Raw genomic sequence first — 82,500 nt, forward strand, 5'->3', positions numbered from 1 at the left:
CCCTACGTATTACCGCGGCTGCTGGCACGTAGTTAGCCGGGGCTTTCTTCTCAGGTACCGTCATCGGATGAGCAGTTACTCTCACCCTTATTCTTCCCTGGCAACAGAGCTTTACGACCCGAAAGCCTTCCTCACTCACGCGGCGTTGCTCCATCAGGCTTTCGCCCATTGTGGAAGATTCCCTACTGCTGCCTCCCGTAGGAGTCTGGGCCGTGTCTCAGTCCCAGTGTGGCCGTTCACCCTCTCAGGTCGGCTACGCATCGTCGCCTTGGTGAGCCATTACCCCACCAACTAGCTAATGCGCCGCAGGCCCATCCACAAGCCGCAGATTGCTCCGCGTTTCCCAATTCGACCATGCGATCAAATTGTTTATCCGGTCTTAGCATTCGTTTCCGAATGTTATCCCGATCTTGTGGGCAGGTTGCCTACGTGTTACTCACCCGTCCGCCACTAACCAAGTTCAGGAGCAAGCCCCTAAACAAGATCCGTTCGACTTGCATGTATTAGGCACGCCGCCAGCGTTCGTCCTGAGCCAGGATCAAACTCTCCATAATAGTGAGACCGAAGTCTCGTATTAAAGAGCCTTTGAGGCTCAATCTTTACAACTGGTTTGTCTTCCGATAACCGAAGTTATCTTCCGACGATTTGTTCGTTTTCTTACGCTCAATGTTCAGTTTTCAAAGAACAATTTGTCTTACCATTTTGTTCCGTTATCGCTAACGGCGACTTTTATAATATACCACAGCTGACTAGTGCTTTGCAACAGGTATTTTTTGGTTACCGTTGTTGCTCGTTTTAATCTTCATCAGCTCGTCCCTCAATTAGTGGGGCGAAAGCTAATTTAACATATTAAACGGGGGTCGGTCAAGCTATTATTTGAAATTAGTTCATTTAATTTGAAAAACTACCGTTGTGACTTCAAGCCTATCGCATAATGGGACAGCTCTCTAGGAGGTGCAATGCGAGCATACATACGGAAGATCGTCTTATAGCGCTTAGATATTGCCTCTTTAACTGGTCCATCCAAACGACGATCACTCATATCTAACAGCATCTCATCCATCTCTTTACGCAATAGATAATCGAATTCCTTACATTCCTTCTCTGTAAACATCATTCCGAGCATAGAGCGATGACCTCCTATGAACAATCAGTTTGCCTGATATCTTATTTGTGGTTGCAATAATCATCGGCACGCTCTACTGTTATGCTCTTTTTTTGCCAGGTTTATGTCATAGCTACTGGTTTCCGCAAAAATTAATTCACCAGCCAATAAGTAATCGTACTCTCTATAATCGCAGCAATAACGAGAAACACGATAATAACAATAAGAGCAGGCACAGAACCCGTTGCTGTTCTTACGAATGGATGCCACGGTTTTGTTTTACCTAACAACGACCCTAATACGCCCTTGAATAACGTTATTCCAAATCTCATTCCAAACGCACACGCAAGAAATATGGCACTTAACTCAAAAATACCATGAGGCAGTATCCCTTTCACAATAAGAAGCCACACATTATGCCCTTTATCCGCTATTTCACTTAGTAAATATCCCATTACCAAGCCATTCGATATTAGCATAACAATTGGCATAATGCCTGCAACAATGCCTAACACCATAACCAGCAGTGTATTCGATACGTTATTGGCGGTTATAAGAAGAAATGCCTTAAACTCAGGATTGCTTGCTTTATTGATATCGTCCGCTAGACTCTGAAGACTTTTAATTTGTTGTGATAGGTACTCCGTTGGGGCATTTGGAGTTGCTCCAATGACGACAGCCGCGAAAAATAAAATAACGGAGAAAATAAAATAGGGGCGAATTTCATTCCATGTTTGCAGCAGCCCTTGGCGAGAAAACATATTCAACCTCCTCCATCTACACCGACTTGTAACGACTCTTTCTAATCACGAATAACTCTATGGGTCAAGCATACATTGATAACAAGACAAGTTTATATTTTCTGATCGTACAAGCATTACTACTATCCCGTATGTATAGCGGGGCCACTTTGGAAAGGAGCCGATTATTTTTATGAACTACTTTTTAGTGTTAAATGGACGGCGCATTAGAAGAGTTTTTTTCCTCACATTAGCTGCTATTCTCTCCATAGCTATTATATGGGTCGAGAAGGATAACTTGAGTGTTTTCGCCCCCCATCCACCCGCCGCCGTTTACAGTGTGCCAACAGAACGCAAAGTTGTTGCTTTAACCTTTGATATTAGCTGGGGGGAGAAAAGAGCAGAGCCTATATTGGAAATTCTTAAGGCTAAGAACGTACAAAATGTAACCTTCTTCTTATCTTCTCCTTGGAGCAAGACGCATCCCGAGATCGTGAAGAAAATTACAGATGCCGGATATGAGATTGGTAGTCACGGTCATAAGCACGATAATTATAGTCAATACAGCGACGAAGAAATTCGCAAGCAAATTACAACTGCTGATGGCATCCTATCTGAATTAACAGGAAAATCGCCTAATTTGATTCGTTTACCTAATGGAGATTTCGACAAGCGTGTTCTAAGAATTGCTGAAAGTCTGAATTACAAAGTTATACAGTGGGATACTGACTCTACAGACTGGAAAAACCCTGGCGTTGATACCATTATTAATAAAGTGGTTAGTAAAGCTCACCCTGGTGACATCATTCTTCTGCATGCAAGCGATTCTTGTAAACAGACGCATCAAGCATTACCTGCCATCATTGATGAGCTGCGTGCCAAAGGCTATGATTTCATAACGGTGTCCCAAATGATTAACCAAACGGAAACAAATGGCAAAACAATCGAAGATCGTTCCGCGTGGAATGAGCTTACTTCACCTTATTTTACTTAGCCGCGACAGCCAACGGCTCTGCAGCAACTGGCTTACCAAGTATTTTATGCAACTGCATAATTTGGTAGGCGTTACAAATAAATAGCGGGGTCAACTGGTACAACAGCGATGAAAAGTCCCCAGTCTTAAATACCGGAACGGACTCCATTACGGTTATGGATACTAGGAAAAATATTGTAGGTACCAAGGCACCAGATGAGGTCTGACTGACTTTCAACCAACCAACAAGTAATGATAAAGCTAATAACGCAAGCGGAAGCGCCCAAAACATATGTGTTGGAAAATTCGTATCGTAAGTCCAATATGCGATTTCAAACAATACAAATAGAGCAATAATCCCTTGAATAGCTACCCACGAGTAAGGACGCTTAAATATGCTGCGAGCAATGTAATTAAGCATCATATAAGCGAAAAAGCCCATGTGTGAAAATGCACCGAATGTCATTCCGATCAATGCCATCATGAGAATGTAAGATGCCCATCCGCTTGCCTCGACATTACGAAAGTCCGGATTGAATAATTGTATGCATACACTACCTACAACTGTAACAATAGCTCCAATCAATATCGTGATCCCGAATAATTTCATCCATTTACGTAAATTCAATGCTATAAACCTCCTCTGTATTTTCAACATCCATTTTACCATGATCCAGATAAAAAGCCATGAACAACCCCTTATATTCACAAGGTTGTCGAAGCATACTACAGCCATAACCCTACAGAAGGGAGCTGATCGGTATGCATTATCGGTTGCGAAGGTATGGGTGCTTATTAGGAATAGCGCTAATGCTTACTTCCTGCGGACAAGAATCAAGCGGAAGTAGCGGCGGTCAAATGAGCTACAAAGAAGTAAAGTCAATGGTTATCGATATTCTAGGCTCCGAAGAAGCCCAGAAGGCAATGGAAAAAGCGTCAACAGCACAATACGGCGAGAGTACATTGCAAATGAAAAGCTTGACCCCATCAGATCAAGCTCAAGTAAGGTTAGTCGTTAAAGATGTATTAACATCTCCGGGATATTCTCAGGTTTTAGAAAAAATCATGAAGGATCCAAAGTTCGCAGGTGAATTCGCGAAAGCAGTAAGCAAGGATAACAAACAGATCCATAAGGATTTGATGAAGGATCCGGCTTACCAGAAGGAACTTGTCGATATGTTCAAAACGCCCGAAATGCTCAAAATTTTATCCGACTCCATGAAAACAGCTGATGTTCGCAAGCTTATAATGAGCTCAGTATCTGAATCCATGGAGAATCCACTCTTCAAGCTTGAGATCATGAAATTGCTCCAAAGCGTTGTTAAAGAAGAATTAACGCCTTCTCCTGACAAAAAGGATGAAAAGAAAGACAGCGGTGGCGGCGGTGGTGGTGGCCAAGATAGTGGTGGCGGTGATAGCAGTCAGGACTCCGGTGATTAAAATGTGTTAAAAAAACGGTTGAACGAGTGCTATGCGCTCGTTCAACCGTTTTTCAGCTTTTTCTATTTTCCACAGCGATCAATGACTCTTTGGGCAAATATTAAATATTCCGCGCCAATGTCTGAATCCGCTTTGTATACGGAAGGAGAGAAATCAGGCTCTAACGGATGATTATCTGGCGCTCCTAATGGAAACTGAGCTAACAGCTCCGTATTAAGTGTTTCCGCTAGACGACCACCACCACCACGGCCAAATACGTATTCCCTCGCCCCTGTTTCTTTACTTTCGAAATAGGACATATTTTCAACAACGCCGATAATCTCATGATTAGTTCTAAGCGCCATCGATCCAGCACGAGCTGCAACGAAGGCTGCAGTTGCGTGTGGTGTTGTCACGATAATTTCCTTACTCTGTGGAATCATCTGGTGAACGTCAAGCGCAACGTCGCCGGTACCAGGTGGTAAGTCCAACAGTATGTAATCTAATTCGCCCCACTCAACTTCTGCAAAGAAGTTTCTAAGCATTTTACCGAGCATCGGTCCCCGCCAAACAATCGGGTTATTATCCTCTACGAAAAACCCCATAGAGATAACTTTAACCCCAAAACGTTCTACTGGCTTAATTTTATCCCCGATTTGCTCAGGACGTTCCTCTATCCCCATCATATCAGGGACACTAAAGCCATAGATATCACTGTCTATGAGCCCTACTCTCTTACCTTGTCTAGCTAACGCTACTGCCAAATTGACCGTTACGGTAGACTTACCTACTCCACCTTTACCGCTAGCTATCGCAATAAATTCAACGCCGCTTTCCGGATGCAGGATGGAATGATTCTCCAAACCAGCACCATGACCTTTAATAGGAGCTGCTGCTGTCTCAGATGCAGGCTTCGGTGCCTTACCTTGCTCCGACTGCTGTTGCTTAGTCAGCACATCATTAATCTCATGCTCTGTCATTATACGAAAACGAACATGAGCATTATCGACATCAATGGTTGATAGCAGCTGTGTTATCTCTTGTTCCAATATAGACGTTTGCCCCTGACTATCCGGATGCAACACGATACTCAAGGATACAGATTGTTCACGAAGCATTACATCTCTCACTAAACCAAGATCAACAAAGCTTTTTTTAATCGTAGGCTCTAGCAAAGGCTGCAGTGCCTCAATAGTAGCTTCCCTGGTGACCATGAATTCGACCCCCATCATTTATGTCATCATACCTATTATAGCATAGGCTCCTCGACTTCACCGGACGTATATCTTAGAATCCCTCTGTATATAGCTGCGGCCACTTTCCTCTGGTAACCCTCGTCAGCAAGCAAGCTAGCTTCTTCTGGATGTGACAGAAATCCAACCTCCACTAGAGCAGCCGGCATTTCTAATGTTTTGAGCAAATAAATGACTTTATCCGCTTGCTTCGCAATCCTCTGTGTATTGCCCAATACATCGCGAAGCTCAGATTGAACGACAGTTGCCAATCTCTTACTGTCTTCGTTCTTAGTAGTATAAAACGTTTGAGCACCTGACCACTTAGGCGATGGAATGCTGTTCATATGTACGCTGATTGCCAAACTTGCTTTCTCTTTACTAACCAGCTCTGCCCTCTGTAGAAGGTCCTCTCTCTTACGCTTTGAATAACTCTTGGTTTCAGGTGCAGCTAAGTCATAATCGCCTTCACGAGTCAGCAGCACTACCGCTCCAGCCTGCTGAAGGTAATCCCGCAAATAAAGGACGATAGCGAGGTTTAAATCCTTCTCTATAGTCCCGTCCTTGCTAGCTGCTCCCCCATCAGCGCCTCCATGGCCTGCATCTAAAGCGATTACTTTGCCTGTAAGAGGTAATGTCCAATGAGTCCAAGTGTTCGATGAAGGAATCTCGTTCAAGAAAACAGTGCCTGTTAATAAAACTAAGCTTGCAATAACACCCATTCTAACCATTCCACGCCGGGTCATCCAAATAATTAATCGACGTCTTTTAAACAATATAATCCACCTCATCCCGGGAAAGCTCCCTACATCATATGGGACAAGGTGGATAAATATGTTTTATATCGCGTATATTTTACTCGCTTCAGCCATTCCCTCGATCAGAATTTCTGCAACTTCAGGTCGGGAGAACTCCGGTGGAGGACAAATGCCATCACGCAGCAACGCACGTACTTTCGTCCCTGATAGAGTCAGATGATGCTCTTTATCGTGCGGGCATGTTTTACTTGATGCCATATTTCCACATTTGGTACAGAAAAAGCTATGTTCAAAGTATAACGGTGTAATGCCAAGCTCTTCTATAGGTAACGATTTAAGAAGATCTTGTGCTTCATAGGTACCATAATAATCACCAACGCCTGCGTGATCTCTACCTACAATAAAATGAGAACAGCCGTAATTTTTGCGTACTAATGCATGAAATATCGCTTCACGAGGACCAGCATAACGCATAGCAGCTGGGAAAACGCCAAGGAATGCGCGATCTTTAGGGTAGTAATTTTCTAATAATGCCAAGTAGCTCTTCATCCGAACATTTGCTGGTACATCGTCTGATTTCGTTTCTCCGACAAGTGGATTTAAGAAGAGGGCATCAACGATTTCCATTGCAGATTTCTGTATATATTCATGCGCTCTATGCACGGGATTCCGAGTCTGAAAACCTACAACGGTTTTCCAGCCCTTTTCCGCAAATATGCGACGTGTTTCCGAAGGGTCGAAGTAAAACTCATTAAATTTCTCCGGTTTAGGACGGTTTAAGAGCTGAATGGATCCACCCACATAAATATCAGGACGATCTAATAGCTTAACGACTCCCGGATGCTCTGTATCATTTGTCTTAAATATTTGTTTTGCCTCATGCTGCTTATCTACCGTATAAAGGCTATCAATATCAATTACACCGTAAACAATGCCATCAGTGTCACCGACTAGAGCAGCTTGCTGTCCTACAGAAAGATTGGCAGCTTGATCATTAGTAACAGCTAACGTAATGGGAATACTCCATATGGTGCCATTGGCCAGACGCATTGTGTTCACTACAGAAAGGTAATCCTTTTCATTCATAAAGCCTGTAAGAGGGCTGAACGCCCCAACTCCGATAAGATCCAAGTCGGATATCGTCCAAGTATTGACGGGAATGGATACAAAGCTTGCTGCTTTTACTAACAGTTCTTCACGTTCTTGCCCAGCTAACACTCGATTAATTAGCTTGCCTCCGTGCGGTTGAATTGCGCTCATGATCTGAGTAGCTCCTTCTAGGCTCTGTGTAGTATCTTGCTTATATCTATATTCCATTATTTACTTGTGTAATCCACATTCCGTTTTCTCGTTCCCTGCCCAACGGCCTGCGCGTGGGTCTTCCCCTGGCATTACCGCTTTCGTACAGTGCTCACAGCCGATGCTTGGAAAATTACGATCATGAAGTGGATTATAGATAATATTATTATTGCGAATATAATCCCATACATCCTCAGATGTCCAAGAAGCAATCGGGTTGAATTTCACAAGTCCGAACTTTGTATCATATTCCACTTTCTTCGCATTGGCACGGGTAGGCGCTTGATCGCGACGAATACCAGTAATCCATGCTTCATATTGGGAAAGAATTCGAGTCAACGGCTCAACTTTGCGTAGGTTACAGCAGCCACCTGGATCACTTTTCCATAGCTCTGCGCCGTATTCAGCAGCTTGCTCTTCAGGAGTAATTTTTGATTTAACTTCAACGAACTTAAGATTGTAATGCTCGGCCAAACGATCACGTGTTTCGTACGTTTCCTTGAAATGAAAATCAGTATCCAGATAAAAAATATCCGTCGATGGACTAATTTTCTGAATCATGTCCACAAGCACTACATCTTCTGCACCGAAGCTACAAGCAAATGTAATGTTTGGGAAGGTTTCAATCGCCCATGATATTACTGTCTCTGGCGATGCGTTCTCGAATTCCTCCGCTTTTTGGCGAATAAGGTTTTCTTTTTCAATTAAATTCATCAGACTGTCCCCCAATATACCCAAGTATCTAAGTATGAATTACTATTATTATACGCTCATACAACGCTTTCTTCAATCACTCTTCTGCAAGATTTTGTGCTATTAATTACAAAAAAATGCCTTTCCACCACCAGTTATAATGGGAGAAAGGCATCGTTTGTTGTGTATAATAATATTAACGTTTCGAGAATTGAGGAGCGCGACGAGCCGCTTTCAAGCCGTATTTCTTACGTTCTTTCATACGTGGATCACGAGTTAGGAATCCAGCTTTCTTAAGAGCAGGACGAAGCTCAGGATCTGCTTTAAGAAGTGCACGGGAGATACCATGACGGATTGCACCCGCTTGACCAGAAGTACCGCCACCATGAGCCAATATGAGGATATCATATTTGGTTACAGTTTCAGTAAGGTTAAGAGGTTGTTTAACGATCAATTTCAGTGTTTCTAGGTCGAAATAATCGTTGATTTCACGCTTGTTAATAACGATTCGGCCTTCACCCGGCACGAGACGAACTCGCGCTACGGAGTGCTTGCGGCGACCCGTTCCTAAATATTGCACTTGAGCCATTCGAAAGACCTCCTTTAATTATCCGCGAAGTTCGTAAACTTCAGGTTGTTGGGCTTGATGTGGATGTTCTGTACCTGCATATACTTTAAGCTTGCTTTGAAGCTGATGTCCAAGCTTGTTCTTAGGAAGCATTCCGTATACCGCTAATTCGATAATACGGTGAGGCTTTTTGTTAATCATCTCAGCTGCAGTTGTCGTTTTCAAACCGCCCGGATAGTGAGAGTGAGTGTAGTATTTCTTTTGTTGCAATTTCTTACCTGTAAGAACGATTTTCTCTGCATTGATGACGATAACGAAATCACCTGTATCAATATGAGGGGTGAATTCAGGCTTATGCTTGCCGCGAATCAAAGCAGCAGCTTCACTAGCAAGACGACCAAGTGTTTTGCCTTCGGCATCGATAACGTGCCATTTGCGCTCTACTTCAAGAGGCTTAGCCATAAAGGTTGTACGCATTAAACATCCTCCTTCGGGTTATTTCCCTACTTTTATGTGGTTCGACGATTACAATTATTCATTGTAGTCTTAATTGTTTGTTATATTAGGTATTTCTTTGTTCACGGTATGGGACTCGGGAGAGAACCCCACCCTTCAAACAGGGTACACATTATGACATTTCTTCACTGGGGCCGTGGGAAGCCATGAAGAAAGCACAAATATCATTGTACATGAAAACGGGCATATATGCAAGTAAAAACTTATTGAAAATGTCCTGAGTCCATTTTATTTGTGCTTAATGAAGGATACACCACTTCCCATAGCGAAAGTCCGTGCGGTACAGCTGTAGGGCCGGCTAGAGCCCTGTTCTGCGCTGCAAGTATGGAGGCAATATCAGAAGCTACTCTCTTGCCTTCTCCGACCTGTATCAAGGTTCCTGCTATGATCCGTACCATATTATATAGAAACCCCGTACCTTTAATATACAAGTGGATAACTCCACGCTGCTTACCTGGGTAGTGTAGCTGATCCCAGCTATGACCAAAATGATCATGTGGAATATTGAAATGATCGGGATGATCCTTCTCAACTTCAAGCTTAGCTTCTAATATCGTTCGAACATGACTGGACTTCGTCGATTGCGGGGCAGTAAAGGATGAGAAGTCATGCTCACCAAGTAAGTATACAAGACCGTTGCGCATACCCTCTATATCTAAAGGTGTTGGGTGATGAAACTGATAGCGACGACGAAATAAGTCGGGATTCCGATTACAATTAATCGTGTAACGATAAGTTTTGCTTTCAGCCCCTCGACGAGCATGAAACTTGTCAGGAACTATAAACGCACTTTGCACGACAATGTCATTAGGTAATCTTGTATTCAGCGCTAACATCCAACGTTCTATAGGAATGCTTGAAGTCGTTTCGAAATTAACGACCTGACCTCTAGCATGGACACCCGCATCTGTACGCCCTGACCCCGTGACATGGATTTCTTCACTCGTCAGAGCATATATAGCCTCTTCCAGCTTATCTTGAATGGTATTGCCACTTGGTTGACTTTGAAAGCCATAATACTGTGTACCGTCATAGCTGATGATGAGGCCTATGTTACGCACAAGCCCACCCCCTCCGACAAAAAAAGGATGATCCGAATGCATGATTCGGTCCATCCTTCTTCGCTCCGTTCTTACGCGCGATCTACGAGCTCAAGATACACCATTGGAGCTGAATCTCCACGGCGAGGTCCTAATTTCAAGATGCGAGTATATCCACCCGGACGTTCCGCATAACGCGGAGCTAATTCGGAGAACAGTTTCTGGATGGCGTCTTGTTCGCCGTTAAGGCTCTCACGACGCACGAATGCCGCTACCTGACGACGCGCGTGCAGGTCGCCGCGTTTAGCGAGAGTAATCAATCTCTCAGCAATGGAGCGTACTTCTTTAGCTTTCGCTTCAGTTGTTTGAATGCGCTCGTACAGGAACAGGTCGGTGCAAAGGTCACGGAAAAGTGCTTTCCGAGAGCTGGAGTCACGACTCAGTTTTTGATAGGCCATTTGTTTTCCCTCCTTCACTAATACAATAAATCAAGTAACATTAATTATTAACGATGCTACTCCTCGAAACGTAGACCCAATCCAAGCTCTTCAAGCTTCTCTTGTACTTCCTCTAAAGACTTCCGGCCCAAGTTGCGAACCTTCATCATGTCTTCTTCGGTTTTCGTAATTAGCTCTTGAACAGTATTGATGCCTGCACGTTTAAGGCAGTTATAGGAACGGACGGAAAGATCAAGCTCCTCGATCGTCATCTCGAGTACCTTTTCTTTTTTGTCTTCTTCCTTTTCCTTCATCGTTTCGGTATCTTTAGCCTCGTCCGTAAGACCCACGAACAAGGAAAGGTGATCGGTCAGGATTTTCGCGCCCAAGCTAACCGCTTCTTCAGGTCGGATACTACCATCGGTCCATACTTCAAGCGTAAGCTTGTCGTAGTTAGTAACTTGGCCGACACGAGTGTTCTCGACTTGATAGTTTACACGAGTAATTGGGGTATAGATCGAATCGATTGGAATTACGCCAATCGGTTGATCTTCCTTCTTATTGCGATCGGATGGAACATATCCACGACCGACTCTGGCAAAAATACGCATGTGTAAACGTGCGCCTGATGCCAAAGTTGCAATGTGTAGATCCGGATTAAGGATTTCCACGTCACTATCGGCACGAATGTCTCCAGCTGTTACGATGCCATCACCTTCTGCATCGATCTCAAGCACTTTTTCCTCGTCAGAGTGAATCTTCAGCGATAAACGCTTCAGATTGAGGATAATTTGTGTTACATCCTCAATTACACCTGGAATCGTGGAAAATTCATGAAGTACGCCATCGATTTGTACTGAAACCACAGCTGCGCCCGGTAGGGACGACAACAGGATCCGACGAAGAGAATTTCCGAGAGTCATACCATAGCCGCGTTCCAGCGGCTCTACTACGAATCGGCCATATTTCTTGTCATCGTGAATTTCCACAGAATCGATTTTTGGCTTTTCGATCACTATCATATACCAATACCTCCTTCAGAACGTCGCTGACGTTGCCGTTTGTTCACCCAAACTAAATGGTTCAGCCTTTATAAAGGTGAAATGTTTATGGGGTAAACCATGTAGTATGCCTAACCGTTACAACCATTATTCTCAAGTTGTTCTTGTTTGATACCACACATGCAACGATGTTATACGCGGCGGCGCTTCGGAGGACGGCATCCGTTATGCGGGATCGGAGTTACGTCGCGGATCATGCTGACTTCTAAACCAGCGGCTTGCAAAGAACGAATTGCTGCTTCGCGGCCAGCGCCAGGACCTTTAACAGAGACTTCAACCAAACGCATTCCGTGCTCCATTGCAGCGCGAGCTGCGGATTCAGCTGCCATTTGAGCAGCGAAAGGCGTGCTCTTACGGGAGCCTTTGAAACCAAGGTTACCGGAGCTTGCCCAGGAAACTGCGTTTCCGTGCGGATCCGTAATCGTCACGATTGTATTATTAAACGTAGAACGGATATGTGCAACACCAGTATCGATGTTCTTCCGATCACGACGTTTCGTACGAACGACTTTCTTGCCCTTTTGTGCCATGTTAGTTATCCCCCCTTATTACTTCTTCTTGTTCGCTACAGTACGACGCGGACCTTTGCGTGTACGTGCGTTCGTTTTCGAACGTTGTCCGCGAACCGGCAGACCGCGGCGGTGACGGATGCCTCGATAGCAGCCGATTTCAATCAGCCTTTTGATGTTTAGTGCAATTTCGCGACGCAAGTCGCCCTCAACCTTTTGTTCTTTGTCGATCGTTTCACGAAGACGAGCAAGCTCATCTTCAGTCAGATCGCGAACGCGAGTGTTGGGATTGATCCCTGTAGACGCTAGAATCTTCTGGGAAGTTGGCTTACCAATTCCGAAGATGTACGTCAGGGCTATTTCCACGCGTTTGTCGCGCGGAAGGTCAACACCAGATAAACGTGCCATGCTTAGAGCACCTCCTGTTAATTAGCCTTGTTTTTGCTTATGTTTCGGATTCTCACAGATAACCATCACGTTGCCTTTGCGGCGAATGACTTTGCATTTCTCACAAATCGGTTTGACCGAAGGTCTCACCTTCATGATAATACCCTCCTTAATAGTGCGATCGAACGTATGCCCGAAAGCATTGAGGTTCGGTCGTCACAAGTGTGACTGAATCAGCGCGCCCTGGCGTCAGTACAGTCATCACGTATACATCCAACGTAACAACAATCTGCGTTCGCGGGTTGGTTGTCACGCGCGTAGTAGACCGGGCAAGCTTATTTACGGTAGGTGATACGGCCCCGTGTCAGATCATAAGGCGACAATTGGATAACCACTTTGTCCCCCGTCAGAATCCGTATAAAATGCATCCGAAGCTTTCCGGAAACATGAGCCAGGATTTGATGCCCATTCTCGAGCTCAACCTTGAACATAGCATTAGGCAACGGTTCAACGACCGTACCTTCTACCTCGATGACGTCCTCTTTGGCCAACCGTCATTCTCCTTTCTCTACAGCATGCGTTTCGAGCCGTTGTTCGATTTCACCGATAGCGTGCCGGAGCTTTGCGTTAGTCACGCGTCCGGTATCGCGAATATTATTCGCAACTTCTTCACTTCGGGTCCCGATCGGTTCGAGATGCAGCACGTTTTTGCGTTTAGGCCGATCGAACCGGCGTTTATCGCCGTCAGCCACGAGCGCGAATCGCTCTTCGACTAGGGCAACAACTATTGCTAGTTGACCTTCGTCTCTTCCACGCCGGCTTCTCACGATGTCTCCGGGCTCCAACTTAACGTTTACCGTCATATCATTCACCTAGCTTTACGCACGGGTAAGTATTTCATACCCGTCTTCGGTTACGGCAATCGTATGCTCGAAATGCGCGCACAGCGATCCGTCCACCGTGACGACTGTCCAATTATCAGACAAAGTCTTCACGTAACGTTCTCCCACAATGACCATCGGTTCGATCGCGAGTGTCATCCCTGGTTTCAATCGCGGTCCGCGATCAGGAACACCATAATTCGGGATTTGCGGTTCCTCATGCAGATCAGCTCCTACGCCATGACCGACATATTCCCTGACTACCGAGAAGCCCGACTCTTCGATCACTTTCTGAATGCCGTGTGATACGGTATACAGCCTCACATCCGGACGAACCAGCTCCAGCCCCGCATAAAGCGAAGCTTCGGTAACTTCCAGAAGGCGCTGTGCTTCATCGGAAATTTGTCCGACACCGTAAGTCCAAGCAGAATCGCCGTGAAATCCTTGGTACTGTGCGCCGATATCGATGCTGATGATGTCGCCTTCTATAAGCTTCCGCGAACTTGGGAACCCGTGAACGAGCTCCTCATTCGTTGAAGCACATATGCTGGCCGGAAAACCGTTATAACCCTTGAAAGAGGGAACAGCGCCTTGGCTAAGAATGAATGTTTCGCAAATGCGATCCAATTCAGCAGTTGTGACACCAGGAACCACCGCCTGTTTCATCAGGCGATGAGCCTCAGCCACAATCCGGCCCGCCTCACGCATCAAGTTCAACTGTCTTTCAGACTTGATTACGATCATGGCCGATTACCCTCTGAGAAGGGAAGCGATCTCGGTCGTAACCTTGTCGATGTCCTTCTCCCCGTCTACTTCACGGAGCGAACCTTTGCCGCCGTAATAAGTCAGAAGAGGAGCTGTCTTGTTAGAATACTCTTCAAGACGAGTAGCCACCTTTTCTTCCGTATCATCAGGACGCTGGTACAGCTCTCCCCCGTCTTTATCACAGATACCTTCCTGCTTAGGCGGGTTGAAAATAGTGTGATACGTCGTTCCGCAAGTTCTGCAAATCCTTCTTCCTGTAATGCGAGGCAGCAAGAAGCTAGCCTCTACCTTCAGGTTGATGACATGGTCGATCTTGCGATCCATATCAGCTAACATGCCGTCAAGTGCTTCGGCTTGCGCTAGCGTCCGCGGAAACCCGTCCAACAGAAACCCGTTGGCGCAATCCGATTCCGCTAGGCGCTCGCGAACGATGCCGTTAGTCACTTCATCGGGAACGAGAAGACCTTGGTCGATAAACTCCTTGGCCTTCTTTCCGATCGGCGTGCCTTGCTTGATGGCTAGACGAAACGCATCACCGGTTGAGATGTGCGGAATGCCGAATTGCTCGACGATCCGTTCTGCCTGCGTTCCTTTGCCGGCGCCAGGAGGCCCCATAAACAAGATGTTCATTGCTGTTCCTCCTGTCCGTCTCGTTAGTTATTTATTGATAAAACCTTTGTAGTGACGTTTGATCAATTGGCTCTCGATTTGTTTCATCGTTTCGAGTGCAACCCCGATGACGATCAAGAGTGAAGTACCGCCCAATTTAACTGAGTCTGGTAACCCAGCCAATGATCCAAAGAACACGGGAATAACCGAGATAATCGCTAGGAACACCGCACCAGCTAACGTAATACGCGTTATTACGCGCATCAAGAAGCCCTCTGTCGGCTTACCAGGACGAATACCTGGAATATATCCGCCATTCTTCTTCATATTATCCGCAAGCTGCTGCGGGTTGAATTGAACGAACGTGTAGAAGAAAGTGAAACCGATAATCAAGAGAATGTACAATACCATACCTAAAGGCTGTGTATAATACATATTCTTGATAATCCATTGTGCCCAATCGTGGTTAGCCCAGAACTGTGCAATTGTAATCGGGAACATCAAGAGAGATACAGCGAAGATTACCGGGATAACACCTGCTCCATTCACCTTCAGTGGAATGTGAGTGGATTGACCGCCGTACATTTTCTGTCCGACAACTCGTTTAGCGTATTGAACCGGAATTTTACGCACACCCTGCTGGATGAAGATTACACCTGCGATTAGCAGTACAACTACTATCAAGATCAGGACTATCGTAACGATATTAAGGAACAATTGACTTGAATCCGTGAATTGATGAGCGTAGATATCGCGTGCATGCTTCGGTATAGAGGCAACAATTGCCGCAAAAATCAAGATTGAGATACCGTTACCGATACCCTTTTCATTGATTTGTTCACCAAGCCACATAAGGAACGCGGTACCAGCAGTCAAAACAATTGCAATCATAAGATATGTTGCCGTATTTGCATCAATGACCATATCGTGGTTATACATCCTGTTAAAACCGATAGCCGTTGCAAAGGCTTGGATTAATCCCAAGATTATCGTTCCGTAACGAGTAATCTGTGCCAGCTTACGTTTACCGTTCTCGCCTTCCTTCTGCCATTCCGAAAACTTCGGAATGACATCCATGGAAAGGAGTTGAACGATAATCGAGGCTGTAATGTAAGGAGTAATCCCCAGAGCGAAAATGGAGAAGTTAAACAATGCACCGCCAGAGAACGTGTTCAGAAGGCCGAACAGGTCAGTGCCCTGTTGGTCGGCCGCCGTAAGAACGTCCTTGTTAATGTTCGGCACCGGAATAAAGGAACCGATCCGGTAAATCAACAGGATGAAAAGGGTAAACAGGATCCTCTTGCGAAGGTCCTCGACTTTCCAAATGTTAGTGACGGTCGCAAACATTAGATCACCTCGGTTTTACCGCCGGCGGCCTGAATTTTTTCTGCTGCATGCTGAGAGAACTTATGAGCTTTTACAGTCAGCTGCACGTTCAGATCGCCATTGCCCAGAATTTTAATTCCGTCTTTTGGATTTTTGAGAATGCCCTCATTTAGCAGCAATTCTGGTGTCACTTCTGTACCAGCTTCAAAACGGTTCAGCTGATCAAGATTGACAATCGCGAAGACTGTTGCAAAACGATCATTGTTAAATCCGCGCTTCGGTACCCGACGGTACAATGGGTTTTGACCACCCTCGAATCCGGGACGAACACCGCCACCGGAACGAGCGTTTTGCCCTTTGTGTCCGCGACCTGAAGTTTTGCCGAGACCACTACCAGCTCCGCGACCTCTCCGTTTCCGGGTGGCCGTCGAGCCTTCGTTTGGAGATAGCTCATGCAATTTCATCGTACGTCGCACCTCCTTGAGAGTTATGCTTAATATCTTAAACTTCTTTAACTTCGATCAAATGACTGACCGTGTTGATCATGCCGCGAGTTGCGACATTATCTTCTCTTACAACTGACGTATGCAGCTTACCGAGTCCAAGAGTTTTCACCGTTTGACGTTGATTCTCAGGACGACCAATCAAGCTACGAACGAGGGTAATGTGAAGCTGTGCCATCTGTTTCCCCTCCTTAACGGAATAGCTCTGCTACGGTTTTACCGCGCAGTTTCGCTACGTCTTCGGCGCGTTTGAGGCGGGATAAACCTTCCAACGTCGCATTGACCATGTTAATGGAGTTGGAGGAACCCAGCGATTTCGTCAAAATATCGCCGACTCCAGCTAGTTCGAGCACTGCGCGGACAGGACCGCCCGCGATAACGCCCGTACCTTCTGATGCTGGTTTCAGCAGCACTTTGCCGGCGCCGAAACTTCCCGTAACAGCATGTGGAATTGTTGTTCCAACGAGTGGAACGAAAACAAGATTTTTCTTAGCGTCATCGACGCCCTTACGGATTGCGTCTGGAACTTCTGAAGCTTTACCAATTCCCGCGCCAACCCAGCCTTTGCCGTCTCCGACAACGACGAGTGCGCTGAAACTAAAGCGACGTCCGCCTTTGACGACTTTGGAGACACGATTGATTTGAACCATTTTTTCGGTCAGTTCCAATGTATTCGGATCTACACGCAAGTCGTTTACCTCCTTGTGTCAAAAATTGAATTAAAACTGTAATCCGGCTTCGCGAGCTGCGTCAGCCAGTGCTTGAATACGTCCATGATACAGATAGCCGCCACGATCAAACACGACGCTAGCGTATCCTTTTTCTATAGCGCGTTTTGCAACGAGTTCGCCCACTTTACGTGCAGACTCAACGTTACCACCGTTACCAACACCAGCAAGCTCTTTGTCAATTGTAGATGCGCTAGCAAGCGTAATGCCTTTAACGTCATCAATCAGTTGAGCATAGATGTGCTTGGATGAACGGAACACGGAAAGACGTGGACGTTCGTTTGTGCCGCTGATTTTCTTACGTACCCGAAGGTGACGCTTCAGACGAGCTTTATTTTTATCGCTTTTTGTAATCATCCGAAAGGTTCACTCCCTTCACGTTGCATCTAGGCAGCTTTATACCACCCGCAACTTACTTCATTACTTCTTCTTACCTGCTTTACCTTCTTTACGAAGGATGCGCTCGTTTTCGTACTTGATACCTTTACCTTTGTAAGGCTCAGGCTCACGAACGGAACGAATTTTCGCTGCAGTTACGCCGACAAGTTCTTTGTCGATGCCTTTAACGATGATTTTGTTTTGTGCCGGCACTTCGAATTCAATGCCGCTTTCCGGTAAAATTTCAACCGGGTGAGAGTAACCAACGTTCAATACTAGCTTATCGCCAGATTTACTAGCACGGTAACCTACACCTACCAGATCAAGGTTCTTGATGTAACCTTCAGTTACGCCACTAACCATGTTGGCAACTACGCTGCGAGTCGTGCCGTGCAGCGAGCGGTGAAGCTTGTTATCGGAAGGACGTTCAACAGTAATGACATCGGACTCAAAGGAAACTTTCATATCAGCGTGCAAAGCACGTGATAATGTTCCTTTAGGACCTTTAACCGTAATTACGTTGTTGTCCAGGTTCACGTTCACGCCGTTAGGCACCTGAATCGGTTTGCGTCCAATACGGGACATAGGTACACCTCCAATCGTGTGACAGTTAAATTACCAAACGTAGCAAAGCACTTCTCCGCCGGACTTCCCTTGACGGGCTTCCTTATCGGTGATGATGCCTTTAGATGTAGAAATGATCGCGATGCCGAGGCCACCCAACACACGCGGTACTTCAGTGGATTTAGTATAAACGCGCAAACCTGGTTTGCTAATACGTTTAAGACCCGTGATAACACGCTCGTTGCTAGGGCCGTATTTCAAGAAAATACGAATCAAGCCTTGCTTGTTATCTTCCACATATTCAGTGTCGCGGATAAAACCTTCACGCTTCAGGATTTCAGCAATTTGCTTCTTCACAGTAGACGCAGGCAATTCCACCGACTCATGACGAACGAGATTCGCGTTACGAATTCGTGTCAACATATCTGCAATAGGATCAGACATAACCATGGGGTAAACCTCCTTCCCGAACTAGGCTGATTACCAGCTCGCTTTTTTGACGCCAGGAATCTGGCCTTTATGTGCCAATTCACGGAAACAGATCCGACAGATCTTGAATTTTTGCAAAACGGAATGCGGACGTCCGCAACGCTCGCAACGCGTGTAAGCCTGTACTTTAAACTTCGGCGTACGCTGTTGCTTGACTTTCATCGACGTTTTTGCCACTTGCTTTCACACCTCCATTAGGAACCTTTGCTAATTTGGCCGGATTGGCGTCACTTCGCAAACGGCATACCCAATTGGGTGAGCAGCTCACGCGCTTCTTCGTCCGATTGTGCCGTTGTTACGATGACGATATCCATCCCGCGAACTTTATCAATCTTATCATACTCGATTTCCGGGAAGATCAATTGCTCTTTCAAACCTAGTGTGTAGTTACCGCGTCCATCGAACGATTTGGTCGATATACCGCGGAAGTCACGTACACGAGGAAGTGAAATGTTGAACAATTTATCCAAGAAGTAATACATACGTTCGCCGCGCAGTGTTACTTTAACACCGATTGGCAAGTTCTCACGAAGGCGGAAGCCTGCGATTGATTTCTTGGAGCGAGTGATTACAGGCTTTTGACCAGCAATCTTCTGCATGTCTTCTACAGCAAAGTCCATAATTTTGGAATTAGAGACTGCTTCGCCGACACCCATGTTGATTACGATCTTTTCGACCTTAGGCACCTGCATGACTGACTTGTAGTTGAACTTCTGCATTAGAGCAGGAGTAATTTCATTCAGAAAGCGTTCCTTCATTCTTGTTGCCATGAGTCACAGTGACCTCCTTTCCGTTCTGACTGCGTTTAGTCGATCGATTCTCCAGAGCGCTTAGCGATCCGGATTTTAGTGCCGTTTTCTAGAACTTTGGAACCAACGCGAGTTGGTTTGCCGCTTTTAGGATCGATATGCATCACGTTCGACACGTGAATCGGTGCTTCGCGCTCGATGATACCGCCTTGTTGATTCGCTGGGTTCGGACGAGTATGGCGTTTCACCATGTTTACGCCCTCGACAAGCACACGGTTCTCGCGCGGATACGCAGCGATAATGCGGCCTTTCTTGCCTTTGTCTTTGCCCGAGATGACGATAATGTTATCGTCTTTTTTCACGTGCAGTTTATTATTGTGCGATTGAAGCACTTTTTTCAGACGGGGCATGGGTACACCTCCTTGAGTGTTTCTCCATCGGTGCTTTCCGGAGTATTAAAGAACTTCCGGTGCCAGGGAAATGATTTTCATGAAATCGCGATCGCGAAGTTCACGAGCAACCGGTCCAAAGATCCGGGTACCACGCGGACTCTTATCTTCTTTAACAATTACTGCCGCGTTCTCATCGAACGCGATGTAGGATCCGTCTTTACGGCGTACCGAACGTTTTGTACGAACGATAACACACTTGACTACGTCACCTTTTTTGACAACGCCGCCTGGTGTTGCTTGTTTAACGGAACATACGATCATATCACCGATATGTCCAACACGGCGTCCTGTACCGCCAAGTACGCGGATACACATCAATTCTTTCGCGCCGGAGTTGTCGGCAACCCGTAGGCGCGTAAACGGTTGAATCATCGCAAGGTCCTCCTTTCAGTCACAGGTGAGTCGCTTAGGCTAATACGCCTTTTTCAACGATGTCGACCATACGCCAGCTTTTGTCTTTCGACAACGGGCGGGTCTCCATGATTCTCACGGTGTCGCCGATTTTTGCATCGTTATTCTCATCATGCGCTTTGAACTTCTTAGTGTATTTAATCCGTTTGTGGTACAAGCTGTGCTTTTTGTAAGTTTCAACTGCCACCACAATCGTTTTGTCCATTTTGTCGCTGACGACTTTACCAATCTGCACTTTGCGATTGTTATTGCGTTCGCTCATGGTAATCCTCCTTCCCGGAATCAATCTCAGGGTCTTCCGGACGATAACCCGTGTTAGCGGTAAGCCCGCTTGATTCATCGTCGGTTATTGCTAGGTTATTAACTAATGCCGAGTTCACGCTCGCGCAAAATAGTTTTGGCCCGAGCAATTTCTTTCCGCAGGTCGCCTAAGCGATGCGGATTATCCAGTTGGCCAGTAGCCAATTGGAAGCGGAGGTTGAACAGCTCATCCTTGAAGCCGGCTACCTTCTGTTCAAGTTCCGCCGATGTCAGGTTGCGAAATTCACTGGCTTTCATTTGCTTCACCACCCAGTTCTTCACGTTTCACAAACTTCGTCTTAATAGGCAACTTGTGAGCTGCAAGACGCATCGCTTCACGTGCTATCTCCTCGGATACTCCTGCAAGCTCGAACAAGATTTTGCCCGGCTTAACAACAGCAACCCACGCTTCTACGTTACCTTTACCGCTACCCATCCGTACCTCAAGAGGCTTTTGAGTAATAGGTTTCGAAGGGAAAATTTTGATCCAAACTTTTCCGCCCCGTTTGATATAACGAGTCATGGCAATCCGAGCAGCCTCGATTTGACGGTTAGTCACCCAAGAAGGTTCCATAGCCTGCAAGCCGAATTCGCCGAAATGCACTTCTGTACCGCCTTTTGCACGGCCTTTCATTTTACCGCGGTGTTCTTTGCGGTGTTTAACGCGTTTAGGGACCAACATGATCAGTTGCCTCCTTCCTCAGCAGCTCTTTTCTTTGCCGGAAGGACTTCGCCACGGTAGATCCATACTTTTACGCCGATGCGGCCATAAGTAGTATGAGCTTCTGCCGTTCCGTAATCGATATCAGCGCGGAGTGTGTGCAATGGCACTGTTCCTTCGCTGTAGCCTTCTTGACGAGCGATTTCTGCTCCGCCCAGACGACCACTTACGGCTGTTTTGATACCTTTCGCACCTGCGCGTTGCGTACGTTGCATAGCTTGTTTCATCGCGCGGCGGAAGGATACGCGGCGTTCCAATTGTTGCGCGATGCTCTCGGCAACTAGGATAGCGTCCAATTCCGGATTTTTGATCTCGGAGATGTTAATGTGTACTTTCTTGCCGTTTGAAATTTTCGTCAATTGAGCACGAAGAACTTCAACTTCTGCTCCACCTTTACCGATAACGATACCCGGCTTAGCAGTGTGAATCGTAACGTTAACGCGGCTAGCCGCACGTTCGATTTCGATTTTGGAAACAGCAGCGTCTTTAAGTTTCTTCTTAAGGAATTCGCGAATTTTGACATCTTCGATTAGAAGCGTGCCGAAATCCTTATTACCAGCGTACCATTTGGATTCCCAATCACGGATGACGCCGATACGAAAACCGACGGGATTTACTTTTTGACCCACACGTTGTCCCTCCTTATTTTTCGGATACGACCAGTGTAATATGGCTGGATCGTTTGAAGATGCTGAACGCACGGCCCTGTGAACGTGGTTGGAATCGTTTCATCGTTGGACCTTCATTAACGAAGGCTTCGGATATGAACAATTTGTTCACGTCAAGCTGGTAGTTGTGTTCAGCGTTTGCGATAGCAGAGTTCAATAGCTTCTCCAAAACCGGAGATGCCGAACGCGGCGTATGACGCAAGATAGCAACAGCATCGCCGACTTTTTTACCGCGAATCAGGTCAACGACCAGGCGGACTTTACGAGCCGGTATGCGAATGTTATTCACATGAGCTTTGGCTTGCTGAGACATCGGAGTACCTCCTCCCTTACGTTACGTCTCGTGCCGATTATTTCATGACGCCTGAGGCGCACTTACATAATCGCACTTCGTAGGGTTAAAATTATCGCTTACCCGTTTTTTTATCATCGTCGGAATGACCTTTGAACGTGCGCGTCGGCGCAAATTCACCTAGCTTGTGACCGACCATGTCTTCAGACACGTATACCGGCACATGCTTACGTCCGTCATAAACTGCGAACGTTAGACCCACGAATTGTGGGAAAATCGTCGAACGACGAGACCACGTTTTGATGACCACTTTCTTATTCGTACCAGATAGCTCATCCACTTTTTTCAGCAGATAACCATCAATGAAAGGACCTTTTTTCAAACTGCGACCCATGGAATGCTCCTCCCTTCAACGCGGCTTGAGAGTTTGCCGTTCACGCCGCTAGACGATAGTTCTTACTTGGTGCGGCGACGAACGATGTATTTGCTCGAAGCTTTCTTCTTTTTGCGAGTTTTGTAACCAAGCGTAGGCTTGCCCCATGGAGAAAGCGGGGATTTGCGTCCGATTGGCGCGCGGCCTTCACCACCACCGTGTGGGTGATCGTTCGGGTTCATAACAACACCACGTACAGTTGGGCGTTTGCCTAACCAGCGGTTACGTCCAGCTTTACCAATGTTAAGCAACTCGTGATCCTGGTTACCAACTGTACCGATAGTTGCACGGCAAGTTTTGAGAATGCGACGAATCTCACCAGAAGTCAAACGGATTGTTACATAGGATTCTTCTTTACCCAGCAATTGTGCACTTGTTCCTGCAGCGCGTACCATTTGGCCGCCTTTGCCTGGTTTAAGTTCAATGTTGTGGATAACTGTACCTACTGGAATGTTCTCCAACGGAAGAGCATTTCCAACTTTAATGTCGGAAGTAGGACCTGAAGTAATTACGTCACCAACTTTAAGACCTTTTGGTGCGATAATGTAAGTCTTTTCACCGTCTGCATAGTTGATCAAGGCGATGTAAGACGTACGGTTAGGATCGTATTCAATTGTAGCCACGCGGCCGGGAATGCCGTCCTTCGTGCGCTTGAAATCGATGATCCGGTATTTACGCTTGTGTCCGCCGCCGTGATGACGAACAGTGATTTTACCTTGGTTATTACGACCAGCACGTTTGAATAATGGCGCAAGCAAGGATTTCTCCGGCTCTGTTGCTGTAATTTCTTCAAACGTTGCAATCGTCATTTGACGACGGCTTGCCGTGGTCGGATTAAACTTTTTGACTGGCAATTGGATTCCCTCCTTACTTTAGAGACTTATTATACAGAGGATTCGAAGTACTCAAGTGGCTTGCTATCTGCAGAAAGCTGCACGATTGCTTTTTTCCACTCAGATGTGTAACCGCTGTGCTTGCCATAGCGTTTAGGCTTAGCAGGCATTCTAAGCGTATTAACATTAGTGACCTTCACTTTGAAGATCTGTTCAATAGCTTGTTTAATTTCCGTTTTGTTCGCTCTCAAGTCAACTTCGAACACGTATTTGCGCTGCTCCATGAAGTCGCTTGTGCGTTCCGTAATAACCGGCCGTTTGATTAGATCGCGGGGGTTTTTCATTACGCGAACACCTCCTCAACTTTAGCGACTGCATCCTTCGTGATGATCAATTGATCATACTTCATCACGTCAAGCACGTTAATTCCTTCAGCGGAGACAAATTTGACTCCAGGAATGTTACGCGCGGACAGGGCCACGTTATTATCAAAGTCCGCTGTTACGACTAGCGCTTTGCGGGAAACTTTGAGGTTGTTCAATAGCTTCGAGATATCCTTCGTTTTCGGCTGGGACAAGCTCAGCTGATCAAGAACGATAATTTGGCTGCTCACAACTTTGCTAGACAAAGCTGATTTGATCGCCAAACGACGAACTTTACGAGGTAATTTGAAACCATAGCTGCGCGGTGTTGGTCCGAATACGATACCGCCGCCTTTCCATTGCGGGGAACGAATACTACCTTGACGAGCACGGCCTGTTCCTTTTTGCTTCCAAGGCTTACGCCCGCCTCCGCGAACTTCCGAACGACCTTTCGTATCGTGCGTGCCAGAGCGAAGTGAAGCTTGTTGAAGCAATACAGCACTGTGCAGTACGTGAACGTTCGGCTCTAAACCGAATACTCCTTCTGCCAGTTCGATTTCTCCAACTTCTTTGCCTTCTACATTAAAAACAGTTACTTTCGGCATGAGTGGTCCTCCTTTCCTCATACATTGTGAATTATTTCTTCACCGATGTGCGGATTTTGAGAAAACTGTTGCGAGCGCCCGGTACGGAACCTTTGATCAACAATACGTTACGCTCAAGATCGATTTTCACGATTTCAAGGTTTTGTACTGTAACCGTTTCGTTACCCATACGGCCGTGCATTTTTTTACCTTTAGGTACGCGGTTTGCATCACGAATGGTTGCGAGCGATCCGTTACCACGGTGATACTTGGAACCATGCGTCATCTTACCACGTTGGAAGCCCCAACGCTTGATGGCACCTGTTGTTCCTTTACCAAGGGAAGTACCTGTCACATCAACGATATCGCCTTCGGAGAACTGGTCAACTTTAAGCTCTTGACCAACTTCCAAGTCAGCTGCGTTAAGGCCGCTAACCTCGCGAATGAAGCGCTTGGGTCCCGTGTTGGCTTTTTTAGCATGGCCAATGGCTGGTTTTGTTGCTAGCTTCTCGCGCTTATCCGCGAAACCAAGCTGTACTGCTTCGTATCCATCGTTATCTACGTTTTTCTTTTGTAGTACGATGTTCGGAGTTGCTTCTATTACAGTGACCGGCACAACGCTACCGTCAGCTGCGAATATTTGAGTCATTCCGAGTTTACGTCCCAAGATTCCTGACATGTTGACACCTCTTTTCTTCATGGATCTAATTTACTTATCGCTACAATTAAAGTTTGATTTCGATATCAACGCCAGACGGTAGATCAAGACGCATCAATGCATCAACCGTTTGCGGTGTCGGATTAACAATATCAATCAAACGCTTGTGCGTACGCATTTCGAATTGCTCACGCGAATCCTTGTATTTGTGCACCGCACGCAAGATCGTGATGATCTGCTTTTCGGTTGGCAATGGAATTGGTCCAGATACACTTGCACCAGTACGCTTTGCCGTTTCTACGATTTTCTCCGCGGATTGATCCAGGATACGGTGGTCGTAGGCTTTCAAACGGATACGGATTTTTTGCTTAGCCATAGAATTCCCTCCTTCATTCGCCCAATTTTGGAATCGGACATACTCCGTGAGAATAACCCCACAATCACCTGATCTTCACCCCTATGGCAAAGGGGCCGGGTGTGTCGGCAACCTCTCACATCAACGCACAGTCACAGACCAACATTCACTATTATAGCGATTTGCCCAAACGATTGCAACAAAAACTTTCAAAGTTTTTCATCTTCTATATAAGAGACTCCTATCACCTCAATAAATTCAATTTTCGTACACCAATCAGCACAAATAGAGGCTGTCGAAAACCACCATGGCTAATCCCATGATCATTTTCGACAGCCCCTACAATGCTTATTTCTTTAACCCTTTGGTTTTACAAATAGCGCGGCAATAAAAGAGAAAATAATCGCTGCCGAAATGCCAGCACTCGTAACCTTGAAGATCCCTGTAATAATTCCAATCCATCCATCTTCTTTTAGTTCCTCTAAAGCTCCATGTACTAATGCATTACCAAAGCTCGTAATAGGTACGGAGGCACCTGCACCAGCAAACTCAACGAGCGGCTCATACCAACCAACCCCATCTAATGCCGCGCCTATTACAACAAGCAATGCCATTGTATGAGCAGGTGTTAGCTTGAATACATCGAAGCAGATTTGTCCAAATATACAAATTGCCCCTCCTATTATAAATGCCCATAAATAAATCATATCTTATCCTCCATTTCCAGAGATACTGCATGAGCAATACAGGGAATAGTTTCTCCTTGTTGAAATGATATTGGGGATAATAATGCTCCGGTTGCCACTACAAGAATTCTTTTCAACTCCCCCTTGAGCATTCTTTTCATCAGATGCCCATAAGTGACAACTGCTGAACAACCGCAGCCACTCGCACCTGATTGCACCGTTTGCTCTTCATAGTTGTAAATCATCATGCCGCAGTCGTAGTATTTCGTTTGGTCGATCTGAATCTTATGCTTCTCGAATAGGTCACACGCTATTTCGTATCCAATTCGTGAAAGATCACCTGTGACGATTAAATCATAATAGCCCGGCTCTATCCTCAGATCGCGCAAATGAGCTTGAATGGTATCAACAGCAGCTGGAGCCATCGCGGCACCCATGTTAAACGGATCAGTGATTCCCATGTCCACAATTCTACCTATAGTCGCAGATTTCACGGTTACACCTTTGCCATGCTCCGCAACGATTGAAGCTCCAGCGCCTGTTACTGTGAATTGAGCTGTTGGAGGTTTTTGAGAACCATATTCCGTTGGATAGCGAAATTGCTTCTCTACAGCTGCATTGTGACTACATGCACTAGCGAGTACGAATTTAGCTGAACGCGAATTGACAAGATTAGCTGCTAATGCAAGGCTTTCCATAGAAGTCGAACACGCCCCGAACACTCCCAAATAAGGAATGGCTAAAGTCCGCGCTGCGAAGCTGCTACTAATGATTTGATTCATCAGGTCTCCGCCAATAAAGAAATTGACTTGCTCTTGAGTTAGGCCTGCATTCTCAATAGCCAGCTTTGCAGCCTCTTCTAATAATGTTTTCTCTGCTTTTTCCCAGCTATCCTGACCCAGCATTAGGTCTCCATGTATGATGTCAAAGTCATTAGCTAAAGGTCCTTGCCCTTCGAATGGACCAACTACCGTTCCAACTGCTCTTATTTTCGGATTGTTCTCAAATATCCAGCTTTGGTGTCCCTTAAGCATTAGATCAACCTCCTACAGCACTCGGATTAAATATGAGATGAAGGACACCTACAATGAAGGCAGCAACTGTACCGAAAACAATTACCGCACCTGCAAGCTCAAACATTTTGCCGCCAACTCCCAATACGATCCCTTCACTTCTATGCTCGATGGCTGCTGAAGCCATTGAATTGGCAAACCCCGTTACAGGAACAGCTGAACCTGCACCTGCCCATTGGGAAATTTTATCGTAAACACCCAAGCTGGTTAAAATGACAGAAATAATGATTAGTACGGCTACAGTAGGGTTACTTGCTTTTTTCTCGTCAAATCCGCCCCAGTGCACGAACATTTCTTGAATAGCTTGACCCAGTAAACAAATCGTTCCACCGACAAGAAAGGCCCGAGAGCAATTTTTTAGAACCGGTCTAGCAGGCTCCCTTTTCTTTACCAGCTCCTTGTACTCCTTCTGCACTGGGGTTAGTTTTTTTTTACTGCTGCTCGTCATATATATACACTCCCTTATCGATGAAGAATTGGCGTAACCTCTTTAATGATTGTTTGCATCTCAATTGCACATTGCTCATACATCTTTTTTGCTTTCTCATTTCTTGTGGTCAGTCCGAATAACATAAGATCTGCTTCGCATTTTTTTAACGTTGCAAATAACTTTTCCTTTTCCTGCGGCTTAGCCACCTTTAACTGATCATCATACAAATCCACATAAAATTCGCCGTATGTGTCGACCTGCCCAAGGTACACATTCTCCGCAGTAACACCAAGCTTCTCCAACTCCGTATTCAACCACTGTCGGCTTAATCCAATTGTTGCCAAGGGCTCGTCCATTATTTTTCCATCCATAATAACCGCTTGAGGCTCCTGCTCTGGTCCAACCTTGATTCCTAGATGCTTCGGAGTCAGCGGTTGATTTTCTCTCGTAAGCAGTACATTAATATCTCCGCTTGGTTCAATGATCGCGAACTCCACATCCGCTACCTTAAACGCCATTTTCTTGCGTAGCTGTTCCATGAGCTCATCTGTTGTGAGTCTTTCCTTTTTTAGATTATCTTCAAGCACTTTTCCATCTTTAATTAGAACAGTTCCTTTGCTTTCAAAAAAATCTCTCATTTTCTTACTTTTGAGTTGGAGAAATTCAATCCCGAGTGAGAAGAGCGCCCACACGCCTACTGCTACGATCCCAAGATGCAAATTCGTATTTAAGTCCAATGAGATGTAGGCAACAATGCTCCCGAGTGTAATTCCGGTAATATATTCAAAAAGAGACATCTGTGATACTTGCCTTTTCCCTAAAACCTTCGTAACTATGAAGAGCACAACAACTGCCAATAACGTTCGTAAAGCCACTTCAATCCAATCAGGCACGTGACAAGCCTCCTCCTCATGGTCAACAAGTCGCAATGTTATTTATGTTCTGTTAAGATCATCTATTTTATGAAGTCACCCTAGAGAGATCTTCTGGTTTAGAAGGGAATAGTTTCTCCGCATAAAATAGACCTTTAGCTACGATAATAATGTTGTTGTAGACGGGAGGTGATTTCATTGACAGTAGCATCTGATGTAAAAACATGTGTTGCCTCACTTAAGAGCGCTCAAGCAAGTCTTGAGCAATTCGCCCTGGCCACTCAAAACCAAGAAGCTAAAACTCTCTTCACAAATTGCGCAGGACAGACTCAACAAATTGTCCAGCAGGTGGAAACCCGGGTACAACAATTAGAAAACGAAGAACCGCAATATAAAGGCTTCTAAATTACCAACTCATTATGCAAAACAAAAGATGCATTCCCTCCCTATAAGAGGTGAATGCATCTTTTTGCCGTCTTCAAACTAATTTCTAGTCCCCATCATGTCTGTTACTTATCAGCCATATAAATAAGACAGGCATGCTGAAAGGACTGGTTTTATTTGCCCTCCCTCTATCAAAGTATTACGATTATTATTGGAAGCTTATTAATTGCTTTAGGGATAGACTTTTTTCTAATTCCAATTAAAGTACTCGATGGAGGATTCATCGGGTTAGCGCTTATCGCGAACTATATATATGAAGCAAGAGTTGGAATCGTCTTTACTTTATTGAGTCTACCCGTATTTATATATACCTGGTACAACGCTCGCGGCATGTTCATTCATAGTCTCATCGGAATGATCCTGCTCTCTTACTTCATTGATTTATTCGAGGTTTATTCTCCATTCAGTTCCTTCGTTCATTCCCAACCCTTCGCCTCCTCGGTTATAGGAGGAACATGCATTGGTATCGGATTTGGCGTTCTTCTTCGAAATGATGCAAGTACAGGGGGCATGGACTTACTTGCCAAACTAATGGCTAGGCGCTTACGGCTCAATGTAGGAATTTTAATATTAATTATGGATGCCTTCGTCGTTATTTTAGGTGGAATGCTTTTTTCTATTGATACTTTCTTCTTATCCATCGCTACGATTACTGCTGAAGGTTTGGCTACCAGCTTGTATACGAGTAAGTTCTTTTCAGATTAACTTTTAATGGGAACATGTGGCTAGCGAACTCATTAACTCTTATATGATCGAAAATGTAATGTTTTATTTGTTATATCCTGTAAAGTAGCGCCGCCCCTCCTAATAATGACTCAATAACGCAATGAAGTTCGTTAGAAAAAATAAGAGTTCATTCTATTGGCAATAAGCACAATAGAGTTTAGCTAGGGTACTTTCTGATCGTATAAGAAAAACGTCTATCCTTATTCATCCATACTACCTCAAAATTCGACTCCGCTATGTATATCGATGCATTCCTCCGCACATCTCCCCCTGCAAACTTACATGCTATGGCTTGTTAACGTAATAACGAAATTGTGTGCCATTCTTGCCTCAGACACTACTCCCTACTCCCTACTCCCTACTCCCTACTCCCTACTCCCTACTCCCTACTCCCCTCCCCGTTCAGGTACCTAGTGGGAGAGATTTTTGAATTATCGTTATCGTTGCATTTTGCGACGATGGGCATGGCTTTGCTAGGTTTCGGATCGTTATCGTCGCATTTTGCGACGATGGGCTTGGCTTTGCTAGGTTTCGACTCGTTATCGTCGCATTTTGCGACGATAGGCTTGGCTTGGCTTGGTTAGGTTTCAGCTCGTCATCGTCGCATTTTGCGACGATAGGCTTGGCTTAGTTAGGTTTCTGCTCGTTATCGTCGCAAAATGCGACGATGGGATGGGCTTCGTTAGGTTTCAGCTCGTCATCGTCGCAATTTGCGACGATGAGCCGGGTTTGGTTAGGTTTCGGATCATTATCGTCACAATTTGCGACGATGGGCTTGGCTTTGCTAGGTTTCGGATCGTCATCGTCGCATTTTGCGACGATAGGCTTGGGTTGGAGGGTTGGATTTTATACTTTCTGATAGTCGCACAAAAAAAGGGTTGAATCAGCATAATGCTGACTCAACCCTTTTGGGTTTATAACAACTAATTACTTCTGGATAGAAGCAACTGCACCAGCGCCTACAGTACGTCCGCCTTCGCGAATAGCGAAGCGAGTACCGTCTTCAACAGCGATTGGAGCGATTAGGGAAACAGTAACCTCGATGTTATCACCAGGCATAACCATTTCAGTACCTTCTGGCAGGTTGATGATGCCAGTTACGTCTGTTGTCCGGAAGTAGAACTGTGGACGGTAGCCTGTGAAGAAAGGCTTATGACGGCCACCTTCAGCAGAAGTCAGAACGTAGATTTGTGCAGTGAATTCAGTGTGAGGCTTAACTGAACCTGGTTTCGCGATTACTTGACCGCGCTCGATGTCTTTACGGTCTACACCGCGAAGCAATGCTCCAACGTTGTCACCAGCTTGAGCTTGATCTAGCAATTTACGGAACATTTCTACACCAGTACAAACGGATTTGCGAGTTTCTTCTTGCAAGCCGATGATTTCAACTTCGTCACCAACTTTGATAATTCCACGCTCAACACGGCCTGTAGCAACAGTACCACGACCAGTGATTGTGAAAACATCCTCAACTGGCATCAAGAAAGGCTTGTCAGTTGCACGTTCTGGTTGTGGGATGTAAGAATCAACAGCTTCGAAAAGCTCGATTACTTTGTCAGCCCATGCGCCATCAGGATTTTGCAATGCTTCACGAGCAGCACCACGGATAATTGGAGTGTCATCGCCTGGGAAATCATACTCGTTCAGAAGGTCGCGAACTTCCATCTCAACAAGCTCAAGCAATTCATCATCTTCAACCATGTCGCATTTGTTCAAGAATACAACGATGTAAGGAACGCCTACTTGCTTAGAAAGCAAGATGTGCTCACGCGTTTGTGGCATAGGGCCATCAGCTGCGGATACAACTAGGATTGCTCCGTCCATTTGTGCTGCACCTGTGATCATGTTCTTAACATAGTCAGCATGTCCAGGACAGTCAACGTGTGCATAGTGACGGTTAGGTGTTTCGTACTCAACGTGTGCTGTGGAAATTGTAATTCCACGCTCGCGCTCTTCTGGTGCTTTGTCGATTTGGTCGAACGCTACTGCAGCTCCACCATAACGCTTGGAAAGTACAGTTGTGATTGCAGCTGTCAATGTCGTTTTACCGTGATCGACGTGACCGATAGTACCGATGTTTACGTGTGGTTTGTTACGTTCAAACTTAGCCTTTGCCATGATTGCTGTTCCTCCTTAATAATTCAAAAAGTTATATTTGTTGGCGGGAGGGTGAGCCTAATGCTTATCCCATTCCCGACCACTTCCTCAATTTGCTTATGCGCCTTTGTGCTTAGCAATAATCTCTTCAGAGATTGATTTCGGCACTTCTTCGTAGTGGGACAATTCCATTGAGAACACCCCACGACCTTGTGTACCGGAACGAAGCGTTGTGGAATATCCGAACATTTCCGCGAGTGGAACTTTCGCACGAACGATTTGCGCGCCGAAACGCGAATCCGTTCCTTCGATACGACCACGACGAGAGCTCATCATTCCCATTACATCGCCCATGTACTCTTCAGGCACGGTTACTTCTACTTTCATGATAGGCTCTAGCAAGCAAGGGCTACATTTGTCCTTAGCTGCTTTAAGCGCTAACGATCCAGCAATTTTGAACGCCATCTCCGAGGAGTCAACGTCATGGTACGATCCGTCAACAACAACAGCTTTAATATCAACTAGCGGGAAGCCAGCGATTACACCGTTTTTCATCGACTCTTCGATACCAGCTTGGATTGGAGCGATAAATTCTTTTGGAATCGATCCACCAACCGTTTTGTTTTCGAAAATGAAACCTTCGCCTGGCTCAAGTGGTGTAAACTCAACCCAACAATGTCCGAATTGACCTTTACCACCGGATTGACGTACGAATTTACCTTCGACCTTCGCAGGGACACGGAATGTTTCACGGTAAGCAACTTGTGGTTTACCAACATTCGTCTCAACTTTGAATTCACGAAGCATACGGTCAACGAGAATTTCCAAGTGAAGCTCACCCATACCTGCAATGATTGTCTGGCCAGTTTCTTCGTCCGTGTGAGCACGGAACGTAGGATCTTCCTCAGACAGCTTCTGCAAAGCAATACCCATCTTATCTTGGTCTGCTTTTGTTTTCGGCTCAACCGCAAGCTGGATAACCGGCTCAGGGAAGTTCATTGATTCAAGAATTACAGGGTTTTTCTCATCACACAGTGTATCACCTGTTGTTGTATCTTTAAGACCAACAGCAGCTGCGATATCACCAGCATGTACTTCACTGATTTCCTGACGGCTGTTCGCATGCATTTGCAAAATACGGCCAACACGTTCGCGTTTACCTTTAGTCGCATTAACAACATATGAGCCTGCGCTCAATATACCGGAATAAACGCGGAAGAAAGTCAAACGACCAACATAAGGGTCAGTCATGATTTTGAAAGCAAGTGCAGCGAATGGAGCAGTGTCAGAAGATTCCCGAGTTGTTTCCGTACCATCGTCTAGATGACCTGTAATAGCAGGTACATCAAGAGGAGATGGAAGGAAGTTAACTACTGCATCCAACATCGGCTGAACGCCTTTGTTACGGTAAGAGGAACCACATACGACTGGGAAGATTTTCACTTCACAGACGCCTTTACGAAGAGCAGCTTTGATTTCCGGGATAGTGAGTTCTTCACCCTCTAGGAATTTCATTGTCAGTTCTTCATCAAGCTCTGCAACTTTCTCTACCAGGATAGCGCGCAGTTCTTCAACTTGAGCTTCATATTCTGCAGGAATTTCAATTTTCTCTGGATCTTTACCGAGATCATCTTTGTATTTATAAGCAACCCGTTCAATCAGGTCGATCATTCCTACAAAAACATCCTCAGCGCCCATAGGCAATTGAATAGCTACAGCATTAGCGTTCAAGCGCAACTTCATGTCTCTTACAACATTAAGGAAATCTGCACCTATAATATCCATTTTGTTAACATAAGCAATACGAGGAACGCCGTAACGGTCAGCTTGACGCCATACTGTTTCGGATTGTGGTTCCACGCCTTCTTTGGCACTAAATACGCCTACGGCCCCATCCAATACGCGCAAGGAGCGCTCAACCTCTACCGTAAAGTCAACGTGACCCGGAGTGTCGATAATATTAATACGGTGACCATCCCATTGAGCGGTTGTAGCAGCAGAAGTAATTGTAATTCCGCGCTCTTGCTCTTGCTCCATCCAGTCCATTGTAGCGGCGCCTTCATGCACTTCGCCGATCTTATGAACACGTCCGGTGTAGAACAAAATCCGTTCAGTTGTTGTGGTTTTACCCGCATCAATATGCGCCATAATACCGATATTACGCGTATTTTGCAAGGAGAACTCTCTAGCCATGATACAGTCTCCCTTCATTTATCTTACTTATGCGATTCTACCAACGGTAGTGGGCAAACGCTTTGTTCGCTTCCGCCATTTTGTGTGTATCTTCGCGCTTCTTAACTGCTGCTCCAGTGTTATTGGAAGCATCCAGAATTTCAGCTGCTAAACGCTCTTCCATCGTCTTCTCTCCGCGGTTGCGGGAGTAGTTAACGAGCCAGCGCAGTCCTAGGGACGTGCGGCGTTCAGGCTTAACTTCAATCGGAACTTGATAGTTTGCTCCACCTACACGGCGAGCTTTAACCTCAAGTACTGGCATAATGTTCTTGATTGCTGCTTCAAAGACCTCCATAGCATCTTTACCCGAGCGCTCCTTAATAAGGTTGAACGCATCGTATAGAAGTTGCTGAGCAACGCCTTTTTTACCATCAATCATAATACGGTTAACTAAACGAGTAACTAGTTTGCTGTTATACAGCGGATCCGGAAGTACATCCCGTTTCGTAACTGGTCCTTTACGTGGCATCGAAGTTCCTCCTTTCTCATTCATGTTGTGCAGTGTTAAGCAATTAAATTGCCTAAACGCTTATTAGGATTTCTTAACTTTCGGTCTTTTCGTTCCGTATTTAGAACGAGCTTGTTTCCGGTTGTTAACGCCTGCGGTATCAAGTGCTCCGCGAACGATATGATAACGAACCCCCGGTAAATCCTTAACCCGGCCTCCACGAACAAGCACAACGCTATGCTCCTGCAGGTTATGTCCGATCCCACCAATGTAGGCAGTGACCTCTACGCGGTTAGTCAAACGAACCCTCGCGTATTTACGTAGTGCAGAGTTCGGTTTTTTCGGAGTCATGGTTCCTACACGAGTACATACTCCACGTTTCTGAGGAGCACTCACTTCTGTTTCAACGCGTTTAAGAGCATTGAACCCTCTTTGAAGTGCAGGTGATTTCGATTTAACGACCTTCGATTGACGGCCTTTACGAACTAGCTGGTTAATAGTTGGCATGATGCCACCCCCTTCCCATAATCGGTAAACATAATTAGTAAACGACTCAATCGATACCCTTTTGCGAAGCCCACAGATCCAGGTGGTTCATTTTAAGAGACGAGAAAGGGCCCGTCCGGATAGCTCCCCCATTGAAACTACATTTCTCTGGCTGATCTCCGAAACAAACCCGACAATCTATTCCCTCAACGGTCACGGTCAACGCCGTACCGACTTTAATGTCACACGCTTTGCTTAGGTTCGCACCGTATCGATGTACGTCAGTTTGACGCACGTCTGGCACACACTAGGATATATTATCACTTCCATTTGGGTGTGTCAACAATAATGAGATGAATTTTGTGAGATAGAAAATATATTTAGAATAGTCTTTTCTCCATCTGCCTTATGAATATCACAAATAATACCGCACTATATACGAATGTAGCAAGCAACGACCAAACCATCTCATAGGACTTAGAAGTTTCATAATTATTAAGGACGTCCATTATTCGGTAAACTGGAGGCAGCAGCCATCCTAGAAAAGCGATTTCCGGCGGTACTAGCTTCACAATACCTGCACCTGCCAAGCATAGCACCACCACGACGAACAACCCCGCAACAGCATAGCTTAGCTTCTTCACCGTCTTAGAAGTGAATAGGAAGGCCAGAGAAGCGCCCATGAAGGATAGTAGTATATGACTTAGACAGCCGCTTATCCCTTCCGATAGGGTTGGAGCTCTCACAAACTTGTTGAAAACAATAGGATACAACACCGTAACTATCGCTAACACTGTCAGAACGCCGAATAGAACTACTATTTTGCTTAGATAGTACTTCCTTACACTCCCCATATGCAAAGCTGTTATGAGCTGCTGCACCTCATCCTCAACATCTATGTAACCGTGCCCTATCCATACGGATATGACGAATAATAAAGTAGCCGTCAATGAATAGCTGGGCATAACAGGATTCGGTACAATACTGTATATAAAAATAATACTGAGGACGTAAATGATCAGTGGAGCGATATACTTATGTGACCTGAAATAGTACTTTAAGGAGAATCGCATCGTCTCTGTCATTTGCTATCCTTCGCTTTCACATTTTCTACGGACTCAATGGAAGCTCCCGCCTGAAGAAGGGCTTGTAGCAGCTGATCGCTATTTCTCGAATCCACGTGAACAATCCAAAACTGTCCCGCCTTCCTCTTATGCACTATCCCTTGTAATCCCGCATATTTGTCTACCTCATCAGAATTATTATCTGCATAGGTTATAACTTTGTACGAGATTGGGCTCATTGAACCATCGTATTTTCGGATATCGCTAATTATTTGCCCATCCTTAAGCGTTATCACCCTGTCCGCCAGTTGCTCAATCATTTGTGTCTCGTGAGAGGTCGTTACTATCGTCATACCTTGATCTTTAAACTGTCCCAAAGCAACTATCAATTGTTCCTGAGTGTGAGCATCCAGCCCTGATAGAGGCTCATCCATGAAAAGGATGTCCGTAGGCTGCAGCATCGCTTGCATGATATTAATTTTTTGTAGCATTCCTTTGGAAAAATGACGCATTTCTTGTTTGTTCGATGTTTCCAAGCGGAAGAGCTGACATAATTCTTCAATTCTTTCCTTCAATTCGGGCACATCTACGCCACGAACTCTGCCCATGCTCATTAAATATTCTACTGCTGTGAATCGGAGCTTAGGGAGCTTATCAGGAGCATAACCGATAGATAAAGCTTTTGCATGCTCGCCCTGCTCTCTCTTCCCTGAATCGATTGTTCCCATGCCGCTCAAGATTTTAAAAAGCGTGCTTTTACCGGAGCCATTGTGTCCCACAATTACTGTTATTTCGCCTTTATGAATAGATAAGCTGCAGCCATGGAGGACTTCTTTTCCCTCGAAGCTTCGGCATACATTCTTTAGAGATAGGATAGGTGCTGCCATCAAACTTACCTCCACAAGTAAAACGGCTTCGCCGTCCTTAGGACGGCTATACACGTTTGTATCGAGCAATCAGATAAGTATATAGACGTAGAAATTTATACTTTCTGATAGTCTAAAAAAACAGGCGGATACCATTGTCGGTATCCGCCTGTTGATATGTTGTTATTGAACTACTCTACAACTACTGGCTCTAGCTCAGCCGTTTCGTCGGTTTCTTCGTCAAATGGCGATACAACACGAATGTTGCGGTATCTTGCCATCCCCGTTCCTGCAGGAATGAGTTTTCCGATGATGACGTTCTCCTTGAGTCCGAGCAATCTGTCGACTTTGCCTTTGATAGCAGCATCGGTCAGTACGCGAGTTGTCTCTTGGAAGGACGCCGCCGATAGGAATGAATCGGTCTCGAGTGAAGCCTTCGTAATACCGAGCAATACAGGACGTGCAACTGCAGGCTCTTTATCTGAAAGAATTGCTTCACGGTTGGCAGCCTCATATTCGTGAAGATCCACGAAAGCACCAGGAAGAAGAATCGTATCTCCAGGATCAACGATGCGGATTTTACGAAGCATCTGCTTGATCATAACCTCGATGTGTTTGTCGTTGATTTCAACACCTTGGTTCCGGTAAACACGTTGAACCTCTTGCAAGATGTAGTTCTGAACGCCGCGGATACCTTTAATGCGAAGCATTTCCTTAGGATCGATAGAACCATCGGTTAATTCGTCCCCAGCTTCAACCTGCTGCCCTTGAGTAACGCGAATACGCGAGCCATAGCTGACAGGATATACTTTGGATTCTGCTCCGCCTTGCAATTCGATTTCACGACGATCCTTCGTTTCGCGAATCTCTTTAACAACGCCATCAAGCTCGGAGATAATAGCTTGACCTTTCGGGTTCCGAGCTTCGAAAAGCTCCTGGATACGAGGCAAACCTTGTGTAATATCGTCTCCAGCAACACCACCGGTATGGAAAGTACGCATCGTGAGCTGTGTTCCTGGCTCTCCGATGGATTGAGCTGCAATAATACCAACAGCTTCACCGATTTCTACTTTCTTACCTGTTGCAAGATTGCGGCCGTAACAAAGCTTACAAACACCATGACGGGCGCGGCAGCTGAGTACGGAACGAATCTGCACTTGCTTGATGCCTACGCGGACAATTTCTTCCGCTCTAGGCGTATCGATGAGTTCATTGCGGTTAACAATGATTTCACCATCTTCTGGATTGCGGATCGTCGCGAATGCATAACGCCCTTCGATACGGTCGAACAGATCCTCAATAACTTCCTTACCATCCTCGATACGGGATACGGAAATCCCCTTATCTGTTCCGCAATCTTCTTCACGAACGATAACATCTTGGGCTACGTCAACGAGACGACGTGTCAGGTAACCGGAGTCAGCTGTACGAAGTGCTGTATCGGCAAGACCTTTCCGTGCTCCGTGAGTGGAGATAAAGTACTCCAAAACGGTCAGACCTTCACGGAAGTTCGATTTGATTGGCAACTCGATAATTCGTCCGGATGGGTTGGCCATCAGACCCCGCATACCGCCCAGCTGGGTGATCTGCGATTTGTTACCCCGTGCTTTGGAGTCTACCATCAACATAATGTTGTTGTAGCGATCCATGGATTTCATCAAGATCTCAGTAATTTCGTCTTTCGTTTTACTCCAGATTTCGATAACGCGGTCACGACGCTCTTCATTCGTAATTAGACCACGGCGATATTGAGTCGATACGACCGCAACACGCTCTTCAGATTTCTTAAGAATCTGATCCTTCTCTTGAGGAACGATAACGTCTGAAACCCCGATTGTAATACCCGCACGAGTTGAATAAGTAAAGCCGAGTTGCTTGATATTATCAAGAATAATCGACGTTTTGGTCGTGTGATAGATACGGAAGCATTCACCGATGATATTACCCAAGTACTCTTTACCTACCGCACCAGGAATAACAGGATCTTCAATATACTTGCTGATGTCTGCACCCTTGTCGTAGATAAAGTATTTGTCAGGCGTTCCTTTAACCAAGTTCTCTTTTGTTGCTTCATTGATGTATGGGAACGTCTCAGGGAAAATCTCGTTGAATATAATTTTACCGATCGTCGTAACAATTAGAGCTTCCTGCTGTTCAGGTGTAAAAGTCTTTTTCTTCAACTCTTTAACCGGAATGACAACGCGAGCATGAAGTGAAATACCTGTTACGCTGCGTTGATAAGCAGAAATAGCTTCATTGACGTCAGTAAAACGCAAGCCAGATCCATAGGATTGATTGTTGTCCATTGTCAGGTAGTAACAGCCAAGAACCATATCCTGAGACGGAGTAACAACAGGCTTACCGTCCTTAGGGTTCAAGATGTTACCGGAAGCTAGCATGAGCAAACGAGCTTCTGCTTGTGCTTCTGCGGACAACGGAACGTGAACTGCCATTTGGTCACCATCGAAATCGGCATTGTATGCCGTACATACGAGTGGGTGAAGCTTGATCGCACGACCTTCAACAAGGATCGGTTCGAAAGCTTGGATACCAAGTCTATGAAGAGTTGGAGCACGGTTTAGAAGCACCGGATGTTCCTTGATGACTTCCTCTAGCACATCCCAAACCTCTGGGCTTACACGTTCAACCTTACGCTTAGCGCTCTTAATGTTGTGGGCAAGACCCTTCAACACAAGCTCCTTCATAACAAACGGCTTGAACAGCTCCAAAGCCATTTCTTTAGGGAGACCGCACTGGTACATTCTCAAGCTAGGTCCAACAACGATAACCGAACGTCCGGAGTAATCCACCCGTTTACCTAACAAGTTCTGACGGAAACGGCCTTGTTTACCTTTAAGCATATGACTGAGTGATTTCAAAGGACGATTACCTGGTCCCGTAACCGGACGACCGCGGCGACCGTTATCGATCAATGCGTCAACGGCTTCCTGAAGCATCCGTTTTTCGTTCTGCACAATAATATCCGGAGCGCCAAGATCGAGCAAACGCTTCAAACGATTGTTCCGGTTAATAACACGACGGTACAAATCGTTCAAGTCACTCGTTGCAAAGCGACCTCCATCCAATTGAACCATTGGACGAAGCTCCGGCGGGATAACGGGAAGCACATCTAGAATCATCCAGTCCGGCAAGTTCCCGGAGTTACGGAAGGATTCTACGACTTCAAGACGTTTAATCGCACGATTACGACGTTGGCCCTGAGCCGTGCGTAAATCTTCTTTAAGCGTCTCTAGCTCACGATCAAGGTCAATATCCTGAAGCAGTCTTTTGACAGCTTCAGCGCCCATGCCAGCATGGAATGCATAGCCATACTTGTCACGGTAGCTGCGATATTCCTTCTCAGAGAGTAATTGCTTTCTCTCCAAAGGTGTATCTCCTGGATCCGTTACAACGTAGGATGCGAAGTATATAATCTCTTCCAGAGAACGTGGGGACATATCAAGAGCAAGTCCCATACGGCTTGGAATACCTTTGAAGTACCAAATATGCGAGACCGGAGCGGCTAATTCAATATGACCCATCCGCTCACGACGTACCTTAGCACGAGTTACTTCAACACCGCAACGGTCACAAACTACGCCTTTATAACGAACGCGCTTGTATTTACCGCAATGACATTCCCAGTCCTTAGTAGGTCCGAAAATTTTCTCGCAGAACAAGCCTTCTTTTTCCGGCTTCAATGTCCGGTAGTTTATCGTTTCCGGCTTCTTGACTTCGCCTCTCGACCAAGACCGAATCTTATCCGGGGAAGCCAAACCGATTTTCATGAACTCAAAGTTATTGACGTCTAACAAGGAGCAAGCCCTCCTTCATCGTTGCTAAGATTTCAGATCTTAACGACGGCCCCTAAGGCCCGGCGTCATGCGACTGCAGCACATAGCGTATGCTAAGCGGCTTACAGCAGCACTTCTGACATTGGAGGCGGGCGCTCGGAAGCGCCCGTCCAATTCTACTAGTACTTCACGTTACGCGACGTGTGGACGTGCTACGCAACAGTACTATTCGACACCGACTTCTGTACCCTCGAGATTAAGGTTTAGCTTATCTCCCGTGGCATCGTCCTCGTCGTCCATTTCCTTCATTTCGATCTCCTGCTCATCTCCGGACAAGATTTTAACATCCATACCGAGACTTTGGAGTTCCTTAATCAATACCTTGAACGATTCTGGAACACCCGGCTCCGGCACGTTCTCGCCTTTGACAATCGATTCGTAGGTTTTGACACGACCGACGACATCATCTGATTTGACGGTCAATATTTCTTGAAGCGTATAGGCAGCGCCATAAGCCTCCAATGCCCAAACCTCCATCTCCCCGAAACGTTGACCACCGAACTGAGCTTTACCACCCAGCGGCTGTTGTGTAACGAGAGAGTAAGGTCCAGTAGAACGAGCATGGATTTTGTCGTCGACCATATGCGCAAGCTTGATCATATACATGACACCAACAGTAACTTCACGTTCAAACAATTCACCTGAACGTCCATCACGCAGCTGCCATTTACCGTTACGTTTCATACCGGCTTCTTCCATAGCATCGAATACATCCGTTTCACGCGCTCCGTCGAATACAGGCGTAGCAGAGTGAATGCCAAGGATCTTACAAGCCATTCCTAAGTGAACTTCCAGTACTTGACCGATGTTCATCCGAGAAGGTACGCCGAGCGGGTTAAGAACAACTTGAACCGGAGTGCCATCTGGAAGGAAAGGCATATCTTCTTCCGGCAGGATACGAGCGATAACCCCTTTGTTACCATGACGTCCAGCCATTTTATCGCCTTCGGAAATTTTCCGTTTTTGTGCGATGTAAGCACGGACCAGTTGGTTAACGCCAGGAGGAAGCTCATCACCGTTCTCACGGGTAAACACTTTAACGTCGACTACGATTCCGTCTGTACCATGCGGTACGCGAAGAGAGGTATCACGGACTTCACGAGCCTTCTCTCCAAAAATCGCGTGCAACAAGCGTTCTTCAGCTGTAAGCTCTGTTACACCCTTAGGTGTAACTTTACCTACGAGGATATCACCTGCGCTAATTTCAGCACCGACACGGATAATTCCACGCTCATCAAGATTGCGAAGCGCGTCTTCCCCGACGTTCGGAATATCACGAGTGATCTCTTCAGGTCCGAGCTTAGTATCACGGGCTTCTGATTCATATTCCTCAATGTGAATTGAAGTATAGACATCTTCCCGAACTAGCTTCTCGGACAACAAGATAGCATCCTCATAGTTGTAGCCTTCCCAAGTCATGAAGGCAACGACAACGTTGCGACCAAGCGCTAGCTCGCCCGTATCCGTTGAAGGTCCATCAGCCATAATGTCGCCTTTTTTAATAATTTCTCCGCGACGAACAAGTGGCCTTTGGTTAATGCACGTTCCTTGGTTAGAACGCATAAACTTCTGAAGCTTGTATTTAACGATATCGCCTCTGACTTCTTTGCCTTCGATTATCTCAACTCGACGCAATTGGATTTCATTGGCAGAAACTCTTTCGATGAATCCGTCATATTTGGACACAATACATACCCCGGAGTCTTTAGCAGACTTGTGCTCCATTCCTGTACCAACGAATGGTGCTTCCGGTATTAACAACGGAACGGCTTGACGTTGCATGTTAGATCCCATGAGCGCACGGTTGGAGTCATCGTTCTCGAGGAACGGTATCATCGCTGTAGCGACAGACACAACCTGCTTAGGGGATACATCCATGTAGTCAACGCGATCGCTCGGCATTGTGATGATATTATCGGTCTGTTTGTTATAACGGACAATAATATTTTCGTCTGTGAAAGACTTGTCAGGGTTCAACTGTGCATTCGCTTGCGCGATGATATAATTGTCCTCTTCATCAGCCGTCATGTAGACGATGTCATCCGTAACCCGGTTTGTATGAGGATCGACTTTACGATAAGGTGCCTCGATAAAGCCATACTCGTTAATCCGTGCGAAGGAAGACAAGGAGTTGATCAATCCGATGTTCGGTCCTTCTGGTGTCTCGATTGGACACATACGGCCATAGTGGGAGTGATGGACGTCACGAACTTCGAAGCCCGCGCGTTCCCGAGTCAAACCACCAGGTCCGAGAGCCGATAGACGACGCTTATGCGTCAATTCTGCAAGCGGATTGGTTTGATCCATAAATTGGGACAATTGAGAGGATCCGAAGAACTCTTTAATTGCCGCAATAACAGGACGAATATTGATTAGCGCCTGAGGCGTAATGGCATTCTGATCCTGAATGGACATTCTTTCCCGTACAACCCGTTCCATCCGGGACAAGCCGATACGGAATTGATTTTGCAGCAATTCTCCAACAGAGCGGAGACGACGGTTACCCAAGTGATCGATATCATCTGTGTTACCGACGGATTGCAGCAAATTCATGAAGTAGTTAATAGACGAGATAATGTCCGCAGGCGTAATATTCTTCACCGACTTATCGATGATGCCGTTGGAAATAACCTTAACTACTTTTCCATCTTCTAAAGGCGAGTAGATGCTGACGGATTGCAAAGGAATATCCTCTGACTCGTAAACGCCACCCGTTACCCGATAGTTTTTGAACCCTACGTTTTTCTCAAGCATAGGGAGAATTTGATCCAACAATCTGCGATCAATCATTTGTCCAGCTTCAGCTATGATCTCTCCAGTGGATGGATCTACAAGCGTTTCCGCTAGGCGCTGGTTGAACAAACGGTTTTTGATATGCAGCTTTTTATTAACCTTGTAACGTCCTACGTTTGCTAGGTCGTAACGCTTCGGATCGAAGAAGCGTGCAATTAGCAAGCTGCGAGCATTATCCAAAGTTGGCGGTTCACCTGGACGAAGACGCTCGTAGATTTCAATGAGCGCTTTCTCAGTAGAATCCGTATTGTCCTTCTCAAGCGTATTGCGGATGTAGTCATCTTGTCCTAGCAAATCCAGAATTTCTGCATCAGTTCCAAAGCCCAAAGAGCGAAGGAGTACAGTTACTGGGATTTTGCGAGTGCGATCGATACGCACGTAGATGATATCCTTTGCATCCGTCTCAAGCTCCAGCCAAGCTCCACGATTCGGAATGACTGTAGCCGTATAGTTTTTCTTACCGTTCTTATCTACCTTAGTACTGAAGTAGACACTCGGGGAGCGAACCAACTGGCTGACGATTACACGTTCCGCACCGTTGATAATGAATGTTCCCGTTTCGGTCATGAGCGGAAAATCACCCATAAATACTTCTTGTTCCTTAACTTCGCCTGTTTCCTTGTTGAGCAAACGAACCTTAACACGAAGTGGAGCTGCGTAAGTTACATCGCGTTCTTTCGATTCATCAACTGAATATTTCGGATCACCTAAGCTATAGTCGATAAACTCCAAAACTAAGTTGCCGGTAAAATCCGAAATTGGCGAAATATCCTGAAAAATTTCCCGCAAGCCCTCGTCCAAAAACTTCTGGTACGATTGTTGTTGGATTTCGATCAGGTTCGGGACTTCCAACACTTCATTAATGCGGGCGTAGCTGCGCCGTGCACGGCGACCATACTGAACAAGATGTCCTGCCAACTTAACCTCACCCCTTAAGTCTGCTTCAACACAAAAATAAAGAAAAGCCCTTATGCGCCGGTTGGCGGCACAATGGCAACTCATCCTGCCTTTACCCCAAAACAAACCCATTATACGTCAATTAGAGTGAATTTATTCTAGGAATGGAATAGGGCATACAGGTTTAATGTGTTAAAGACAATTAGCCCATCCTAATACTGACATTTTTTAATAATACCACAGCAGAAATGTCAAGTCAAATCTTAATTATTTTTACTTGCGTGTGCAGCAGTAAAGTCTAAATCCCTTGTCTTTACCTACTTCAACAACCTCATCTTCTCCATACACTTCTTCTAGCTTCGCTCTAGCCGTTGGAGCTCCTTGCTTGTTTTGAATTACAACCCACGTCTTCCCGCCAGGATTCAGCCGTGCCCAAGATTGCTCTAGCAATTGATGTACAACTGCTTTGCCCGCTCGAATGGGGGGGTTGGACAAAATTACATCGAAGGTTTCGGCTTCAACAGCAGAGAAAAGGTCGCTATATGCAAAGGATACATTATGTACCCCATTCACCTTTGCATTGTGTTTGGCCAACTCAACAGCGCGCTCATTAATGTCGATAAGCGTAACATGTCCTTGCGGCGCAAGGCGGGCAGCAATTAATCCGATCGGTCCGTAGCCGCAACCGATATCCAGAACCTTAGCATCACTTGGAAATTCCATACCCTCGATGAGTACCCGGCTGCCATAGTCCACCCCGTCCCGCGAAAACACGCCAGCATCCGACGTCAATCGAAGCTTAAACCCGCGAAGCAATGTTTCGAAGTCTTGACGGTTACTTGCCGATTGAGGCTTATTCGAATAGTAATGATCGTTCACCCAAGCTCCTCCAAAGTTACGGATTAGATCGCTTTCTTTAGCATTATCATGTTTATACACGAACAAACCCCTCGAAGAAAATCTTCAAGGGGTTTGATGATCCGCTTCTTACTTAACTTCTACTTTAGCGCCAGCTTCTTCAAGCTTAGCTTTAACAGCATCTGCTTCTTCTTTAGCTACTTTTTCTTTGATTGCTTTTGGAGCGTTGTCTACAAGATCTTTCGCTTCTTTCAGGCCAAGACCTGTGATTTCGCGAACAGCCTTGATAACGTTGATTTTGGAAGCACCAGCTTCGATAAGAACAACATCGAATTCGGATTGTTCTTCAACTTCAGCAGCAGCAACAGCGCCACCAGCAGCAACTGGAGCTGCAGCAGTAACACCAAATTCTTCTTCGATTGCTTTAACTAGATCGTTCAATTCAAGAACAGTCATGCCTTTAATGGCTTCTAAGATTGCTTCTTTGCTCATTGTAGTATCCTCCATTATTTGAGATCATATGATCTTCTTTTTTTGATAATCAGTTGTCTTACGCGCTTGCTTCGTTCTTCTCCGAAACCGCTTTGACAGCGAGTGCGAAGTTGCGAACTGGTGCTTGCAGGACGCTGAGCAACATGGAAAGCAATCCATCGCGGGACGGAAGCTCTGCAAGTGCTTTAACTTGAGCTGCATCAACAAAACGACCTTCAACTACGCCGCCTTTAACTTTAAGAGCATCGTTTTTCCGAGCAAAATCACTAATGATTTTCGCTGGAGCAACAACATCTTTACCGAAAGCAATAGCAGTAGGTCCAGTTAAGATAGACTCAAGCTCGTTCAATTCAACATTTGCAGCAGCACGGCTAACCAAAGAGTTTTTCAACACTTGGAATTCAATGCCGGCTTCACGCAATTGTTTACGAAGCTGTGTTACTTGCGCCACGTTCAAGCCACGATAGTCAGCAATAACCGTACAGTTGCTTTCGCGTAGCTTAGTCGCAATAACCTCAACCTCTTGCTCTTTTGCCTGAATGATTTTCGCATTTGCCATTGTGTACACCTCCTAAGTCTTGGCATTACCGTATATTTATCTCGCAATAGTCTGGGAGGCATAAAGAAATGCCTCCGCAGATTCGCGAAGGCATGACGTGATCTTACTCTATTATCAAAATGCAGCGCACTTTGCAAAAGAGGAAAACTCTATCCACACACCTCGGTAGGGAATTAAGCTTGCATAACGGTTAAAGGTTATGTGTCGCACCTACGGTCTACGGTATCCATATTCAATTTCAGCTTTATTAGCTTACCACTAGGGCTTGCCAATGTCAAAGACAGTTTTTACCGTCCGAGCTCCTAGGAGCGATCGGTTTAGCGATAAACGGACGCATTTACACGAGCGCCTGGTCCCATCGTCGAAGAGATCGAGATGTTCTTCAGGTAAATGCCCTTGGAAGATGCGGGTTTAGCACGGCTCAATGCCTCAATCAGAGCATTAAGGTTTTCATTCAATTTCTCAGAATCGAACGAAACCTTTCCGATTGGTGCATGGATTTGACCTGCTTTGTCGAGACGATATTCGATTTTACCGGCTTTAATCTCAGCGATGGCTTTTGCAACATCATTCGTTACAGTGCCTGCTTTAGGGTTAGGCATCAAACCTTTACCCCCGAGAATACGGCCAAGCTTACCGACTTCACTCATCATGTCCGGAGTTGCAACGCAAACGTCGAACTCGAACCATCCTTGTTGGATTTTAGCGATGAGGTCTGCGTCTCCTACATAATCCGCGCCAGCAGCTTCAGCTTCCTTCAGCTTGTCGCCTTTTGCGAATACGAGAACGCGTTGCGTTTTGCCGGTGCCGTGAGGCAGGACGACTACGCCACGTACAGCTTGATCTTGCTTTCTCGGATCAACGCCGAGACGGACAGCCGCTTCAACAGTTTCGTCGAATTTAGCTGTTGCCGCTTTCTTCACGAGCTCGATTGCTTCCAACGATTCGTAGGTAGCATCGCGATCGATCAGCTTAACGGACTCTGCATATTTCTTACCGTGTTTAGCCAAGTTGTTCTCCTCCTTTGTGGTTTTAACGGAAGTTTCCTCCCACAAGCGGTTCTAGGAACCGCGTTACGTTAGTCAGCCATATCAGCTGCAAACGATTAGTCTTCGATTACAACGCCCATGCTGCGAGCAGTTCCTTCGATCATACGCATAGCTGCTTCAACGGAAGCCGCGTTAAGATCTTGCATTTTTTGCTCAGCGATATCACGTACTTTCGCACGTTTAACTGTAGCAACTTTTTTCTTGTTCGGTTCGCCGGAGCCCTTAGGGATTCCTGCAGCTACGCGGAGCAATACCGCTGCTGGTGGCGTCTTCGTTTCAAACGTAAAGGAGCGATCCTCGAATACAGTAATAACAACTGGAATGATTAATCCCACTTGATCTGCTGTGCGAGCATTAAACTCTTTACAGAATGCCATGATATTTACGCCAGCTTGACCTAGTGCAGGACCGATCGGTGGCGCAGGGTTAGCTTTACCCGCATTAACTTGCAGCTTTACCAATTTAATGACTTTTTTTGCCATGATGCACACCTCCTTAACCCATAATGCGGTTTAACGGAACTCTCGTCCCTCCCGCTCGTTCAAGAAACCCTTAATCGATTAAATCTTCTCCACTTGTGTGAAGTCCAATTCAACCGGAGTTTCCCTTCCAAACATGTTAACGTGAACCTTAAGCTTGCTTTTCTCGGGCAGAATTTCTTCTACAGATCCGACAAAGTTGGCAAAAGGACCCACCATAACCCGAACGTTTTCTTTGATCTCGAAATCGATAACCGGCTTCGGCTCGTCCATTCCCATATGCTTTAGAATTCCTTCTACTTCATCAGGAAGAAGTGCCGTTGGTTTCGATCCCGAACCTGTGGAGCCAACAAATCCAGTTACACCCGGAGTATTGCGAACCACGTACCAAGAATCGTCCGTTTGTACCATCTCGACAAGAACATAGCCGGGATATACTTTACGCATAACCGTCTTTTTCTTACCGTCCTTGTTTACAATTTCTTCTTCCATTGGCACAAGGACGCGGAAGATCTTGTCTTGCATACCCATAGACTCCACACGTTTCTCCAGGTTAGCTTTAACTTTGTTCTCGTAACCGGAGTACGTGTGTACTACATACCATCTTTTCTCCATGGAAAAGCCACCTTTGGTTCCTGCGTCAAATGATTAAATCGACGAGGGATGAAATACCGATGTCCAGAACCCAGAAGTAGATCGTAACCAGCAGCACCGTCACAATAACAATGATTGTGTAGCTGACGAGCTCTTTCCGGCTGGGCCAACGGACTTTCTTTAATTCGTTCCAGCTATCACCGAAAAACGAAAAAAAGGACCCAAAGTTTTGTTTCATTTTGGCCAGGAAAGTCACGTTCATACCTCCTAGGATTTAGCGCGTCTCGCGATGAGGAGTATGTTCATTGCAAAATCTGCAGAACTTCTTCAACTCGATGCGATCGGCGTGCGTCCGTTTGTTCTTGCTCGACGTGTAGTTCCGATGCTTGCAGTTCGTGCAAGCTAGAGTGATAATCACCCGCATCCCTTCCACCTCCCGGGATCAAAACTTCAAAAAAATACAACCATGCAGCGGAAACCTCAGCTTGGCGAACCAAGGCTGATCTTGGAATCGTCGTGTGTTCACAAGACACCACGACAACGAATCCAGGTGTTTCGCCGATGATTCAGAGCCAGCGCATAAGAAGCCACGTTAAGGTTACTAAAATAATTTATCACAGGGGGTAATCGATGTCAACGAAAAGTGTCACCAGCCTACCTTTGGAACACCATTCTGCTGTCGAAGATTACACTCTACTCTAGCAACCCTGTACCTATTCTTCCATTTTCGCATCTATCTTAAACCATATGAAACAAAAGATAATCAACTCTAAGATGATTAAGCTTGTATAAGTGCATAAAAAAAGCAGCGCGCTGCTTCGGCTGCCGGTACGATCCATATAAGTGCTAGTTACTTATTGAGCAAGGTCGCGTGCCTCAAGATACCGCTCAAGCTTACGCTTCACTCGTTGCAAAGCGTTATCAATTGACTTCACGTGCCTGTCGAGATCAACGGCAATTTCCTGATAAGAGCGTCCGTCCAGGTATAGCATAAGTACCTTGCGTTCTAAATCGCTCAAGATTTCAGACATCTTATCCTCGAGGCCGTAAAACTCCTCTTGGTTAATAATCATTTCCTCCGGATCACATACTCTTGAACCGCAGATAACATCGAGCAATGTTCGATCAGAGTCCTCGTCATAGATCGGCTTGTCCAAAGAAACATAGGAATTGAGCGGAATATGCTTCTGCCTAGTGGCAGTTTTAATTGCAGTAATGATCTGACGAGTAATGCATATCTCAGCAAAAGCCTTAAATGAAGCTAGCTTATCGCTTTTGAAGTCACGGATCGCTTTGTATAAGCCGATCATTCCTTCTTGCACAATATCTTCTCGCTCAGCACCTATTAGAAAATAAGAGCGCGCTTTCGCCCGCACGAAATTTCGATATTTATGAATAAGATACTCCAACGCTTCACTGTCACCCGTGCGAACGAACTCTACGATGTCCTCGTCGGCCTTGAAGTCGTATTCACGCGTTGCCAGTCTCTCCAAGTCGACGCTCACACGAACATCCCTCCGGTCTGCATTGGCGTACTGGAACCTTTTGCTCTACCAAACTATTACCAATATACTTGATATGACGCATAGCGTCAATGATTTTGCCGTTTCCTACGCGTTTGTCCGATGGTAAAACTGTAAATAAAATACACGACTCAGTTAATTATCACTAAGTCCTCTTCTCATTCGTTCCAATCTGCGCTGTACCTCATCTGACAAAACAGCATCCAGCGGATTCTTTTTTATCGGCGAATCTCTTTTTATTACCGTCTGAATGTCTGTTCTACTTTGCCGCACTTCGATTCGCAGCTCGTGTGCTGTAACCCGCAAAGCTCCCCGTCCGAATGCCACATGCTGCTCTACCTGATCCGATGTTGCCACATAAATATTGCGTCGAACTGACGTCCACTCTCCAACCAAGCGTTCAATGCATTCATCGGCCGTTTCCCGTTCTCGGGTATACACGATTTGCATTTTCTTACGATGATTGTACTCCGCGCCCGCGCCTGGAACGCGGAAAGCATCGAATACGACGATAACGATGAGTCCCGCGTAGCTCTGGTAATCCGCAAGCATGCTCAAGAGCTGATCTCGAGCATCCTCCAGCTTCTCTTGCTTCAATGCAACCAGCTCTGGCCAAGAGCCGATGATATTGTAGCCGTCCACCAGCAGCACATCTTCGCGTTGGAAATTGCGCGTTGCTCGCACGTCCTTAAACCGGACTCGACTGCGATGCGCCGCTTTTCTTGAGCTCCTGCTGACGTTGGCGCACAACCTCATACAGGATAACCCCTGCTGCAACAGAAGCATTCAAGGAATTAATTTGTCCAACCATCGGAAGGGAGAGAATAAAATCACATCTTTCCCGAACTAACCTAGAAAGCCCTTGCCCTTCATTGCCAATAACGATCGCCAGCGGCCCTGTAAGGCTCGTGTCGTAGAAGCCTTCCTTGGCCCCTCCATCCGCTCCTGCAATCCAGAGACCGGCAGCCTTGAGCTTCTCCATCGTCTGTACGAGGTTAGCTACACGCGCAACAGGTACATATTCGACAGCGCCAGCTGATGTCTTGGCAACAACTGCCGTAAGACCCGCACTTCTGCGCTTAGGAATAATGACACCATGCACACCTGTGCAATCTGCAATCCGCAAAACCGAGCCTAAATTATGCGGGTCCTCAATCTCGTCCAACAGGACGATAAGCGGAACTTCACCCTTGGCAGCTGCACGCGCGAGTAGCTCGTCAACCTCAACATATGCGACTGCAGCCGCTTGTGCAACAACTCCCTGATGCTGAAGGTCCGGAACGAGTCGGTCGAGCTTGCTCTTATCCACCTGCTGGACGACTATTCCACGGGCTTTAGCCTCTTCCATGATGGGCTGAACAAGGCTGCGCTGTGCCTGATTGGACATGAAAATTTTGTTAATTGATCGTCCTGCCTTCATCGCTTCTAGCACTGGGTGCTTACCAGCCAAATATTCTTCTTCACCGCTCAACGAGCTTTCAGCTGCCCATAGCTCTTTATCCAATGCAGATTCCTTGTTTGCAGGAGCTACTGGATTCGACTTGTCATTGTCTTTACGTCCGTTATTTGCAGCCTGCCACCCTGCTCTGGTTTTACGTTCTACAGGGCCACGGTTTCCCGGTGCTCTCGGCTTGTAATCACTCATAATCATCTTCCTTTATCTAAATTGCTATTATTGGCCGAAATTAATCTTGTTTATTGGTCACAAATGCAAGGTCCATCAGCTGCTCCAACCGTTCCTTTTGCCCATGGTAATACAAATGTCCGACTAAGCATTCTAATGCAGTAGCATGACGATAATCAGCAGGATCAGCGTTCTTAGGGGGCTGTCCTGACTTCGTGTTACGTCCGCGACGCACAATATCGGCTTCCTCTTCCGAAAGAAGGGGTACCCATCTCTCTAGAAGCTTAGCTTGTGCAGCTGCAGAAACGTAGCCTGTCGCCGCACGATGCAGCTCATGCGGCTTTCGATTGAATCCTGCCACTAGGCGTTGTCTAATGTATATTTCAAAGACAGCATCTCCAACATAAGCCAGGACAACAGGAGATAACATATTAATCGGCACATCTGTAGGCACGACGGGTGAAATAACGGGGTCTATAACTTTACTTACCCGCTCCATCATTTGCGCCGCCAACGAATGCCTTGAGGTGTATCCTCCAACACAATTCCACGATCCGCTAACAAATCTCGGATTTCATCCGCCCGTGCGAAATTACGATTAGCCCGTGCCGACGTTCGCTCTGCAATCAGCGAATCCACTTCCTCATCCAACAAGCCAGCTTCTTCGATTTGCGGTAGCAGTCCTAAAACACCGTTCATCTCTTCGATGCGTGTTAGAATCAGTAATAAATCTGACTCACTTACCGCCTCACGCTGTAAATAAGTATTCACTTCCGTGACAAGACCAAACCAAGCTGTTATCGCATCTGGTGTGCTAAAGTCGTCCTCCATACGGGAGTGGAATTCCTCTTTCAGCTTATCAAGCCTTTGCTTCAACGCTTCATCACCTGCTAAGGCAAGCGTGCCCGTCGCAACAGAGGAGAGACGATGACGGACATTGTCCCGGCAATTCGTCAACCGCTCAATGCTGTTCGTAGCCTGACGAATGGTTTCGTCACTAAAATTAAGTGGACTACGGTAATGAGTTGCCAGCATTAAATAACGAATCGTATATTTACTTGTCTTCTTGAGCAATTGCCGTACGTTAATACCATTGCCCAATGATTTAGACATCTTCTCATTGTTAATGTTTACGAAGCCATTGTGCATCCAGTAGCGCGACAAGGGCTGACCCGTCAAGGATTCAGATTGTGCAATCTCACACTCGTGATGAGGGAATTGCAAATCATGTCCGCCTCCATGGATATCCAGGGTATTACCAGCATACTTGTGCACCATCGCAGAGCACTCGATATGCCATCCAGGACGCCCCTCGCCCCATGGACTTGGCCAATGAATTTCTCCCGGCTTAGCCGTCTTCCAGAGCACGAAGTCCTGTGGATTTTCTTTGCGCTCATCGACATCTATACGGATACCATATTGCAATTCATCGAGGTTTTTATGAGAAAGCTTACCGTATTCCGGGAATGATCCCGTACGGAAATAGACGTCTCCGCCGCTTTCATAAGCAGATCCCTTCTCGACTAAGCTTTCGATGAATGTCACGATTTCTGTTATGTTCTCCGTTACCCGTGGTGAAATGGTCGGGTCGTGAGCACCAAGCGCAGCCCGATCCTCCTTAAACGCCAATATAAAACGTTCAGCCAGCTCTGGCACTGTAATGCCAAGCTCATTAGCTTTGCGGATCATTTTGTCATCTACATCCGTGTAATTAACGATGTAATTAACCTCTAAGCCAATAGCCTCCAAATAACGTCGAACGACATCAAAGAAAATAACCGGACGTGCATTTCCAATATGGATATAGTCGTATACAGTCGGTCCGCATACATACATATTTACTTTTCCCGGCTCACGCGGCACGAACGTCTGCGGCGCTCTAGTCATGCTGTCGTAAATTTTGAGTTTCACCTGATATTAGCTCCTTTTACTATCATTAGCCAAGAGGGCTACGGGTTCATTGTTCCCGTTCGTTTCATTGGCTTTGAGACGCTCGATCTCTGATTTTAGCTCGTTAATTTCCTTCTGCATGAGTCGGAAGGTTTCAATAAGCGGATCCGGCAGGTTCGTATGGTCAAGCCGGTCGCCGATCTTCATGCCATTACGCTTTACAACACGTCCAGGAATACCGACAACCGTACTATTGGGTGGTATTTCTCTAAGTACAACCGAGTTTGCCCCAATATTAGAGTTACCTCCTACTGTAAACGATCCAAGCACCTTCGCGCCAGAAGCGATAACGACACGATTACCTATTGTCGGATGGCGCTTCCCCTTTTCTTTCCCTGTTCCGCCAAGCGTTACCCCTTGATAAATAATAACCTCATCACCGATCTCGCACGTTTCGCCGATAACGACGCCCATGCCGTGATCTATGAACAGTTTACTCCCAATACGAGCTCCGGGGTGAATCTCAATTCCCGTGAAAAATCGACTCACTTGGGAAATCACTCGGGCGACTGAAAATAACCGATGGCGATAAAAGAAATGGGCGATGCGATGAGACCAAATCGCATGTAAACCTGCATACGTAAATACTACTTCGAACCAGCTTCTGGCAGCAGGATCGTTCTCGAATACTGCTTCTATATCGGATTTGACCGTTCTCCACATCCCCATCTTCCACCCCACCTATCTCTTCTCTATCTAAGTAAAACGGTCTCGTCGCCATTAGGACGGCGGAACACGTCAGTAAAATATAAAAAAGCCCCTGCAGCTACGTAGCTGCAGAGACGTCATGACGTGGTCCCACTCTGCTTGAGCTCCTGTCCTCAGGGACATCGGCTCCTTATCGGATAGTTAACGGGATCCCCCCGGCACCGCTTACCCGATCATCCACTGTTCCATGATACTAGATCACAGTACATCGGAAGACCCATCAGCGGCGCAGCTCCCAGGCGCAATTCAGTTTCGTACAGAATGTAGCGGCTCTCAGCCTAGACCGCCTTCTCTGATCATTCGTAAAGCGAAACTTACTTTCCTGTTCGTCGCACGTTTTCGATATATAGATTAATTATATCCGAACCCCTGTCAGGTGACAAGAGATGTGACACGTTTCCCCTTAGAACGGATTAGCTAAGTGAGTATGCAAGCTTAGAATAATCCACTCAAATAGATTAATTCGCGAGGCGCTTCAACACTTCATTTCTTCCTAGCAGCCAAATCGTTCCGTTCAAGTCCGGTCCATGCATTTGACCCGTGAGTGCGATACGTATTGGCATGAATAGCCCTTTACCTTTTACGCCAGTTGCGACTTGGACTGCTTTAATCCACGCTTTGATATTATCGATAGTGAAGTCTTGTTCAGAAGCGGCATCTATATTGCTCCGGAATGCGCTCAACACAGTAGGTACCGTCTCCTCTTTCATCACGATTGCAGCTTCATCGTTCAGCTCCGGAACCTCTTGGAAAAATAAATCAGATAGAGGTACAATCTCAGCTCCGAATCTTAGATGATCGCGGAACAAGGTGACTAAAGCCGTAGCCCACACCAAATCTTGCTCGCTTGGCTCCTGCGGAAGGCGACCTGCTGATTTCAAGTGTGGAATGCAAAGCTGGATGATACGCTCCGGCTCAGCAAGCTTCATGTAGTGTTGGTTTAACCAGCTTAGCTTCGCTGTATCGAATACAGCCGGGCTCTTGGAGAGACGGTTCTCGTTAAAGATCTCAATTAGCTGCTCTCGGGAATAAATCTCCTCTTCCCCTTCCGGAGACCAGCCAAGCAAAGTAATAAAGTTAAATAGAGCTTCAGGCAGATAGCCTAATTCGTCATATTGCTGAATGAATTGAACGATGGACTCGTCACGTTTGGACAGCTTCTTGCGTTGATCATTAACGATTAGTGTCATATGACCGAACTGAGGAGGCGTCCATCCAAACGCTTCATAAACCATTAGCTGACGAGGCGTGTTCGTAATATGGTCTTCACCACGCAATACATGCGTTATAGCCATCAGATGATCATCCACTGCAACAGCATAATTATAGGTCGGAATACCGTCCTTCTTCACGATGACGAAATCACCGAAGTCGTCAGAACGGAAGGAAATTTCTCCTTTGACCGTATCCTGAAACGTATAAACGTGGTCAGTCGGAACCGTAAAACGCACGCTTGGAATTCTTCCTTCGTCTGCAAGCTTGCTTTGCTCGTCGGGAGTTAGGTTACGACATTTCCCAGAGTACTTCGGAGTTTCACCGCGTTCCGTTTGCTCCTCGCGCTCCCGCTCCAGCTCCTCTTCATTGCAATAGCAACGGTAGGCTAGCTTCTGATCAAGCAATTGCTGAGTATGCGTTCGGTAAATATCAAGACGCTCAGTTTGACGGTAAGGACCATACTCACCTAGACGATCGATGCTTTCATCCCAATCGACACCAAGCCATTTCAGATAAGTTAGCTGACTTTCTTCCCCGCCTGCTATATTTCTTTTAACGTCTGTGTCTTCGATACGGATAATAAAATCACCACCATGGTGGCGTGCGAATAGGTAGTTAAAAATGGCTGTACGCGCATTACCAATATGTAGATTGCCCGTCGGGCTTGGTGCGTATCTTACTCGAACCTTAGTCGACATGTTAGTTCCTCCGTTAATATCATATTCTTTTATGCCTTCACCAACAGAACAACCGCCTGCGAGGCGATACCTTCACCCCGACCGGGAAAGCCTAAACGTTCAGTAGTTGTCGCTTTTACGTTGACTTGGGATTCCTCACATTCAAGCGCTTTGGCAATAACAGTAACCATCGCCGGGATGTATGGCGCCATCTTCGGCGCTTGCGCGATAATTGTCGCGTCAGCGTTACCGAGCTTGTAGCCTCGCTCCTTAGCCAGTCCCCATACATGCACTAGTAATTTGACGCTATCTGCGTCTTTGAATTCCGGATCGGTATCTGGAAAGTGCTTTCCGATATCTCCAAGGGCAAGAGCCCCGAGAATGGCATCGCTTATCGTGTGAAGAAGCACATCTGCATCGGAATGTCCTAGTAACCCTTTTTCATATGGAATGTTAACACCGCCGATAATGCACGGACGTCCTTCCACCAGCTGGTGAACATCGAAGCCTTGTCCCACTCTAATCATTGTGACTATTCCTCCCCCATACGCCTTGCCAGCAGAAGCTCTGCAATAGGCAGATCCTCTGGCGTCGTAATTTTAATATTGGCATAATCACCTTCGACAATTGCAACCTTACGCCCTAATCTCTCCAGAAGCATAGCATCATCTGTTGCTGCTGCGCTTTCCTCCCGCGCCTGGCGATGCGCATCCATAAGCTCTACACGCCAAAAAGCCTGCGGAGTCTGTACACTCCACAGCGTCCTACGTTCCGGAGTTGCAATAATAAACCCGTTACCATCCGAAACTTTAATTGTATCTTTAACAGGAACGGCTAGTGCGGATGCACCATGTTCTTCCGCAGCCTTACAGCATGCGGTAATCTGCTTAGCAGTTACTAATGGTCTAGCTGCATCATGGACTAATACACCTTCCGTATGTAATGCCGCCAAACCTGCATATACACTATCCTGCCGCTCTGCGCCGCCCGGTATGATCAATGATATTTTCCGAAACCCTTCAAGCCTGATTATCTCGCCAGCTTTCTGCTGCTCACCCGATGAAACAACTAAAATAATAGATGTTACAGCTGAGCATTGCTCAAATGCTTCAAGCGTATGAGCAAGCACTGTCCGACCGGCAAGCTCAAGGTAGGGCTTATTATCGGCAGCTCCCATACGAGTGCCTCGCCCTGCCGCAACCACGACAGCTCCCCAGTCCATATAATATCTCCTTTTCAGACAAACAAAAGACGGGACACAAGAGCGCGCCCCGCCCGTATTTCTATTATCATACCTTGTTAGAGCGCTTTTTCCAATAGCTTAGGCTTAGCGAAAATCATCCGGCCAGCAGATGTCTGAAGCACACTTGTGACCAGCACCTCCATCGTAGTTCCGATGAATTCCCTTCCGCCTTCTACCACAATCATTGTGCCATCATCCAAATAGGCCACACCTTGCCCATGCTCCTTGCCGTCCTTAATAACCTGAACAACAATTTCTTCTCCAGGAAGCACGACAGGCTTAACCGCATTAGCCAAATCATTAATATTTAGCACAGAAACTCCTTGCAGCTCGCACACTTTATTCAAGTTAAAGTCATTAGTAACCACTTTACCCTGCATCGCCTTTGCTAGCTTAACGAGCTTACTGTCAACCTCTCCAGGCTCATCATTCGCATCTTCGTAAATAAGTACTCTGACGTCTAGCTCCTTCTGAATTTTATTAAGGATGTCTAGTCCCCTCCGTCCTCTATTGCGCTTAAGCAAATCAGATGAATCCGCGATATGCTGAAGCTCTTCTAGTACGAATTCAGGTATAACTAATGTCCCTTCAATAAAACCCGTTTTGCATATATCTGCAATACGACCGTCAATGATAACGCTTGTGTCTAAAATTTTGTGTTCCTCATACCGGGGTCCCTCATTTTTCGGAATTTCTACACTTCTGCGTGTCCGGAGCCAATCTCCGACCTCGTCCTTTTTATACATGCCAATCTTAAGTCCCGTATACCCGAGCGTAAGCGCCGTAATGGCTGCCAATATTTGCCCCACATGCGGAATATCCGTCATAAAAGGATACAGGAAGGAAGAAAGTGCAAGACCAAAGGTCAAACCTACCAAACCGGATAGAAGCTCTGACATAGGATAATTGGACAGTCTATCAATTCCACGCTGTAAAGCACGTGTAAGCGGAGCAGCGAAAGCCGTTGCGAGTAAAAATCCTGTGCATGCCCCTACAACTGCACTGAAGGATCCTCCTCCACCAGTTGAAGCACCTAACATCGAACCCATCCATGACGCCTCAGATGCTATCTGCCAAGTTGACATTGCTTGACCTAGCAAAGCACCTAGTACTAAGCCGACGATCTGGATAACTCTCTTCATTATCATAAAATTCACTCCCTTTCTTGTTAAGAAGTCAGAAATATCGTTACTAGTATGTTCCAATTTTTTACTTGCTAACCTTCACTAAGCTTAGATATTAAAGTTTATTCAAAATTGTCAGCTTCTTTTGATATCTGGGAACCCATGATTTATAATGAAAGTGGCTAAGTAAATAAAAGGTAACCGAGGTGGAATGGATGGGCGCACCTACGCTCCAGGAGTTTCAGAGTCAGGTGTCGGAATTATTGCTCCGTCATCGTAGTCTGCTTGACGTCGTTACGAAGTACAGTCAATCCAATGCATCTGTCAACCGGGCCGTATCCAAATCCATCACAGAGTGCGGATGTATCGAGCTAACTGCTAGAAACCAAGGGTTTTCCGAGGAGATGCCGCTTGACCAAGCGAATCGCCAATCGAAATCCCACATGGAGGGCAACCTCTGTGAGCAATGTCGCGAGGTTATTCGTAGTGAGATGGGCAAGAATCTGTTCTACATGTCAGCCATGTGCAACCTGCTGGACATCAGCCTTGAAGAAGTCGTCACCAAAGAAGCTGACAAATGCTCTACGCTGGGCTGGTTTAACTTAACTTAATATTTTTTAAAAAGGCATTATTCACGGCAAAAGGCAGCACCCGTTTTATGGGATGCTGCCTTTTTGTTTGTTTACGCTGTGGAGTTTGGTGCTGAGTTTGGCTCCGAGTTACGTTGTCCCTCCGACTAATTATCATCTTACGCTCTGTTTGGCGCTGAGTTATGCTGCATCTCCGACTAATTATTACCTCGCTCTCTGTTTGGCTCCGAGTTACACTGCCTCTCAGACTAATTTTCACCTGGCTCGCTATTTGGCTCCGAGTTACGCTGTCCCTCCGACTAATTTTCACCTGGCGCTCTATTAGGCTCCGAGTTACGCTGCATCTCTGACTAATTTTCACCTGGCGCTCTGTTTGGCTCCGAGTTATGCTGCACCTCCGACTAATTATTACCTGGCCCGCTGTTTTGGCTCCGAGTTACGCTGTCCCTCCGACTAATTTTCACCTGGCGCTCTGTTTGGCTCCGAGTTACGCTGTCCCTCCGACTAATTATTACCTGGCCCGCTGTTTCGGCTCCGAGTTAAGCTGCATCTCCGACTAATTTTCACCTGGCCCGCCGTTTAGCGCCGATTTATGCTGCCTCTCCGACTAATTATTACTTTACGCTCTGTTTGGCTCGTAGTTACGCTGCATCTCCGACTAATTATCACTCTACGCTCTGTTTGGCTCGTAGTTACGCTGCATCTCCGACTAATTATCACTCTACGCTCTGTTTGGCTCGTAGTTACGCAGCATCTCCGACTAATTATCACCTGGCCCGCTGTTTCGGCTCCGAGTTACGCTGTCCCTCCGACTAATTATCACATTCCTTGAAGTCTTTGCCCGGAGCTACACTACTCCTCCAAGAGCTTAGGTTACTGGGCTTGCGCTACTGGGGTTACGGTTACTGGGGGTTACGTTACTGGAATTGTGGTTACTGGAATTGTGGTTACTGGAATTGTGGTTACTGGAATTGTGGTTACTGGGCATACGTTACCGGAATTGTGTTACTGGAGTTGTGGTTACTGAGCTTGAGTTACTGGCTCTAGGTTACTGGTTCTAGGTTACTTGGCTTGAGTTACTGTGCTCCAGTTAGACGCATACACTTCTAATCAAACAAAAAAAGCACCCGCAACTCTCTTGGCAGAGAGAAAACCGGTGCTTTCTAAATTCCCGAAACCGAGTTAAGCGCTGTGCTTGGATCGCTCGCTTTCCTCGGCAGCCTCTCTGCGCTTAGCGCGGCGGCCTGAGGGCAACAGTCGTTCAACGTTTTTTTTTAGGCCCCATAAAGCATAGAGAAGTAGCAATGCTAAAATGACCTTCGGAATAGCCGCTTGGAACATATAAGCTAGAACCGCAGCTCCTGCAACAACTACAGGAATGGCCCAGATCGCCTTTCTAGGTAAACCAAGCTTCTTGAAGTTCGGATATTTCATGTTGCTAACCATTAGGAAAGATAAAGCTACCGTGCTCAACAGCAACAAAGAGTAATGCAACTCACTGTGGAACAACGCCAACGTAGCAAGCACTCCACCCGCAGCCGGAATAGGTAAGCCAATGAAATAACCTGGTATACCATCAATGACGTTAAATCTTGCCAGTCTTAGCGCTCCACAGATTGGGAAGATCGCAGTTACGATCCATGCCATTGCAGGGCTTATGCCTTGAAATGCCGCTTGATACATAATAAATGCAGGTGCAACACCAAAAGAAATGATGTCGGAAAGTGAATCCAATTCTTTACCGAATTCGCTTTGTACATTTAATGCTCGAGCTACTCGTCCATCCAAGCCATCAAGAAGCATGGCGATGATAACTAATAAAGCAGCTGTATTCGAGCTGTTCGTTTCGTTATTAAAGGCCAAAATAATGGCTATGACACCTAAAAACAAGTTACCAATGGTAAATAAGTTAGGTATCGACTTCGTAATCATGTTTGCCACCTCAATTTTACTATACCCTATTGATCAGAATATTAAGCGTAATGATACTTTTATTCGTATTTCAACCCTAATATGTTTGTTACCAGGGCTATTATTATCCAAAATCAGGATCTTTATTAATTTGAAGAACATTTCCAATTGTAGTCGGGTTATATCTGTCTGTCAATAAACACCTGCTCTTGAATACGTTTTAAACCTTCTTTTATAGCGCGAGCTCGAACCTCTCCAATGCCATCTACCTCATCTAATTCATCAATGGAAGCCATTACAATATGTGGAAGTGCACTAAATCTTTCCACGAGATTGTTGATAATTACGCTTGGCAACCGAGAAATTTTACTTAACATCCGGTAGCCACGCGGTAACAATCCTTCTTCCACAACCGCACTAAGAGAAGGATACCCCAATATTCGAATTAATGAAGCAGAATCGAGCAGCTCCTCGGACGATAATTTACGAATAGCAGCTTGAATTTCCTGAACTTTATTTTCTGCGTCTTCTTTAGCATAGTCCCGTAATAGCAGCCAAGCTTCTTCCTCTGCAGATCCAACCAATTCTTCCTTCTGCATACTGATAAGCCGGCCTTCATTACCAAGCTCAAGCACATAACGATTAATTTCATTATTGATTCGAAGAACCATCTCGGCGCGTTGGATGACATAAGCAACCTCATGCATTGTAACTAACTCTTCAAATTCCAATGCCGAGAGATTAGTTAGTGCTTGAGTAAAGACCGCCCGATACTTCTCCAACGTCTGAATGGCTTGATTAGCCTTCGTCAAAATAACTCCCATTTCTTTAAGCGCATATCGTAATTGTCCTTGGTATAGCGTAATGACATTACGTCGTTGAGAAATGGATACGACAAGCTTTCCTGTCTGCTTCGCTACCCGCTCCGCTGTCCGATGACGAATTCCCGTCTCTGATGAGGTTATAGAGGAATTCGGAATCAATTGCGTATTTGCATATAGTATACGTTTAACATCCTCGTTCAGAATGATTGCGCCATCCATTTTCGCTAACTCGTACAAATAGTTCGGACTGAAATCGCAATTAATAGAAAATCCGCCATCCACAAGCTCCATCACTTCTGGACTATAGCCAACGACAATAAGAGCTCCCGTTTTCGCGCGCAGTACATTTTCCAGCCCATCGCGAAAAGGGGTACCTGGTGCAACCATCTGGAGCAACAGATTCATTGTTTTTTCTTGCAAATTACGTTCTTTTTCCTTAGAGTCTCTCTCTTTATATTCTTTCATTATGTTAGATACCCCCTATTCCAATGCGGCTTTTAGAGCTTGCGCGACTGTTTTAACACCAATGAGCTGAATATCCTTAGGCGGCTGCCAGCCTTTCATACTCTGCTCCGGCATAATGACACGCTTAAAGCCAAGCTTATGAGCTTCCTTAACCCGTTGCTCTGCTCGAGACACGGCTCTCACTTCTCCCGTTAATCCCACTTCACCGAAAATAACGTCATAAGGCTTTGTAGATAAATCCTTAAGACTTGAAGCTAAACTAACCGCTGCTGCCAAATCCGCCGCTGGTTCATCTAGCTTGACGCCTCCCGCTACGTTCAGATAGGCATCTTGATTTTGCAGAAACATTCCCATCCTCTTCTCTAGAACGGCTATGACGAGTGACATTCGATGATGATCAAAGCCCGATGCCATTCTACGCGGAGAAGGGAAATTCGTTGGAGTAACTAGCGCCTGCAGCTCCACCAGAACGGGTCTTGTGCCCTCCATACTGGCAACAACTGAGGAACCCGAAACACCAAGCGGTCTTTCCGATAGGAATAGCTCGGATGGATTCGTTACTTCACGTAAACCATCCTCTACCATATCAAAAATCCCAATTTCATTCGTCGACCCAAAGCGATTTTTAACCGCTCTCAGGATGCGGTACGTATGATGGCGTTCACCCTCAAAATAGAGCACGCAATCGACCATATGCTCAAGCAAGCGAGGTCCTGCAATTGCACCTTCCTTGGTAACGTGCCCGACAAGCACCGTTGCCACTCCATTTATTTTCGATATGCGCATGAAGTGAGCTGTACACTCCCTTACCTGGGCCACACTCCCTGGTGCAGATGCGACCTCTGGCCGATATACGGTTTGAATGGAGTCGATAACGAGAAAGTCAGGGCTGACTTCAGTTATCGCCTCTTCGATAACCTCCAGATTTGTTTCGCAAAGGACATACAGCCTGTCATTCAATGCACCAAGACGATCTGCCCTGAGCTTAGTCTGGCGTACTGATTCTTCTCCGGAAACATAGAGCACCTTAAGACCTTGTGTGGAAAGGGAATATGAAGCTTGGAGCAGCAGAGTTGATTTACCAATGCCTGGATCTCCGCCTACAAGCAGCAATGAGCCCGGGACGAGCCCACCGCCTAGAACTCGGTTTAGCTCCGAAATCCCGGTTGAAATTCGCGGTTCTTTTCCACTCTCTATATCTATGATGGCACGTGCTTTTTCTTTCGTGCGGAGTAGCTCTCCCCGTCCAACTGGCGCTTTAATTTCCGTCTCGGTTTCCTCAACCATTGTGTTCCACTCTTGACAGCCAGGGCATTTGCCCATCCACTTCGGTGATTCCGTCCCGCACTGCGTGCATGCAAATTTAGTTTTTACTTTAGCCATGGCAGTTGACGGCTCCTTTTGAATCATTAAAATTATCCCATAATAGAATTCTACCATGTTAACGTCGATCAGAGAAATCTATAGCCTATAACTTTAACCAATATTAAGGCAATAAAAAGGACCCTCCGCATCTTTCGCCATTGCTGGCGCACGGAGAGTCCTTTTAATTATTTCGCTACTTTATTAAGCTTTCGTTAATTCAATCTCATCCTTCTGCCGAACGACAAGACCACCGTTTTCCTCATCAATGACAAGGGCGTTGCCCTTCGTAATCTTACCAAGAAGCAGATCTTCGGATAAACGATCCTCAATATGCTTCTGAATAGCTCTACGAAGAGGACGCGCTCCGTATTGTGGATCATACCCTTCCTTGGCGAGGAAGGTTTTGGCGGAGTCGGTCAATACAAAGCTTACGTTATGCTCTATAAGACGCTTGCGCAAATCATCAGCCATTAGAGTAACGATCTGAGCAATGTGCTCCTCATTTAACGGATGGAACACAATGGACTCATCGATCCGGTTGAGAAACTCTGGACGGAACGACTTCTTAAGCTCAGCAAGCACTTTTTCCTTCATGTTCTGATAATCGCGGCCAGCATCTTGAGCTGCCGTGAAGCCAAGCGTTGAATTTTTCTTGATTTGTTCCGCACCAACGTTGGACGTCATGATGATCAGTGTATTACGGAAGTCAACTGAGCGGCCTTTGGAATCAGTCAGACGACCGTCCTCAAGCACCTGAAGTAAAATATTGAATACTTCAGGATGAGCTTTCTCGATCTCATCTAGCAGCACGACTGAGTATGGCTTACGACGAACCTTCTCCGTCAGCTGGCCACCCTCTTCATAGCCGACATAGCCTGGAGGCGCTCCGACAAGACGGGAGGTTGAATGCTTCTCCATGTACTCAGACATATCGATACGAATAACTGCATTCTCATCCCCGAACATCGATTCAGCAATGGCACGCGCCAGCTCTGTCTTACCGACCCCTGTAGGCCCAAGGAAGATGAAGGAGCCCATCGGGCGCTTCGGATCCTTCAGACCAGCACGAGCACGGCGTATAGCGCGTGATACGGACTTAACAGCCTCATCCTGACCAATAACACGATCATGAAGGATACTCTCCATATTCAGCAGGCGTTCCGTTTCCTCTTCAGCCAGCTTGCTAACCGGTATGCCGGTCCAGCTTGCGACAACCTGAGCAATATCCTCTGGAGTCACCTCGGAGTCTGTGCGACCTTGCTTTTCTTTCCACAAATTTTTCGTGTGATCGAGCTCTTCACGAATTTTCTGCTCTGTATCACGTAATGCCGCTGCCTTCTCAAACTCTTGGCTTTGAACTGCAGCGTCCTTCTCCTTACGGATGTCTTCCAGACGTGTTTCCAGCTGCTTCAGATTAGGCGGTATCGTGTATGAATTCAACCTAACCTTCGAGCCCGCTTCATCGATAAGATCGATAGCTTTATCAGGCAAGAAACGGTCCGGAATGTAACGATCAGAAAGCTTAACTGCCGCTTCAATCGCTTCGTCCGTAATTTTCACCCGGTGATGGGCTTCATAACGGTCGCGCAAGCCATGTAAAATGAGAATGGCTTCCTCAGGTGTAGGCTGGTCAACCGTAATTGGCTGAAAGCGACGCTCTAAGGCAGCGTCTTTCTCAATATATTTGCGATACTCGTCCAGCGTCGTTGCTCCGATGCATTGAAGCTCTCCACGTGCTAAAGCAGGCTTCAGTATGTTAGAGGCGTCAATGGCGCCTTCAGCACCACCTGCACCGATCAGTGTATGAAGCTCATCAATGAATAGAATGACGTTACCAGCTTGACGAATTTCGTCCATGATTTTTTTCAAGCGATCTTCGAATTCTCCACGGTACTTCGTACCTGCTACAACAGAACCCATATCCAAAGTCATTACGCGCTTGTCGCGAAGCGTCTCTGGAATTTCGTTATTTACAATTTTCTGTGCAAGGCCTTCGGCAATCGCCGTTTTACCTACACCTGGTTCCCCAATCAGAACAGGATTGTTCTTCGTCCGACGAGAAAGCACTTGAATAACACGCTCAATTTCCTTCGAACGGCCAATTACAGGATCTATATTGCCATCCCGAGCACTAGCTGTCAGATCGCGAGCCAAGCCATCTAAAGTCGGTGTACTAACGTTAGAGGAAGGGCCATGGTTCTGAGACACGCTTTCGTTGCTACCAAGCAATTGAAGCACCTGCTGACGTGCCTTGTTCAAGCTTATTCCAAGATTGTTAAGCACACGTGCAGCTACGCCTTCACCCTCACGAATGAGACCAAGTAAAATATGCTCAGTGCCTACGTACGTATGGCCAAGCTTACGTGCTTCATCCATAGATAATTCAATTACTTTTTTAGCGCGTGGAGTGTAGGCGATATTAGTAGGCTGTTCTTGCCCACGACCAATCAGCGATTCCACTTCACCTTGAATTTTCTCCAAACCTAGACCTAGGGCAATGAGGGCTTTGGCGGCAATGCTTTCGCCTTCCCGTATTAATCCAAGCAGGATATGCTCCGTACCGATGTTGTTATGTCCCAAACGCACTGCTTCTTCCTGGGCTAAGGCTAATACCTTCTGCGCACGTTCCGTAAATCTTCCAAACATCATGAGACATACCTCCTCTATAAATTAAGAATAAAACATTTATGAAGTAGTTACCAGTCGGGAACGAATTAATTCCGCTCTTGACCTATCTCTATCCTCAGGACTCATCGCTTCTCCGAACGCTTGTTGGAGAAATCCTGGCTGGGTAGACACGAGAAGCTCATTCAAAACAAGTTCATTTACCTCTGGCAATAAGCCTAAGTGAACACCAAGGCGCATATCCGATAAACGCTGAGATGCTTCCTTAGAGTCAATAATAATCGCATGAGACAAAATTCCGTAAGATCTACGCACCCGATCCTCGACTCGCGTCCTTGACTCGGTTAATAGCTTACTCCTTGCAGACTTCTCATGTTCGATCATTTGACGAGCGACTTGAAATAAATTTTCAATGATTTCTTGCTCGGATTGTCCTAACGTAATTTGGTTCGACACTTGAAACAGGTTTCCTGTTGCTTCACTGCCTTCCCCGTACAATCCTCTTACAGCTAAACCTACCTGAGTGACGGCGGAGAGAATACGATTGATTTGACCCGTAATGACGAGCGCTGGCAAGTGCATCATCACAGATGCTCTAATACCTGTGCCTACATTAGTCGGGCAGCTTGTTAAATAACCATGTTTCTCATCAAAAGCATAATCAACCTGCTCTTCAAAGATGTCATCGATTTTACTCGCTGCATCCCACGCTTCGCGTACTTGAAATCCCGAGCATAAACATTGAATGCGCAAATGATCCTCTTCGTTAATCATAACGCTAATATCTTCATTAGGGCTCAGAATAAGAGCACCATTGCGGGATTCATTTGCCAGGCTGGGACTAATGAGATGCTTCTCCACTAAAACCAGCTTCTCAAGCTCAGTCAGCTCTGTTAAACGAACTTGCTCAACCTTACCTAACCCATTGAGCCTTCCATTCTCTGCAACTCCCAGCAGCTGCTCCATAACCGTGAGGGATTGGGAAGGATCGGACATCATCGGAAATGGCAGACTGCGAATATTACGGGCGATACGCACGCGGCTGCTAATGACGACGTCAGAGTCCGGACCTACACCGTTCATCCATTGACTAAGAGCTTGCTTGACGAATTTCCGTTTGCTCATTTGTCTTCCCTGCCCTTCAGCAGCTCATTTCTTTCTCAAGCTCACGAATTCGATCACGCAGCTCAGCTGCAGATTCGAAATCCTCTCGCTCGATCCGACCTTGCATTTCCTTCTTCAGACGATCGATTTCCCGCTTCGTCTTCAGTCTTCCACCGGCACGTTTTGGCACTTTGCCAACGTGGACCGTATTACCATGTACCCGTTTAAGAAGAGGATCAAGCCTCTCCGCGAATTGCTTATAACAGTGGCTGCAGCCGAAGCGACCAATTTTGCTGAATTGCGTATAGGTCAACCCGCAAGTATCGCATTTCGCCGCAGGAGGTTTGGCCATAGAATTGGGATTTGGTGATTCTAAATCGAGCAGCCCGGAAAGCAGATTATGGATGGAAAATCCACTTGAGGTGCCTGGAATAAGCTCCCCCTTCTCCCTAGCGCATGATTCACAAATATGCAGCTCCGTCTTCTCGCCATTAACGATTTTTGTAAAATGTAGCGTAGCTAGACGTTTGTCGCATTCTTGACACTGCATCGATCAAACCTCCTTTCCTCATTTCGTGAGTAGGGCGATTAACATTGCTTTAAGCAGCTTGGCACGTATTTCGTCCCTAAGCGGCAGCTTTAACAACAATACATCTCGTGACACGGCTGCTTTGAGAAGATGAGCTTCCCGTATTGTAATAAATCGAGCTTCCTCAAGCTGATACACAAGACCTTCAGCAGTCGTCTGGTCAATCTGTTCTCCGACCGTCTGCTGAATATGTCGCTGAACAGCTTCTAGTGAGGGTAAATTTACTTGCTGGATGCGAATATATCCGCCGCCTCCGCGCTTGCTTTCGACGAAATAGCCCTTTTCCAAAGTGAACCTTGTACTAATGACATAATTAATCTGCGAAGGAACACAGGAAAATTTGTCAGCCAAATCGCTTCTTTGAATTTCGATGGAACCCTCTGAGCTGCTTTGCAAAATTTCCTTCAAATAAAGCTCGATAAGTTCGGTAATGTTCGCCAACTTCCAACCTCCTTTCATCGATACGATCCGAATAAAAGCACCGACTGGCATGCCTCTCGGGTCGGTTCGTCAAACAGGGGTGGATCTGAACTCTGACTTTGACTTTCTTTGACTATAGCTTTATTATACGCCGCTTTTTAAAAAATGCAAAGTTTCTATACAATGAATAAATTGGTGAAGCAGATGTTAATCTAACGAGCTTAACCATTCAATTGACTTTAGCTTTAAGTATGAGCAAAATAGCCCCTTATTACTTACGGTAGAAGTAATTCAGCCTCTTAGACATTCAGAAAAGGCACTCCGCTAAGCGGAACGCCTTGTGCAATCGTATGATTCCGCTCCAATATTTTAACTAATACCCCGGTTAATCAGCCTTTGACGAATGGTCTTTCCCACTGATTGGGGCGAGAACGACGTACGGATTGTCTCCTGTCCCTTACTCGCTATACGCTTACGCCAGGCGTCATTGTAAACAGCTTTCATCATTAGGTGTGAAGCATGCTCCACATCCGGCTCCGCCCAAATCTGATGCGCTTCATAAGGTCCTAAGTGCTGACCAATTCGAGTTAGCTCATATTGGACAGCACCAGAATTATCTGATGTCATGAAGTCAGTATTACCTGACCAGTTAGTACCAATAACCGGCTTACCCAGATACATGGCTTCCGCCAAAGGGAGGCCGAAACCTTCCGATCTATGCAAGGAAATGTAACAATCGGCACATTGAAGCAAAGCATTAGCTTCCATTCGGCTCATCACTCTGTCAACAATCCATACATTAGGCAAACCCTTCGATTCTCGATTAAGATTGTCTATTTCCGATTGCTGAGGGTTATTCATTTTAATAATCAAACCGGCAGGCAGACCAAAGCGGAAGACCGCATCCCGGTAAGCCTTCAGCACAGAGTAAGGATTTTTTCGTGCTGAATAGCTGAATGTATCATACATGCAAAGGAACAGAAATCGCCGCTCAGGGAGACCGAACGACTGTCTGTCCATGTTAATCGGCACATTGACCTGAATTCCATGCGGAATTTTCACGACCGGAATCGGCGACTTGTCAGCTATACTCTCTTGGATGAAGGTAGTCGGAACCCAAACCTCATCCAAATGACGAAATCCGTCTAAGTAAGCATCCGGAAATTCCGGCAGCTCCCAATGCCAATAGCCAATATTATATCTGTGGGAAAACCACTGCGGGCCAAGCGTATCGTAAGCTAGAGGCATTTGATCGGCATTGATGTGAAATAGGTTAACCGGGTAATTAGGAGCATCCATTTCCTTATACTTCCACGATAAATCGTTATCTCTTGAGCTATTTCCCCCAGAGTAATTATAAATTCCAAAAGGAATATCAGAGCATTCCAACGCTCTTGCAGCCAATCTGCAGGATTCTCCTATCCCCATCTCGTACCGCGCGTAGCCGACCAGGTTAATGCCTGACACCCTACTCACATCTGTTCACATCCATTCTCATCTCTTTCAGCCTACCGTTGTCTATCGGTAATACATAGAATCCAAAACTGGATTCCATACGATAGGATCTACCCCGTACTCCAATGGTACAAAATCCTTAGACCATTTCATTAAATTTATCCTGTCTGCCCCTTCGACATAGGGAAAAGTTCTTTGAAGATCCACTCGTGTTTCATAGACCTCCCTTAATAGTTGAGGAATGGGTGCCTGGACATTAGTCGGTGAAAATAACCATTGATAGAACCCTATAGAAGTGAGCGTTAGGAACGGATTACCGAACACCTGCAGAGCTCCATGCTTGCGGTACACGATACGTGCGAACGCCGGAATGGCGACTCCATTGTCGAAATAGTTATAGGCATAACGCCAATGAGCGGTCTCTGCATAGCCATTAAGCAATAGCTTCCGAACATACTCCCGGAATAAGCCCAGTAAATCAGGCATATGAGCCCACTCAAACCGGGTTTGATGCTGCGAGACTTTACTTAGATCAGCTACTAGTCCGCTAAAGTGGTAGAAGGTTAGAGGCTTTCCATTGATCTCATATAGTCCATTGCGGTTTACAACTGGCCGCTCATGGAGATTCCAATAAGCCACGTTATAGGTCGGATCCTTATGGATATGAACACCTTCGAACAAAGCGGGCGCCATATCCATCCATCTTTGATCGACGTGATAGCCTTTGGAAGGTTCCATAATACAATGATGGAGTAACCTTTCCTTCCACCATTGCAGCATTCGCATCGTCTCATCCTTGCGAGACAGTGCGATAAAGCCCAGGTTATATACACCTGATTGTAGCAGGTCTACCTCTTCTGGTTTTTTATGATCATCAGGCAAAGGGGTCAGAATATGAGGGGTAAGTACAATACCGAATTGTGGTAGCTTACGATAGAAATCATCCATACGGTGCGTAATCAGAATATCGGGGTCAAAATAAACAATGCTCTCTAATCCACGAACACGAAGTAAATAATCTAAAAAGAAGGGCTTAACGGCTGTACTAAACTCCGTAATGTTATATTGAAACCTCATGATGGGCCATTCCGGCAGCCCTATATCCTTAAGATGAACCCATTCGAATGTTTCCTCGTGCGTATTAAGAAATCCTTCGCTCTCGTCCGCTAGCAGCACATATGCTTTCCCTGTAGGATGATGGTTCAGAAAAGACTGAACAAGCGTCCTAGCAAAAGCTAAATAGTTTTTAGCGACAATTGTGCACATTGTGAACATTTCCGCTTTCCCCCTAAGGCTGAGAACGCCAATACTGAAGCAAATCCTCCATCGTCCGCTCGAATGGAATTTCTGGATTCCAACCCGTCGCCTCATGAAATTTACGATAGTCACCTAGCAAAATTTCTACGTCAGAAGGGCGTAAACGGCTAGCATCCGTCTTCACCTCAATGTCCACGTTACTGTGGGATAGCAAGATTGCTAGCATCTCAGCAATGGTATAACAGGTACCTGAAGCAATATTGTATGCCTCTCCGGGGACACCCTTTTCCAAGGCTAGCCAATAACCTCTAACGACGTCCCGTACGTCGGTAAAATCCCGCTTCGCCTCTAGATTTCCTACATAGATTACAGGCGGCTTTTTCCCCTTCTCGATATCTACAATCTGCTTAGCGAAATTAGAGGTTACGAAGTTTTCCCCGCGTCTTGGACCAGTATGATTAAAGGTAATTGTACGAATGACGTGCAAACCATAGCTCTTGTGATATTGATAGCCCAAGTAATCCTGCGCTACTTTACTAATGGCATATGGACTTAATGGACGTAAAGGATTCGTTTCCTTAATCGGCGTTTCTCCCGGATTTACCTGCCCATACTCCTCGCTTGAACAAGCAATTTGAATTTTTGAATGTAATCCGAAACGACGAATCGCTTCGAACAGATTAACTTGCCCGGCGACATTATTATGGATCGTATCGATTGGAGAATTCCATGAAGTAGGTACGAAGCTTTGGGCGGCAAGGTGGAAAATAAGGTCTGGCTTCTCGGCACCAATTAAGGCTTCTACTGAAAATGGGTCGCGAAGCTCGCACTCTACTAAGCGAATATCCTGCTGTAAATGAGAAATATGGTCCATCCGGCTGCGGTTTCGAATAGTGCCAACAACCTCAACACCCTTGAGGAGCAGAAATTCTGCCATATGGCTTCCAACAAACCCTGATATTCCCGTCACAAGAGCTTTCATTAACCGACGCCTCCTCCCTGTTGCTCCACATGCTGAACGAATGACTTTAAGAAGGGCTCCTTGGATTTATGACAGATTAGCAAGCCTTCCGCGGTTGATACAATAATCAAATCGTCTGCTCCAATTACGATTGTTTTCCGTCCTTCAGCGAAAATAATATTATTACTGGACTCCAAAGCGTGGACCACACCATGAACGATATTCCCATTCGCGTCGGCTTCCTCTTCCCTTACTCGTTCAAGCGATGCCCAGCTCCCAAGGTCCTCCCACTCATATCGAAAGGGAATGGTAAATAGATTATTTGCTTTTTCCAGAATTGCGTAATCTACAGAGATTTTAGGGAGGGCTGCATATTCTGTTTCGGGAGCCATTCCTCCCCCGGCTAAAGCGCTCCATAATTCCGGCTGATGCTCCTCCATGGAGTGTGCGATTGTTGACGGCTTCCAAACGATAATCCCGCTATTCCAATAAACATTAGGCAATTGGACAAGCTTAATGGCCGCTTCCATATCTGGCTTTTCCACGAATGACGTAACCTTCCGAGCACCTTCGATGCTATCTGTTTCTGATGTCATAATATATCCGTAGTTCGTCTCAGGACGCGCTGGAACGATTCCAAGTGTAACAATTGATCTAGAAGACTCTGCAATGGCTTCTGCTTTGCTAAGCGCCTCATAGAGTGCGAGAATGTTCGGAATATGTTGGTCCGAGGGCATCATGACAAGTACCTCATCATCATCCTGACGGAGAAAATGAAGCGCTGAGAGGGCAACGCAAGGTCCCGTATCCCGCTGTACCGGCTCCGTGATGATTTTTCCCTCATCTAGCTCTGGAAGCTGCTCCATGACAAGTGCCCGGTACAAGGCCGCTGTTACAACATAGATCTGTCGCGAAGGTACAATCCGTACCAGACGGCGGTAGGTGAGCTGAAGCATCGTTTCCTCCGAAGTCAAAGCGAGAAATTGCTTGGGCCTATCCTCCACGCTTCTCGGCCATAGCCGGCTTCCTTTTCCGCCTGCCATAATGACGATTTTCATGTTCTAGTCCCCTTCGCTTATATCAACGGATTCAGATTCAGCAGGCGCGGGCTGCTGCAAATGCACTGTTTATTGTATGGTCTGCCCATCCAGATGGCATGGACGATTAACCACTCCGCTGAAAATGGGTAAAGCAGCCTTGCGGCTGCTTTACGTTGGGACAAATTACTGTATACACAGTAATTTTTTTATTTGGTTACCGATTACCGCAGGAGAGAAATCAAAATGGATATCAAATGCTGCTTTCTTGCTTATTCGCTCTCGTTTGGCTCTATCCTCGTATAGCTCCCTCATGGCATTACCGACTTTAATCGGTTGAATGTCAGCCCACATATGCCCAAGATAATATTCGGGTCTATCGCTCTGTAGCCTATGATCGACCGGAACGAGCTTCGGCTCTGGCTCAATGAGAATACTATTTTCCTCATTCATAAACTCTGTATAGCCGCCCCAATTAAGTCCGATAGCTGGCTTGCCTAATGCCATCGTTTCCATAGCTGGCATCCCCCAGCCCGCACGGTCAACGGAAACATAAGCATCACAGCTTAGATATAGATCGACCAGCTGTTGCTCGTCGAATGGCTCAACAATAATAAAAATTTGTGAAAACAGTCGCTTCTCCGGAATATGGGAACGAATAACTGACATCACGTAAGCTGGCTCATATCCGCTGTGCACGTACACTTTAAGCACGAGTGATACGTCTTCCTCCTCACCAAACTCGCGACAGAAGGACATGATCAGCAGGTCGACCCCCTTACGGAAATCAAACCCGAAGACATAAAGAAATGAGAACTTGCGGAGAGGTGGGGAAAAGGTGATTTTGTTATACTGTCTTCCCGGATAATACTTAGTCACATCAATCGGATATGGAACGACGCGTATTTTGGAAGGATCTACACCACTCGCTACAAAGGTACGATAGTTAAATTGCGAGGGTACCCATATTTCATCTAATTGATTACATCTCTGAGGCCAATCTGCTGGAGTCCTATCCGTTTCGAATAGGGTAATACCGATTGTTCGAATGACCTTAATATGGGGAAGCTGCATATTGAAATGAGCAGGAACACCATGCTGTATACACACTACCTGGTCTCCAATCTTATCCGTAGAGAGATTATCCAGCCACTGGATTGTCTTCTCTCCTATTTCCGTCTGGTGAAGTGGCCCCATAGAAGGGGCGATGAACACGGGAACCTCAGCCGCTTCCAATGCCCTCAGAAAGTTTCGCGACACATTGCCGTAACCGCCCATGTCATATACCGGACCTACCCAATAAACCCCTGTAATGTTCATCTAATTCCGACTCTCCTTTCACCTGCATTTCCGTCAGTATATGAAAACGTTCGTCACGATGTTTCGTTTTCTAACGGCCACTTACAGTCAAACATTAAGCTTCTACTGTCATTTGTCCATACCAATAATGAAATAGCGCATATACTTCATTACTAGTGTTACAAACCTATCTACAGTAAAGGAATGACTCAGACCTATGGGAATAGCAGGATTGGAGCTCTTCAATTATTTCTTGTTTGACCGTAAGCCGTTGCCTTATAACCAGCTCCCTTACGGCAACTGCTCGGAAAGGACAATTGAAATTCCGATCGCCATTCAATTCCTTCTGGAAGCAGGAGCAGGTAAACAGGAGCCCTTCCTTGAAATCGGCAACGTTCTTGCCTATTATCAAGCCCTATTAGATCCTCATCCTTCGCTGGCTAACCGGCACATTCTCGACAAGTTTGAAGAAGCACCGGGAGTTATGAATATCGATTTAATGGATTACGAGAAGAAGCACTCATTGATTGTTTGCCTATCCACCGTAGAGCATATCGGCCAGCATGCGTATGGGGAAAGTAAATCAGGTGATGGGGAAATTCCGCTTACAGCCATTCGCCAAATTTATAATCTTCTAGAACCAGGTGGCACAGCACTCTTAACTGTTCCATATGGAAAATTAATGGATGCTGGCTGGTTAATTCAGTTTAGCGCTGAATACCTTGATCTATTGTTCGATGCATATGGAGTACCTCGTGATGCAGCTTCTATTTCTTATTTTCAAAAACAAGATATGGATATGCACTTGGATGTCCCACGCCAGGCTTGGATTCAGTGTGAGAAGGAAGCTTTGGCGGAAACTAGGTTCGACAGCCCATTCATGTTCGCTAATGGCATTGCAATCATCCGTCTGCAGAAAATCGGCAATGATATTCCAACTGCTACGATTCCTCTTACTCAGACAAAAAACCTTCACTATACTCCAGCCGCAGCTGTAACCAATTTATACTTTACGCCCTTTATCAGACCTACTGGCTTTGATAAGGATGGTCGTCTTCCTGCTCATTTTCCTGGTTACATTTTCTATGGCCCATCTATTTCACTGGCCCCTCGTCGTTACCTTATTCAAGCTTCCGTAGAGATTATCGGACAAGGAGAATTTACAATCGATATTACCTCCGACTCCTGCAATAAGCTGCTATGGAGCCAGACCTTGTCAGGTAGTCAGTATGTTGAAGCAACGCTTATCCTTACGCAAGAGGAGAACAACGTTGATATCCGTTTCTATAAGCACAATACATCGGAATGCTATATAAAGGTACCTTCACTTCTGCTGACAGAAGAGAAAAATCATTCTTAGGGAGGAATTTGATTGTTCGATTTAACTAGACCCCAAGTTTATGTCGGGAATCATACTATATTAATGAATTTGGACGCAGGTCCATCCATGTTTCTAGATCTTCGTGATCCTGTCTGCATGGCGATTTACTTAACAGGGGGCTGGGAGCCATGGATCACCGGGACATTCCTATCTGTTATCCAGCCTGGTATGACTGTGCTCGACATCGGCTCGCATAGCGGATATTTCACTTTACTAGCAGCTATGAAAACGGGGCCGACCGGTGTTGTCCATGCTTTCGAGCCTAATCCCTTCCATCATCGCAATCTGCTCAAAAGCGCCGCAGTAAATGGTTATCCTCATGTTCAGCTACACCGTGTAATGCTGTCCGATCAGAATGGCGAAGACACCATAGAAACTTGGGGAGATGGCGGCTCCAGCATTTTCTATCCTAGTATGATTGAGCTTAACGGCCTTACGAAAACGAAGGTGAAGAAAGCCGTACTATCAGAGCTATTGGGCACCTCAAAAAAGGTCGATGTTATTAAAATAGATATTGATGGTGGAGAGCCATACATCATGGACAGCTTATTCGAGGTTATTGATGCTAGCGGAAGGCTCGTTATATTCATGGAATACTTGCCTTTATTGTGGGGGGGTCATGCTCCGCGTCCTATTATGCAAAGATTCGTCGATCGCGGCTTCCACATGTATATCGTTCCGATGACCGGCGCCCCCATCGAGCCGATCACCCTTGAAGTGCTAGATTCCCACACGGGACCACTCCATTGGGATTTGCTGTTACTTCGTAGCTAGTAACTTGCGGGTTTGGGGATTCTGGGATGGATATGTGGCTAATCTCAGGGTAGTCTGGAGCTAATTTGGGGCTAATCTGCGGGTAGTCTGGAGCGGAAATGGCTTGGGGAGCGTATAGTGCAGAAAGGTTGCCCTCGCGGGCAACCTTTTTAGTTAATTGTTTAGCTTTTATAACTGCGAGCAATCAATTATCTCCCGCTCTTCGCCAAGATCCAACTCGGTTGGGGGAGCAGTAACCATACTTTTTATTGCTATTAACCCATTCCTCGCAGTCGGAGGAGCAGTAACCATACTTTTTATAGCTATTGCCCCATTCCTCGCGGTCAGGGGAGCAGTAACCATACTTTTTATCGTTATTGCCTCATTCCACCCAGCCGGGGGGGACAGTAACCATACTTTTTATCGTTATTACCCCGTCCCACCCAGCCGGGGAAGCAATAACCATACTTTTTATCGTTATTGCCTCATTCCTCGCGGTCAGGGGAGCAGTAACCATACTTTTTATCGTTATTGCCTCATTTCACCCAGCCGGGGGAGCAGTAACCATACTTTTTATTGCTATTAACCCATTCCTCGCAGTCGGAGGAGCAGTAACCATACTTTTTATAGCCATTCCCCAATCCACCCAGAGGGGGGCGCTGCGGGAAGATCTGCTATGCCAGTGGCTTTTCTATAATCAGTCCGATTGATGTTGAGACATATTGTCCTAGTAATAATCTTAGATGGACCGGATTCGTATAAGGAGGTATATCTACATAAGACTCAAATGGTCCCGTTCCCGCCGTATAATCGACAGTAATCCGGTAGCCTTCTTCACTTAGCTCTGCAACCATTGCTTCAATGTCTCTTTTTCGAAAAATAACGAGTATATCCGCCTCTAGTGTATGTTCATCAGAAGTTAGATTAAACTCCGTCGTATGGACGGCTACGCCGCCTGGCCGCAAGCATTTCATCTGGTTTACAATAAATCTCTTCCCATGCTCGATGGACCCCAAATGCTCAAAGCTGCATGAAGACCACGTATAGTCGAATTGTCCGGTATAGCTCTCACTAATCTGGTTCATATTGGCCGTTTCGTAGGTAACCAAATTCTGAAATTGATAAGGGTCACATAGCCCCCGATCATTCAAGTCTGTCAAGCTCAGCGCATGCTGATTCGTATCTACCCAGCCCTGTGCCTTGGCCAGCTCAACATCTAGATCAGTCGCTACTATCTCGCTGCCTAGAGCAGCAAATGCTGCAGTCAACGGCTCCTTACCAACTCCAAAGCCTAATCCCCGTTTGAATGGCATTAGCATACTTCGCTCGCGCAATGCCTCATAAATATAACACCATTCCCATAGCTTACGGTGAAACCTCATCCCTTCATTTAGCTTACCACATGCATGGATAAACCAAGCAGAAGAGAAATCTGTTTCCTTACATAATTGCGAACCAAGCATTAGCCATCCCCCTTAAGCCGCTTTTGTCATAAAACTTATTAATGTCAGCTTCGGATACGAGGTACGCCATCCGGGCTTTGATGTATTTGCCATAGCACGGTAGGCATATCCCCCGCCATAGTGCTTCGATCAACGGCTTCCTGAAGCATATCTGCAAAATTCTGCGTAGAATGCTGATCCTCCATGTACTTTTTCGCTTTAGCTGAAATTGCATCTCGTTCTTCTTTACTATGATAGAGCTGAAGCATGACCTGAAGTAGCGCCGTCTCAGCATCCTGGTCTACAGGAGGAAGCTTGATTAAAAGCTCATTAGGAAGCTCGTTAAACGAAGCATCATCGAACACAATAGTCGGAATACCACTCGCCATCGTTGCTATAAGAGCGGAGATTAGCTCACCCTCCGCAGGGTCACGCAAAAATAGCGCTACATCGGTTCTTCTCATCAATCGTTTGTAACGACTCAAGGATAGAGGTCCAGTAAACTCAATTTGCTTTTCTAGACCTAGCTTAAAGACTAATGACTGTAACTCAGTTGCACGCTTTGAATCAAATGGTCCAACAATTTTGTAGGTGATATTATGACAGCCTTGATCTAGCATTTCTTTGATTACATGGAGTGCAACTGGGTCACAGATTGTATCTTTAGTAACAAAGGTAGAAATCACGAATTTCGACCCGCTGCTAGAACGTCTAGATACAGCAGGGATTCCGGGTGCAGGGGCAACAATGATATTGCGGTATCCCTGCTCAGCAAGCTGCTTAGCTGCATGTTCGTGATAGACAAGAATGGCTTTCGCATCTGCCAGATAATATCTGTTTAGTGGAGCCTGTTTAGGAAGCGTTGTACCTCCAAGCAGTTCATCAAGCTTGGCATGAGCGCCAACCCCGTACTCTTTTTCCAACACTTTATAGTAGGAATAGATTGAATTTTGTTCAATTGTCCAATTCAAAGTGAGGGCATGAAGATCAATTCCATGCGTGATTACAATGCCCGGATACTTCTCCATGTTTGTCATATAAGGCGCGATAAATAAAAATCGATCATCGTTGCCAATTTCATAAATAATGTAATCATACTGATCTTTGCGGCTTTCAAACTCTTGGTGCGGATGAATAACAATCGGACTGTCTTTGTCAATGACTGGACCGTCTTCCAGTACCTCTTCTACATAAACATCGATTTCACAGCGATCTGTTAATATGAGTATGGCCTCATGAAGATCACCATAAGTATGCGGCAAGAAAGGATGCATCGCGGAAAATACAGCTATTTTTCGCCTGAACACAGCTTCATAGCCATCCATGACCTTCTCAGCTACGAGTTTCCAGTTATATTGCTCGGATTGCTTCATTCCCTTCTTAGACAGCTCGGATAGACGCTGGGGATTCGTTAGGAGTTGTACAATACCATCCGTTATGCTGGAAGTGTCATCTGGATTAACTAAATAAGTCGATTCGCCACTTATCTCCACTAGTGAAGAATTGTTTGAGGTTAACACGGGGGTTCCACAAGCCATTGCTTCAACAATCGGTAGTCCAAAGCCTTCATACAGGGAAGGAAAAGCAAATAGCTCTGCACCATTATATAAGCCAACTAAATCTACATCCGGAACGTAACCAGTCACAACAACTGAGCCTTCCCCGCCTAAACGGGCAGCTTGATCCAGCATGTTTCTCTTCTCATCAGCTGTTGAATTGTACACGATGACTATCTGATACCGATTAGTAAGCACTCGATTCGCCGCAATAAATGCATCGATCAGTCTGGCTAAGTTTTTCCGAGGATCATCTCCACCTGTGCTTAATACATAAGGCTTAGTTACCCCATAGCGGAATTTGACGTCTTGGGCGTTAAAGTTAGGGAGTTGCTTAAACTTAGGATCATATCCGCCCATAATGACGCTTATTTTCGTAGGATCCATCCCCGTAAGACGAACAGCATCCTGCTTTGTAGTTTCAGAAATTGCATATATGATATCGCATGACCGAATCATATCTATAACCTTCATGTAGATGGGCCTGACAAAATCATTCATATACTGCTTTTCCAGCACAAGTGGAATAACGTCATATAAAGTTGCTGCTACCCGCGTGTAGCCAAACCATGCTTTGTTGAGCATGGAATCACTGTACGCTTGAAACTGATGCGCTGGGAGGTGAAATAAATTAAACGGACTCATCATATGGTACAGATCAATTCGGTTTCGGTATAAGAACTGCTGTAGCTGGTCTTTCAAGTGCTCTGCACCATTACTTACGTCTGGATAGAAATAAAAATAAGAATGGCTCGTTTCTTGCTTTAAGATGTGCTCAATTAGATTTTGCGAATAACGACCAATTCCTCGTTTCATTGCTTCAGTTTTGGCAAAAAACATATCGAAAGCAATGTTCATAGAGCTGATTCTCACCACCATTCACATTTGACTTCTACCTTAGGGTTATTGTATGGCTGCTTTCCTATAGGGCATGGGCATGAGTCAAAAATATATGAAAATGGGCGGGCTGAATCAGTTTATCGAGCGATTATGAGAGTGGGTGATTGTAAGGGGATAGTTTAAAACAAAAAAAGCGTCCCTTAGTTAGGACACTTCCGTAAAACCAGATAAAGATTATATGCTCGCACGCCAAGCTGGCTACGAGCCACAATGCTACAACAGGCAATGACAAGCATTGTGTTGTAGGCTTGCGCCTTGAAAACTGGATGCGAAACAAAGCAGGAAGAAGAGTTGGTGATCTTGCATGTTACAGGTGTCTATTCGTTAGGATAAGCCCTCGACCGATTAGTACTCGTCAGCTACACACGTTACCGCGCTTCCACCCCGAGCCTATCAACCTGGTGTTCTTCCAGGGGTCTTACGAATTGGGAAATCTCATCTTGAGGCAGGCTTCGCGCTTAGATGCTTTCAGCGCTTATCCCTTCCGCACTTGGCTACCCAGCGATGCTCCTGGCGGAACAACTGGTACACCAGCGGTGCGTCCATCCCGGTCCTCTCGTACTAAGGACAGCCCCTCTCAAATTTCCTACGCCCGCGACAGATAGGGACCGAACTGTCTCACGACGTTCTGAACCCAGCTCGCGTACCGCTTTAATGGGCGAACAGCCCAACCCTTGGGACCTACTTCAGCCCCAGGATGCGATGAGCCGACATCGAGGTGCCAAACCTCCCCGTCGATGTGGACTCTTGGGGGAGATAAGCCTGTTATCCCCAGGGTAGCTTTTATCCGTTGAGCGATGGCCCTTCCATTCGGTACCACCGGATCACTAAGTCCGACTTTCGTCCCTGCTCGACTTGTAGGTCTCGCAGTCAAGCTCCCTTATGCCTTTGCACTCTGCGCGCGATTTCCAACCGCGCTGAGGGAACCTTAGAGCGCCTCCGTTACTCTTTAGGAGGCGACCGCCCCAGTCAAACTGTCCGCCTGACACGGTCCTCCTACCCGATAAGGGTAGTGAGTTAGAACTCCGATACGATCAGGGTGGTATCCCAACGGCGCCTCCAGTGAAGCTTGCGCTCCACCTTCAAAGGCTCCCACCTATCCTGTACAGACCGTACCAAAGTTCAATATCAAGCTACAGTAAAGCTCCATGGGGTCTTTCCGTCACGTCGCGGGTAACCTGCATCTTCACAGGTGCTAAAATTTCACCGGATCTCTCGTTGAGACAGCGCCCAAGTCGTTACGCCATTCGTGCGGGTCAGAATTTACCTGACAAGGAATTTCGCTACCTTAGGACCGTTATAGTTACGGCCGCCGTTTACTGGGGCTTCAATTCATAGCTTCGGGTTGCCCCTAACCACTCCTCTTAACCTTCCAGCACCGGGCAGGCGTCAGCCCGTATACTTCGCCTTACGGCTTCGCACAGACCTGTGTTTTTGCTAAACAGTCGCTTGGGCCTCTTCACTGCGGCCCCCTCGTGCTATTCACACTACCGGGGCACCCTTCTCCCGAAGTTACGGGGTCATTTTGCCGAGTTCCTTAACGAGAGTTCTTCCGCGCGCCTTAGAATTCTCATCTCGCCCACCTGTGTCGGTTTGCGGTACGGGCACCTTCTCCTGGCTAGAGGCTTTTCTTGGCAGCGTGGGTACATGACCTTCGGTACTGTGATTTTCCCTCCCCATCACAGCTTGAGGTATTAGAGTGCGG

At 46.1% G+C, this 82,500-nt stretch carries 94 protein-coding genes, 2 rRNA genes and 1 other annotated feature (2 of these 97 only partly in view); of the genes, 9 read left to right on the top strand and 87 right to left on the bottom strand.

Translation table 11 applies throughout. The annotated features are described in order from the left end of the window. The 3 genes from KCTCHS21_RS26720 to KCTCHS21_RS26730 all read right to left on the bottom strand — a co-directional run. Positions 1-554: ribosomal RNA gene (locus KCTCHS21_RS26720) — 16S ribosomal RNA — on the bottom strand (it extends 1,003 nt beyond the left edge of the window). A 350-nt stretch (positions 555-904) separates the two neighbouring features. Further along, positions 905-1,126, bottom strand: a complete 222-nt coding sequence (locus KCTCHS21_RS26725) for a hypothetical protein (RefSeq protein WP_130615123.1) — start codon at positions 1,124-1,126, stop codon at positions 905-907. A 131-nt stretch (positions 1,127-1,257) separates the two neighbouring features. Continuing rightward, positions 1,258-1,866 carry a stage II sporulation protein M gene (locus KCTCHS21_RS26730; protein ID WP_130615125.1) on the bottom strand — a complete coding sequence of 203 codons (609 nt, stop codon included), beginning with the start codon at positions 1,864-1,866 and terminating at the stop codon, positions 1,258-1,260. Positions 1,867-2,038: 172 nt separating this feature from the next. Between KCTCHS21_RS26730 and pdaB the strand changes: the two genes are divergently transcribed. Further along, the gene (gene pdaB / locus KCTCHS21_RS26735) at positions 2,039-2,839 is read left to right on the top strand and encodes a polysaccharide deacetylase family sporulation protein PdaB (protein ID WP_130615127.1); all 801 of its coding nucleotides are present in this window, start codon (positions 2,039-2,041) and stop codon (positions 2,837-2,839) included. Here the strand turns inward: pdaB and KCTCHS21_RS26740 are convergent. Continuing rightward, a complete protein-coding gene (locus KCTCHS21_RS26740; RefSeq protein ID WP_157994131.1) occupies positions 2,832-3,446 on the bottom strand; it encodes a KinB-signaling pathway activation protein in 615 nt (204 codons plus the stop codon). The two genes, pdaB and KCTCHS21_RS26740, sit on opposite strands and share 8 nt — an antisense overlap. Before the next feature lie 134 nt (positions 3,447-3,580). On the opposite strand from KCTCHS21_RS26740, the gene gerD reads away from it, so the two are divergent. Next, complete coding sequence (gene gerD, locus KCTCHS21_RS26745) at positions 3,581-4,258, top strand: spore germination lipoprotein GerD (protein ID WP_130615131.1); 678 nt, start codon at positions 3,581-3,583, stop codon at positions 4,256-4,258. Positions 4,259-4,320: 62 nt separating this feature from the next. Here the strand turns inward: gerD and KCTCHS21_RS26750 are convergent, their stop codons facing one another. The 42 genes from KCTCHS21_RS26750 to KCTCHS21_RS26955 all read right to left on the bottom strand — a co-directional run bounded on the left by KCTCHS21_RS26750 (position 4,321) and on the right by KCTCHS21_RS26955 (position 28,880). Beyond that, a complete protein-coding gene (locus KCTCHS21_RS26750; protein ID WP_130615133.1) occupies positions 4,321-5,451 on the bottom strand; it encodes an Mrp/NBP35 family ATP-binding protein in 1,131 nt (376 codons plus the stop codon). Positions 5,452-5,486: 35 nt separating this feature from the next. Then, a complete protein-coding gene (cwlD, locus tag KCTCHS21_RS26755; RefSeq protein ID WP_179952644.1) occupies positions 5,487-6,260 on the bottom strand; it encodes an N-acetylmuramoyl-L-alanine amidase CwlD in 774 nt (257 codons plus the stop codon). Positions 6,261-6,308: 48 nt separating this feature from the next. Continuing rightward, positions 6,309-7,487, bottom strand: coding sequence for a sulfate adenylyltransferase (sat, locus tag KCTCHS21_RS26760; protein WP_130615136.1), 1,179 nt, complete (start codon positions 7,485-7,487; stop codon positions 6,309-6,311). Positions 7,488-7,547: 60 nt separating this feature from the next. Continuing rightward, positions 7,548-8,240, bottom strand: a complete 693-nt coding sequence (locus KCTCHS21_RS26765) for a phosphoadenylyl-sulfate reductase (RefSeq protein WP_130615138.1) — start codon at positions 8,238-8,240, stop codon at positions 7,548-7,550. A gap of 175 nt (positions 8,241-8,415) precedes the next feature. Next, positions 8,416-8,808: a 30S ribosomal protein S9 gene (rpsI, locus tag KCTCHS21_RS26770; RefSeq protein WP_130615140.1), complete on the bottom strand. Its 393-nt coding sequence runs from the start codon at positions 8,806-8,808 to the stop codon at positions 8,416-8,418. A gap of 18 nt (positions 8,809-8,826) precedes the next feature. Continuing rightward, positions 8,827-9,264, bottom strand: coding sequence for a 50S ribosomal protein L13 (rplM, locus tag KCTCHS21_RS26775; RefSeq protein ID WP_130615142.1), 438 nt, complete (start codon positions 9,262-9,264; stop codon positions 8,827-8,829). Positions 9,265-9,506: 242 nt separating this feature from the next. After that, positions 9,507-10,364: a tRNA pseudouridine(38-40) synthase TruA gene (truA, locus tag KCTCHS21_RS26780; RefSeq protein WP_130615144.1), complete on the bottom strand. Its 858-nt coding sequence runs from the start codon at positions 10,362-10,364 to the stop codon at positions 9,507-9,509. A gap of 71 nt (positions 10,365-10,435) precedes the next feature. Continuing rightward, entirely contained in the window at positions 10,436-10,801 is a 366-nt protein-coding gene (gene rplQ, locus KCTCHS21_RS26785) for a 50S ribosomal protein L17 (protein ID WP_130615146.1), read from the bottom strand. Positions 10,802-10,857: 56 nt separating this feature from the next. Continuing rightward, positions 10,858-11,802 carry a DNA-directed RNA polymerase subunit alpha gene (locus KCTCHS21_RS26790; protein ID WP_130615148.1) on the bottom strand — a complete coding sequence of 315 codons (945 nt, stop codon included), beginning with the start codon at positions 11,800-11,802 and terminating at the stop codon, positions 10,858-10,860. A gap of 170 nt (positions 11,803-11,972) precedes the next feature. Then, complete coding sequence (gene rpsK, locus KCTCHS21_RS26795) at positions 11,973-12,371, bottom strand: 30S ribosomal protein S11 (RefSeq protein WP_130615150.1); 399 nt, start codon at positions 12,369-12,371, stop codon at positions 11,973-11,975. Positions 12,372-12,389: 18 nt separating this feature from the next. Then, positions 12,390-12,758, bottom strand: coding sequence for a 30S ribosomal protein S13 (rpsM, locus tag KCTCHS21_RS26800; RefSeq protein WP_130615152.1), 369 nt, complete (start codon positions 12,756-12,758; stop codon positions 12,390-12,392). 21 nt (positions 12,759-12,779) lie between these two features. Next, positions 12,780-12,893, bottom strand: coding sequence for a 50S ribosomal protein L36 (gene rpmJ, locus KCTCHS21_RS26805; RefSeq protein WP_003333770.1), 114 nt, complete (start codon positions 12,891-12,893; stop codon positions 12,780-12,782). Between the two features lie 179 nt (positions 12,894-13,072). Continuing rightward, complete coding sequence (gene infA / locus KCTCHS21_RS26810) at positions 13,073-13,288, bottom strand: translation initiation factor IF-1 (protein WP_116065578.1); 216 nt, start codon at positions 13,286-13,288, stop codon at positions 13,073-13,075. Positions 13,289-13,291: 3 nt separating this feature from the next. Further along, positions 13,292-13,600 carry a KOW domain-containing RNA-binding protein gene (locus KCTCHS21_RS26815; RefSeq protein WP_130616719.1) on the bottom strand — a complete coding sequence of 103 codons (309 nt, stop codon included), beginning with the start codon at positions 13,598-13,600 and terminating at the stop codon, positions 13,292-13,294. A 15-nt stretch (positions 13,601-13,615) separates the two neighbouring features. Further along, positions 13,616-14,362: a type I methionyl aminopeptidase gene (gene map / locus KCTCHS21_RS26820; RefSeq protein WP_130615154.1), complete on the bottom strand. Its 747-nt coding sequence runs from the start codon at positions 14,360-14,362 to the stop codon at positions 13,616-13,618. A 6-nt stretch (positions 14,363-14,368) separates the two neighbouring features. Further along, positions 14,369-15,013 carry an adenylate kinase gene (locus KCTCHS21_RS26825; protein ID WP_130615156.1) on the bottom strand — a complete coding sequence of 215 codons (645 nt, stop codon included), beginning with the start codon at positions 15,011-15,013 and terminating at the stop codon, positions 14,369-14,371. A 27-nt stretch (positions 15,014-15,040) separates the two neighbouring features. Then, positions 15,041-16,339 (bottom strand): preprotein translocase subunit SecY, encoded by a 1,299-nt coding sequence (gene secY / locus KCTCHS21_RS26830; protein ID WP_130615158.1) that lies wholly within the window; start codon positions 16,337-16,339, stop codon positions 15,041-15,043. Beyond that, positions 16,339-16,782, bottom strand: a complete 444-nt coding sequence (rplO, locus tag KCTCHS21_RS26835) for a 50S ribosomal protein L15 (protein WP_130615160.1) — start codon at positions 16,780-16,782, stop codon at positions 16,339-16,341. The genes secY and rplO overlap by 1 nt, the downstream gene beginning before the upstream one ends. A 37-nt stretch (positions 16,783-16,819) precedes the next feature. Next, entirely contained in the window at positions 16,820-16,999 is a 180-nt protein-coding gene (gene rpmD / locus KCTCHS21_RS26840) for a 50S ribosomal protein L30 (RefSeq protein ID WP_130615162.1), read from the bottom strand. Positions 17,000-17,012: 13 nt separating this feature from the next. Further along, positions 17,013-17,510, bottom strand: a complete 498-nt coding sequence (gene rpsE / locus KCTCHS21_RS26845; protein WP_094050613.1) for a 30S ribosomal protein S5 — start codon at positions 17,508-17,510, stop codon at positions 17,013-17,015. A gap of 30 nt (positions 17,511-17,540) precedes the next feature. Further along, positions 17,541-17,906: a 50S ribosomal protein L18 gene (gene rplR / locus KCTCHS21_RS26850; RefSeq protein WP_130615164.1), complete on the bottom strand. Its 366-nt coding sequence runs from the start codon at positions 17,904-17,906 to the stop codon at positions 17,541-17,543. Positions 17,907-17,969: 63 nt separating this feature from the next. Next, a complete protein-coding gene (gene rplF, locus KCTCHS21_RS26855; RefSeq protein WP_130615166.1) occupies positions 17,970-18,512 on the bottom strand; it encodes a 50S ribosomal protein L6 in 543 nt (180 codons plus the stop codon). Between the two features lie 30 nt (positions 18,513-18,542). Beyond that, complete coding sequence (rpsH, locus tag KCTCHS21_RS26860) at positions 18,543-18,941, bottom strand: 30S ribosomal protein S8 (RefSeq protein ID WP_130615168.1); 399 nt, start codon at positions 18,939-18,941, stop codon at positions 18,543-18,545. Between the two features lie 30 nt (positions 18,942-18,971). Further along, positions 18,972-19,157 (bottom strand): type Z 30S ribosomal protein S14, encoded by a 186-nt coding sequence (locus KCTCHS21_RS26865; protein ID WP_115995323.1) that lies wholly within the window; start codon positions 19,155-19,157, stop codon positions 18,972-18,974. Between the two features lie 50 nt (positions 19,158-19,207). Next, entirely contained in the window at positions 19,208-19,750 is a 543-nt protein-coding gene (rplE, locus tag KCTCHS21_RS26870; RefSeq protein ID WP_130615170.1) for a 50S ribosomal protein L5, read from the bottom strand. Between the two features lie 35 nt (positions 19,751-19,785). Beyond that, positions 19,786-20,139, bottom strand: coding sequence for a 50S ribosomal protein L24 (rplX, locus tag KCTCHS21_RS26875; protein ID WP_232057973.1), 354 nt, complete (start codon positions 20,137-20,139; stop codon positions 19,786-19,788). Between the two features lie 45 nt (positions 20,140-20,184). Next, positions 20,185-20,553: a 50S ribosomal protein L14 gene (gene rplN, locus KCTCHS21_RS26880; RefSeq protein ID WP_130615172.1), complete on the bottom strand. Its 369-nt coding sequence runs from the start codon at positions 20,551-20,553 to the stop codon at positions 20,185-20,187. 34 nt (positions 20,554-20,587) lie between these two features. Beyond that, positions 20,588-20,854 (bottom strand): 30S ribosomal protein S17, encoded by a 267-nt coding sequence (gene rpsQ, locus KCTCHS21_RS26885; protein WP_115995319.1) that lies wholly within the window; start codon positions 20,852-20,854, stop codon positions 20,588-20,590. Positions 20,855-20,952: 98 nt separating this feature from the next. Then, positions 20,953-21,150, bottom strand: a complete 198-nt coding sequence (rpmC, locus tag KCTCHS21_RS26890) for a 50S ribosomal protein L29 (RefSeq protein WP_115995318.1) — start codon at positions 21,148-21,150, stop codon at positions 20,953-20,955. Continuing rightward, entirely contained in the window at positions 21,137-21,574 is a 438-nt protein-coding gene (rplP, locus tag KCTCHS21_RS26895) for a 50S ribosomal protein L16 (RefSeq protein ID WP_130615174.1), read from the bottom strand. The genes rpmC and rplP overlap by 14 nt, the downstream gene beginning before the upstream one ends. 2 nt (positions 21,575-21,576) lie before the next feature. After that, positions 21,577-22,242 (bottom strand): 30S ribosomal protein S3, encoded by a 666-nt coding sequence (gene rpsC / locus KCTCHS21_RS26900; protein WP_130615177.1) that lies wholly within the window; start codon positions 22,240-22,242, stop codon positions 21,577-21,579. Positions 22,243-22,255: 13 nt separating this feature from the next. Further along, positions 22,256-22,594 carry a 50S ribosomal protein L22 gene (gene rplV / locus KCTCHS21_RS26905; protein WP_130615179.1) on the bottom strand — a complete coding sequence of 113 codons (339 nt, stop codon included), beginning with the start codon at positions 22,592-22,594 and terminating at the stop codon, positions 22,256-22,258. A gap of 91 nt (positions 22,595-22,685) precedes the next feature. Further along, positions 22,686-22,967 (bottom strand): 30S ribosomal protein S19, encoded by a 282-nt coding sequence (gene rpsS / locus KCTCHS21_RS26910; protein WP_130615181.1) that lies wholly within the window; start codon positions 22,965-22,967, stop codon positions 22,686-22,688. A 62-nt stretch (positions 22,968-23,029) separates the two neighbouring features. Further along, entirely contained in the window at positions 23,030-23,860 is an 831-nt protein-coding gene (gene rplB / locus KCTCHS21_RS26915) for a 50S ribosomal protein L2 (protein ID WP_130615183.1), read from the bottom strand. 29 nt (positions 23,861-23,889) lie between these two features. Continuing rightward, on the bottom strand, positions 23,890-24,183 hold the full coding sequence (rplW, locus tag KCTCHS21_RS26920) for a 50S ribosomal protein L23 (protein WP_130615185.1): 294 nt from the start codon (positions 24,181-24,183) through the stop codon (positions 23,890-23,892). Further along, positions 24,183-24,806, bottom strand: coding sequence for a 50S ribosomal protein L4 (gene rplD / locus KCTCHS21_RS26925; protein ID WP_130615187.1), 624 nt, complete (start codon positions 24,804-24,806; stop codon positions 24,183-24,185). Before rplD ends, rplW begins: the two co-directional genes overlap by 1 nt. A gap of 31 nt (positions 24,807-24,837) precedes the next feature. Continuing rightward, on the bottom strand, positions 24,838-25,464 hold the full coding sequence (rplC, locus tag KCTCHS21_RS26930; protein WP_130615189.1) for a 50S ribosomal protein L3: 627 nt from the start codon (positions 25,462-25,464) through the stop codon (positions 24,838-24,840). Positions 25,465-25,510: 46 nt separating this feature from the next. Further along, positions 25,511-25,819: a 30S ribosomal protein S10 gene (gene rpsJ, locus KCTCHS21_RS26935; RefSeq protein WP_130615191.1), complete on the bottom strand. Its 309-nt coding sequence runs from the start codon at positions 25,817-25,819 to the stop codon at positions 25,511-25,513. A gap of 335 nt (positions 25,820-26,154) precedes the next feature. Continuing rightward, complete coding sequence (spoVAE, locus tag KCTCHS21_RS26940) at positions 26,155-26,505, bottom strand: stage V sporulation protein AE (RefSeq protein WP_130615194.1); 351 nt, start codon at positions 26,503-26,505, stop codon at positions 26,155-26,157. Beyond that, the gene (spoVAD, locus tag KCTCHS21_RS26945; protein WP_130615196.1) at positions 26,502-27,518 is read right to left on the bottom strand and encodes a stage V sporulation protein AD; all 1,017 of its coding nucleotides are present in this window, start codon (positions 27,516-27,518) and stop codon (positions 26,502-26,504) included. Before spoVAD ends, spoVAE begins: the two co-directional genes overlap by 4 nt. A gap of 4 nt (positions 27,519-27,522) precedes the next feature. Further along, the gene (gene spoVAC, locus KCTCHS21_RS26950; RefSeq protein WP_130615198.1) at positions 27,523-28,005 is read right to left on the bottom strand and encodes a stage V sporulation protein AC; all 483 of its coding nucleotides are present in this window, start codon (positions 28,003-28,005) and stop codon (positions 27,523-27,525) included. A 14-nt stretch (positions 28,006-28,019) separates the two neighbouring features. Continuing rightward, entirely contained in the window at positions 28,020-28,880 is an 861-nt protein-coding gene (locus KCTCHS21_RS26955) for a DUF421 domain-containing protein (RefSeq protein ID WP_130615200.1), read from the bottom strand. 177 nt (positions 28,881-29,057) lie between these two features. Here KCTCHS21_RS26955 and KCTCHS21_RS26960 point away from each other — a divergent pair, with 177 nt between their 5' ends. The 4 genes from KCTCHS21_RS26960 to KCTCHS21_RS26970 all read left to right on the top strand — a co-directional run bounded on the left by KCTCHS21_RS26960 (position 29,058) and on the right by KCTCHS21_RS26970 (position 30,911). After that, positions 29,058-29,264, top strand: coding sequence for a DUF1657 domain-containing protein (locus KCTCHS21_RS26960; protein WP_130615202.1), 207 nt, complete (start codon positions 29,058-29,060; stop codon positions 29,262-29,264). Between the two features lie 156 nt (positions 29,265-29,420). Further along, positions 29,421-30,008 (top strand): YitT family protein, encoded by a 588-nt coding sequence (locus KCTCHS21_RS26965; RefSeq protein WP_130615204.1) that lies wholly within the window; start codon positions 29,421-29,423, stop codon positions 30,006-30,008. A 464-nt stretch (positions 30,009-30,472) separates the two neighbouring features. Beyond that, on the top strand, positions 30,473-30,613 hold the full coding sequence (locus tag KCTCHS21_RS31300; protein ID WP_162309391.1) for a hypothetical protein: 141 nt from the start codon (positions 30,473-30,475) through the stop codon (positions 30,611-30,613). Continuing rightward, entirely contained in the window at positions 30,606-30,911 is a 306-nt protein-coding gene (locus KCTCHS21_RS26970; protein ID WP_130615206.1) for a hypothetical protein, read from the top strand. Before KCTCHS21_RS31300 ends, KCTCHS21_RS26970 begins: the two co-directional genes overlap by 8 nt. A gap of 45 nt (positions 30,912-30,956) precedes the next feature. Here KCTCHS21_RS26970 and tuf read toward each other — a convergent pair whose 3' ends face one another. From tuf to KCTCHS21_RS27100, 26 genes are all read right to left on the bottom strand, one after another. Next, positions 30,957-32,147: an elongation factor Tu gene (gene tuf, locus KCTCHS21_RS26975; RefSeq protein WP_130615208.1), complete on the bottom strand. Its 1,191-nt coding sequence runs from the start codon at positions 32,145-32,147 to the stop codon at positions 30,957-30,959. A 96-nt stretch (positions 32,148-32,243) separates the two neighbouring features. Then, on the bottom strand, positions 32,244-34,319 hold the full coding sequence (fusA, locus tag KCTCHS21_RS26980) for an elongation factor G (RefSeq protein WP_130615211.1): 2,076 nt from the start codon (positions 34,317-34,319) through the stop codon (positions 32,244-32,246). Positions 34,320-34,356: 37 nt separating this feature from the next. Then, positions 34,357-34,827, bottom strand: coding sequence for a 30S ribosomal protein S7 (rpsG, locus tag KCTCHS21_RS26985; protein WP_130615213.1), 471 nt, complete (start codon positions 34,825-34,827; stop codon positions 34,357-34,359). Positions 34,828-34,890: 63 nt separating this feature from the next. Then, positions 34,891-35,313, bottom strand: a complete 423-nt coding sequence (rpsL, locus tag KCTCHS21_RS26990; protein WP_130615215.1) for a 30S ribosomal protein S12 — start codon at positions 35,311-35,313, stop codon at positions 34,891-34,893. A 359-nt stretch (positions 35,314-35,672) separates the two neighbouring features. Further along, positions 35,673-36,377 (bottom strand): hypothetical protein, encoded by a 705-nt coding sequence (locus KCTCHS21_RS26995; RefSeq protein ID WP_130615218.1) that lies wholly within the window; start codon positions 36,375-36,377, stop codon positions 35,673-35,675. Continuing rightward, positions 36,374-37,243 carry an ABC transporter ATP-binding protein gene (locus tag KCTCHS21_RS27000; protein WP_130615220.1) on the bottom strand — a complete coding sequence of 290 codons (870 nt, stop codon included), beginning with the start codon at positions 37,241-37,243 and terminating at the stop codon, positions 36,374-36,376. The genes KCTCHS21_RS26995 and KCTCHS21_RS27000 overlap by 4 nt, the downstream gene beginning before the upstream one ends. 170 nt (positions 37,244-37,413) lie before the next feature. After that, positions 37,414-41,037, bottom strand: coding sequence for a DNA-directed RNA polymerase subunit beta' (gene rpoC, locus KCTCHS21_RS27005; RefSeq protein WP_130615222.1), 3,624 nt, complete (start codon positions 41,035-41,037; stop codon positions 37,414-37,416). 204 nt (positions 41,038-41,241) lie between these two features. Continuing rightward, positions 41,242-44,787 (bottom strand): DNA-directed RNA polymerase subunit beta, encoded by a 3,546-nt coding sequence (gene rpoB, locus KCTCHS21_RS27010; protein ID WP_130615224.1) that lies wholly within the window; start codon positions 44,785-44,787, stop codon positions 41,242-41,244. A gap of 252 nt (positions 44,788-45,039) precedes the next feature. Next, entirely contained in the window at positions 45,040-45,645 is a 606-nt protein-coding gene (locus KCTCHS21_RS27015; RefSeq protein ID WP_130616721.1) for a class I SAM-dependent methyltransferase, read from the bottom strand. 108 nt (positions 45,646-45,753) lie between these two features. Beyond that, entirely contained in the window at positions 45,754-46,116 is a 363-nt protein-coding gene (rplL, locus tag KCTCHS21_RS27020; RefSeq protein ID WP_130615226.1) for a 50S ribosomal protein L7/L12, read from the bottom strand. Positions 46,117-46,174: 58 nt separating this feature from the next. Beyond that, entirely contained in the window at positions 46,175-46,675 is a 501-nt protein-coding gene (gene rplJ, locus KCTCHS21_RS27025; RefSeq protein WP_130615228.1) for a 50S ribosomal protein L10, read from the bottom strand. 54 nt (positions 46,676-46,729) lie between these two features. Continuing rightward, positions 46,730-46,916, bottom strand: a sequence feature (ribosomal protein L10 leader region). Positions 46,917-46,992: 76 nt separating this feature from the next. After that, a complete protein-coding gene (rplA, locus tag KCTCHS21_RS27030) occupies positions 46,993-47,685 on the bottom strand; it encodes a 50S ribosomal protein L1 (protein ID WP_130615230.1) in 693 nt (230 codons plus the stop codon). 95 nt (positions 47,686-47,780) lie between these two features. After that, positions 47,781-48,206 (bottom strand): 50S ribosomal protein L11, encoded by a 426-nt coding sequence (gene rplK, locus KCTCHS21_RS27035; RefSeq protein ID WP_130615232.1) that lies wholly within the window; start codon positions 48,204-48,206, stop codon positions 47,781-47,783. Between the two features lie 78 nt (positions 48,207-48,284). Next, positions 48,285-48,818 carry a transcription termination/antitermination protein NusG gene (gene nusG, locus KCTCHS21_RS27040; RefSeq protein ID WP_130615234.1) on the bottom strand — a complete coding sequence of 178 codons (534 nt, stop codon included), beginning with the start codon at positions 48,816-48,818 and terminating at the stop codon, positions 48,285-48,287. Between the two features lie 25 nt (positions 48,819-48,843). Next, positions 48,844-49,053, bottom strand: coding sequence for a preprotein translocase subunit SecE (secE, locus tag KCTCHS21_RS27045; RefSeq protein WP_130615236.1), 210 nt, complete (start codon positions 49,051-49,053; stop codon positions 48,844-48,846). A gap of 18 nt (positions 49,054-49,071) precedes the next feature. Next, positions 49,072-49,221: a 50S ribosomal protein L33 gene (gene rpmG, locus KCTCHS21_RS27050; RefSeq protein WP_120979940.1), complete on the bottom strand. Its 150-nt coding sequence runs from the start codon at positions 49,219-49,221 to the stop codon at positions 49,072-49,074. Between the two features lie 430 nt (positions 49,222-49,651). Next, positions 49,652-50,302 carry an RNA polymerase sporulation sigma factor SigH gene (sigH, locus tag KCTCHS21_RS27055; protein WP_130615238.1) on the bottom strand — a complete coding sequence of 217 codons (651 nt, stop codon included), beginning with the start codon at positions 50,300-50,302 and terminating at the stop codon, positions 49,652-49,654. Between the two features lie 153 nt (positions 50,303-50,455). Further along, the gene (locus KCTCHS21_RS27060; protein WP_130615240.1) at positions 50,456-51,076 is read right to left on the bottom strand and encodes an NYN domain-containing protein; all 621 of its coding nucleotides are present in this window, start codon (positions 51,074-51,076) and stop codon (positions 50,456-50,458) included. Continuing rightward, a complete protein-coding gene (rlmB, locus tag KCTCHS21_RS27065) occupies positions 51,009-51,965 on the bottom strand; it encodes a 23S rRNA (guanosine(2251)-2'-O)-methyltransferase RlmB (RefSeq protein ID WP_130615243.1) in 957 nt (318 codons plus the stop codon). Before rlmB ends, KCTCHS21_RS27060 begins: the two co-directional genes overlap by 68 nt. A gap of 40 nt (positions 51,966-52,005) precedes the next feature. After that, positions 52,006-52,443 carry a Mini-ribonuclease 3 gene (locus KCTCHS21_RS27070; protein WP_130616722.1) on the bottom strand — a complete coding sequence of 146 codons (438 nt, stop codon included), beginning with the start codon at positions 52,441-52,443 and terminating at the stop codon, positions 52,006-52,008. Further along, complete coding sequence (gene cysS, locus KCTCHS21_RS27075) at positions 52,443-53,855, bottom strand: cysteine--tRNA ligase (RefSeq protein WP_130615245.1); 1,413 nt, start codon at positions 53,853-53,855, stop codon at positions 52,443-52,445. The genes KCTCHS21_RS27070 and cysS overlap by 1 nt, the downstream gene beginning before the upstream one ends. A gap of 6 nt (positions 53,856-53,861) precedes the next feature. Then, the gene (gene cysE / locus KCTCHS21_RS27080; RefSeq protein WP_130616723.1) at positions 53,862-54,557 is read right to left on the bottom strand and encodes a serine O-acetyltransferase; all 696 of its coding nucleotides are present in this window, start codon (positions 54,555-54,557) and stop codon (positions 53,862-53,864) included. A gap of 503 nt (positions 54,558-55,060) precedes the next feature. After that, entirely contained in the window at positions 55,061-56,515 is a 1,455-nt protein-coding gene (gene gltX / locus KCTCHS21_RS27085) for a glutamate--tRNA ligase (RefSeq protein ID WP_130615247.1), read from the bottom strand. A gap of 29 nt (positions 56,516-56,544) precedes the next feature. After that, positions 56,545-57,021, bottom strand: a complete 477-nt coding sequence (ispF, locus tag KCTCHS21_RS27090; RefSeq protein ID WP_130615249.1) for a 2-C-methyl-D-erythritol 2,4-cyclodiphosphate synthase — start codon at positions 57,019-57,021, stop codon at positions 56,545-56,547. Between the two features lie 5 nt (positions 57,022-57,026). Next, a complete protein-coding gene (ispD, locus tag KCTCHS21_RS27095) occupies positions 57,027-57,716 on the bottom strand; it encodes a 2-C-methyl-D-erythritol 4-phosphate cytidylyltransferase (protein ID WP_130615251.1) in 690 nt (229 codons plus the stop codon). Between the two features lie 77 nt (positions 57,717-57,793). Then, the gene (locus KCTCHS21_RS27100) at positions 57,794-58,885 is read right to left on the bottom strand and encodes a PIN/TRAM domain-containing protein (protein ID WP_130615253.1); all 1,092 of its coding nucleotides are present in this window, start codon (positions 58,883-58,885) and stop codon (positions 57,794-57,796) included. Between the two features lie 191 nt (positions 58,886-59,076). Between KCTCHS21_RS27100 and KCTCHS21_RS27105 the strand changes: the two genes are divergently transcribed. Beyond that, complete coding sequence (locus tag KCTCHS21_RS27105) at positions 59,077-59,472, top strand: nucleoside triphosphate pyrophosphohydrolase family protein (RefSeq protein ID WP_130615255.1); 396 nt, start codon at positions 59,077-59,079, stop codon at positions 59,470-59,472. 1,161 nt (positions 59,473-60,633) lie between these two features. Here KCTCHS21_RS27105 and pssA read toward each other — a convergent pair. The 12 genes from pssA to KCTCHS21_RS27165 all read right to left on the bottom strand — a co-directional run bounded on the left by pssA (position 60,634) and on the right by KCTCHS21_RS27165 (position 74,784). Continuing rightward, positions 60,634-61,383, bottom strand: coding sequence for a CDP-diacylglycerol--serine O-phosphatidyltransferase (gene pssA / locus KCTCHS21_RS27110; RefSeq protein WP_130615257.1), 750 nt, complete (start codon positions 61,381-61,383; stop codon positions 60,634-60,636). A 158-nt stretch (positions 61,384-61,541) separates the two neighbouring features. Next, positions 61,542-62,651 carry a DNA integrity scanning diadenylate cyclase DisA gene (disA, locus tag KCTCHS21_RS27115; protein WP_232057974.1) on the bottom strand — a complete coding sequence of 370 codons (1,110 nt, stop codon included), beginning with the start codon at positions 62,649-62,651 and terminating at the stop codon, positions 61,542-61,544. Between the two features lie 15 nt (positions 62,652-62,666). Continuing rightward, positions 62,667-64,034 (bottom strand): DNA repair protein RadA, encoded by a 1,368-nt coding sequence (gene radA / locus KCTCHS21_RS27120; protein WP_130615259.1) that lies wholly within the window; start codon positions 64,032-64,034, stop codon positions 62,667-62,669. 183 nt (positions 64,035-64,217) lie between these two features. Beyond that, entirely contained in the window at positions 64,218-66,665 is a 2,448-nt protein-coding gene (locus tag KCTCHS21_RS27125) for an ATP-dependent Clp protease ATP-binding subunit (RefSeq protein WP_130615261.1), read from the bottom strand. Between the two features lie 36 nt (positions 66,666-66,701). Next, positions 66,702-67,766 carry a protein arginine kinase gene (locus KCTCHS21_RS27130; RefSeq protein ID WP_130615263.1) on the bottom strand — a complete coding sequence of 355 codons (1,065 nt, stop codon included), beginning with the start codon at positions 67,764-67,766 and terminating at the stop codon, positions 66,702-66,704. A gap of 16 nt (positions 67,767-67,782) precedes the next feature. Further along, entirely contained in the window at positions 67,783-68,295 is a 513-nt protein-coding gene (locus tag KCTCHS21_RS27135; protein WP_130615266.1) for a protein-arginine kinase activator protein McsA, read from the bottom strand. Between the two features lie 18 nt (positions 68,296-68,313). Continuing rightward, complete coding sequence (locus tag KCTCHS21_RS27140; protein WP_130615268.1) at positions 68,314-68,775, bottom strand: CtsR family transcriptional regulator; 462 nt, start codon at positions 68,773-68,775, stop codon at positions 68,314-68,316. A gap of 348 nt (positions 68,776-69,123) precedes the next feature. Continuing rightward, positions 69,124-70,230, bottom strand: coding sequence for a glycosyltransferase (locus KCTCHS21_RS27145; RefSeq protein ID WP_232057975.1), 1,107 nt, complete (start codon positions 70,228-70,230; stop codon positions 69,124-69,126). A gap of 42 nt (positions 70,231-70,272) precedes the next feature. Beyond that, positions 70,273-71,484: a glycosyltransferase family protein gene (locus tag KCTCHS21_RS27150; protein WP_130615270.1), complete on the bottom strand. Its 1,212-nt coding sequence runs from the start codon at positions 71,482-71,484 to the stop codon at positions 70,273-70,275. Between the two features lie 13 nt (positions 71,485-71,497). Next, entirely contained in the window at positions 71,498-72,448 is a 951-nt protein-coding gene (locus KCTCHS21_RS27155) for a GDP-mannose 4,6-dehydratase (protein ID WP_130615272.1), read from the bottom strand. Continuing rightward, positions 72,448-73,485 carry a mannose-1-phosphate guanylyltransferase gene (locus tag KCTCHS21_RS27160; protein ID WP_130615274.1) on the bottom strand — a complete coding sequence of 346 codons (1,038 nt, stop codon included), beginning with the start codon at positions 73,483-73,485 and terminating at the stop codon, positions 72,448-72,450. The genes KCTCHS21_RS27155 and KCTCHS21_RS27160 overlap by 1 nt, the downstream gene beginning before the upstream one ends. A 165-nt stretch (positions 73,486-73,650) precedes the next feature. Further along, positions 73,651-74,784 carry a glycosyltransferase family 4 protein gene (locus KCTCHS21_RS27165; RefSeq protein ID WP_130615276.1) on the bottom strand — a complete coding sequence of 378 codons (1,134 nt, stop codon included), beginning with the start codon at positions 74,782-74,784 and terminating at the stop codon, positions 73,651-73,653. A gap of 196 nt (positions 74,785-74,980) precedes the next feature. Here KCTCHS21_RS27165 and KCTCHS21_RS27170 point away from each other — a divergent pair, with 196 nt between their 5' ends. Both KCTCHS21_RS27170 and KCTCHS21_RS27175 read left to right on the top strand, forming a co-directional pair. Further along, entirely contained in the window at positions 74,981-76,123 is a 1,143-nt protein-coding gene (locus KCTCHS21_RS27170; RefSeq protein ID WP_130615278.1) for a class I SAM-dependent methyltransferase, read from the top strand. 12 nt (positions 76,124-76,135) lie between these two features. Then, entirely contained in the window at positions 76,136-76,918 is a 783-nt protein-coding gene (locus KCTCHS21_RS27175) for an FkbM family methyltransferase (RefSeq protein ID WP_232057976.1), read from the top strand. A gap of 653 nt (positions 76,919-77,571) precedes the next feature. Here KCTCHS21_RS27175 and KCTCHS21_RS27180 read toward each other — a convergent pair. The 3 genes from KCTCHS21_RS27180 to KCTCHS21_RS27190 form a co-directional block, all read right to left on the bottom strand. Continuing rightward, positions 77,572-78,360 (bottom strand): methyltransferase domain-containing protein, encoded by a 789-nt coding sequence (locus tag KCTCHS21_RS27180; protein WP_130615280.1) that lies wholly within the window; start codon positions 78,358-78,360, stop codon positions 77,572-77,574. Positions 78,361-78,404: 44 nt separating this feature from the next. After that, a complete protein-coding gene (locus KCTCHS21_RS27185; RefSeq protein WP_157994132.1) occupies positions 78,405-80,753 on the bottom strand; it encodes a glycosyltransferase in 2,349 nt (782 codons plus the stop codon). A 367-nt stretch (positions 80,754-81,120) separates the two neighbouring features. Next, positions 81,121-82,500, bottom strand: a 23S ribosomal RNA gene (locus KCTCHS21_RS27190); it runs 1,546 nt beyond the window's last position.

The sequence above is a fragment of the Cohnella abietis genome, from assembly GCF_004295585.1.
In the GTDB taxonomy this organism is placed as follows: domain Bacteria; phylum Bacillota; class Bacilli; order Paenibacillales; family Paenibacillaceae; genus Cohnella; species Cohnella abietis.

Excerpts from the sequence above, each read along its gene's own strand:
- rpsH (WP_130615168.1), bottom strand. The coding sequence starts at position 18,941 with ATGGTTATGTCTGATCCTATTGCAGATATGTTGACACGAATTCGTAAC.
- KCTCHS21_RS26815 (WP_130616719.1), bottom strand. The coding sequence starts at position 13,600 with ATGACGGTAAACGTTAAGTTGGAGCCCGGAGACATCGTGAGAAGCCGG.
- nusG (WP_130615234.1), bottom strand. The coding sequence starts at position 48,818 with ATGGAGAAAAGATGGTATGTAGTACACACGTACTCCGGTTACGAGAAC.
- rplL (WP_130615226.1), bottom strand. The coding sequence starts at position 46,116 with ATGAGCAAAGAAGCAATCTTAGAAGCCATTAAAGGCATGACTGTTCTT.
- rplD (WP_130615187.1), bottom strand. The coding sequence starts at position 24,806 with ATGCCGAAAGTAACTGTTTTTAATGTAGAAGGCAAAGAAGTTGGAGAA.
- KCTCHS21_RS26825 (WP_130615156.1), bottom strand. The coding sequence starts at position 15,013 with ATGAACATCTTGTTTATGGGGCCTCCTGGCGCCGGCAAAGGAACGCAG.
- KCTCHS21_RS27180 (WP_130615280.1), bottom strand. The coding sequence starts at position 78,360 with ATGCTTGGTTCGCAATTATGTAAGGAAACAGATTTCTCTTCTGCTTGG.
- ispF (WP_130615249.1), bottom strand. The coding sequence starts at position 57,021 with ATGATTAGAGTGGGACAAGGCTTCGATGTTCACCAGCTGGTGGAAGGA.
- map (WP_130615154.1), bottom strand. The coding sequence starts at position 14,362 with ATGATCGTAATCAAGTCTGAAAGACAGTTGAACTTGATGCGTGAGGCG.
- rpmJ (WP_003333770.1), bottom strand. The coding sequence starts at position 12,893 with ATGAAGGTGAGACCTTCGGTCAAACCGATTTGTGAGAAATGCAAAGTC.
- spoVAD (WP_130615196.1), bottom strand. The coding sequence starts at position 27,518 with ATGCTTAAGGGACACCAAAGCTGGATATTTGAGAACAATCCGAAAATA.
- rplW (WP_130615185.1), bottom strand. The coding sequence starts at position 24,183 with ATGAAAAACCCCCGCGATCTAATCAAACGGCCGGTTATTACGGAACGC.
- pssA (WP_130615257.1), bottom strand. The coding sequence starts at position 61,383 with ATGATTACGAAGTCGATACCTAACTTATTTACCATTGGTAACTTGTTT.
- KCTCHS21_RS26790 (WP_130615148.1), bottom strand. The coding sequence starts at position 11,802 with ATGATAGTGATCGAAAAGCCAAAAATCGATTCTGTGGAAATTCACGAT.
- KCTCHS21_RS26750 (WP_130615133.1), bottom strand. The coding sequence starts at position 5,451 with ATGGTCACCAGGGAAGCTACTATTGAGGCACTGCAGCCTTTGCTAGAG.
- KCTCHS21_RS27070 (WP_130616722.1), bottom strand. The coding sequence starts at position 52,443 with ATGGAGCGGGTAAGTAAAGTTATAGACCCCGTTATTTCACCCGTCGTG.
- rlmB (WP_130615243.1), bottom strand. The coding sequence starts at position 51,965 with ATGAGTGATTACAAGCCGAGAGCACCGGGAAACCGTGGCCCTGTAGAA.
- KCTCHS21_RS26765 (WP_130615138.1), bottom strand. The coding sequence starts at position 8,240 with ATGAATTTAATTGAAAAAGAAAACCTTATTCGCCAAAAAGCGGAGGAA.
- rpsS (WP_130615181.1), bottom strand. The coding sequence starts at position 22,967 with ATGGGTCGCAGTTTGAAAAAAGGTCCTTTCATTGATGGTTATCTGCTG.
- rplP (WP_130615174.1), bottom strand. The coding sequence starts at position 21,574 with ATGTTGGTCCCTAAACGCGTTAAACACCGCAAAGAACACCGCGGTAAA.
- cysE (WP_130616723.1), bottom strand. The coding sequence starts at position 54,557 with ATGTGGAGAACGGTCAAATCCGATATAGAAGCAGTATTCGAGAACGAT.
- rplJ (WP_130615228.1), bottom strand. The coding sequence starts at position 46,675 with ATGGCAAATGCGAAAATCATTCAGGCAAAAGAGCAAGAGGTTGAGGTT.
- KCTCHS21_RS27165 (WP_130615276.1), bottom strand. The coding sequence starts at position 74,784 with ATGAACATTACAGGGGTTTATTGGGTAGGTCCGGTATATGACATGGGC.
- KCTCHS21_RS27000 (WP_130615220.1), bottom strand. The coding sequence starts at position 37,243 with ATGGCAGCACCTATCCTATCTCTAAAGAATGTATGCCGAAGCTTCGAG.
- rplV (WP_130615179.1), bottom strand. The coding sequence starts at position 22,594 with ATGTCTCAGCAAGCCAAAGCTCATGTGAATAACATTCGCATACCGGCT.
- KCTCHS21_RS26730 (WP_130615125.1), bottom strand. The coding sequence starts at position 1,866 with ATGTTTTCTCGCCAAGGGCTGCTGCAAACATGGAATGAAATTCGCCCC.
- spoVAE (WP_130615194.1), bottom strand. The coding sequence starts at position 26,505 with ATGATTTATTTATGGGCATTTATAATAGGAGGGGCAATTTGTATATTT.
- fusA (WP_130615211.1), bottom strand. The coding sequence starts at position 34,319 with ATGGCTAGAGAGTTCTCCTTGCAAAATACGCGTAATATCGGTATTATG.
- rplM (WP_130615142.1), bottom strand. The coding sequence starts at position 9,264 with ATGCGTACAACCTTTATGGCTAAGCCTCTTGAAGTAGAGCGCAAATGG.
- KCTCHS21_RS27130 (WP_130615263.1), bottom strand. The coding sequence starts at position 67,766 with ATGAGCAAACGGAAATTCGTCAAGCAAGCTCTTAGTCAATGGATGAAC.
- KCTCHS21_RS27170 (WP_130615278.1), top strand. The coding sequence starts at position 74,981 with ATGGGAATAGCAGGATTGGAGCTCTTCAATTATTTCTTGTTTGACCGT.
- sat (WP_130615136.1), bottom strand. The coding sequence starts at position 7,487 with ATGAGCGCAATTCAACCGCACGGAGGCAAGCTAATTAATCGAGTGTTA.
- rplO (WP_130615160.1), bottom strand. The coding sequence starts at position 16,782 with ATGAAATTGCATGAGCTATCTCCAAACGAAGGCTCGACGGCCACCCGG.
- rpmD (WP_130615162.1), bottom strand. The coding sequence starts at position 16,999 with ATGGCACAGCTTCACATTACCCTCGTTCGTAGCTTGATTGGTCGTCCT.
- rplF (WP_130615166.1), bottom strand. The coding sequence starts at position 18,512 with ATGTCCCGTATTGGACGCAAACCGATTCAGGTGCCTAACGGCGTGAAC.
- rpmC (WP_115995318.1), bottom strand. The coding sequence starts at position 21,150 with ATGAAAGCCAGTGAATTTCGCAACCTGACATCGGCGGAACTTGAACAG.
- pdaB (WP_130615127.1), top strand. The coding sequence starts at position 2,039 with ATGAACTACTTTTTAGTGTTAAATGGACGGCGCATTAGAAGAGTTTTT.
- KCTCHS21_RS26995 (WP_130615218.1), bottom strand. The coding sequence starts at position 36,377 with ATGACAGAGACGATGCGATTCTCCTTAAAGTACTATTTCAGGTCACAT.
- cwlD (WP_179952644.1), bottom strand. The coding sequence starts at position 6,260 with ATGAGGTGGATTATATTGTTTAAAAGACGTCGATTAATTATTTGGATG.
- rpmG (WP_120979940.1), bottom strand. The coding sequence starts at position 49,221 with ATGCGGGTGATTATCACTCTAGCTTGCACGAACTGCAAGCATCGGAAC.
- rplX (WP_232057973.1), bottom strand. The coding sequence starts at position 20,139 with ATGCCCCGTCTGAAAAAAGTGCTTCAATCGCACAATAATAAACTGCAC.
- rplC (WP_130615189.1), bottom strand. The coding sequence starts at position 25,464 with ATGTCAGGAATCTTGGGACGTAAACTCGGAATGACTCAAATATTCGCA.
- radA (WP_130615259.1), bottom strand. The coding sequence starts at position 64,034 with ATGGCTAAAGTAAAAACTAAATTTGCATGCACGCAGTGCGGGACGGAA.
- KCTCHS21_RS27185 (WP_157994132.1), bottom strand. The coding sequence starts at position 80,753 with ATGAACATTGCTTTCGATATGTTTTTTGCCAAAACTGAAGCAATGAAA.
- rpsM (WP_130615152.1), bottom strand. The coding sequence starts at position 12,758 with ATGGCACGTTTATCTGGTGTTGACCTTCCGCGCGACAAACGCGTGGAA.
- KCTCHS21_RS27105 (WP_130615255.1), top strand. The coding sequence starts at position 59,077 with ATGGGCGCACCTACGCTCCAGGAGTTTCAGAGTCAGGTGTCGGAATTA.
- rpsK (WP_130615150.1), bottom strand. The coding sequence starts at position 12,371 with ATGGCACAAAAGGGCAAGAAAGTCGTTCGTACGAAACGTCGTGATCGG.
- disA (WP_232057974.1), bottom strand. The coding sequence starts at position 62,651 with ATGAAAGAATATAAAGAGAGAGACTCTAAGGAAAAAGAACGTAATTTG.
- rpsQ (WP_115995319.1), bottom strand. The coding sequence starts at position 20,854 with ATGAGCGAACGCAATAACAATCGCAAAGTGCAGATTGGTAAAGTCGTC.
- rpsJ (WP_130615191.1), bottom strand. The coding sequence starts at position 25,819 with ATGGCTAAGCAAAAAATCCGTATCCGTTTGAAAGCCTACGACCACCGT.
- rplN (WP_130615172.1), bottom strand. The coding sequence starts at position 20,553 with ATGATTCAACCGTTTACGCGCCTACGGGTTGCCGACAACTCCGGCGCG.
- KCTCHS21_RS27060 (WP_130615240.1), bottom strand. The coding sequence starts at position 51,076 with ATGAGGTTGTGCGCCAACGTCAGCAGGAGCTCAAGAAAAGCGGCGCAT.
- rpsL (WP_130615215.1), bottom strand. The coding sequence starts at position 35,313 with ATGCCAACTATTAACCAGCTAGTTCGTAAAGGCCGTCAATCGAAGGTC.
- rplR (WP_130615164.1), bottom strand. The coding sequence starts at position 17,906 with ATGATTACAAAAAGCGATAAAAATAAAGCTCGTCTGAAGCGTCACCTT.
- rplE (WP_130615170.1), bottom strand. The coding sequence starts at position 19,750 with ATGGCAACAAGAATGAAGGAACGCTTTCTGAATGAAATTACTCCTGCT.
- gerD (WP_130615131.1), top strand. The coding sequence starts at position 3,581 with ATGCATTATCGGTTGCGAAGGTATGGGTGCTTATTAGGAATAGCGCTA.
- rplK (WP_130615232.1), bottom strand. The coding sequence starts at position 48,206 with ATGGCAAAAAAAGTCATTAAATTGGTAAAGCTGCAAGTTAATGCGGGT.
- KCTCHS21_RS27150 (WP_130615270.1), bottom strand. The coding sequence starts at position 71,484 with ATGTTCACAATGTGCACAATTGTCGCTAAAAACTATTTAGCTTTTGCT.
- gltX (WP_130615247.1), bottom strand. The coding sequence starts at position 56,515 with ATGTCGACTAAGGTTCGAGTAAGATACGCACCAAGCCCGACGGGCAAT.
- KCTCHS21_RS27155 (WP_130615272.1), bottom strand. The coding sequence starts at position 72,448 with ATGAAAGCTCTTGTGACGGGAATATCAGGGTTTGTTGGAAGCCATATG.
- KCTCHS21_RS26725 (WP_130615123.1), bottom strand. The coding sequence starts at position 1,126 with ATGCTCGGAATGATGTTTACAGAGAAGGAATGTAAGGAATTCGATTAT.
- KCTCHS21_RS27125 (WP_130615261.1), bottom strand. The coding sequence starts at position 66,665 with ATGATGTTTGGAAGATTTACGGAACGTGCGCAGAAGGTATTAGCCTTA.
- KCTCHS21_RS27160 (WP_130615274.1), bottom strand. The coding sequence starts at position 73,485 with ATGAAAATCGTCATTATGGCAGGCGGAAAAGGAAGCCGGCTATGGCCG.
- spoVAC (WP_130615198.1), bottom strand. The coding sequence starts at position 28,005 with ATGACGAGCAGCAGTAAAAAAAAACTAACCCCAGTGCAGAAGGAGTAC.
- rpsI (WP_130615140.1), bottom strand. The coding sequence starts at position 8,808 with ATGGCTCAAGTGCAATATTTAGGAACGGGTCGCCGCAAGCACTCCGTA.
- rplQ (WP_130615146.1), bottom strand. The coding sequence starts at position 10,801 with ATGGCCTATCAAAAACTGAGTCGTGACTCCAGCTCTCGGAAAGCACTT.
- secY (WP_130615158.1), bottom strand. The coding sequence starts at position 16,339 with ATGTTTGCGACCGTCACTAACATTTGGAAAGTCGAGGACCTTCGCAAG.
- KCTCHS21_RS27100 (WP_130615253.1), bottom strand. The coding sequence starts at position 58,885 with ATGATAATGAAGAGAGTTATCCAGATCGTCGGCTTAGTACTAGGTGCT.
- rpsG (WP_130615213.1), bottom strand. The coding sequence starts at position 34,827 with ATGCCACGTAAAGGACCAGTTACGAAACGGGATGTACTTCCGGATCCG.
- KCTCHS21_RS27135 (WP_130615266.1), bottom strand. The coding sequence starts at position 68,295 with ATGCAGTGTCAAGAATGCGACAAACGTCTAGCTACGCTACATTTTACA.
- tuf (WP_130615208.1), bottom strand. The coding sequence starts at position 32,147 with ATGGCAAAGGCTAAGTTTGAACGTAACAAACCACACGTAAACATCGGT.
- ispD (WP_130615251.1), bottom strand. The coding sequence starts at position 57,716 with ATGGACTGGGGAGCTGTCGTGGTTGCGGCAGGGCGAGGCACTCGTATG.